Below are 84,420 nucleotides of genomic sequence, written 5' to 3'. Positions count from 1 at the left end.
GCCTCGGCCAAGGGCATGCTGGTCGAGGACAGCCGCTTCGTCCGCGATGCGGCCACTTCTCGTATCCGCGCCGCTTTCGGCGACGGCAGCACCGCTGCTTTGCCGGTCATGGCCTATGGCGATGGTGGCCCTGAAATGGTTGCCGCCGATACTGATCGCTTTGCCGTCTGGGGCCAGGCTTTCGGGTCCTGGGGCAANACCGACAGCGACGGCAACGCTGCTGCCTTCGATCGTTCGACGGGGGGCCTGCTGGCGGGCGCCGACACGCTGGTGGGCGGCTGGCGTGTCGGTCTGCTCGGCGGCTACAGCCATTCGAGCTTCGATTCCGACGATCGCAATTCTTCGGGCAAGAGCGACAGCTATCATCTCGGCCTCTATGGTGGCACCAATTGGGGCGCCATCGCTTTCCGCACCGGTGCCGCCTACTCCTGGAGCAGTCTCTCGACCAAACGCTCGGTTGCTTTCAACGGTTTCACGGATGGGTTGTCGGCCGACTACGATGCCGGCACTGCGCAGGTGTTCGGCGAACTCGCCTACAAGGCCGATGCCGGACAATTCAAGTTCGAGCCGTTCGCCAATCTGGCCTATGTCAGTGTCCATACCGACGGCTTCACCGAAGACGGTGGCGATGCGGCACTGACCAGCGCCGGTACGTCCACCGATGCGACCTTCACCACGCTCGGCCTGCGCGGTTCGACCGATTTCGCGCTCAGCGGCATCAACGTCACCGCGCGCGGCATGCTCGGCTGGCGTCATGCCTTCGGCGACGTCACGCCGACCTCGACCTTCGCCTTCGCTGGCGGCGACGCCTTCACCATCGCCGGGGTGCCGATCGCCAGGGACAGCGCCGTCATCGAGGCCGGCCTCGACTTCAACATGTCGGCCAACGCGACGCTCGGCTTGTCCTATACCGGCCAATTCGGCGGCGGCACGGTCGACCAGGGCGCCAAGGTCGATCTTGCCGTGAAGTTCTGACGGCGACAGGTGGCGAGTAGCAAGAAGCGCACTGTCACCACGGTAATGGCAAGAAACTGCTGGAGGCCGCATGGTCAAGTCAAAGGTGGATTTTCACACGAAGCATGAAAGCGGTTTTGTCCCAACACAGGGATGTAAACTGCCATTCGATACGGATCTTCTGGAAGGCGAGGCCAAGGCGCGAGAGAAATTGCTTGGCAAGCAGAACGCCTTCCTTTCCAAGACAAGACGTTCCGTCAAAGACGTCGACCATCTGATCGAAGAGATGGTCGCGTTCGAAAAGATCCGGTCTGGGCACTATTGGCGGGACTATCGGGCGGACCTGATTGCGCGGAACGTGCGATCGGCGGTTGGCAAAACAGGATCCTTGCTCGATCTAGGCAGATTGTCGCAACGACCGGCGACCAGCACGGTTATGATACCACGCCTCGACATACCGGACCTGGGGCCCGTTCCTTTTGGCCCGGTCGAACGGGGGGAATTGCAGAGGATCGACCTGAACACGGTCGATCGAGGAACCTACTTCGACAAGTGGTTCAACTATAATGGACGGTGGACGCTCACCCAACTCTACGATCATGCCGTGACCGATCCGGTACCGCTCTCAATGGATTTCGTCAGTTCCAACAATCTGGATCCATACGATTCGGATGGCCTGCGCGCCACGAGCGAGACCGGCATCTGGTTCACCTATGTGCCGGACATGGACGGTTACGTGACGGTTTTCTGGCTATCGGACCGCGTGACCTATCGCCTGTTCAGACAATACTATCCGCGCGATGCGGACGGCTGGGCGAATGGTTGGCTCTCGGTGGAAGGAGTTGTCGGCATCTGGACGAACAATTCATTCGCAGGTCGCGACTACGTCGAAATTTCGAGCAGCAACGGCAATGCGCACGACACGCTACAAGCGAGCGGGGTCCTTTTCATTCACAACAGTACATACCCCGTCCAGGCAGGAAAACCGGTCCATGTGCTGATCGGAACGCGGTCGAAAGTCTTTAGTGTTTGCGATGGGACGGGCATCAATTTGGGGGCCGGCGTTGTCGCGCGAATTGACCACCCCATTTCCATCTTCACGCGAGCGGAGCTGGAGCCATATTCGCCGTTCTACTGAACCTGGATGACAACTGGACCGGCACCCGTTTCGAGACATTCGAACCGGGATAAGGTGGAGCTGTCGGGCCGATTACCGACAGGCCGGAAAGCTGATGCGCGATTTTTGCGCCGTCCATCGAACAGGGGGCGGCCGCGCTCCGGGCGATCTGGCGGTCTTGGGAGCGCGCAGCGCACGCGGTGCGGTCTTTGCTCCAAAAACGTTGCGAAAGGACCCGAGAGCGGTTATACAGACCGCGAATTTCCCATTTTGGTGGCTCTAAACCACCGCCCGCGCGGGAACGCGGGCGAACGAGAAGGATTTGTAAAAATGGCCAATACGCTGCTGATGCCCAAGGCGACCGCCGTCTGGCTGGTCGACAATACCGCACTTTCCTTCGAGCAGATCGCGCAGTTCTGCGGACTGCACCCGCTCGAGGTCAAGGCAATCGCCGACGGCGAAGCGGCGCAAGGCATCAAGGGCATGGACCCGATCATGACCGGACAGCTGACCCGCGACGAGATCGCCCGTGCCGAGAAGGATCCGAACCAGCGCCTGAAGCTTTCGGACCCCAAGGTGCGGGTGCCCGAATCCAAGCGCAAGGGTCCGCGCTACACGCCGCTGTCGAAGCGCCAGGACCGGCCGAACGCGATTCTGTGGCTGGTGCGCAACCATCCCGAGCTCAAGGACGCGCAGATCTCGCGCCTCGTCGGCACCACCAAGTCGACGATCGAACAGATCCGCGAGCGCAAGCACTGGAACTCAGCCAATCTGCAGCCGATGGACCCGGTGACGCTGGGTCTCGCCTCGCAGATCGACCTCGACATGGAAGTCAACCGCGCCTCGCGCGGCCGCGAACAGGCGCAGCCGGTGGGCGACACGCTGCTGCCGGCGGCCCTGACCGAGCGGCTGGTGCCGGCTCCCGAGAAGCCGAAGGACGAGGACGCCGAACTCGACGCCAACGCCGTGTTCGCCAAGCTCTCGGCCTTGAAGTCGAAGAACACGGACAATGACGACGACGAGTGAGGTTGTCTGATATTCCAAGAAAAAGCCCGCTTCGAGCGGGCTTTTTTGTAGCTGCGCCAGGTCTCAGCTGCGCGCGGCGCGATCCGGCGCCATGCCATAGTCCTCGCTGCGCTCCACTGCGCGGTAGAAGTCGGCAAGTTGCTTGCCGCGCTCCGGCTTGAAGATGCGGCCGGCGATCACCACCGAGGCGATGCGATCGATGCGGAAGGCGCGGAAATCGTCGCGCATCTCGCACCAGGCGACCAGCGTCCACACCTTGCCCCAGAACCACAGGCCGAGCGGGCGGATATCGCGGGCGGTGCCGCGGCCGGCCTCGTCGGAATAGTCGATGGTCAGCACCTGGCGCTTTTCGACCGCGCGCTCGATCAGGTCGATCGCCTCGCGGGCGGCGTCGCTGACCACCCACATCGGTGTGTGGATCTCGGTGCGGGCGATGCGGTCTTTCTCCGCATCGGGCAATACGGCGCCGATCTTGACCAGCGCTTCGTCGGCGGCCCGCGCCATGGCGGCACCGCCAAAGGCACGCACCATGCGGGCGCCGGCGACCAGCGCGACGATCTCGTCACGCGTGAACATCAGCGGCGGAAGGTCGAAACCCTCCCTCATCATGTAGCCAACGCCGGCCTCGCCGTCGATCGGCACTCCGGTCGACTGCAAATCGGCAATGTCGCGATAGATGGTTCGCTCGGAAACTTCGAGCCACGTGCCGAGCTTCTGGGCGGTGACCAATCGGCCACCGCGCAGATGCTGCACGATCTGGAAGAGCCTGTCGGCGCGGCGCATCGTATGGTCCCTCGGCGTTGTCTCTACGCATGCCGCCCGAAACCGGTCCACCTCTGGGTGGCATGCATCGTGTTTTCGCGCATGCCGTTATCCCAAAACCGCAGAACACTTTTGGGCGGCATGCCCCATGGTTTCAGCCCTTCGCGCTTGCGCTGCGCGGCGACGAACTCCGCGCCGAAGGACAATTTCTTCGTCGTCGGCGTTTTCGCATCGAGCACGCGCCAGAACGGTGCCACGTCACTCGGCGTCATGCCGCGCCGGAGGTCCTCGTTGGCGGCTTCGGCAACAGTGCGCAGATGATAGCCTATGGTGACCGGGCATGTCACTTCGGCGCCATGCTCGACGGCAAGTGCTGTACGCAGCGCACGCACATCCATCTCGACGCCTTCGGGAATCGAGCGGATGAAATCATCGACCTGGCGCGCCGTCGGCACCAGCATAGGCTGGCCTTCGACGACATCGGCCATCGTGCGCGGCGTCGGCTTGACGCCGTTGATGCCTGGTGTGCTCAGTCTGTCGTTCCAACTCTTCATCGATCGTCCTTTCGACCGCCGATGCACGGGTGCCCTAAGCTGGCACCATTGCACGGCCCTCCTGACAGCATACTGTCAGGAGGCTTCGGCATACTCCTTGGCAAACAGCGTTCGCATCCGAGCGAGATCGCTGCCTCTTTCGGGGTAGAGCGTCTTCAGAAAGGCGAGCGCGAAGGTGCCCGGCGCCGAGCCTGGCGCGGAAACAATTTTGCCGTCGGTCATGGCATGCGGCACATCCTGATAGAGGTTGTCGCCGGCATAGCCGGCCTCATGACCATTGATCCAGTCGCGGCCATTGCTCGTATGCCTGGCCTTCTCGAACAGGCCGGCGCGGGCTAGCGCCAGCGTGCCGGCGCAGATGCCGCCGACCACGCCGCCGCGCGATGCAACAGCATTGAGCAGATCGGCAACATCGGGCGGTGCCTTGCCGGCCCACTCATCGGAGCCGATGACGGCGATGGCGTCGAGATCGTCATTCTCATCCGCCCCGGCCGATCGATCGGGCGTCAGCCGAAAGCCGCTGATCCCGGCCACTGGGTTGCCATCAGGCGTCAGCGACACGGCACGGGCGCCGAACCATTCGACCGCCGAGGCCGCCAGCAGCCCATACTCCCAGTCGGCAAAACCTTCGATGAAAAGGAAACCGATCGTCTTCTGTTCGGGCATAAGCTCGCTCCCATCCTCACGCACCGGACCTGTTATCTGGGCGTTGACGCGCCCACATCCAATCGCCGGGTCGAAAAATTGGCTTCAATTGCCGCGAGGGCCACGGTCCGCATACGTGTCCGGCCAGCCGATATCCTTGCGAATATCCGCCGGCAGCGAGTTCATGAACCGCTGGGTGCGGATCTCGTTGCGCATCGTGCGGATCTTGCCGACATAGTGCTGCATGCCGCGCAGAATGGTGTAACCGTTCATGGCCAGTCTCCTCTCTCTGTATGGAGGTACTATCGCATACCCCTCCTGACAGCAGTCTGTCAGGAGGATGTCAGGCGCGAGACGATAGTTGCGACCAGTGCGCGCGCCGCAGGCAAGGCATCGCTTTTCGCCGCATAGAACGGTGCCGAAGGCAGGTTCGCGACTTCCGATTGTTCATAGCGAGGACGTGCTCTGGGCGCCGCTGTTCAGTTTCCGGCGACGGACTGTCGGAATACGAGGCCTTCAGCGGGGTGGCCGCAGTTCTGATATGGAGGGAGAAAATTCTTCCCCAACAGCAGGGAGACGACGATGAGCTTGCAACTGACAGGTATCCACCATCTGACCGCCATCACCGCCAATGCGCCTGGCAATCTTCATTTTTATACGAAGGTGCTGGGTCTGCGGCTGGTCAAGAAGACCGTAAACCAGGACGACACCTCGGCCTACCACCTCTTCTATGCCGACGGCGAAGCGACACCGGGCACCGACCTTACCTTCTTCGACTGGCCGGTCGGCCGCGAGCGGCGCGGCACGCACAGCATCGTGCGGACCAGCCTCAGGGTCGGCAGCCAGGAGAGCCTTGCCTGGTGGAAGCAACACTTGACCGACGAAGGCCTGGCAACAGGAGAGATCGGCGACATCGGCGGTTATGCGTCACTGGACTTCGAAGATCCCGAGGGCCAGCGTCTGCGCCTGGTCAGCGATGGCGGCAAGGGCGGCAGCCATCCCTGGGCGCAAAGCCCGGTACCGGTCGAGCACCAGATCCGCGGGCTCGGGCCGATCGTCATCAGCGTTCCCGACATCACCAACACCGAGGCGGTGGTGACCACGGTGATGAACATGCGCAAGGCGCGCGACTATGCCTCGCCGGAGGGCCAGGTTCACGTCTTCGAAATGGGCGAGGGCGGGCCGGCGGCGGAGCTGCATGTCCTGGTGCAGCCGGGACTGGCGCCGGCACGGCAAGGTGCCGGTGCGGTTCACCATGTTGCCTTCAGGGCGCCGGACCAGGAAACGCTGCATCAATGGACGGCGCGGCTGGCCGAGTTCCGGCTGCCGTCGAGCGGCGAGGTCGAGCGCTATTATTTCCGTTCGCTCTACTTCCGCGAGCCGAACGGCATCCTGTTCGAGATCGCAACCGACGGTCCGGGGTTCACCGCCGACGAGCCGCTGGAAACGCTGGGGGAAAGCCTCGCCCTGCCGCCATTCCTCGAACCGAAGCGCGCTTCGATCGAGGCTGGCCTCAAGCCGCTGAAGTAGATCGTTTGCCGGTCAAAGGGCGCCGCGTTCCGGTTCGGGATCTCGGCGTCCGTTCTTTCTCAGGCAATGAACGACGTGCTTTGACAGCCGGGCGCGTTGCTGGTCAAAGGCGGCATGACGAAATTCCTCGCCCTTGTCATCGCCGGTTTCATGGTCATTCAACTGATCAAGCCGCTTGGCTGGCCAGGCCTCAAGCGACGCGGTGATTTCTGGAAGCTGGCACTGCTCGCCATGGCCGCGATTTCACTGGCGGCCGTGCTCGGGCATTTGACGTAGGACGGCACTTGTCGTCGCTGCTCAATTGCCAAGCACCGGGCCGACCAGATGCTCGGCCCAGGCCCGGTAGCCTGCTTCCGAGGCGTGAAAGCCGTCCGAGGCAAAGCCGGCTTCCGGATTGGTGATCGGCAGGCGCGACGCCGGCACCGCGCCGCGCTCCAGGCAAAGGCGTTCGCCCATCCGGTTCATGTCGGTGGCGCGGATCTCAAGGATCTTTCCGAGCAGCGGCGGCATGGCTGGCGCCCGCGTGAACTCCAGCACCGGCGACCACACCACGCGCGCTTCCGGCCATTTGGCGCGCAGGCCGTAGAGCAGGCCACCGAACTCCTTCTTGAAGCGCGGCACGGAGTGAAAATTCTTGGTGTCGTTGGTGCCGATGGCCAGCACGATATGCGTCCACGGATCGGCCGACAGATTGGGCAGCACATGGTCGCGGATCTGGCCGGACGTTGCCGAATTGAAGCCGGCCGCCCGCCAGCGCACGGCGCGGCCGGTGCTTTGTGAAATCAGCACGGCGAGTTGCGCGGCAAGTCCGTCTTCCGAATTGCCGATGCCGACCGAAGCGGCGGAGGAATCGCCCAGCACCAGAAGCGAGATTTCCGGTGCTGTGCCTGATATTTCGTGCATGACCGGCCCTTGCGCCGGCAGCATGCGCGTGGTGCGGCGTCGCACGCCGAGGCCTTGCCAGATATAGACCGGGAAGGCGAGCCAGGTGAGTAGGGCCGGGAAGCGCATGGCAGTACCGTTAAACGATCAGCGGCAGCCTTAGCGCATGTTTTGGCCGACGGGAACGATCTTCAATCGCAGCAACTCGCCTGCCCCGCCTGCTTGCCCTGATATTCGTCGTGCAGCCGCACCCAATCCATCAGGCCGTGATAGGGGCCGTTCTCGTTGCGGCCCTTCGGCGTCATGTCGAGATAGTCGTAGGCGCCGATCTGCGCCTCGCCGCCGCGGGCGCGCGACATGAAGGTGAGGAAGATGTCGCCGGCCTCGTCCCTGTAGAAGACGCTGGTGCCGGGAAGCTCCTTCGATGTCCGTGGACGGGTCTCGAAATTGTAGGTGGTGCAGCCGTCGGCGATCTGCTTGTCGGTGAAGGAGACCTGCATGTCGAAGTTGAAATCCGAGGCATAGGACGACACCCAGTCGAACTTCCAGCCCATGCGCTGCTTGTAAGGCAGAAGTTCCGCCAGGGGAGCGCGCGAAACCACGACCAGCGACACGTCGTGATGCCGCAGATGCTGATTGGCGCCGTCGATATGGTCGGCAAGGAATGAGCAGCCCTCGCAATGATGGGTGCAGCCCGGCCCGAACATGAAATGATAGACGATCAGCTGGCTGTTAGTGCCAAACAGGTCGGTCAGTCTGTTTGGCCCTTGTTCGGTCTCGAAGACATAGTCTTTCCTGATCTTCAGCCAGGGCAGTTCACGCCGTTCCGCGGCGATCCGCTCGCGGAGCCGCGTCAGTTCCTTCTCGCGCGCCAGATGTGCCTTGTGCGCCTGGAACCAGTCTTCGCGCGAAACGATCTTGTTGCGATGCATGAACCTCTCCCTGAATGTCATCCCAAGGACGTTGGGGATGGGCGCAATCCGACATCGCCGGAGAGGAAATAAGGACGGAGAGGCTCCGCCCCAAGCCCTGCAAGTCACAAACAAAAAACCCGGGCGCATCGGCCCGGGTTCGAAGGAAGAAGAAAGGACTGTGATCAGGCAGCCTGTTCCAGGCTCGCTTTCCATTTTCCGAGCGCTGCCAGATGGTTCATGTGGGCGCGATGGGTGAAGGCGGCCTGGCCGGCGGCAACGTTCGAGGCTTTGCCGCTCCAGGCTTTCTGTGGCGCGGCCTGCAGCGCGCGACCATAGGAGAAGGTCAGCTTCCACGGGTGCGGCCCGATGGCGTTGATGGCGTTGAGATTGGCGGTCGCCTCTTCGTCTTCCTGGCCGCCGGAAAGGAAGGCGATGCCCGGCACCGCTGCCGGCACTGTCTCGCGGAACAGTTTTATGGTTTTTTCGGCGACTTCTTCGGGGCTGCTCACCTTGCCCGATTTCCTGCCGGCCAGCACCATGTTGGGCTTCAGGATGGTGCCTTCCAGCACGACGCGCGCCGCATGGAGCTCGTCATAGAGCTTGATCAGCGTTGCCTTCGAAATGTCGTAACAAGTGTCGATGTCGTGGGCGCCGTCCATCAGCACCTCCGGTTCGACGATCGGCACGATGCCGGCTTCCTGGCAGAGGGCGGCATAGCGGGCGAGCGCATGAGCGTTGGAGCCGATCGAGGTCGCCGAAGGGACGCCCTTGGCGATATCGATGTCGATCACCGCGCGCCATTTGGCGAAGCGGGCGCCGAGCTTGTAGTAGTCGGCAAGCCGTTCGCGCAGGCCATCGAGGCCTTCGGTGACGGTGTCGCCGGGAAACCTGGCCAGCGGCTTGGCGCCGGCATCGACCTTGATGCCGGGGATGGCGCCGGCGGCCTTGATGATGTCGACCAGCGGCGTGCCGTCGGCGGCCTTCTGGCGGATGGTCTCGTCATAGAGGATGACACCGGAAATGTAGCGGGTCATCGCCTCCCTGGTGCGGAACATCATCTCGCGGTAGTCGCGGCGGCTGTCGGCGGTCGATTCGACGCCGATGACGTCGAAGCGCTTCTTGATGGTGCCGGAACTTTCGTCGGCGGCCAGCAGGCCCTTGCCATCGGCGACGATCGCAGCGGCAATGTCTTCGAGACGTTCGCTCATTGTTGCTTCTCCTGAAACGGTTGTTCCGCGCTTAACGGAAGTCTACCGCCAAAGGAATGGCATCGGAAAGCTCGAATCGATTGAAGCCTCGGGCGGCCTTGTTCGCTCTCCGAGTGTTGATCGCCTCGGAGCCTCAGCGCTTCAACACATCGACGCCGGGCAGCGGCTTGCCTTCCATCCACTCCAGGAAGGCGCCGCCGGCGGTCGAGACATAGGTGAAGTCGTCGGCGACGCCGGCGTGGTTGAGCGCCGCCACCGTATCGCCACCGCCTGCGACCGAGACCAGCTTGCCTACCTTGGTGCGCGACGCCGCATGCTTGGCCGCCGCCACCGTCGCATGGTCGAAGGGCGCGATCTCGAAGGCGCCGAGCGGGCCGTTCCAGACCAGTGTCGCGGCGCGGTCGATCCATTCGCCGATGGTCGTCACGGTTTTGGCGCCGACATCGAGGATCATCCCGTCGGCCGGCACATCGGAGATGGCGACGGTCTCGCAGGCCGCGCCCGCCTTGAACTCCCTGGCGACGACGCCGTCGACCGGCAGGATGATGGCGCAGCCGGCCTCGGCCGCCTCGATCATGATCTGCTTGGCGGTTGAGGCGAGATCATGCTCGCACAGCGATTTCCCGACATCGGTGCCGCGCGCGGCGAGGAAGGTGTTGGCCATGCCGCCGCCGATGACCAGCGCGTCGACCTTCTTCACCAGGTTCATCAACAGATCGATCTTGGTCGAGACCTTGGCGCCGCCGACAATGGCGACGACCGGACGGACCGGTTTTCCCAGACCTTTCTCCAGCGCCTCAAGCTCGGCTTGCATGGTGCGGCCGGCAAAAGCCGGCAACAGATGCGCCAGTCCCTCGGTCGAAGAATGCGCGCGGTGCGCGGCCGAGAAGGCGTCGTTGACGAAGATATCGCCATTGGCGGCGAGTTTTTCGGTGAAGGCCGGGTCATTCTTTTCTTCGGCCTTGTAGAAGCGAGTGTTTTCGAGCAGCAGCACGTCGCCCTTGTTCATGGCGGCGACAGCGCTTCCGGCCGTGTCGCCGACGCAATCCGAGGCGAAACCGACGGGGCGGCCGAGCACTTCTGCCGTGGCTTTGGCGATCGGCTCCAGCGAGAATTCGGGCGAAGGCCCATCCTTGGGTCGGCCGAAATGGGCGAGCAGGATGACTTTGGCGCCCTTGGCCGATAGCTCGGCGATGGTCGGTGCGATGCGTTCGATGCGGGTGGCGTCGGTGACTTTGCCCTCAGTGACAGGCACGTTGAGGTCGACGCGCACCAGCACGCGCTTGCCGCTGATGTTGCCGATATCGTCGAGTGTCTTGAAGGCGGCCATGCGGGTTCCTTTCGCGAAAAACCGGGGGACCATACCCCGCATCGGCGACGATGCAAGGCTTAGGGCGCGCTCGAACCGAAATTTTGAAGTGGGCACGATCCTGCGCCGGCGGGCGGATGAATGGCAGCGCTCAATAGCGGGTTTGTCAGCTTTCGGTTGCTGCCTTTTCCGGCGCTGGCTCCGGGGCCGGTTTCTCGTCCGCCCGCGCCTCGTCCGCCCGCGCCTCGGTCGGCTTGCGCCAATTGCGGATGAAGGCGGAAAGACGGTCGCCGATTTCTCCCGCGCTGAGGAAGACCGGCACCCGCGCCACCGGCGCGGTCGGCTCGAACGACAGGCCGAGGCCTATGATCTTCCCCTTGTCGTCGACGTCGCGGACGATCAGTTCTATCGGGCCGAGCAGCACGCGGTCGGCATATTCGGCATGGCCGCCGAGCCGCGCCGTGACCAGCGCGCCAACGGTGAGCTTTTGCTCCGCTTCGGTTAGACCTGGCGTATAGGCTGCTTCCAGTTCGGCGGCGGGGCGCGCTGGATCGACGGCGAAGGCGCCGAAGAAATCGGCATCTTCGGGATCGACCACGGCACGGCTGGCGAACAGCTTGTCGAGCAGGCGCGGATAGCGATCCGGGACGAAAATGTAGACCTGGTCGCCGGCGGCGAGCCGGCCCATGTCCTGGAAGCGCATCGAACGGCCGTCACGCAGCACCAGCGAGGGTCGCGCCCAGCGTGGGATGCGCTCGCCGCGCGCCACCGGGCTGCCGGGTGCGACGCGATAGGCGAGAAGCTCGTGATGGGCCGAACCCGGCAATTCCAGCTCGACCTTGTCCAGCGGTCCGAGCCGCGCCGGCACGATCAAACCGAGGCGGCGCGCCAGCGGTCCGACCGTCCAGCCCTGGATGACCAGGGACACCAGCACGATGATGAAGGCGGTGTTGAAGATGACACGGCCATTTTCCAGCCCGCCGAGCAGCGGGGTGATGGCGAGCAGGATCGACACCGCGCCGCGCAGGCCGACCCACGAGACGAAGGCGACTTCGGGGCGCGGCATGCGGAACGGGATCAGGCAGAGCCAGACGGCGACCGGCCGCGCCACGAACATCAGGAACAGGCCGAGCAGCACCGCCGGCACCATGATCGCCGGGAATTGCGAGGGCGTCGCGAACAGGCCGAGGATGAGGAACATGATGATCTGTGCCAGCCATGACATGCCGTCCTGGAAGCGCTTGAGGATGGTGACGGCGCGGATATCGGAATTGCCCGAGATGAGGCCGGCGATATAGACCGCCAGGAAGCCCGAGCCGCCAATGGCGCCGGCGGCGGCAAAGACCATCAACGACAAGGTCAGCACGAAGATCGGCAGCAGGCCATGGTCGAGATTGAGCCGGTCGACGAGACGCACGATGGCGAGGCCGCCGAGCACGCCGACGACAGCGCCAAGGCCCATGTTGAGCAGGAAGCCGAGGAAAAGGCTGGTGACCAGGACGTTGGTCTCGGGATTGGCATGAGCGGCGATGATCTCGACCAGCGTGATGGTCAGGAAGATGGCGATGGGGTCATTGGTGCCGGATTCCACCTCGAGCGTCGAGCGCACGCGTTCGCGCAGATTGATCTCGCCGGCACGCAGCAGGAAGAACACGGCGGCCGCATCGGTGGAGGCGACTGCGGCGCCGAGCAGGAAGGATTCCAGCCAGGTGAGGTCGAGCAGATAGTGGGCGGCGGCGCCGAACAGGCCGGTGGTCAGAATTACGCCGAAGGTCGCCAGCGACAACGCCGGGCCGGCTGCCTGCCGCAAGGCGTTGAGCGGCGTGCCGAAGCCGGAATCGAACAGGATGACGGCCAGCGCCAGTGAGCCGGCAAAATAGGCGATGCGGGCATTGTCGAACTGGATGCCGAGACCGTCGGTGCCGGTGGCGAGGCCAATGCAAAGGAACAGGAGCAGAAGAGGGGCGCCGAAGCGGAAGGCGATCAGGCTCGAAAACGCGGCGGCGACGACAAGCGCTGTGCCGACCAGCGTAACGAGATAGATAGCATGCTCCATCCTGAAATCAGCCCCTCAAATTCGTCTGTCTCCTGCTTTGCGAGAGAGTGGGGCGAAGACGTGACCAGTGCAAGGCGGCAGGGTGGCTTTTTGGCCTATGCCGCTGATTTTCGGATGTTTTGGCGCCCGGGACACAATTTGGGAAGGCGCAAGCTGCGGTCATGAAAAACGCCCGGGCAAAGCCGGGCGTTCCAAGTCTCGAAAAGAGAGCTTTGTGATCAGGCGATGGTCTTGCCGAAGGCGACCGATGTGTCGCCCATGCGGTTGGAGAAACCCCATTCATTGTCGTACCAGGACAGCACCGATACGAAGTTGCCGTCCATCACCTTGGTCTGGTCGAGCGCCATGATCGAGGAGCGCGGATCGTGGTTGAAGTCGATCGACACGTTCGGGTGATGGGTGACGCCGAGAATGCCCTTGAGCTTGCCGTTGGAGGCGGCGATCACCGCTTCGTTGATCTCCTGCACCGTGGTCGACCGCTTGGCGATGAACTTGAAATCGACGACCGAGACGTTCGGGGTCGGCACGCGGATCGAGATGCCGTCGAGCTTGCCCTTGAGGTCGGGCAGCACCAGGCCGATCGCCTTGGCGGCACCGGTCGAGGTCGGGATCTGCGACAGCGCGGCGGCGCGGGCGCGGTAGAGATCCTTGTGCATGGTGTCCAGCGTCGGCTGGTCGCCGGTGTAGGAGTGGATCGTCGTCATCATGCCTTTTTCGATGCCGACCGTTTCGTGCAGCACGGCTGCCAGCGGCGCCAGGCAGTTGGTGGTGCACGAGGCATTCGAGATGACGATATGATCCTTGGTCAACTGGTCGTGGTTGATGCCGTAGACCACGGTGAGGTCGGCGCCTTCGGCAGGGGCCGAAACGATGACGCGCTTGGCGCCGGCGGTCAGGTGTGCCGCTGCCTTGTCGCGGGCGGTGAAGATGCCGGTGCATTCGAGCGCGATGTCGATGCCGAGTTCCTTCCACGGCAACTGCGTCGGGTCCTTGATCGCGGTGACCTTGAACGTCTCCTTGCCGACGGTGATCTGGTCGCCGGATACCGAGACTTCATGCGGGAAGCGGCCGTGCACGCTGTCATAGCGCAAGAGGTGCGCATTGGTCTCGACTGGGCCGAGGTCGTTGACGGCGACGACGTCGATGTCCTTGCGGCCGGATTCATGGATAGCGCGCAGGATGTTGCGGCCGATGCGGCCAAATCCGTTGATGGCAACTCTGACGGTCATAATTCTCTCCCTGGGAGTTGGAGGGCGGACGAGGGGTCTGCAGTTTCATAGCGGCGGAAGCAGAAAGAATCCAGCCGCACTGGCGTGGATTTAAATCGATTAAGTTGAGCCAGCCCGGCGAAGCCGTTTTCGCGGTTTCGCCGAACTGGCCCAGAATCTTACTTGGCGTGCAGGCGGGCTTCCGCCGCCTTGGCCGCGGCCTCGGCGGTAATGCCGAAATGCGGATAGAGTTGCTCGATCGTGCCCGACGCGCCGAAGCCGGTCATGCCGACGAAGATGCCGTCTGAGCCGATCAGATGATCCCATCCCTGGCGGATGCCGGCTTCGATCGCCATCTTGATCGGCGCATTGCCGATCGTCTTCTTGCGGTAGTCGTCGCTCTGCTGGTCGAACAGTTCGAAGCAGGGAACCGAGACGACGCGGGTCGGATGGCCGTGCTTTTCCAACAGCTCGCGCGCGCCAAGTGCGATCTCGACCTCGGAGCCGGTGGCGAAGATCGTTATCGCCGCCTCGCCGCTGGCGGCGGCCAGCTCATAGGCGCCCTGGCTGCTGAGGTTCTTGGCCGAGAATTCGGTGCGCACCGTCGGCAGGTTCTGGCGGGTCAGCGCCAAGGTCGACGGCGTCTTTTCCGACTCCAGGGCGATCTGCCAGCATTCCGCGGTTTCGACCGCGTCGGCCGGGCGGAAGACATTGTGGTTGGGGATCGCGCGCAATGCCGCCAGATGCTCGACCGGCTGGTGGGTCGGGCCGTCTTCGCCCAGACCGATGGAATCATGGGTCATGACGAAGATCGAGCGGATGCCCATCAGCGAAGCAAGACGCATTGACGGGCGGGCATAATCGGAGAAGCACAGGAAGGTGCCGCCATAGGCGATGAGGCCGCCATGCAGCGTCAAGCCATTGATGGCGGCCGCCATGCCATGTTCGCGAATGCCGTAGTGGACATAACGCTGGCCGTAATCGTCGGGCGTAATGTTCTTGGTCTGGCTGGTCTTGGTGTTGTTGGAGCCGGTCAGGTCGGCGGAGCCGCTTATGGTTTCCGGCACGGCGCCGTTGATGACCTCCAGCGCCATTTCCGAGGATTTGCGGGTGGCGACCTTCGGCTTGTCGGCCGACAGCTTCTTCTTGTAGTCGGCGATGACGGCGTCGAAATTCGACGGCAGCTTGCCGGCGAGGCGGCGTTCGAACTCGGCCTTCAACTTGGGCTCGGCCTTGGCCAGACGTCCCTCCCAGTCGGTGCGCGGCTTGGCGCCGGTTTTACCGGCGGCGCGCCATGCGTCAAGGATGTCGGCCGGAATCTCGAAGGGCGGCGAGTCCCAGTTGAAGAATTTGCGCGCACCGGCGATCTCGTCGGCGCCGAGCGGCGAACCGTGCGCCTTGTTGGTGCCGGCCTTGGTTGGAGCGCCGAAGCCGATGGTCGTCTTGCAGGCGATCATCGTCGGCTTGTCGGAGTGACGAGCGGCTTCGATGGCATAGGCGATGGCTTCCGGATCGGTGCCGTCGATGTGGCTGGCGTTCCAGCCCGAGGCCTGGAAGCGGGCGACCTGGTCGGTGTTGTCGGCAAGCGAGACCGGGCCGTCGATCGAGATGTTGTTGTTGTCCCAGAAGACGATCAGCTTGTTGAGCTTGAGATGGCCGGCAAGCGCGATGGCTTCCTGGGAAACACCTTCCATCAGGCAGCCGTCACCGGCCAGTACGTAGGTGTAATGGTCGACGAGGTCGTTGCCGAAGGCTGCGTTCATGATGCGCTCGCCGAGCGCGAAGCCGACCGAATTGGCCAGACCCTGGCCGAGCGGGCCGGTGGTCGTCTCTATGCCGGTGGCATGGCCGTATTCGGGATGGCCGGCGGTCTTCGAGCCCAATTGGCGGAAATGCTTGATCTGGTCGATCGTCATGTCCTCGTAGCCGGTCAGGTGCAGCAGCGAATAGAGCAGCATCGAACCGTGGCCGGCCGACAGGATGAAGCGATCCCGGTCGGGCCAATGGGGGGCCTTCGGATCATATTTCAGGAACTTCGTGAACAGCACCGTGGCGATGTCGGCGCAGCCCATGGGCAGGCCGGGATGGCCGGAGTTTGCCTTCTCGACGGCGTCCATGGAGAGAAAGCGGATCGCATTGGCCATCCGGTCATGTTGTTCACGCGACGTCATGGTTCCTCCAGAAGTGGGGGTTTGGGGGCTTGGGAGAGCCCTTGAAAAGGGTGCGCGACACATAGCAGGCGCGGGCTTTTAGTCAACAAATCGGGTGCATATTTGCCGGTCTTGTGATGCCGGCGGCGGACCTACATTAGCGTTAGCGGGGGACAGTCGCGAGAGCTTTGTTGACGTTGCCTTCACCCGGTGCCTAATGTTTCAGGGATAACGCGTTCTGAACGTGAACGATTCGGTGATGGGCAGGGCACAGGACGAAGGCCATGACCGGGGAAGCCACACTCAAGGAAGTCATCGCGAGGCTGGGCAAGGCCATCGAGGGGCTGGAAAACGCCGTCGCGGCCAAGCTCGAGCATGAACGCGACTACTCCGAAGCCGAGGCCGAGGTGCAGCGGATGAATGCCGATCGCTCGCGGCTGGCGCAGGAACTCGACAATTCCGAAGCGCGCGCCGAACGGCTGGAAGATGCCAACAAGGAAGTCTCGCGACGTTTGGTGACCGCCATGGAAACCATCCGCGCCGTGTTGGACAGATAGGAGCTGGCCCGATGGCACAGGTCACGGTTTCAATCGACGGCAAGCAGTATCGCATGGCCTGCGACGAGGGCCAGGAAGAGCATCTGATCGATCTTGCCGAACGTTTCGACCGCTATGTTTCACACCTGAAGGACTCGTTCGGCGAGATTGGCGATCAGCGGCTGACCGTGATGGCCGGCATCATGGTGATGGATGAACTCTCGGAGTTGCAGAAACGCGTCAAGGGCATGGAAAGCGAAGTGCTGACCTTGCGCAAGACCCGCGACGAGGCTCTGACCAAGGCCGACAAGAGCGATAGCGTGCTGACCAACGCGCTCAGCGCGCTGGCACAGCGCATGGAAGACCTGACTGTGACAATGGCGGTCAACAAGAGCTGAGGCAGGATCTCTCCTGTCCAGCTCAACAGGCTCTCATCCGCGTGCCGAGCATTCGGCAGCATAAAAATGCTCGCGTGCCGCCGACAAGAGTTTCATATTATCTTGCAGCCACGATTTTTGCGCTAAGATGCAACGATGCCCGGGCGGGGCAGCTCGATGGCGGCATGGGTTGCCGCTTGTCGTTCCTCGCTGCCGACGGGTTCCGTTTACAGGGGAGATGTACCATGAGCCTTCGTATCAACGACATTGCGCCGGATTTTACCGCCGAGACCACGCAAGGGACGATCAAATTCCATGACTGGATCGGGGACGGATGGGCGATCCTGTTCAGTCATCCCAAGAATTTCACGCCGGTCTGCACGACCGAGCTTGGCACGATGGCGGGGCTCGAAGGCGAATTCAAGAAGCGCAACGTCAAGATCATCGGCATTTCGGTCGATCCGGTCGAAAGCCACGGCAAGTGGCAGGACGACATCAAGACGGCGACCGGCCATTCGGTGAACTACCCGCTGATCGGCGACAAGGACCTCAAGGTCGCCAAGCTCTACGACATGCTGCCGGGCGGTGCCGGCGAGACGTCGGAAGGCCGCACACCGGCCGACAATGCCACGGTGCGCTCGGTCTATGTCATCGGACCGGACAAGAAGATCAAGCTGGTGCTGACCTACCCGATGACCACGGGCCGCAACTTCGATGAGATCCTGCGTGCGGTCGATTCCATGCAGCTGACCGCCAAGCATCAGGTGGCGACGCCGGCAAACTGGAAGCAGGGCGAGGACGTCATCATCACCGCTGCCGTCTCCAACGAGGACGCGATCAGGCGCTTCGGCGCTTATGAGACCATCCTGCCGTATCTGCGGAAGACCAAGCAGCCCTCTGCCTGACCGCTCCTCGGAACAGTTTTTGGCTTTCCTGTCGCCGCGAGCGAAATGATACTTGACTGGCTCACCCGAGCGGACAACCATGCTCCTCTCGGGTGTCGTCAGAGAAAATCATTCCTGACGACCGAGAGTTGGGGAAGCCAGAATTGGACGTAGCTTTGGCCAGGCCGCAGGTCAGCGGCTTCTACGACAAGCCGACCGGGGCCATCCAGTATGTCGTCGCCGACCAGGCGACGAAACGCTGCGCCATCATCGATCCGATCCTCGATTTCGACGAGAAATCCGGTGCTACGGCAACGACGAATGCCGATATCCTGCTCGACTTCGTCAGCGAGCAGGGGCTGAGCGTCGAATGGATCCTCGACACCCATCCGCACGCAGATCATTTCTCGGCGGCGCACTATCTGAGGGAGAAGACCGGAGCGCCGACAGCGATCGGCGACAGGGTCGTCGACGTCCAGAATTTGTGGAAGGCGATCTACAACTGGCCGGATTTTCCCGCCGACGGTTCGCAGTGGGACAGGCTGTTTGGTGAAGGCGAAACCTTCACGGTCGGCACGCTTCCGGTCAAGGTGCTGTTCTCGCCCGGCCATACGCTGGCGTCGATCACCTATGTGATCGGCGATGCCGCCTTCGTCCACGACACGCTGTTCATGCCCGACAGCGGCACAGCGAGGACGGACTTTCCCGGCGGCAGTGCCGCGCGGCTCTGGCGCTCGATCCAGGACATACTGGCGTTGCCGGACGAGACGCGGGTGTTCGTCGGTCATGACTATCAGGCCGGCGGCCGCGAACCCTTGTGGGAAAGCACGGTCGCCATACAGAAGGCGACCAACACCCATCTTGCCGCCGCCCGCAGCGAGGCCGAGTTCGTCGCCCTGCGCGAGGCGCGCGACAGGACGCTGCCGATGCCGAGGCTGATCCTGCATGCGCTGCAGGTCAACATGAATGGTGGGAGGCTGCCCGAACCCGAGGCGAATGGCCGGCGGTACCTGAAGTTTCCGCTGGATGGGCTTTGAGAGATCGCTGCCGGCGAAGCTGCAATCTTCCCCCTTGCGGGGAGATCGGATGTCGCCTCCGCTTTCGCCAACCACACAAGAAAAAAAGCGGCGCCAGTTTCCTGGCGCCGCCTTTAGATCTTGTTGCCTTTAGCCGGCTTTAGGCTGCGGGCTGCGCCTCAATGGTGCGCAGCGCCTGGGTCTGGCGCTTGGCGGCGGCCTTGACCGCATCCTGCACCTTCTCGAAGGCGCGCACCTCGATCTGGCGCACGCGCTCGCGGCTGATGTCGAATTCGGACGAAAGCTCTTCCAGCGTCAGCGGCTCCTCGGCGAGGCGACGGGCCTCGAAGATGCGCCGCTCGCGCTCGTTGAGCACGGCAAGAGCGCCCGACAGCATGCCGCGCCGGTTTTCCAGCTCGTCCTGCTCGATCAGCATCTCTTCCTGGCTTTCGTGGTCGTCGACCAGCCAGTCCTGCCACTCGCCGGACTCACCTTCGCTCGCCCGGATCGGGGCATTGAGCGAGGCATCGCCCGACAGGCGGCGGTTCATCGACACCACTTCAGCTTCGGAAACGTTCAGCCTGGTGGCGATCTCGGCGATCTGGTCGGGCTTCAAGTCGCCATCGTCGAGCGCCTGGATCTTGCCCTTCACCTTGCGCAGGTTGAAGAACAGGCGCTTCTGGTTGGCGGTCGTGCCCATCTTGACCAGGCTCCACGAGCGCAGGATGTACTCCTGGATCGAGGCCTTGATCCACCACATGGCATAGGTCGCGAGGCGGAAGCCGCGCTCGGGTTCGAATTTCTTGACGGCCTGCATCAGGCCGACATTGCCTTCCGAGATCACTTCGCCGATCGGCAGGCCATAGCCGCGATAGCCCATGGCGATCTTGGCGACGAGCCTGAGGTGGCTGGTGACGAGCTTGTGCGCAGCGGAGGTGTCTTCATGCTCGGCATAACGCTTGGCGAGCATGTACTCTTCCTGCGGCTGCAGCATGGGAAAGCGGCGGATTTCTTCCAGGTAGCGGCTGAGGCCGCCTTCGCCGGAAACGATACTGGGTAATGACTGGGCCATAATAGCGCCCCCTCTCTATTGGAGTGATGCCCCCGAAACGCGGCGGGCATGTGACGCGAGCACCAAAAGGCTCGCCCGCGACATCGGATCTTATACAGGAACAAAACCAGAAAAGACAGGCATTTGTTCAACACGAAACAGTGTGTCACGGTGAAGTGAACAATGTCAGTCAGGTTTTTTGATGGCTTGTCGGTGACGGGTTCAGAGTTTGCGGAAGCCGCCGACGAGTTCCTCCATGTCCCTCGGTAACGGCGCCTCGAACCTCATCGTTAAATGGGTAGTGGGGTGGCGAAATGCAAGGAGCCAGGCATGCAAAGCTTGCCGGGGAAATGCCTTGACCTGGCTTTTCAGCGGTTCCGGCAGCCGGTTGGCCTTGGTGCGGAAGGCCTGGCCATAATCGGGGTCGCCGATCACCGGATGACCGATATGCGCCATGTGGACACGGATCTGGTGGGTGCGGCCGGTCTCCAGCCGGCATTCGACCATGCTGGCCGTGGCGAACTCCTGTTGGCTCTCGCCGAAGCGCTCCTGCACGGCAAAGTGGGTGACCGCATGGCGGGCGTCGTCGCGTCCTTCCGGCACCACGGCACGGCGCACGCGGTCGGCGGCGCGGCCGAGCGGCGCGTCGACCCTTCCGGTCGGCCTCTGCGGTATGCCCCAGACCAGCGCCAGATAGGCACGTTCGAGATCGCCGGTGAGGCCGTGATCGGCGAAAGCCTCGGAGAGTGACTTGTGGGCGCGGTCAGTCTTGGCGACCACCATGACGCCGCTGGTCTCCTTGTCGAGGCGGTGGACGATGCCTGGCCGCCGCACGCCGCCAATGCCGGAAAGGCTGTCGCCGCAATGATGGATCAGCGCGTTGACCAGCGTACCGGTCCAGTTGCCCGCTCCGGGATGCACGACAAGCCCGGCCGGCTTGTTGATGACAATCAGCTCGTCGTCCTCATAAAGCACATCGAGTGCGATGTTCTCGCCCTGCGGCTCCGCCGGCTCCGGCTCCGGCATGGTAATCGATACGCTTTCGCCCGGCGCCATCTTGCGCTTGGTCTCATCGATCAGCTTGCCGTCGACCGAGACCGCGCCTTGCCTGATCAGCATCTGCACGCGGCTGCGTGACATGTCCGGACCAAGCCTTGCCGCCAGCCACTGGTCGAGGCGCTGACCGGCCGCGTCCGCATCCGCCACCAGCACGGTCGGTACCGCCTCTATCAATTCAGGGGCCTCTTCGTTATGAGCGCTCATTGAAAAACCGTTCCGGAACTGTTTGCCATGGCCAGCCCGATCGCCGAAGAAGACCAGGATAAGCCGCTCGACCCCGAGGTCGAAAAGGTGCGCAGGAAACTCGTCCGCTTCGTCGGGATCAATCTCGGCCTGCTGTTCCTCGCCCTTATGGTGGTGATCGGCGCCCTTGTCTACAAAGCGCGCAATGCACCGCCGGCGAACCCGCCGCTGGCCGGGGATATCCAGACACCCGCCGGCGAACCGGTCAGCGGCGACATCGTGCTGCCGGTTGGGGCCAAGGTGGTCAGCCAGTCGCTGTCCGGCAACCGTGTCTCGATCGACGCCGAGCTTGCCGACGGCAGCCGCACGATCTTCGTCTACGACATCACTGAGCGACGCCTGATCGGCCGCTTTGCGATCCGCAACAAGTGACCGAGCCGCAACGATGAACGGCAGCAGGCCCATGAGCAAGCCTCGGGGATGAGCGGGTTCGCCGAACATCGTCGCGTCGCCACGGTCGCCCTGGTCGTCGCCAATTATGACGAGGCGATTGCCTGGTATGTCGAGAGGCTGGGTTTCCTGCTCGTCGAAAATGTCGATCTCGGCGGCGGCAAGCGCTGGGTCACAGTGGCGCCGGCCAACGGGCAGGGCGCCAGGCTGCTGCTGGCCGAGGCTTCCGACGAGGCGCAAAGCAAAAGTATCGGCAATCAGACCGGCGGGCGTGTCTTCCTGTTCCTGGAAACCGACGACTTTGCCCGCGACCACGCGGCGATGCTGGAGAAAGGCGTCGAATTCCGCGAAGCACCGCGCTTCGAGCCCTACGGCACGGTGGCGGTTTTCGCCGATCTGCATGGCAATCTCTGGGATCTGATCGAACCGAAACGATAGGCTGACGGCCGGCTTTTCCTCGACCGGGGAAAGCGGCCTAACCCCAGTTGCTTTTTCCCAGCGCTCAGCCTATATCGCCGGTTCTTGAACGCGCCCATCGTCTAGCGGTCAGGACACCGCCCTCTCACGGCGGGAACAGGGGTTCGATTCCCCTTGGGCGTACCAAGTTTTCGACAACTTTGCAGGATGCCGTCGATTTCGTTTCTGAAGTCGCGGAGCCTCGATACTGTGGCGTCCGGGAAACCCGCTCTGCACAGGTAGCCGCAGCCTTAAAAACTCCCAGTGGCACCAACCAACCCGGCCTTTATTTCATTCGTCTGGCAAATGTTAACGGACGCGAAACCGAGAACCTTAACGTCCCCGCAACTCACGGCGAATATTAGTTTTCGCTTTAGTAGCTGTAGGAGGTTGAAATGCAGAAAATAGCTTGTCGTTTCGCTTGGGACGAGTCTGGCGCGACCGCGATCGAGTATGGCTTGATCGCGGCTCTCATCGCGCTCGCGATCATCACCGGCGCCGGGGCGGTTGGCAATTCGCTCAACGGGATCTTCACGACCGTCGGCACTACGGTCAACAGCAGCGGCTCGTAAGTCGGTACATCAATTCGGTCGGCTATCGGCCGGATTCGCCGATCTCAGCCTCCAAAGCGCAGCGCGTACGTGCTTCCGATGCCGGGCATCGGAAGTGCGGACGGCGCACTTTCCATCAGTCGGCTTTATCCGTTGCGTCACCGCGTTCGTCGCTTCTGGCGCCGCGGAGCTGTTTGCATTAGCATCACATCATGGATCCTGGGGTACGGCTCCAGCGGCGCGCAGAACGCCGCGCTGTCCGTAAGGCCAGTTGATCCATGGGGGAGGAAGGCCAATGCAGAAGCTGCAATCGCAGGGCGTCCATCACATCACGCTGGTCGGCGCCGGGCGCCAGACCTCTATCGATTTCTGGGAAGGCGTGCTCGGCATGCCGTTCATCTTCGAACAGCCCAATCTCGACAAGCCGAGGGAAAGCCACCTCTATTTCGATCCCGGCGACGGCCGGCTGATCACTATCTTCACCGACGAGAGCCGGACGCCGGAGAAGCGGCGCACGCCGACCGATCCGGGCTGTGTTCACCACATCGCCTTTTCGGTGTCGCGCGTCACCTTCCTGCAGGCGGTCTCCCGGCTTGACGAGCGCGGCATCAAGCACAGCGGCGTCAAGGATCGCGGTTTCATGGATTCGATCTATTTCGAGGATCCGCTCGGCTTGCTGATCGAGTTGGCGTCCTACCGCTTCGAACCGCCGGCGGGCTTCACCCATGCGGATGTGCTGATGGAAGCGCACAGGTTGCGGGTCGGGCGCGGCGACTACAACATCGCCGAAGTGCATCTCGCCGATGCGATCCAGACGCTCGTAGAGCGTTCCCGTGCCACCCTGTCGGACGATCGGGCGCCGAAGAACCCATACTGAACAGACCAGAGGGAGGAACAAGATGGCCAAGACAGCGACGAAGACTGCCGGGAAATCCGCGGCCAAAGCTGCCGCCAAGCCGGCGGCGAAAGCTGCGGCAAAGCCAAAAGCCAAGGCGGCCGCCAAGCCTGCCGTGAAGGCGACGGCAAATGCCGCGCCAAGGGCCAAGGCCAAGCCGGCCAAGAAGCCGACGCTGAAGCTCAGCATGCTGAAGCCTAGCGTCAACAACATGACCGTGCGGGTGTTTGCGCGCGCGGCGGGTTTCGACCACGCCGAGACCGATGCCTGGGGCCACACCCGTTCGCCGGAGTTCATGGCGCGAAATCCCGCCCATTTGACACCGATGATCGAGGACAAGGGCCTGCCCAGAGGCGTGTTGTGGGAAAGCTGCGCTATCATGCAGTATCTCGCCAACAAGCACGGGTTGGAGAAATTCTATCCGAAGGCGCCGGCCAAGCGGGCGATGGTCGACAGTGCGATGTTCTACCTGATCGGCACGCTCTACCCCTATGTGGCGCGCGCCACCTATCCGGCGCTCGGCTTCCCGCACTATGCCGGCGAGGTCGGCCACAGCGACGCCCATCCCGACAAGAAGTCCGAAGCCCAGAAGGCGGCGATGACCGCGATCGCCGAGCCGCTCGAAGTGTTTCACAGCTTCTTCAGGGACGGCAAGCCGTTCATCGGCGGCAAGCATCCGTCGATCGCCGATATCCGGCTGGCGGCGACGCTCGAATTTCTGGCCGTCATCGACTATGCCTTGCCCACATGGGCGAAGGACTATGTGGCGGCGATCGAGGAGAAGCTCGGCAAGGCCTATAGCGAGCCGGCCGGCGACGTGCGCGGTTATATCGCCCATGTGAAGTCCCAGGCCAAGGCCTGAGCTTAAGGGTTCGTTAACCAAAGCCCTGTCTACTGCAGGCAATTCGCTTTCGGCCCGCGACCACGGATGTACTGGCGCAGAACGTCGCAGCGATAGGAAAGGTCGGCGCAATGCCGGCCTTTTGCTTTTCGCACGCTTTGTTCGACGCAATTCCCAAGGGAAAAGCGTTATGCGCCTTTCCGGGAAAACCGTTTCACACTGAACCGGCATTGCTTTATCGCCAGGCGCGATCGAGCAGCGATCAGACCGCGCAAGCCCAGTCAGGTGTCGCTTTTTCGGCGTCAAGTTTGCCGAGAGATATTGCCATTGCCGACGTTGGCCCTACCATCCATTGAGCGTCCCAGATGGACCGTGGTCAGGCGTGAGATGAGGGCTGGCGATGAAAAGCGTTGCGAGACGGATTGCGGTTGCGGGCGTGATGCTGGCGGGCGCTGTTCATGCGTCAAGTGCAGCTGAACTCAACACGATGGACGATGTCGGGGCCGCGATCCAGGCTTGCTGGACACCGCCGGCGGGAGCGGGAACCGCCAGCGTCACCTTGAGCTTCAGCTTCAAGCGGGACGGCACGCTGATCGGCCCACCGAGGCCGACAGCCATCAAGGTGGAAGGCGATGCCAAGGCGAAGAAGTCCTTTGTCGACGCCGCAACGACCGCCTTGCAGAATTGTCTGCCCCTGACCTTCTCAGCGAAACTGGCGCAAGGCATCGCCGGCAACGTGTTCACGTTGCAATTCGCCTCTCCCAAGTAGGCACCCGCCGCCGGCTCAATGGTGACTGCGCCTTGCCGCGGCATGCCGGGCAAGATCGGGCGTTTCGAAGACGTAGTCGTTCCAGGCCGATTCCGGAACCTGACCGGCCAGATAGCATTCCAGCAACAGGCTTTGTTCGGGATTGAGAGGCCTTGGCGCGCGCTGATCCAGCCCCAGCGAGTGAAACAGGTTTCTTGTCAGGTCCGAGACGGTGAAGTGGATCGACATCTGCGTTCTCCCTTTGGTCCTTCAACGCGGAAGACCGGGCAAAGGTTTCGAACGCCTGGCGATAATGGCGGTCCGTTTCGTTGCAGGTCCGCGGCGAGGGTCGGGCTTGCGCTTTCCTTCGAGGTTCGTCTCAATCTTGAAATAAAAATGTAATATCGAATTTACACGAGATGACATAATGCAATAGACAAAAGCTTACTCCGGCTGAAGTTCTTGAGACAATTAGAGTTTACTCATATAGCTGAAGCTTGTGTAAGTTATGGACTGTAATTCCGGGTTCTCCGCAAAAAGGACCGAGTTGTCCCGATGATCCGTTTCTGGCCTTCCATGATGGTCGCATTGATTTCACTGGCGGCAATTTTGTTCGGGACGCTTTCGTCCTACGCGGACAGCTGCGGCGCGATCAGAAGCCAGTTGCTTTCGGGTGGCCGCAGCAACGGGGCGAACCCGGAGCTTGCTCAACTGCGCCGGCAACTTGCAGCCATCCAGACTATCGAGAGACAGCGCCAGTGCACGGCGAAAAGTTCGCTTGGTGGTCTCTTCAACGCTTGCGCCGATCTCGCCAGGAGCCGCTCGGATGTGCAGCGCCGGATCGCTGCCGCCGGGAATTCAGGCCGCGACACGGCGGGTCTGCAAGCGCGCCTCGTGGCGCTTGGCTGCGCGCCTTCGGCAAAGCAACGGTCTGCGCGCGCCGCGCCCGGCACCCAATCGGCGAGCACCACGTTCGGCGGCAATGCGATGCTGTTTTGCGTGCGTCTGTCGGACGGGTATTTCTTCCCGGCGCCAAAGTCGCAATTCGCCGCCAGCGGTGATCTGAAGGAGACGGCCGATCAATGCCGTTACATCTGCGATGACCCCAGCGTCGACCTCTACACGTTGAGCGATGCCAGCCTCGAAACCGACCAGATGGTCGCGCTCGACACGCGCAAGCCTTATACCGAACTGCCGGCAGCCTTCAGATATCGCGATGATGCGAATTTCAAGGCATGCGACGTCAAGCGATACTACCAGCGGGTCACCGAACTGCGAGCCAGGACTGTGACGCCCGCCAACATGCGCAATGCCATTATTCCGCTGCCGACGGCGAAGCCGGATCTCGGCACCGTTGCGGCCGTCCCTGGAATCGATGCCGAAGCGCCAGGTGCCGCCCAGCACCTTTCGATCGAGGCCGGCAAGCGGTCGGTGCGCGTGGTCGGCCCGGCGTTTTTCCCGGCCGAATGATCGCCGGCTTCCCCAATTGGCGATCACCGGCTGCGGCGTGCCTGCTGCGATGCGGTTGCCTGATCCGGCTGGAACAGAGAGGCGCTCACGGCGTTGTGATCGACATCAGCCGGGAGAAACGCCGTGGCTACGTTCCGGGAAATGCGGGTGCTGGAGATCGTCGAAGATGACTCGCTGACCACCGAACAGAAAATCGCCGAACTGCGCGAGATCGAATCCGAGGCGCGTGGGCTGCAGCGGGCTGCCTCGGAGGGTCCGATGGACGACGATGACGGCTGGCAGGAAGATCTGCGTCAGGTTCGTCTCGCACTCGACAAGCTCGGTGCGAAGGAGCCGAAAAAGGGCGCTGCTTCACTGTGAGGCCGGGTCACCGAAGCTATCCCCGGATCGCGTCTTGATCGCATCCCATCCGAAAACCGGGTCCCGCTTTTAGGGACCCGCTCCGATCTAATCGCAGACCATGCGAGCTCTCTTGCCAGGCTCGCTGACGTTCCTGCAGGTCAGCGGTTTCGCTGGCGCCGATAGGGAAGCGGACGCAGGCAACCTCGTCTGGTGCCGTCTCGGTGCGGCATGGCTGACCTTGCGCTCGGAAAAACGCCGGTCCGGCTGCGGCGCCACAGGAAAAGCGCCGTTCTCGACCTCGGATTGCCCATAGTCGACATTCGGTGGCGGCCGATCCCAGAATCGCCGGACATCAAGCGGTCTCGGGATGACGACCGTGCCGTCATAACTGCGCGAGCAACCGCCGCCGAAAAGCAGCGCCAGCCCTATGAAAAAAGGCACAATCCGTCCAAGCATCAGCAATACCCCTGCCGTTGCTTATATAGCGGGTTCGACCCCGCCGACAACCGGGCGGAATGAAGCAGACCGCGCCGCGCAATCCTGTCCAACCGACCGTTAAGGTTAGCGGATCCTTAATGCTTCTGGGGCAGATTCCGCCGACGAACCGCGGAGGAGGGTTCGGCCTTGGTTTTCGGGGTGGGGACGGCATGGCGGAAGCGGACGAAACAATCGGCGCGCGCGGCAAGCGCGGGCCTCGCAGATCCACAGTGCATGGCGACGATGCCTCATCGTCCGCCTCTTGCATGGATTCGAACGATGCGCTTCGCCAACTCGTCGAAGCCGGTTCGGATTGGGTCTGGGAAACGGACGCCGAACTGCGCTTCTCCTGGCTTTCGCAAAATTACCAGGCCGCCACCGGCATCGATCCGGCAAACGTGCTTGGCCGGTTCCGCTTCGACTTCCTCAACCAGGTCCTGAACGGCGATCGCAGTGGCGCGGCGCATCTGGAGGATCTGCAGGCGCACCGGCCTTTTCGCGACTTCGTCTATGAGCTCAAGGCTGGCAGCGCCGACTGTCGCTGGGTTTTGACGTCAGGCTTTCCAAAGTTCGACGACGAAGGAAGATTTGCCGGCTATCGCGGCATCGGCCGCAACGTCACGGCTCTGGCCGGCGCCTTCAAAAATCTGGGGCGGGAACCATCGGGTGATGGCGAGCCCGACCAGCATCTGGCCGACCTCGAGCGGACGATGGACGCCATGCATATGGGCGTCGTGCTTCTCGATGCCAGGCTCGACACGCTGATCGTCAACAAGGCCTATCGCGACCTCTCGAAGATTCCGGACGGTGCTGTTGCCGTCGGCGCTCCGTTCAGCCTGTTGATGGAGCTCAACCGCCGCAGCGGCATCTATGGCGACATCGACGAACAGCAATGGCAGCGCTACCTCGCTACTCGCCTCGACGAGATTCGCGCCGGATCCGTCGCGCCGCGCGAATTTGCCCATGCCAACGGCAGGACGATGATGTTTTCGGTGACGGCGTTGTCCGGGGGCAGGCGGCTGCTGACCTACTATGAGGTCACCGAGATCAAGCAGCGCGATGCGGAGATCAAAAACGCCAATGCCAGGAATGCCGAGACCTTCGCCGGTCTCCGCACAATGGTCGACCAGATGCCGATCGGTGTCCTCGTGCTCGACGCCGATATGCGCGCCGAGATCATCAACCGTGCTTTCTATGATTTCTGGCAGATCGACGCCCGGCGCGCCGAGATCGGCTGCAGCTTCCGCGATCTGATGGACGCCAGCCGCGACATCGATCCGTTTGGTGCCGACGATGCGTCATGGCAGCGGCATGTCGCCGAGCGCGAGGCGGAAATCAGGGCCGGGATCGCCGGATCGCGGCAGTTCCCGCGCAATGACGGCCGCACGCTGATATCGTCGATGGCGCCGCTGGCCGGCGGGAAGCGGCTGATCTCCTATGTCGACGTCACCGACATGAAGGACCGGGAGGCCGAACTTGCCGAGGCGCTGGAGAAAGCGCGGCTGGCGGAAGCGGTGATCAACGCCGTCAAGGATCCGATCTTCGTCAAGGACGACCATCTGCGTTTCGTCTTCGTCAACGAGGCGTTCGCCGCTCTGTTTGGCCAGACGCCGCAAGCCATGCTCGGCAAGCCCGGCGGCGATTTCCTCCCAACGAACGCGGTCGCGCTTTTCGAGCAGAGCGAACGTGACGTCCTTGCCACCGGGCGGCCGTACGAAGTGGAAGAGAATTTCGAGGTCGACGGCGCCAGCCGATCGCGCATCGTCAGGAAGAGCCGCGTCGGCATGGCCAGCGGCCGCAACTACGTTGCCGGCTTCCTGTTCGACATTTCCGACATGAAGCGCCGCGAGACGGAGGCGCAGGACGCGCGCAAGCATCTCGCCAACGTGCTGGAATCCTTGCCGGCCGCCGTGATCATCTACGATCGCGACGACAGGTTCGTTTTCGCCAACCGCAAGATCCAGGATACGCTGCCGGCCTTGAAGCCGGCGTGGCAGCCCGGCTGTACATTCCGCGAAGCACTCGTGCTGGGTCATGCGAACGGCTATTTCCGCTGCAGCGGCGATCCGCAAATCGACCAGCTCTACGACAGCGATCATGACCGCTGGCTGGACGCGATCCTCGCCCGCTACCGCTTGCCCAGTTCCTCCTACGAGCGTCACAATCCCGATGGCCGCTGGTATCAGGTCTACGACATGCGGACCGACGACGGCACCTTCATCGGCGTTCGCGTCGACATCTCCGAGATCAAGAGCCGCGAGGCGGCATTGCGCGATTCCATGCGCCAGATCGACCTGTTCCGGCATGTGATGGACGAGTTGCCGGTGGCCGCCTTCATCAAGGCGCAGGACCTGAGCATCGAATTCGTCAACAAGGCCTGGTGCGCGATCACCGGCTTGGCCAAGGAGGATGTCATCGGCCGCACCGACCGGCAGTTGTTCGGCGCGCAGGACGCGGATGGCTACAGCCATGACGACACGCAAGTCGCCGTGACGGGCGTCGTCAAGGAGGTCGAGGAACCCGTCACCCATCGCGACGGCACGGTTCGGCAGTTGATGACCCGCAAGAGCCGCCTGGTGGCGCTGGACGGGTCGGTGCATCTGGTCGGTTCGAGCACTGACATCACCGACGTCAAGGCACGCGAGCGTGCGCTGGAAGAAAGCATGCGCGAGAACGAGGTGTTCCGCAGCCTGATCGACAATGTACCGGTATCGATCTACGCCAAGCGCTCCGATCTCAGGCAGTTCTATGTCAACAAGGGTTGGTGCGATCTGACGGGCTTCAGCAAGGAAGAGGCCATCGGCAAGACCGACATCGAGATTTTCGGGCCGGATGGCGAGGCCTTCGTCAATGGCGACCTCGCCGTGCTGCGCACCGGCGAAACTCAGGAGGTCGAAGAGACGGTGACGCTGGCCGACGGCAGCGTCAGGCATCAATTCGCCCGCAAGGGCGCGATGATCGCCTCCGACGGTTCGCTCTACCTGATCGGCTCGACCACCGACATCACCGAGCTGAAGATGCGGGAGGCCGAACTGCGCGAGGCGCGTCAGCGCGCCGTGCTCGCCGACCGCGCCAAGTCGGAATTCCTCGCCAATATGAGCCATGAGATACGTACGCCGATGAACGGCGTGCTCGGCATGGCCGAACTGCTGGCCAAATCGGACCTCGACCCGAAGCAGAAGACGTTTACCGACATCATCGTGAAGTCGGGCAATGCGCTGCTCACCATCATCAACGACATACTGGACTTCTCCAAGATCGATGCCGGTCAGCTGGTGCTCGATCCGGCGCCGTTCAATCTTGCCGAAGCGATCGAGGACGTGGCGACGCTGGTGTCGACGCGCGCCAAGGAGAAGGACCTCGAGCTGATCGTACGTGTCGAGCCTCGGCTCGAGAGCCTATTCATCGGCGATGTCGGCCGCATCAGGCAGATCGTCACCAACCTGCTCGGCAATGCGGTGAAATTCACCGATGAGGGCCATGTGCTGGTCGACGTCACCGGCGAGAGGGTTCCAGCCGGAACGAAGCTCACCATTTCGGTCACCGATACGGGCATCGGTATCCCCGAGGAAAAACTGAAACTGGTCTTCGAGAAATTCAGCCAGGTCGACACTTCATCGACGCGGCGGCACGAGGGGACCGGCCTCGGCCTCGCCATCACCTCGCGGCTCGTCGAGCTGATGGGCGGCGACATCGGGGTCGAAAGCGCCGAAGGCAAGGGTTCGACGTTCTGGTTCTCGGTGACGCTGCCGAGGGCCGGACAGCAAAACGGGCAACGCATCATGCCGATCGACGTGACCGGCGCGCGTGTCCTGATCGTCGACGACAATGCCGTCAACAGGGCGATCCTGACCGAGCAGATGACATCATGGACGTTCGATTCCTGCGCGGCCGAAAGCGGGGCCGAAGGTCTCAAGGTGCTGATCGCCGCAGCCGCCTATGGCGTGCCGGTCGATTGCGTCGTGCTCGACTACCAGATGCCTGAAATGAGCGGCGCCGAAATGGCGCGGATCGTGCGCAACACCGCTGGCCTTGCCGGAACGCCGATCATCATGCTGACCTCGGTCGACCAGTCGCTCGCCAACACCAGCTATCGCGATCTCGGCATCGATGCCCAGCTAATCAAACCGGCGCGCTCTTCGGTGCTGCTGGAAACGCTGGTCGCCACCATCCAGCGGCATCGCCACAACACTGGCGGCAGCGACGCGCAGCCGCTCGCGGCCGACGTCGCTGCGAGCAATGTGACGCGGCCGCAGCCCTCGGCACCGTCCGAACAGCGGGCGCTGCTGCAGCCGCCTTCGATTCGCCCCCGGCCACCGGTGGCGGCTGGTGGCGACAGGCTGGACATACTGGTGGCCGAGGACAATGAGGTGAACCAGATGGTGTTCACCCAGATTCTCGGCGAGACCGGTTATGGTTTCGAGATCGTCGGCAATGGCCGCAAGGCGCTCGATGCCTTCGGCCGGCTCAACCCGTGCATGATCCTGATGGATGTCTCCATGCCGGAGATGAACGGTCTCGAAGCGACCGCCGCCATTCGCCGGCTGGAGGAAGAAACCGGCACGCATGTGCCGATCGTCGGCGTCACCGCACATGCGCTGAAGGGCGACCGCGAGCGCTGCCTGGAGGCAGGCATGGACGACTATCTGCCCAAGCCGATCAGTCCCCGGGCGCTGCTCGAGAAGGTCGAGCGCTGGGTCGGCGCCAGCCGGCAGGCTCAGCGCAACGCCGGGTAGGGCCGGTCCTGCCTGTCCGAGTGCCGGGAATACGGCGAAGATTCGCGCCCTGCCAGCGGCCAAGACTATGGTGCGATCGCACCATATCAAAGGTTGTATCCAGCCGAGACAATGGCGGCGTTCGATTCCTCCCTTTCCAGTTACGGGCGGGAGCAGCGACCGCCGGCATGAGACAGCGTCAACCTACCCCAACGGACCTGTTTTCGGCGATGGCCCGGCCATGACACCGTCTGGCTGAGAGCAACGCGCTCCCGTCCGGCTTTTTTTCGTAAAGGCCGGCTAACCCCAAATCGCCGGCCAATCCCGGCCCCAAGCGGAGCAAGTCTCTGATTCCGGGGACAAAGCCGGGCTGCGTGTTCAGTGCCGGCCAGGCGGCGTTTTGCTCATCGTGATGACGCGTTACCGGGGTGACATCAAACTGTCATGCGACTGTTATAATCGAAGGCTATTGGCCTCAGCGGGCGCCGACTGACGAGCGCCGAGAGACCATCTTCCGAACAGGAGCAGGCCACATGAAGAAATTCCTCTATACGGCGTCGGCCGCTGCGCTTGCGCTCGCCGCGTCGTCCGGCTTCGCCGCCGCGCGCGACCAGATCCAGGTCGCCGGATCATCGACCGTGTTACCTTATGCCAAGATCGTTGCCGAGCAGTTCGGCGAAACGTTCACCAACTTCAAGACCCCGGTCGTCGAATCCGGCGGCAGCGGCGCCGGCATCAAGGAATTCTGCAAGGGCGTCGGCGAAGACACGATCGACATCGCCAACTCGTCGCGTCCGATCAAGGCGGACGAACTCAAGTCCTGCGCCGCCGCCGGCGTGAAGGAAGTCCAGGAAGTCCGGATCGGCTATGACGGCATCGTCTTCGCCACCGACATCAAGGGCCCGGACTGGGCGCTGGTTCCCGCCGACATCTACAAGGCGCTCGCGGCCAAGCTGGTCGTCGACGGCAAGCTCGTCGACAATCCGAACACCAAGTGGAGCCAGGTCAATCCGAAGCTGCCCGACTGGGACATCGCCGCCTACATTCCGGGCGAAAAGCACGGCACGCGCGAAGTGTTCGAGACCAAGCTCCTCGATGCCGGCTGTGACAAGGCTGCTCTCAAGGCCGCCGGTATTGCCGACGACAAGGAAATCGGCAAAACCTGCATTGCCATCCGCAAGGACGGCAAGGCCGTCGACATCGATGGCGACTATACCGAGACGCTCGCCCGCATCGACTCCAACAAGACCGGCGTCGGCGTGTTCGGCCTCGCCTTCTATGAGAACAATGCCGACAAGCTGAAGGTCGCCACCGTGGAAGGTATCGTGCCTTCGACCGAGACGATTGCCAGCGGCAAGTATCCCGTCTCGCGCCCGCTGTTCTTCTACGTCAAGAAGGCGCATCTGGGCGTCGTTCCCGGCCTCAAGGAATATGTCGAGTTCTTCCTCGACGACCAGATGGTTGGCCCGGAAAGCCCGCTCGCCGAATACGGCCTCGTTGCTGCTCCGGATGCCGAGCGTCAGGCCCAGCGTGACGCTTTCGCCGCCGGAAAGTCGATGTAATCAAGCTGCCGAACCGGGGTGCGGGTCAAATCCGCGCCCCGGTTTCACCGCAGGCCGCAATGGCGGCTGCGTTAGAATTTCCCTTGGGGTGGGTCCATGTCGTCCTTGCTCGTACTGGCCATCGTCGTTGCCGTCGGCCTGGTTGCCTTTTTCATCGGCCGGCAGCGTGCCGCGGCCCAGGACAATGGCAAGGTCAAGCCGCATTCGCGTGCCCACTATCACGGCTGGTGGGCCTTCCTGCTCGCCGTCCTGCCTGCTCTTTTGCTGCTTGCCGTCTGGGCCGTCGGTTCTTCGGTCTTTCTTGACCGGCACATCCACGCTGCCTTGCCCGAGCGTACCGTCGACAGCAAGGTTGCCAGCGAGGCACTGGATGTCAGCCTGGTAAAGAGCCTCGCCAGGGGCCTGCGCAAACTCGATGCTGGCACACTGGCCGCAATGCCGGCCAGCTTTGCCGAGTTGCAGCCGCTGCTCGCCGCCAAGGGCGTGGCACTGGCGAGCGACACACAGGATTACATGATCCCGATCGCCGTCGAGGCGAACAAGGTCCAGGACCGGCTCAGCCTGTTCGGCGCCATTGTCATTCTGGCTTCCTCGATCGCCGGCGCCTTCTATGCGCTCAGGCAGATCGAGCCGCGCGCCAGGGCGCGCAACAATGTCGAGCGGCTGATGCTGTGGGGGCTGCTTGCCGCCTCCACCATCGCCATCCTGACCACCGTCGGCATCGTGCTTTCGATGCTGTTCCAGACGATCACCTTCTTCGAGAGCGTCTCGCCGATGAGTTTCTTCTTCGGCACGGTCTGGGATCCGCGTTTTGCCGCTGCCGGTTCGGGCGGCAGCCAGGGCCAGTTCGGCCTGATCCCGCTTCTTGCCGGCACGCTCTATATCGCCGCCGTCGCGCTGCTGGTTGCGGTGCCGGTCGGGCTGATGTCGGCTGTCTACATGGCCGAATACGCAACGCCCAGGGTGCGCTCGGTGGTCAAGCCGGCGCTTGAACTGCTGGCCGGCATACCGACCATCGTCTACGGCATCTTCGCCGTCGTCACGCTTGGGCCGTTCCTGCGCGACCTGTCAGCGGCGCTGACCGGCGGCTCGCCGTTCATCCAGGGCCAGAGCATCTTCACCGCCGGCCTGGTCATGGGCGTCATGCTGATCCCGGTCGTCTCCTCTCTCTCAGACGACATCATAACCGCGGTGCCGCGCGCCATGCGCGACGGGTCGCTCGGCCTCGGCGCGACCCGCTCCGAGACGATCAAGCGGGTGATCCTGCCGGCGGCACTGCCCGGCATCGTCGGCGCCATCCTGCTGACTGCCTCGCGCGCCATCGGCGAAACGATGATTGTCGTGCTGGCGGCGGGCGTCGCCGCCAACCTCACCATCAACCCGTTCGAGGCGATGACGACCATCACCGTCAAGATCGTCAACCAGCTCACCGGCGACCTCGAGTTCAATTCGCCGCAGACGCTGGTCGCCTTCGCGCTCGGGCTGACGCTGTTCACGCTGACGCTGGTGATGAACATCGTCGCGCTCTACATCGTGCGCAAATATCGGGAGCAGTACGAATGACCGACATTCCCATGGATACGATGGTCAGGCCGGCGGCCCATCCGCGCCGCGACATCGGCCTGAAGGCCCGTTACGCCGCCGAACGCCGTTTCCGCATCTACGGCGTCGTGGCGATTTCCGTAGGCCTGGCGTTCCTGGCAATCATGCTGATCACCATCGTCTCGAAAGGCTACACCGCCTTCTGGCAGACGACGGTGTCATTGCCGATCACGTTCGACGAGAAGGTGATCGATCCTTCCGGCAAGCGCGCAACCGATCCGAGCGTTCTGATCAAGGCGAATTATCCCAAGCTCGCCGAAAACGCGCTGGTGGCCAAGCTCGGCATCTCTCCTGATGACAAGCCGATGATCCAGAAGCTCAAGGGCTTCCTTTCGGAAGGCGCCCGCGTCCAGTTGCGCGACATCGTTGCCGCCGATCCCTCGGTGATCGGCACGACACGCGACGTCAACATCCTCGCCGCCGCCAATCTCGACTCCGCTTTCAAGGGCCAGATCGACCTCAGTGTCGAGGAAGCGCGACGCAAGGTCTCGGACCAGCAGATCACCTGGATGAACAAGCTCAAGGCCGAGGGCGCGATGGCCGAGCACTTCAACAGCGGTCTGTTCACCTACGGCGCCTCCAGCCGCCCGGAAACCTCGGGCATGGGCGTGGCGATCATCGGCTCGTTTTATATGATGGTGATCGTGCTGCTGCTCGCGCTGCCGATCGGCGTCGCCGCCTCCATCTATCTGGAGGAGTTCGCCAAGAAGAACCGTTTCACCGACCTTATCGAGGTCAACATCAACAATCTGGCCGCAGTGCCGTCAATCGTCTTCGGCTTGCTCGGCCTCGCGGTGTTTATCAATTTCCTGGGCATGCCGCGCTCCGCCGCTTTCGTCGGTGGCCTGGTGCTGACGCTGATGACGCTGCCGACGATCATCATCGCGACGCGCGCCGCGCTTGCCGCGGTGCCGCCGTCGATCCGCTCGGCAGCTCTCGGCCTTGGCGCCTCCAAGATGCAGATGGTGTTCCAGCACATCCTGCCGCTTGCCGCGCCCGGCATCCTCACCGGCACCATCATCGGTCTTGCACGCGCGCTCGGCGAAACTGCGCCTCTGCTGTTGATCGGCATGGTCGCCTTCGTCGCCGATCCACCGACGACGCCTTTCGATCCGGCCACCGCGCTGCCGGTGCAGATCTATATGTGGGCGAACGAGGCCGAACGCGCCTTCGTCGAGCGCATGTCCGGCGCCATCATCATCCTGCTCGTCTTCCTCATGGCCATGAACATCACCGCGATCGTGCTTCGGCGTCGGTTCGAGCGGCGCTGGTAGAAAAAAGGCATTTTGGTATGAACATCATGACCGAACAGTCCCTTGAAAACGCAGTGGGCGACAAGATGAAGTCGAACGAAGTGATCAAAATGCGCGGCGACAAGGTCGGCGTGTTCTACGGCGAGAAGCAGGCGCTGTTCGACGTCGATCTCGACGTCCGCCTGAACCAGGTGACGGCGCTGATCGGCCCCTCCGGCTGCGGCAAGTCCACCTTCCTGCGCTGCCTCAATCGCATGAACGACACCATCGATTCAGCACGGGTAACCGGCAAGATAACGCTCGACGAAGAGGACATCTACGACAAGAACATCGATGTCGTCGAACTCAGGGCGCGCGTCGGCATGGTGTTCCAGAAACCCAATCCGTTCCCAAAGTCGATCTACGAGAACGTCGCCTATGGGCCGCGCATCCACGGATTGGCCAAGCGCAAGGCCGACATGGATCAGATCGTCGAGTCCAGCCTGAAGAAGGCGGCGATCTGGAACGAGGTCAAGGACCGTTTGCAGGAACCTGGCACGGGTCTTTCCGGTGGCCAGCAGCAGCGCCTGTGCATTGCACGCGCCATCGCCGTGTCGCCCGAGGTGATCCTGATGGACGAACCGTGTTCGGCGCTCGACCCGATCGCCACCGCTCGCGTCGAGGAACTGATCGACGAACTGCGTCAGAACTATACGATCGTCATCGTCACCCATTCGATGCAGCAGGCAGCGCGCGTGTCGCAGCGCACCGCGATGTTCCATCTTGGCTATCTGGTCGAGGAGGGCGCCACCGACAAGATGTTCACCACCCCCGACGACAAACGCACCCAGGACTACATCACCGGCCGGTTCGGCTGATCTCTGGCATATGAGGGACGAAGATCATGGGTGAACATACCGTTGCATCTTTCGATGAGGATCTGGAGCAGATCAGCCAGCTGATCCGCGACATGGGCGATCTCGCCCGCTCGATGGTCGGTGGCTCGACCAGGGCTTTGCTCAATTCGGACAATGCGCTGGCGCAGCGGGTGGTTTCCGACGACGCCATCATGGATGCACGCCAGCGCGAGCTGGACGATCGTGCCATCACGCTGATCGCCAAGCGCCAGCCAATGGCCAACGATCTGCGTGCGGTGGTCGGTTCGATCCGCATGGCCGGCGACCTCGAGCGCATCGGCGACCTTGCCAAGAACATCGCCAAGCGCGTCGGCACTGTCGGGCTGAGCGTCACGCCGCACGACCTTTCGCATTCGATCGACGCAATGGCGCAGCTGGTGCTGATCCAGGTGCAGGGGGTCGTCGACGAGTATGCCGCCGCTGACGCGGCAGCGCTTGCCACGCTCAGAAACAATGATGAACGCATCGACGTCAAATACACATCGGTGTTCCGCGAACTGCTGACCTACATGATGGAAGATCCGCGCAACATCACGGCGTGCACGCACCTGTTGTTTTGCGCCAAGAACCTCGAGCGGATCGGCGACCACGTGACCAACATCGCCGAAAATGCCTATTATGTTTTGACCGGCACGCAGTTGCCAGCCAATCGTCCGAAGCAGGACGAGACGGCAATGTCCGCGCCAGCGGCATGACAGGGGTGACCAGCCGATGATCGCGCCACGCATCATGGTGGTGGAGGATGAGGAGCCGCTAGGCGTGCTGCTCCGCTACAATCTTGAATCCGAAGGTTACCAGGTCGAAGTGGTGACGCGCGGCGACGAGGCCGAAATCCGGCTGCAGGAGAACGTTCCAGACCTTCTGGTGCTCGACTGGATGGTGCCTGCGGTTTCCGGTATCGAACTCTGCCGCCGGCTAAGGATGCGTCCCGAGACCGAGCGGCTGCCGATCATCATGCTGACCGCGCGAGGCGAGGAAAGCGACCGCGTGCGCGGCCTCTCGACCGGTGCCGACGACTATCTGGTCAAGCCTTTCTCGACGCCGGAGTTCATGGCCAGGGTCAAGGCACTGCTGCGCCGGGCCAAGCCGGAAGTGCTGTCCAGCGTGCTCAAGGTCGGCGATATCGTGCTCGATCGCGAGTCGCACCGCGTCTATCGCAAGAAGAGCGAGATCCGGCTCGGGCCGACGGAATTCCGCCTGCTTGAATTCATGATGCGCCATCCAGGCCGCGTGTTCTCGCGCAGCCAACTGCTCGACAATGTCTGGGGCGAGACGATCTACATCGACGAACGCACGGTCGATGTGCATGTCGGCCGGCTGCGCAAGGCGGTCAACAACGGCCGCATGCCCGATGTCATTCGCACCATCCGTGGGGCGGGTTACGCCATTCGCGAGGACTGAACTCCCTCGTTTGAACTCACGCCACGTTCTTGCCGCCGAGACCGGATCTCGCCTGCACGCCCGGCGCAAAAATCTCCTGATCGACGAAGATCAGCGCCCGCATGGCGCAGCCTTCGCGGATCAGCGGCAGTTCGTTCGGCTCGGTGTCGAAGGAAATCGACATGGAATGCTGGCCGCCGGCGGTCTGGGCAATCGCTTGCCGCAATGCCGGCTCGATCAGGTCGAAGGCGGCAGCGCTGACGCCGACCATGGCGACCGGCGCCGGATCGATCAGCGCAAACAGGCTGCCGAGGCCGTAGCCGAGCGCTTCGCCGGCCTTGCGATAGGCTTCCCGTTCGGGCCCGTCCCTTTCGCGGGCGGCAGCAGCCAGGGCGCGCATGTCGGCGTCGCTGACATCGGCGACGGGCTCTGCATCCTCGCCCATCTGCCGCGCGTTGCGCCAGATGGCATAATTGCCGGCATAGGCTTCGACGCAGCCGCGCCGTCCGCAGCGACACAGCGCGCCGTTCGGCCGATGGATCATGTGGCCGAATTCGCCGCCCGAGGAATGGGTGCCGGTGAACAATTCGCCCTTCAGCACCAGCCCCATGCCGATGCCGTGCGACAGGAGGATGGCGATGAAATCGTCGCGGTAACGATCGGGGTCGCGCCAGCGCAGCGCCACCGCCATCATGTTGCAGTCGTTCTCCATAATGGCGGGGATGCCGAACTCCTCTTCGAATATGTCGGCGAAGGCGATGTCGGTGTGCGGCGTGATCGGCGACCACAGCATGGCGCGGGCACGGGTGTCGGTGATGCCCTGGACGGCCAGCGCGATACGGGCGATGCTTCGCACGTCCAGGTCGGGATCTTCCAGGCGGCGCCGCACGATTGCCGTGCACTCACCGATCAGCGAGTCGCGCGACATCGTCAGCGTGTCGAGCCGGCGCTGTTCCTCGGATATTACCTGGCCGGCATAGTCGATGACGGCGACCGAGAGGAAGTTCAGCGACAGCACCACGGTCATTACCGCGGCCGCTTCCGGATTGAGGCTGAGGCCGACCTGCGGACGGCCGCGTTTGAGCGAGCCGGCCTCGCTCGGCTTGCTTTCGGTCAGGATGCCTTCGACGATCAGGTCGGATGAGATCGCCGAGATCGTCGAATGGCTGAGACTTGTGGTTGCGGCAATCTCGGTGCGCGACGGCTGTCCGGCGCGGCGCACCGCCGCGATCACCATCGCGCGGTTGCGGCGGCGCAAATCGTCGTGGCGGATTCCGACCGACATGCTCTTTCATATCCTCCCGGTCGCCGCGGTTCTTCCTGCCCTGGAACGCTGTCGGTGACGCGGTCAAATACTGGCAGAAGCCGCGCGCCGTGTCATTTATTTATTCCGAGGCCCGAAAAAAATTCGAAACGACATCAAAATCCATCAGAATCGATGTTGACAGCGTTCGGGCGTTGGCCCAGTATTTTTTCGAGGCTCGAAAAAATAGGGCCTCTGTGCCGGCCCTCGGGCCAGTTTGGTCGCGCCATACGCGGCGCAGGGAGGATAATATGAAAAGATTCACAGCCGCCATCCTGGCGGGTGCCGCCATGTCGCTGACGCTCGCGTCTGTCGCGCAGGCGAAGGACAAGGTCGTCGGCGTTTCGTGGTCCAATTTCCAGGAGGAACGCTGGAAGACCGACGAGGCCGCCATGAAGACGGCGATCGAGGCCGCCGGCGACAAGTACATCTCCGCCGATGCGCAGTCCAATCCCGGCAAGCAGCTTACCGACGTCGAAAGCCTGATCTCGCAGGGCGCCAATTCCCTGATCATCCTGGCGCAGGATGCTTCGGCCATCGGCCCGGCCGTGCAGAAAGCCCTGGACGAAGGCATTCCGGTCGTCGGCTATGACCGGTTGATCGAGAACAAGGATGTTTTCTATCTGACCTTCGACAACAAGGAAGTCGGCCGCATGCAGGCCCGCGAAGTGTTCAAGGTCAAGCCGGAAGGCAACTACGTCTTCATCAAGGGCTCCGGTGCCGATCCCAATGCCGACTTCCTGTTCTCGGGCTCGATGGAAGTGCTCAAGGAAGCCATTGACAGCGGCAAGATCAAGAATGTCGGCGAAGCCTACACGGATGGCTGGCTGCCCGCCAACGCCCAGAAGAACATGGAACAGTTCCTGACCGCCAACGACAACAAGGTCGACGCGGTGGTCGCGGCCAATGACGGCACTGCCGGTGGCGTCGTCGCGGCGCTGACGGCTCAAGGCTTGGCCGGCACCGTGCCGGTCTCGGGGCAGGACGGCGACCACGCCGCGCTGAACCGCATCGCCCTGGGCACGCAAACCGTGTCGGTGTGGAAGGACGCGCGCGAGCTCGGCAAGAATGCCGCCGAGATCGCCTCGCAACTGGCCGACGGCAAGAAGACGAGCGACATCGCCGGCGCCAAGGACTTCACGACGCCGGGCGGCAACACCGTCAAGTCGCTGTTCCTGACCCCGGTTGCCATCACCAAGGACAATCTCAACGTCGTCATCGACGCTGGCTGGATCAAGAAGGACGAAGTCTGCGCGGGTGTCGCTGCCGGCACCGTCGCGGCCTGTAACTGATCCGGACCACTTCGAAATATCTGAACGCCGCGGCCCAAAAGCCGCGGCGTTTTCTCAAAGAATTGTGTTTCCGCATCATGCGGATAGCTTCTAGGCTGGGCTCCGGCACGCGCGTCAGACGGCCAGCCGGTGGGAGGAAATCATGACCGACACGACGTCCAACCCGCAGGCCGATACGGCGCGCGCGTCGGAACTCGGCGCCGTCGCCCGGTTCCTGAAGGCGACCGAGATCGACACCCGGATGCTCGGCATGATCGGCGCGCTGCTGGTCATCTGGATTGGGCTGCATGTCATTTCCAGCCTGCGCCTCGGCGTCAACCCGCTCGATTTCGACAGCCGCACCTTTCTCACGCCGCGCAATCTGTGGAACCTGTCGGTGCAGACATCCGCGGTCGCCATCATGGCCTGCGGCATGGTGCTGGTCATCGTCATGCGCAACATCGACCTGTCGGTCGGTTCCGCCGAGGGCCTGATCGGCATGGTGATGGGATTTGCCCAGGTGCATTTCCTGGTGCGTTTTGTCGGGCTCGAACTCGGCAATCCGTGGATCTGGGTCCTGGCGCTGGTCATCGGCCTGGCGCTCGGCCTGTTGATCGGCGCCTTTCAAGGCTTCGTCATCGCCTATCTCGAAGTGCCCGCCTTTATCGTGACGCTGGGCGGCCTGCTGGTCTGGCGCGGTGCTGCCTGGTGGGTCACATCAGGCCAGACCGTGGCGCCGCTTAACGCCACCTTTCAGCTGATGGGCGGCGGGCCGGCGGGATCGATCGGCGCAACCTGGAGCTGGGTTGTCGGGATCGTCGCCTGCCTCGCCGTGGTGTTTGGGCTGTTCAACGGGCGGGTGCAGCGCAAGCGTTTCCGTTTTCCGCTACGTCCGATCTGGGCCGAGGCGCTGCTCGGTGTCGTCACCTGCGGCGCCATCATGGGTGCGGTTTGGCTCGCCAACTCCTACCCCTGGCCGATCGGCATCGTGAACAGATATGCGGCCGCCAACAACATCACCGTTCCCGAAGGCGGCCTGTTCATCGCCCACGGTATCGCCATACCGGTGCTGATGGCGGTCGCCGTCGGGCTGGTCATGACCTTCATCACCAACCGCACCCGTTTCGGCCGCTATGTCTTCGCCATCGGCGGCAATCCCGAGGCGGCCAATCTCGCCGGCATCAACACGCGCTGGATCACCATGAAGGTGTTCATGATCATGGGCGTGCTGGCCACGATTGCCGCGGCGATCTCCTCGGCCCGGCAGAATTCGGCCACCAACGTGCTTGGAACGCTCGACGAGCTGCTCGTCATTGCAGCCGCCGTGATCGGTGGCACATCGCTAGCCGGCGGGTCGGGAACGATCATCGGCGCCATGCTCGGCGCCCTGCTGATGCAGTCGCTGCAGTCCGGCATGGTGCTGCTTGGTGTCGACTCGCCGCTGCAGAGCATCGTCGTCGGCGCCGTACTGGTGATCGCCGTGTGGCTCGACACCGTCTATCGCAAGCGCGTCTAGGAGGGCATGCCATGACTGACAAGACTGCTCCTGCAGCCACCGCGCTGATCGACATGAGGAACATCTCGATCGCGTTTGGCGGCATCCGCGCCGTCGACGACGCCTCGATCGATCTTTTCCCCGGCGAGGTCGTGGCGCTGCTCGGCCATAATGGCGCCGGCAAGTCGACATTGATCAAGATCCTGTCCGGCGCCTACAAGCGCGATTCGGGCCAGATCTTCGTCAACGGCGAGGAGGCATCGATCTTCAACCCGCGCGACGCCAAGAAATACGGCATCGAGACGATCTACCAGACGCTGGCGTTGGCCGACAATGTCGACGCCGCCGCCAATCTGTTCCTCGGCCGCGAGTTGATGACCGCCTGGGGCACGCTCGACGACGTTGCCATGGAGGCCGAGGCGCGCAAGGTGATGGGTCGGCTCAATCCCCGGTTCCAGCGTTTCAAGGAGCCGGTGATCAAGCTGTCGGGCGGCCAGCGGCAATCGGTGGCGATTGCGCGTGCGATCCTGTTCAACGCCCGCATCCTGATCATGGACGAGCCGACGGCCGCACTTGGTCCGCAGGAAACGGCGCAGGTCGGCGAACTGGTTAAGCAGCTCAAGTCCGACGGCATCGGCATCTTCCTGATCAGCCACGACATCCACGATGTGTTCGAGCTTGCCGACCGGGTCTGCGTCATGAAGAACGGCCAGGTGGTCGGCACCGCCCGCACCACTGATGTCACCCAGGACGAGGTGCTGGGCATGATCATTCTGGGCAAATGCCCGCCAGGCGCCATTCCCGGACCGGGCGCGCTGAAGATCGCGGCCTGAGATCAAGCCAGATCGCGGTTGCCGGACACGTGATATGCCAGCCGTAGGGATGGCTTGGCCTTGGCATTGTGTTGGCAGGGCGACTTGCGCATAAAGGTCCGACATTGCTCAGGGACCGCACGATCCGTTGAAGAAGCTTTTCCCGATCATCGCCTTTATCGCCGTCGCGCTGATCAGCATGGTGATGGCAGGTTTTGCCTACTTCGCCACGCAGGAAGCCGCGCGCATCAAGTTCGAGGCGACTGCCGACGATGCGCTCAACCGGATCGAGAGCCGCATCGACCTGCATCTGTCGCTGCTGCGCTCGACGCAGGCCCTGTTCGACGCCCGCAATGGCGATATTTCTCGCAATGAGTTCAAGGCCTTCTTCACCGCGCTCGATGTCGACAAGAATTTCGCCGGCTTGCGCGGTATCGGCTTCCTCAGGCTGGCAAAGACGGGCGACGAGGCGACGGTCGAACGCGACATGCTGCACGATTATGGCGTCAGTCATCCAATCTACCCGGACACCACGCAACCCTGGCGCACCCCTATCGTGCTGTTCGAACCGCTGGATCCATCCAATCAAGCCGGCATCGGCTACGACATGTTCAGCGAACCGGTGCGGCGTGCGGCGATCGAAAAGGCGATGTCCGACGACCAGCAGCATGCCAGCGGGCTGGTGCAGCTAGGCCAGGACACGGGCGCCGCGCAGACGTTCACCGGCTTCTTCGTTTTCGTGCGGCTCAATGTCGAAACCGCTCCCGACGTCATCAATGCTTCGAGATCCTCGACATCAGGTTTTCTCTATGCGGCCTTTCGGGCTCGCGATCTGTTCCGGACCGCGCTCAGCCGGTCGCCGCTTTTGCCGGTCAACACCGAAATCTATGATGGCGATGGTGCCGTGAACGGCGACAATCTGTTGTTCCGGTCGGAGACGCCGCCGGCTTCCACTTTCGGGAACAGGCTGCTGGTCACGCGAAAGATCATCGTCGCCGGACAGCCATGGACTGTCCTGTTCCGGCCGACAAGCGCCTTCTCGCAGCCGTCGTCGCGCGCCATTCCGGTGATGCTGGGGCTGTTCGGCCTGCTGTTGGCGGGCGCAATCGCGCTTGTGGCGCGCTATCAGGAGCGGGCCTATGAGGCAGCGTCGCGATTGCACGAAACGACGGAAAAGAGCCTGATCGAAAAAGACCTGATGCTGCAGGAGATGAAGCATCGCATCAAGAATTCGATCACCAGGGTGCTGGCGATCGCGCGTCAGACGGCATCGCGGGCGACCGACGTCAACGAGTTTTCAGCGTCCTTCTCGGCTAGGCTGCAGGCGATGGCGGCCTCCCAGGACATGCTGACGCGCTCACGCTGGCAGAAGGCCGATCTTGGCGATCTCCTGCGCATCGAGCTGGGTCAGGTGTTCGGCAAGGAGCTACCCGCTGAGCTGTTGTCGGGACCACAGGTGCTGCTCGACGAAACCACAACGCAAGCGCTCGGCCTGACCTTCCACGAACTGGCGACGAATGCGCTGAAGTACGGCGAAGCCGGCAATTCCGTTGGAGCGCTGAAGGTGGACTGGTCGGTCGAAGGGCGCGGGCGCGACAGGTTGCTGGCTCTCAACTGGCGCGAAAACGGGCAGAAGAAACTCGAAGCGCCCGACAAAACCGGCTTCGGCACCAAGCTGATCGACCTCAACGTGACGCGCGAACTGCGCGGTACGATCAAACGCGATTACCAGGCCAATGGGCTGAACGTGGAAATCAAAATCCCGCTGGCAAGCTGACGGTGATCGTCAGGCGGCCAGGATCAAGCATCCAAACATAGAAAATCCGGAGGCCGGCAGACCGGTCTCCGGATCGATGGCTAGATTATCATCGCTGATTAGTTGCAGCGAGCCGTGTAGGTGCCGCGACGATCACGGTACACGCAACGGCCATCCCGCAGCTTGCGAACCAGCAGGCCCGATCCGGCACCGACAGCCGCGCCGATCAGCGCGCCCTTGCCGCCGCCGACCAAGCCGCCGACACCGGCGCCGATCAAGCCGCCGCCAACCACGTCCTGCTCGGTCGTTGTGCAGCCGCTGACGGCAACCACCGCAACCAGGGCAATAATCATCTTCCGCATAGAGTCACTCCTCACTTTTTGTCCTCACTTCGTAAAGCTCCAGCTGCCATCTAGCATGAAATGACGGCCTTTGCTGCTGCAATCTATTGTTGGTGAAGATAGTCTTTTTCTGGGCGTATCGTGTTCGATGCCATTACCAGGCTGGAAATTGCCAAAGACGCGTCAAGCGTACCATCGGCGCGCACATTCCAGACGATCTGATCATAGTCGTCCTCAAGCGCCGGATCGACCGCAAGGCATTTGGCGACGATGTGGTCAGCCTGCCCTTGCACGTCGCCCAAGACAAATGGGCGTTCGGCCACGCATTGCTCGGCCGTCGCGAAAACGCTTACGGGCACCTGGAGTTCACGGCAGTCGGCCATCGTGTTCGAGCAACCGATGACCAGCAACAATGCAGCGATATGTTCCATGGCGAGAAGTCCTCTCGCCATAGTAACGGTCTACATTCGCCAAAGTTCCTGGTTGGCTTGATCGGCCGGGGAAATAAGATGGCGCTACAGCCGATTCGGCCACCGGCCGAAACGACGTGGCCTAGTAGACCAGTTGGTGCAGGGCGACCGCCATGATCACCGCCACCAAGGCCAGCGCAACAAGGCGCAAAGCTCCGTTGGGAACAGGAGCCAGCGGTGGCGCGGAAGCCTCGGAGTCCTCAAACTCGCCCATGGAAATCCGGGCGGCCTGCTCCAGTCTGTTCATGTCGGCAACCGTCAAGGCATTCCTCCCACCATGCTGCAAATCCTGCTGCGGAAATGTTCGGTGATGCAACAAGTTCCAGCGGTATCCGGGAAAAACAGCATCTGCTTTTATGGTGAACGGCGGGTTAAGGAAGGTCGCTCAATCCGTCTCGAAATTGCCGTGCGGAACGACAAGGCGGTATTCAAGGCGGCCAGCCGCGATTTCGAGCGTCGCCGTTCCGTTCAGTGACGCCGGCACGACCCGTTCGAGTGCGACGCTGCCGAAGCGCTTCTCGCTACGCCTGACATCACCGGCTCCGATTGCCTCCGCCCATGTCAGGGACAGGGAGGTTCCCGTGTCGTCGGCGGTCAGGTTGGCTGTAACGTTGACGTACCCGCCGGGCCGCGACAGGGCGCCGTAGCTCACCGAATTGACGGCGAGTTCATGCATCGCAAGGCCGATATGCAGGGCAGCGTTGGGATTGAGATAGGGGTTTGCCCCCTGAAACCTCAGGCTCCGAACCGGATCGCCGCCATAGCGGCCAACCTGGCCCGATACGAGTTCGCGAAGTGCTGCACCCCGCCAGTTGGAAGAGGTCACGAGATCCTGGGACGAGGCCAGCGATTGCAGCCGGCCGCGAAAGCGTGTCAGGAAATCGCCGATGCTGTCGGAGTAGCGGCCGGTCTGGGTGGCTATGCTCTGGATGATCGCCAGCAGGTTTTTGGAGCGATGGCTCACCTCTCGCAACAGCGTCGTCAGGGTCTGCTCGCGGCGCTTCTGCTCCGTCGTCTCGACCATCGTGGTGACGACGCCTTGCACGGTGCCACCATCGCCGTGATCGGCATCGATCCACACCTCGAACCAGCGGCTGCCATCCTCGACGGGAACGCTGATCTCGAGACGTTGAGGGTTGCCGGATGCAATGACGTCGCGCTTGGCCGCGCCGATGCGGTCGGCCTGCGCCTCCGGCAGGATGCCGATGCTGTCGGCGGTGTCCGAAACCCAGGGCGCACGCATGTTGCGCGCCCATACGGTTTTCATCTCGCGATCCTGGTAGAGAACGGAAATGCCGGCATTGTGCAACGCGTGAAGAAGAGCACGACCGAGCTGCATGCCGCTGTCGGCGGGATGGAGGGCGATGACTTCATCGCTTTGCACGGCGTCTTTCCTGTTTCCGGTCCTGGAACCCATCGGCCAATCTGTCCACCCAATTCAGGCTGAACGGCTCATCGTTGAATGGGTTCCAAACAGGTTTCCGGAAAACCCGCCGCCAAAAACGGTCCGCCGGACGGCGTCCTTTGAGGGACACCGCCCGGCGGTGGCTGGAAACCGTTTGAGGGGTGCGGCTTCCAGTGTTCGGCCGTCCGTCCTTACGAAGCCCGCTTGAACAGGCCCGCAAGAAGCGAAATGATCAGGAAGGCGAGAAAGATGAAAAACAATATCTTGGCAATTCCAACGGACGTGCCTGCAATACCGCCAAAACCAAGCGCGCCGGCGATGATCGCCACGACGAAAAATACGAGCGCCCAGTAAAGCATGATCCATCTCCTTCGAATGGTGCGATGAAAACGTCGGTGGTTGCGGTTTGTTCCCACCCTTTGCCGAAAAAGACCGTGCTTGCAATCGTTCGAGCAGGACGCGCAGGAAATTAGCCGTCACCGCGCGATGCGTGCATCAGGCGGCCCGAAGTGAAGAATTGAGGAATTGATGAATTGACGATTTGATGATCTGGAGAAATCGGCAAGCGAGGCTATCGCCTTCGGTTCGTCAATTCCTCCACTCCTCAATTCGCGACTATGCGGCTGCTTTCGCCTGCCGGTCAAAGAACAGTGCCTGGCTGATCAGCGCCTTGACCATGTCGGGATTGAACGGCTTGGTGACCAGGAAGGCCGGTTCCGGTCGTTCACCAGTCAACAGGCGCTCGGGGAAGGCGGTGATGAAGATGACCGGCACCGACGTCGATGACAGGATTTCGTTCACGGCCTCGATGCCGGAACTGCCGTCGGCAAGCTGGATGTCGGCCAGCACCATCTTCGGCCGCGTCTTGCCGAACATCATCACTGCCTCGGCATGGGTGCGCGCCGTTCCAACGACGCGGTGCCCGAGGCTCTCGACCATTTCTTCGATATCCATGGCGATCAGTGGTTCATCCTCGATGATCAGAACGTCGGTTGCCACCTGACGGGATATCTCGTTGCTCGCCTGGGCAAGCAACTCTGAAAACTCCTGGTCACCGACGTCAAGGATCTCAGCCGCTTCCTCCTCGCTGAAGCCTTCGACCGCCACGAGCAGGAAGGCCTGACGGGGCCGTGGTGCAATCGCATTCAGATTGGCGGCGGTGCGCTGTTCCCACGCCGATTGCGCCTGTTCCTGTGGAACGCGGATGGCGACCGATGTGAAAAGCTTGGCGAAAACCTTGTACAGCGCGATGCGGTCGCTCGATGCTTCGGGAAATATCTCGATATCGGCGATGATGGCTTCAAGCATCGCAGCGACCAGCGCGTCACCACTCTCTTGCGACCCGGAAACAGCCCGCGAGAAGCGGCGCAGGAAGGGCAGATGTGGTGCGATGGTGGCGGATAAGCTCATGGTAAGACGTCTCCCTCAGAATGACGCGATTGCGTAGCAGGTCAAGCTGACTGCAAGCCCTGATAACGCCGATTTTTTGAAAAAGTTCCACCTCGACGGAACAAAAGCCGGGGAGTGGCGTTTGTGGTGGGGATGGGCAACCAGACGAGGGCGCCGCTTGCGTTGTGTTGAGTACGGCAAGAGCGGCTTGAGCGCTGGGAATACAAGGGCAAAATGAAGGATATGACGAAAGATATTCTGACTGGCGCCGAGAGCAGGCGCCGGAACGGTTCTGGTGACGCTCTTGGGCCGAACTCCGAAATCGGACGCAAACTCAAACAATATTACGACGCGCTGGTCTCCGACGATGTGCCGGATCGCTTTTCGCAGTTGCTTAGCCAACTGGAACAGGCTGAACCCGCACAGAAGAAGGACTGAGGCATGGCCGCGGTCTCACAAGGCTTCAAGACTGATCTGCTTGGGGCAATCCCAAGTCTGCGCGCGTTTGCCGTGTCGCTGACGCAAAATGCCGATAAAGCCGACGACCTCGTCCAGGAAACACTCGTCAAGGCTTGGGACAAGCATGAGAGCTTCCAGCCCGGCACCAATCTCAAGGCCTGGCTTTTCACCATCCTGCGCAACGAGTTCTATTCGCAAATGCGCAAGCGCGGGCGCGAAGTGCAGGACAGCGACGGTATCATGACGGCCAGGCTTGCCGTTCATCCGGCCCAGCACGGTCAACTCGACCTGAAGGACTTTCGCGGGGCGCTGGAGCAGTTGCCGGAGGACCAACGCGAAGCCATCATCCTCATCGGCGCATCTGGTTTCTCCTACGAGGAGGCCGCGGAGATCTGCGGCTGCGCGGTGGGGACGATCAAGAGCCGCGTCAGCCGAGCCCGTACCCGCTTGCAGGAGATCCTGAAAATATCAGGTGAGGACGAGTATGGTCCGGACGCGATTTCGGCCCAGGTAACGAGTTCGCCGGCGAGCTGACCGCGATCGCGTCTCAAGCGCGTCCGCAGGCCGCCGCGACCGCTTGCACCAGGTCTTCGCCTGAGTAGGGTTTGCCAACCAGCCTGACGCCCGGAAACGATGCCTTGATTTCATCGGCATCCGAATAGCCGGACGCAAACACGAAAGGTATGCCTGCCGCGCGCAGCCCGGAAGCGAAATCGATCGTCGAGGCGCCGCCCAGCATCAAGTCGACAATGGCTGCATCGAATCGCGTGGCGACTTCCCGGCCATCGACCTCGGTCAGGTCACGGGCGATCACCACCTCATCGGCGCCATGATCGCGGCAAAGTTGCTCGACATCCATGGCGATGAGAAATTCGTCCTCCAAAACGAGAATCCGCAATCCGTCAAGCAATGTGGGCACAGGCAAAGACTCCTTGAAACGCCGGAGTCATGATCGCTAATTGGCTTGCTGTCATTTAAAAAAGACATGTGGCCAGCGGGCGGAACCTCAATCCTTGCAACGCGTTGAAACGCGGCTCTCCAAGAGCGGCTTTCGAAGGGGGTCGAGCGGGCTTTCGAAGGGGGCGAAATGTCAGTCCAGAACAATAACGCTTTCTCCAGCCGCCAATATCCTTGCGAGAACTGCCCATTGCGGCCGTTGCCGGTTTTCCGCGACTTCGAAGAACAGGAGCTGGCCTTCATCAGCAAATTCAAGAAGGGTGAACTCGCGGTCGATAAGGGCGACACGGTGCTGGTGGAGGGAAGCCATAGCGCCCATCTCTACACCGTGCTCTCCGGCTGGGCGTTTCGCTACAAGCTGCTGCGGGACGGCCGTCGCCAGATCCTCAATTATCTCATGCCCGGGGATCTGATCGGCCTGCAAGGCAGTGTGATGGGCGAGATGCAGCATTCCGTCGAGGCACTCTCACCGATGCTGCTGTGTGTTTTCGAGCGCGAATATCTGCACGAGCTGTACCGCAATCATCCCGGGCTGGCCTACGACATCACCTGGATCGCATCGCGCGAGGAGCGGATGCTGGACGAGAATCTGCTCAGCCTCGGGCGCCGCAGTGCGATCGAGCGCGCCGCCTATCTCATCGCCTTCATCGGTAGCCGGGCCAAGGTCGTCGGACTGAATGGCAGCCAATCCGTCCAGATACCGATCACGCAGCAGCACATTGCCGATACGCTCGGCCTGTCGCTGGTTCACACCAACAAGACGATCCGCAAGCTGATGGATCGCAAGCTGATCGTCTGGCGCGACGGCGGCTGCGCGGTCTCCGACAATGAAGGGCTCAAGCGGCTCGCCGGCTGGGAAGGGCTGGGCGAGGCGCGCCGGCCATTAATCTGAGGAAGCGTCTTTTTGCGAAGCCGGCGGATCGGGTGCGCGCTGATGCGTTTTCGGCTACTTTGTCCGCAGTGCCGGAACCATGAGGCGCGCAGCGCGTTTGAAACCGAGCAATCACAAGGAGTTAAGCCATGGCCACTGCCGCAGGAAAGACCGCAACCGACGCCCGTGCAAATGCGGACCTGGAAGCCGACATCAGGCAGTTGAAGGCCGACATCGACAAGCTCACCAAACAACTGGCCAAGACCGGCGAGCATGGCTATGGCACCGCGCGCCGTGCAGCGACAGAAGGGGTCGAGCAGTTGCGCGCGCAGGGCGAAGCAGCCTTTGACAGCTTGCGCAGCAATGCCAAGGACATCGAAGCGCAGATGATGGCAAGCGTGCGTGAAAAGCCGGTGACGTCACTGGCAATCGCCGCTGGCGTCGGCTTCCTTTTCGCGCTCATCGCGCGTCGCTAGTCGCGCTACAGATGGGAATGTTGGCAACCCTGATCTCGGGCCTCGCCTCGGGGGAAACCGTGGCCGCCGTTCATCGGGCGCGCACGGCGGCAATCGTCTATGTGATCGCCATGGCCGCTGCGCTTTGCGGTCTCGGCTTTCTGGTCGGGGCCGCCTATATCTGGACGGCGATGCGCTACGGGTCGCTTGCCGCCGCGCTGGGGTTTGGCGCCGGTTTCCTGGTGCTCGCCGGACTTATCCTGCTGATCTACCGGATATCCGCAGGTTCGCGCGCCCGGCGCCGGGCGCAGCGCCGCAATGCCGACATGAAGGCGATCGGCGTCACCGCCGCACTCGCCGTGCTGCCGAGCCTGCTCAAGGGAAAAGGCGGTCTCGGCGCTATTCTGGGGCCGGCCGTGGCGCTCGCGGCCTACGCCATCTACCGCGAGAATGTGAAATCCGACGATCCGGATGAGAGCGAGCGGACATAGAGCTGTTGGGAGATCACTTCGACAGCTCTTCCAGAGGCATCGATATTTCGGCAAACACGCCTTCCGGCCGGAATTCATGGGTCACTTCGCTGGAAATGACCTTGGCCAGGCTGCGGCGAATGAGGATAGAGCCGAAGCCTTGCCGATCCGGCGGAGCGACTTGCGGCCCGCCGCTTTCGCGCCAGGTCAGCACAAGACGCCGGGCATCCTTCCTGCCTTGCGTCCTCCAGCCGAGGTCGACCCTGCCTGACGGCACCGACAGCGAGCCATATTTCAGCGCGTTGCTGGCGAGTTCATGCAGGATCAGGCCAAGCCCGACGGCCTGGTCGGGCGACAGCAGCAGGTCGTCGCCGGAGATCGTCATGCGCGGCTGCTCGGCCGTTTCGAAAGGTCTGACCTCGATCTGGACGAGTTCACTGATGCCGATGCCACGCCACTCGCGGTCCGACAACAGATTGTGGGCGATGCCCAAGGCCTGAAGCCTGGCGCCGAAGGCCTCGAGGAACTGGCTTGGCTGGCGGGCATGGCGCACGGTCTGGGTTGCCAGCGCCTGGACGGTCGCCAGAGTGTTCTTGACGCGATGGTTGAGTTCACGCAGCAGCAGCCGTTGCCGTTCGTCGCCGAGCTTGCGCTCGGAGATGTCGTAATTGACGCCGAAGATCAATGTCGGCTTGCCGTCGCCGTTACGCTCGATGACACGGCCGCGCGTGGCGAGCCAGCGCGGCGGGTGAAAGCCCTTCACCCGGTATTCGCCGAAATAGTCGTCGCTGCCGGTCAAGGCGTCGCGAAAGCGGGTTTCGGTCTGGTAGACGTCGCGCGGATCGATGGCGGTGAGGATGTCGCGTGCGCGCAGCCGGTTGGAGCGCGGCAGGTTGAACAGCTCCGACATCAATGTGTCGCATTCGATGACATCGGTGCGGATATCCCATGCCCAGCTGGCGAGCGAGGCCGCATCGAGTGCGATGGCGCGTCGTTTTTCCTCGCGCGCAAGTGCGGCCTCGGCGATCGCGCCGCTGCGGGTTGCGTCCTTTAGGGTGAACAGGCTGGCGGCGAGGCCGGCGAGCGCCTTCAACTGGTCGAGCTCGGCTCGGGATGGAAAACCATGCGGCTCGCGGTCGAGCACGCACAGCGTGCCGATGCGGGCACCTGCCACGATCATCGGCGCGCCGGCATAGAAGCGGACATGGTGCTTTCCGGTGACCAGCGGGTTGGTCTTGAAACGGGGGTCCGCCGTTGCATCCACGACCACCATCGGCTCGTCGCCGGCGGCAATCGCATGGGCGCAGAAGGAGACGTTGGTCGCGGTTTCGGTCTCGTCCAGGCCGAAGCAGGATTTGAACCAATGCCGTTCAAGGTCGACGAGTGTGACCAGGGCCATCGGCACCTGCATCACCGCTGCGGCAAGGCTGCTGACGCGGTCGAAATCGGGGTCGGCCGCCGTATCCAGCATCTCCAATCCGTGCAGCACGGCCAGCCGGTCGATATCCATGACTGCTAGCGCAACTTCGGCCGGCAGATCGGGTGCTGTTTGCGTCTTGCCAATCACCCCAATTGCCTCGTCCCGGTCTTCGTCGCCGCATGCTTGCGCTGCTGCAAGGCCAGCACGCTTTTCCGGAACCATCCTAGCGAGGAACCGTTACCCGACCATGATTTGCCGGGCGCGCCAGTTGGTGCAGAATGAGACAGGGATCGAGCATGGCCAAGATCATTCCAGAAAACAAGGCGCGGCAGGGGCGATGGGGCTGGCATGGATTTCGGATCCTGATCGCCGCACTGCTTCTGGTGTTTGCTGCATGGGGCATTGCCGAGATCTATGGTGTGTTGATCAAGGCGCCTAACAGCGATGAACAGCATGTCCCCACACCGCCCAACACCACCGAGCAGGCTCCTGCCGGGTAAAGCCGGTCTGTCCGTTGCGTCGCACCTCATCAGGCGGCTCTCGACTGGGCCGCGCTCGCCGGAACCAATACATTCAGTGCGCCAGGCTGGATCTCGATTACCGTTTCACGGTCAAGCCTGACCAGTTCGCCGTCCATGACGGCGCGAAATTTGCGGCTGCCCGAATGGATTTTCAGCACCGTTCTGTTTGTCTGGTGGATTTCGACATGTTCGTTGTCGCGCCATTTGCCGCGCGCCATGTTGAAGAAGAACTTGACCAGTTCGGCGCGCTGCTTCGCCACCGTGACATAGACACCGAGCACGCCGCCCGCAGGATTGTCGGCATAAGGCAGATGGCCTTCACCGAATAAGTTGTTGGTGATGCCGATGCCGGTGATGCGTGCCGCCATTTCGGCATCGCCGATGCTGAGCGTCACATTCATCGCAGGTGGATTGTTGATCGTTGCCCAAGCCGCCTTGGCCGAGGCGCGGATCTTTCCCAACCGCGAACCGAACTCCATCTTCTGGCGCAGTTGCACCATCTTCGCGTGCATGCCGATCGAGAACTGGTGCACGAAAGGTTGGCCATTGGCCGTCGCCACATCGACAGCAATGATTTCGCCGTCGGCGAAGGATTTCAGCGCCCCGTCGAGCGACTGCGGAATGCCCAACCCGCGTGCGAACAGGTTCATGGTGCCGGCTGGCAATATGGCAAGCGCCTTCTTCGTGCCCATCAGTCGGGCGGCCGCGGCGGAAATGGTCCCGTCGCCGCCACCTGCCAGCACGATGTCGACCGAGCGACGCGAAGCGGCGTTGTCCAGCGTCTCCACCACATCCTTGCCGGCGACAATTTCGATGCTGAGCGAGTGGCCTGCCGTTTCCAACGTCTGATGCATCCTGTCGGAGAAAGCGGCGAGGTCGGTGGTGCGCAAAGTGCCGCCGTCCCGGTTCAGCACCGCTGCAAATCTCATGCCCCGCTCCACCAGGTCAGCCAAAAGGCGGCCGGGATGTACCCAGCCAACGGCTGAAACGCGGCGTCGACAGAAAGGTTCCCCTTGCCGCGGGGTGACTACCCCAGCGGCTCAATAATTTCCGTGGTTTCGTTCCCGGACCGCAGCGCTTTGTCGGAACAACTGACCCGGTCACGACGTTGTGAACCTGTAGATGCCGCGTTCCCCAAGGAAGACGCGGCGCATGAGATCAGGCACGAGGAGAGACTACCATGATCCGCAATCTTTTAGCCACGACGGCGCTCGCAACCTTTGTCGCGACCGGCGCCTATGCGCAGAACGCAACAAATACGGCGCCTGCCACGCCCGCCGTCCAGGAGCCCGCCGCCGCTCCTGTGCCACGCGCAGAGGGCAGCATCGTCACCAACATCATCGGTGAGTCCGTCTACAACGGCACCGGCGACGATGCCGAAAACATCGGCAAGGTCAGCGACGTCGTGTTCGACAAGGATGGGCAGGCGAAATCCGTTGTCATCGACGTCGGCGGTTTTCTGGGTGTCGGCGCCAAAAGCGTTGCTTTCGACTACGGCAAACTGCAGTGGGCCGAAAAGAATGGCGACCGCTGGTTGGTGGCCCAGACGACCAAGGACGAACTGACGGCGCAGGCAGAATTCGATAAAAAGCCTTACAGCCCGACCCCAGCACCTGCGGCATCGACCGACGCAACAGCGCCGGCAGCACCCGCGACGACGGACACAGCGCAAAAGCCTGTCGACATGAACGCCGCTTCGGCAGAACCAGTCAAGCGCGCCGATGGCAATCTCGCCACCAACATCATCGGGGAAAACGTCTACAACGGCACCGGCGATGACGCCCAGAACATCGGCGACGTCAACGACATTGTGCTGACCAAGGATGGCAAGGCGCAGTACTTGGTCATCGGCGTCGGCGGTTTCCTAGGCCTTGGCGCCAAGAACGTCACCTATGACTTCTCGAAGGCGCAGTGGGCCGAGAAGAATGGCGACCGCTGGCTGGTCGCCCAGACCACCAAGGAAGAATTGCAGGCGCAGCCGGATTTCAACCGCAAGGCCTATGACCCGGCGCCGGCAACGACGGCTTCGAATGCGCCGGCAGCAGTCGCGCCTGCCGCAGCCCCTGCCGCCGCTCCGTCCGACAAGACGGCACAGGCTCCGGCGCCCACGACCCCAGATGCCTCGGCTCCGGACCAGACAAAGACCGCAGCCATCGACAAGTCGACGCTGACCGAGATGCCGGTTGGTGAGATTCGCGCCGATGACCTCAAGGGCACGACTGTCTATGGCGCCAACGACGCCAAGGTCGGCGAGATCGGCGATGTCGTGCTTGCGCCCGACAAGAAGGCCGATGCGGTGATCGTCGACGTCGGTGGCTTCCTCGGCATTGGCGAGAAGGAAGTCGCGGTCGGCATGGATAATCTCAAATTCATGACCGACAAGGCGGGCAACAAATACCTGTACACGACCTTCACCAAGGAACAGCTCGAGGCACAAACCGCCTATGACAAGGGCAGCTATGCCGAGAAGCGCGATCAGCAGCGCATGATCGTCAGGTAGTTTCCACCCAGTCGGATACAGGCCCGCGCCGGCAACGATGCGGGCCTGTGTTCATGTGTGGCATGGAGGCAGGCCAGCGGCATGGCCGACGAGGCCGTTCTCGGTCAATTCGGCCAGTGCCAGCGATTGGTCGAGATGTTCAGCTCGCCAGGCGAGCAGCCGTTCGGCGAATTCCAGACGCACGGCGAGATGGCTGGGGTCGGCCGCGAGATTGTCCAATTCGTCCGGATCGTTTTCCAGATCGAACAGCAGCGGCGGCAGGTTGCCGCCGAAATGCACATATTTGAAACGCTCCGTGCGGATAACGGCGAGATTGCATTGGCGTGAGGCGATGCCGAAATGGCGTTCGGCCTCGCCCGCGGCAACCGAGCGGAAATCGAACTCCCAATGCGCGGCATCGCGCCACGCCGCAGGGGTTTCCCCGCTCAGGAACGGCTTCAGCGACCTGCCGTCGAGATGCGGCGCGGGCTCTTCGCCGAGCAGGTCGAGAAACGTCGGCAAAATGTCGACCGCTTCCGTGAAGCTGTCTACCTTGCCGCCGGCCGCCTTGCCGTGGCGCGGATCGCGGATGATCAGCGGAATGTGGTAGCTGCCGTCGAAATAGCCGCCCTTGCCCAGCATGAAATGGTCGCCCATCATCTCGGCATGGTCCGAGGTCAGCACGATGATGGTGTCGTCCCACGCGCCGGCCGCCTTGACCGCTTGCCAGATGCGGCCGAGCTGGGCGTCGACCTCGGAAATCATGCCGTAATAGATCGCGCGGAGGACGCGAAAATCGTCTTCGCTCCAGTCGTGCACCTTGCCTCTGGCTTCGGGGCGAAATTTCATCTGTTTCTGCCGGCCGAGATCATAGGCTAGATAGGGATGGTTTTCCGCCTCCTCCTGCCAGCTTGCCGCGCGCCGGAAGGCCGGGCCGTCAGCCGGATCGTACATTGTGTTGTAGGGCTCCGGCACTATGAAGGGCGGGTGCGGGCTGATGAAGGAAAGATGCGCGAACCACGGCGCGGCGTGCTCCTGTTCGCCAAGCCAACGCGCGAATTCGCCGGTCAGGAAGGCCGCCGGAGTTTGTTGCCCGGAGTAGACGGGCGGCGCGTTGCCGACAGTGGTCCCGACCGCGCGGTCCGCCACCGGGCGATGGATGTCGGGGGATCCGGCGCTGGCGTCGACACCTTGCAGCTCCAGCCAGGATAGCCATTGCTTCTGATGCTCGGGCAGCAACTGGCGCACCGTAAAGCCCGGCAGCACGCCTTCATAGCTTTGCAGCCGCGGATCGCCCGGCGCCAGCAGGCGCGGATCGAGCGACACATCGGTGTAGCCGAACAGCGTCGGATCATAGCCCAGGGCGCGAGCCGAAAGCGCAATGTTGCCGTGGCGAGCGTCGAGCGGCGTGCCATTGCGGCAGACGCGGTTGTTCATCTGGTAGAGGCCGGTGTAGAGGCAGGCGCGGGCGGGCGAGCAGGGCGCCGCGCCGCCATAATGCCGGTTGAACAGCACACCCTCCGCGGCCAAAGCGTCGGCATGCGGCGTCTGCACGACCGGATGACCGGCGGCGGACAGACAATCGCCACGCCACTGGTCGCCTGTGATCAGGAGAATGTTAGGCCGCCTGGCTTTTCCACTCACTCACGATACCTTTGTCCCGGGATGTCGAACGCCGTTTATGGAACCGAATTCTGGCCATGGCGCAAGTCTGACCTGCGAGCCAATTGGTGAACGAACCTTGTTCCATCGTTCACTTTTATGACACAGTCCATTCTGTGTTTGCCGCCTTTGCGGAAACTGCCCTGGTCCTCATATTGGCGTGGACAGCGGCGAGGGCCGCACATGTACCAAGGGAAGGAGCAAGACAATGCTCGACCAGATCAAGGGCCTGCATCACGTCACGTCGATGGCCAGGGATGCCCGCCAGAACAACGATTTCTTCACCAGGAAACTCGGTCAGCGCCGGGTCAAGAAGACCGTCAATTTCGACGCGCCCGATGTTTATCACCTTTATTACGGTGACGAGGCCGGTACGCCGGGTTCGGTGATGACCTATTTCCCCTTCCCCGACATCGGCAAGGGCCGGCATGGGGTCGGGGAAGTCGGAACCACCGTCTACTCGGTGCCGGAAGGCACGCTTGGCTATTGGGAAAAACGCTTTGCCGATGAGGGCGTCACCGGCCTCTCGCGCGAAGAAACCTTCGGTGAGAAGCGCCTGGCTTTTGCCGGACCGGATGGTGACGGCTTCGCGCTGGTCGAGTGCAAGAGCGACAGCAGAGCACCCTGGTCGAAAGGCGGCGTTCCCACGGATGAGGCGATCCGAGGCTTTCATTCCGTGTCGCTCAGGCTGAAGGATGGCGGCGCCACGGAAGAGCTGCTGAAGTTCATGGGGTACGAGGAAATCGAGAAGTCCGGCAATCTCAGGCGGCTGGCGGTGAAGAACGGCAATGGCGCCGATGTCATCGACATCGAGTCGCTGCCGAGCACGGCCTTCGCCGATCTCGGCGCCGGCTCCGTCCATCACGTCGCCTTCGCGGTCGAGAACCGCGCCAGGCAGCTGGAAGTGCGCAAGGCGTTGATGGATACCGGCTATGGGGTGACGCCGGTGATCGACCGCGACTACTTCTGGGCGATCTATTTCCGCACACCGGGTGGCGTGCTGTTCGAAGTCGCCACCAACGAGCCGGGATTCGATCGCGACGAGGATACCGCTCATCTGGGCGAGGCGCTGAAGCTGCCGACGCAGCACCAGCACCTGCGGCCCTATCTCGAACAGCATCTGCAGAAGTTGGAAGGCTGAGGCTATGAGCAAGGACGCTTACATCCACAAGGTGCTGCCCGGTTCGCCGGGCGGTCCATTGCTGTTCGTCTTCCATGGCACGGGAGGCGATGAGAATCAGCTTCTGTCGCTGGGGCGCGATCTCGCGCCCCAGGCAACCATCGTCTCGCCGCGCGGTGATGTGTCGGAACAAGGTGCCGCGCGCTTCTTTCGCCGCGCCGCCGAGGGCATCTACGATATGGACGACCTGGCGCGGGCGACGACCAAGATGGCGGGCTTCGTCAAGGCCCATGTTGAAGCAGCGAAGCCATCGGCCGTGCTGGGTCTCGGCTATTCCAACGGCGCCAATGTCCTGGCCTCGGTGGTGTTCGCGGTTCCAGCGCTGTTCGACGCGTCGGTGCTGATGCATCCGCTGATCCCGTTCGAACCTGAGGTCAAGGGCAGCCTCGCCGGCCGCCATATCCTGGTGACCGCCGGCAAGCGCGATCCGATCTGCCCACCGAACCTGACCACGCGGCTCGAGGCCTATTTGCGTGCCGACGGCGCCGATGTCACAGTGGAATGGCACGATGGCGGGCACGAGGTGCGGCCAAACGAAATCGAGGCGGCACGGCGGTTCTTTGCCGATACTGCCCAAGGAGCATAGCAATGCCTGACCAACTGCCTGAGATCGAACTTGAGGATCGCGGTTCCAAGGGCCGCTACGTCCTGCGTGGACCCGATGGCGCCGAGGCCGAGATGACTTTCACCAAGATCGGTGAGCACCAGATCATCATCGACCACACCGAAGTGCCGGACGTCTTTCGCGGCCAGGGTGCCGGGCTTCGGCTCGTCACCCGCGCCGTCGAGGATGCGCGTGCGGCGGGCAAGAAGATCATCCCGCTCTGCCCGTTCGCCAACGCCCAGTTCCGCCGCCATCAGGAATGGGCCGACGTGCTGAAGCGGTAGGGATTCGTTGCTTGGAAACGGCGCGGCAAGCGGCTGCCATCCCACCGGGGCGGCTTTGGCATTTGCGCGGGTGGCGCATCCTGCCTAAGTAGATAGGATATATCTTAGCCGCGCCGACAAACGAACCGAATGATCCCCCAATGACCGAAACCGATCTCGTTCCCGTCTTCGACGGCCACAACGATACGTTGCTCAGACTCCATCAGTCGAAAGACACGGACGTCGAAAAACTGTTCATCGAGGGGAAATCGGGCGGCCATATCGACCTGCCACGCGCGAAAGCCGGCGGCTTCGCCGGGGGCATGTTCGCCATCTTTCCGCCGCCTGTCGAGAAATCCAGGCGCGGCGCCGTGCCCCTGGCGCCGGGCGCCGCAGAACCGCTGCCGCCCGAGGTTCCGCGCAATGAGGCGCTGACCTCGACCATCGCGATGGCCTCGATCCTGTTCAGGCTGGAACGGGCCGGAGCGCTCACCGTCTGCCGCAGCGCCGGCGACGTGCGCAACGCCATGGCGCAAGGGTCGATCGCCGCGGTGTTCCACATCGAAGGGGTCGAGGCGATCGATCCCGAGCTCACCATGCTCGACGTGCTGCATGAAGCCGGCCTGCGCTCGCTCGGCATCGTCTGGAGCCGTCCGAACGCCTTTGGCCACGGCGTGCCGTTCCGCTTCCCGTCTTCGCCCGACACCGGCCCTGGCCTGACCGATGCCGGCAAGGCGCTGGTCAAGGCCTGCAACCAGTTGAAGATCATGATCGACCTGTCGCATCTCAACGAGAAGGGCTTTCGCGATGTCGCCGCACTCAGCGATGCGCCGCTGGTGGCGACCCATTCCAACGTGCACGCGATCTGCGGCCATTCGCGTAACTTGACCGACTGGCAGCTCGGCGCGATCCGCGAAACCGGCGGCATGGTCGGGCTGAACTTCGCAACCGGCTTCCTGCGCGAGGACGGTCGCATGAATGCCGACACCAGCCTCGATATCATGGTGCGCCATATCGATTCGCTGCTGCAGGCGCTGGGTGAGGACGGCGTTGGTCTTGGCTCCGATTTCGACGGCGCCATGATCCCGGCCGTCATCGGCGATGTCGCCGGCCTGCCGAAGCTGATCGATGCATTGGCGGCACGCGGTTTCGGCCGCGCGCTGATCGAAAAAATCGCCTATCGCAACTGGCTCAATATGCTCGAGAAAACGATAGGTTAGAGACAGCCTGCGGCATGGTGTGTTCGGCCCGCCGGCATATGTCGACAAGGACATAGTTCGTCGGTGGAAGCCGGATACGATTGGGTGGATAGCCGGCAATGCTGAAGACCTTCACGGATGAGGGCGGCGAATTCGAGCGAACCGATGTCGTCATCGTCGGTGCGGGTTTCACCGGCCTGTCGGCGGCGCTTGAGATGAAGAAGGCCGGCATCGATTTCATCCTGCTCGAAGCACGCGACCGCGTCGGCGGACGCGTCGAGTCCCGACTGAACGGACTTGGCGAACGCATCGATAGTGGCGGCCAGTTCCTGTGCGAGGACATGCCGGAATTGATGGCCATGGTCGAGGCGCGCGGCAAGACGCTGGTTGAAACCCATGTCGATGGCGACTTCATCACCCAGCCGACGATGTCCGCACAACGAGCAGAGCGGACCTATCATGCCGCGATGGCGATCCGCGAGCGCATGAACGGGATCGATCCGGACGATGCCTCGATTGCCGGACTGACCGTCGCCGACTGGCTTGCCTGCCAGCACGATTCGGCCGATGCAAGGATGGCTTTCCGTTCGGTGATCGAAGGTCTCTGGTGCATGGCGCTGGACCAGATTCCTCTCTGGTATTTGATCGACAATGACCGGCGGGTCACCAACGAGGTGACGGAACTGCAATATTCTGTGCGCGAAACCATGCATTCGCTGGCCGACGATCTGGCCCGCGACCTTGGCGATCGGTTGCGGCTAAGCGAGCCGGTCACGCGCATCGAGCACAGTTCGCAAGGTGTTCTTGTCGTTTCGGCCGGGGATACCGTCGAGGCGCGCACGGTTCTGGTTGCCGTCCCGCCGGCGACGGTGACGGAGCTCGCCTTTGCCCCCGCTTTGCCGGCCGGACTGGGGCGGGCACTCGGCGCCTGGGAAAGCGGCGCGGCTATCAAGATCCTGGTGCGCTATGCCAAACCGTTTTGGCGGGCGCGGGATTTGAGCGGCATGGTGATGTGGCTCGAGCCGCCGGGGCTGTTTGCCTGCGACGCCGGCAAGGATGCGGAGCATGCGGCGCTCGTCGTGTTCGTCGGCGGCTCGCTCGCGCTGCGTTGGCGCGACCTCGGCGAGGCGGAACTGCGTGCGGAGGTGACCGGACGGCTGGAGGCAGCCCTTGGTCCGGATGCCGGTGACGTCATCGATTTCAGTTTGCGTGACTGGACAGGAGATCGCTGGAGCGGCGGCGCGTACAGCGATCTTATTGTCGATGTTACAGCGACAGACGCCGAGCGAACGATCCTTGCTGGCGCACCGCCGGTGTATCTCGCCTCTTCAGAACTCTCGCCATCGTTTCCGGGGTATGTCGAGGGCGCCATCATTGCCGGGCGCATCGCCGCGCACAAGATCATTGCCGAGCTTCAAGCTCCGGGCTGAGCCTGATCTTTTCGAAAGACTGTTTGGCAAGATCGGTCAAGTTGCGCCTCGAGCCTCGGCGCCGTCGAAGCCATGCCCGATTTTGCCCGACTTCGCCCGAATGTTGTTTCGAATTCGTTACAGTGCCAATCCTTCGCCACCCCATCACCGTTACAAAGCGCGGATAAGTTCATTTCGCCGCCAAAAGAAACTCAGCGAAGGGGAAGGTAATGCATGCGAAAATCCAGACGATCCGCGGCGAGAGCCGCCTTCAGGCTCCAGAGCGCAATGACCGCCGTCCGAAACTGGCGCTGCGCCAGCGGGCCAGCGACCACCCCATGGCGATGTTCATGGTGCTGGCTGCTTGCGCCTTCGTCGGCATGGCGTTCACGCCGACAATCGGGCCGGCCTTCGCTTCGTTGAATCCGCCGGCCAATCTCATCGACGGCGCGCAGACGACGACCAGGACCGCGCGTCTGCCGGTGCCGGTGACCGACTTCGCCTGCAAGGGCCAGGCCTGGGGTGCCGAGAGCATGGATTGCCTGCGCGCCATCGCCGAACAGTCCGGAACACACAAAAGCCGGGCGATCCGCATGATCGCCAATGCCGCGCCGTTGACCGGCACGCCGAATATTTTCTGATTTCCGTCGAAGCATGATCCCGAAAACCGTTCCCGTTTTGTGGACCATGCTCTGACCTCCCCGAGCGCCCTCCAGTGCGCTCCTTTTGGCTCCCGCCCCCGGGAGCCTCTTTTTTTATCCTTTCAAGGCCGCCTGTTCGGCGATGGCGGAGAGCACGCTGCGCACATCCAGCGTGCTGAACGGCTTTTCCAGAATCTGCGGTCGCTGGTGCGCCGGCAAGGCTTCGATTTCGGCTTTGGCACCGATCAGGTCTCCGGTGACCAGCACGAAACGCCGCGCCAAATCGGGCTTTTCGGCGAGCAGCTCACGATAGATCGATATGCCGCTGACGCCGGGCATGCGCAGGTCCGAAAAAACGATGTCCGGCGGCATATGGCCGCTCAAGGTGGCGGCGGCCGATTCCCAGACCGGCACGATCCGCGACTTGATGCCCATCAGTTCGAGGATGTCGGAGAGTGACCCGGCGACATCCGGCTCGTCGTCGATGATCAAGGCATGGCGCAGGCCGCTCGATCGCGGCTGGTTGTCGCCGGCGGTGGCGAGGCCGGCCACGATGGCCGGCAGCTGGACGACGAAACGCGCGCCTCTCGGGAGCACTTCCTCGAACCAGACATTGCCATTGTGCCGCTCGATGATCGATTTCGAGATCGACAGGCCGATGCCGGTGCCGACGCCGACCGGCTTGGTGGTGAAATAGGATTCGAAGATGCGGCCGCGGATCGCTTCCGGCACGCCGGGCCCATTGTCCTCGACCGAGAAGCAGGGATGATCCCGGTCGCTGCGGAACGTCCGCACCTTGATCAGCCGGTCGCCGGCAATGCCAGCCAAAGCGTGCTGGCTGTTGATGAGGAAATTGGCCGCCACCTGCGTCACATGGTCGGCGTCGGCCATGGCCAGCAGCGGGCCTGCGGCGAAATCGGTGTCGATGATGATGCCGCTTGAGCGCGCGCCATAGGCGGTCACTTCAAGTGCCGCCCGGATCACCTGGTTGAGGTCGGTCTCGGCTTGTGCCGCGGGATGGAGGCGGACCATCGACAGGAAGCTCTTGACGATGCGGCCGCAGCGCTCGGCGGCCGCGCGGACCTTTTCGGCGCGCACCTTGGTTTGCGGATCGGAGGCGAATTCGTGCAGCAGCGTCGATTGCGCCACAACCACGGCCAGCGGGTTGTTGAGCTCGTGCGACACACCGGCCAGCAACGAACCCATCGCCGCCATCTTCTCGTTCTGGTGCAGCTTCTCGCGTTGCCGGCCGATTTCCTCCTCGGCGCGCAATTTGTCGCGCAGGTCGCGGATGGAGCCGAAGATCAGGCGGCGGTCGGCAACCCGCATCTCGGTGGCCGTCAGCTCGATCGGGAACACTTCGCCGGCGGCATTCTGGGTCACCGTCTCGAGCCGCTGGCCGACCATCGGCGCGCCGCGGCCGGACATGTATTCGGCTCCTGAGGCATAGCCCTTGCGGTAGTAGATCGGCACGATCGTATCGAGCAGGTCCTTGCCGAGGATGTCGCTGCGCTGGAAGCCGAACATCTTCTCGGCAGCCGGATTGAATTCGATGATCGAGCCGGTCTCGTCGATGACGACAATGGCGTCGAGCGAGGCCTGCAGCATGGTGCGGCGAATGACCTCGCTGGCGTGGGCGTCGGAGGGCGAGCGCTCGATGGCGTCGCCGATGGCCAGCGCGATGATGTGCAGCGTCGCCTCTTCCTCGTCGGTCCATGCACGCTCGTTGATGCAGTCATTGACCGCCAGCGTGCCCCAGAGATGGCCGTGCGCGAAGACCGAGACCGAGAGGAACGATTTGATGTTCTGCTTCTCGAAATCGGTCCTCAGGAAGCCTTCGAGGTCGCGCGTATGACCGGCGAAGATCTTGCCTTGCCTCTCGTCCTCGGCAAGCCGCTCCAGCAGCGGGTCGGAATTGACGATCGATTGCATGATGACGGTCGGTGATGCCAGTTCGCCGCCGAAAAGAGGGTCGATCCAGTAGGCGGCGACGGATTGGGCGAAGCCCTGGCCGGGCAGTTCGCGCAAACGAAACAGGATGCCGCGCTGGCAATCCATGGCCCGGCAGAGCGTTTCCAGTATGCCGTCCATCTCGCGCTGCCAGTCGCCGGCCTCGCGCAGCCGGCGAACGACGCGCACGGCCGCCATCGCCGCGCCCTGCCTGAACCCTTGCATATCGGTACTTGCTGCTTCAGCGATCATCTTGTGCTGTCATTCCGGAGTCGCGCCAATTCGGCCGACGAGCAACTACATCCTTCTGGCCCGGTGCTCAGTTGCCGTCGCCGGCCGGCAGCGAGAAGATATAGCCCTCGCCGCGCACCGTGCGCAGGAATTTCGGATTGGCGGGATCGGCCTCGATCTTTTTGCGCAGCCGCATGATGCGAATGTCGACCGCGCGTGACGATTCCGGATCTTCGGTGAAACCGATCGCCTCGGAGATAGCGGCGCGGGTCAGCAGCCGGTTGGCGCGGGTGAGGAAAATCTCCAGCACGTCGAACTCGCTCTTGGCCATGTCGATCACCACGCCATTGGCGCCGGTGACCAGCCTGCCGTCGAGATCGGCCTGGAAGGGGCCGAAGGCAACGGAACGGCGATCCGTCCCGGCCCTCTTGTCCTGGAGCTCCTTCGGCTGGGGAACCCGGCGCAACACGCTGCGCACCCTGGCCAGCACTTCGCGCAATTCGTAAGGCTTGACGATGTAGTCGTCGGCACCGAGTTCCAGCCCGACAATGCGGTCGAGCGCGGTGCCGGCCGCGGTCGCATAGATGATGCCGATCGGCAGTTTCGAACGCAGCCAGCGGCCAAGCGAGAGGCCGTCCTCGCCGGGCATGGCGATGTCGAGAATGGCAAGATGAAACGACTGCGTTTCAACGAGGCTGCGCGCGGCGGCCGCACTTTCAGCGGTGGCCACGTCATATCCGGCGGCGCCAAGGTATTCGGCGACAGCGTCCCTCAGGTCGGGCTCATCCTCGACGATGACAATTCTTGCCCGCACGATGCTTTCGCTCCCACTTTCAGTGGAAAGTAGATTGGGTATAAACATCATGTCCAGCACTCATATCGGGGTTGCCAGGGAACGGTTGGAAAACATGGCCGCACGATCCGTCATTGCGCTCGTTTCGGTAGCCGAAGTGGTCGCGACCGAACTCGCCGACCATCTTGAACGGCGCGGCCATGACGTGCATCAGGCACGCCAGCCCTGGGAGGCCGAATCGCTGCTGTCGGGAAAGGGCATCGACGTCGTCGTCGTCGGCGACAGCCTCAGCCAGGCGGAGGGGCGGGACCTGCTCAGACGTTATGGCGGCCAAGGAGGAGGCGGTGAGGGCGGACCGGATTTCATTCTGATCTGCCGCCCGGCCGATCTTGTCGACAAGGTGCTGGCGCTGGAGCTTGGTGCGGCCGACGTCGTCGAGAGCCCGCTCAATGTCCGTGAACTGGCCGCCCGTGTCGGCGGCCTGCTTTCGCGCCGCGGCAGGGGCACCCAGGAACTGATCGTGCTGGAGAACGCGACCGTCGATCTGAGATCGGCGATGGTCATGCATCGCTCCGGCACGGAGGAACAGCTTTCGCCCGGTCAGGTGGCGCTGCTCAGGCTGTTCCTGGCCAGTCCGCGCAAGGTTTTGACGCGCGACGACATCATCGCCGCGGCGCCTGCCGAAAACGCCGATGCCTTCGATCGCTCGATCGATTCGCGCATCGTGCGGCTGCGCCGCAAACTCGACACCGAAACCATCACCACCATACGCGGCGCCGGCTACCGGTTCGATCCGCCGCGGCAATTCGCGGACTGATTGCCGGGCACTGACGCAGTCTCTGGTTTCGGGCATCGGATTTTCCATCTCCGGCCCCGACGCTCTTGGCGCTCAGCGTACCAGCAGAAGCGATGGACCCACCGGCATGTCACTGCCCATGGTCAGTTCGCCAGCGTGGGCGCGGTCCCTGAGCAGCACGGTGGCAAGGCCGGCAAAGCCGAGCAGGCCCTGGGCGTAAAGCAGTGCGGAAAGCACCGAAGCGGCAAATTTCGTTTTCATCGTACCAATTCCCCAAAATGGTTTGTTGCGGGTCGCTTCAGGATACCCCCGAAGCGCCCGCGCCGCCCACGGAACCCCCCGTCTCGGCGCGGGCCTTCGGTCCTCTCGGCAGCAAGTTGCCGGAGGCGCCGCGCAAACCCGTCAGCCTAAGGCCGACCCGCCAGAGGGCCTTTAGCCGGGCGATGCGCAGGCTGGAAACAATCCAGACCGTGGCGAAAAACAGTGCGGCGTGCAGGGTCGAAATCTCGCCTGAAGTCATCGCGCCGAGGCTTGTCAGCGGGGTGCCGGCAACCGTGCCGACGCCGCCGATGACCGCTGCCGCGATGCTGATCCTGAAAAGCCAGGACAGCGCGTTCGATTTCGTTCCCATGTTCGTTACCGGCTGTTTTCGTTGCGTCAACTTTGCTTGCGGCCCGTATCCGGATCATGCCGCTTGAAACCTCGCTTTGTTGCAGTTTGGTTTCGAGATCTACGGCGGTCCTTTCGAATACTGCTAATTCGCACTTTCGTTTAGCGACGGATACCCATGTTCCTGACCTTGGTCTTGCTAGGGTCTCGCTGGCGGGCCACCGACGGCTCTAATGGGGTTGCCGTTTGTTAACCAGTGGAAACAGATTCGAAACACAAATGAGCATTTTGCGAAATCTCTCCGAAACATGACGTTGGGATAAGCAGCCATCGAATTGGAGCCGGCTGGACCGGCAGAGAGAGGGGATTTTCTTCATGCATACCGCCATTTCCGCCAAGCTCATCAACATCGCCGCCGCCGCGCTGACGGGTGCCGCACTGCTGTTCGGCTCGGGCGCCGCGCATGCCGCCAACAAGATCGTGGCGCGCGTTTCGCTTTCGCAGCAGATCATGGAAGTCTCCGTCGACGGCCGGCCGACCTTCGCCTGGAAAGTCTCCACCGGCGACCGGGCCCATGTGACGCCGACCGGCTCGTTCAAGCCGACCCGCATGCATGAAATGTGGTATTCGAAGAAATACGACAACGCCCCGATGCCGCACTCGGTCTTCTTCAGCGGCGGCTATGCGGTGCACGCGACCTATGCGATCAAGCGCCTCGGCCAGCCGGCTTCGCATGGCTGCGTGCGGCTGCACCCCGACAACGCCGCCGATTTCTACCAGCTCGTCGAAACCTTCGGGGCGACCAACACCAGCATCGTCATCGTCAAGTAGCAGGCTGGAAACGGTGGCGTGGCAGCATGCTGCCGCGCCTCAAAGCTCCCTCCGGAAACGCTGCGGTATTGCGTACAGTTCAAACCGGCGGTATCGAGCCCAGCCAAAAAGAAAAGAGGCCGGGAATTTCCCGGCCTCTTTTCTTTTGTTTCCATCAATCTGCCCCGCGCATTTCTGGGCGGGACTCCCTCGACCGTCCTAGCTCGGCAGTGCCGGCATCAGCTTGGGGTCCGGCTTCTCCGCCAGATGAGGCAGGTCCTTGCTGGCGATGAAGGTGTAGAACATGGGCACGACGAAGAGCGTGAACATGGTGCCGACCAGGATGCCGGTGAAGATGACCAGGCCCATCGAATAGCGGGCCGCGGCACCAGCGCCGCTGGACGTGATCAGCGGCACAACGCCGAGCGCCATCGCCGCCGTCGTCATCAGGATCGGCCGCAGGCGCACCTTGGCCGAGGCGATGATGGCATCGCGCCGCCGCATGCCATGCTTTTCACGCTGCTGGTTGGCGAACTCGACCAGCAGGATGCCGTGCTTGGTTATCAGACCGATCAGTGTGATCAGGCCGACCTGCGTGTAGATGTTGAGCGTGCCGAGGCCCAGATTGAGCGGCACGATCGCGCCGAAGATCGACAACGGCANCGCCATCATGATGATCAGCGGATCACGGAAGCTTTCAAACTGCGCCGCCAGCACCAGATAGATGACGACAACTGCGGCCGCGAAAGCGATCAGGATGGTGTTGCCCTGTTCCTTTTCCTGTCGCGATTGACCGGAATAATCGATGAAGAACGTGTCGGGCAGGCTCTCCTTGGCGATGTCCTCCAGCGCCTTCAGCCCGTCGCCGGTGGTGACGCCGGGCAGCGGAAGCGCCGAAATCGTCGACGAATTCAGCTGGTTGAACTGCTCGATTGCCGCCGGCGCCGCATTGGTCGAAATCTTGACCACCGCCGATAGCGGCACCATCTCGCCGGTCACGCTGCGCACGAAGTATTCGCCGAGCTTGTCGGGGTCGTCGCGAAACTCCTGCGGCACCTGCGGGATGATGTCGTAGCTGTTGGAATCGCGGTCGAACTGCGCCACTTCGGCGCCGCCGACCAGCAAGGTCAGCGTGCGGCCGATATCGGCGATCGGCAGGTTCAGCGCGGCGGCGCGGTCGCGGTCGATGGTCACCGTCACCTCCGGTGCGTCATAAGCCATCGAATTCTGCACGACGATGAAGCGGCCGGAGGCCTGCGCCTTGTTCTTGATCTGCTCGGCCACCTCGTACACTTCCGAGGAAGCGCCGGTCGATCGCACCACCATGGAAATGGGCAGGCCGCCGCCGGAGCCCGGCAGCGTCGGCGGTGCGAAGACGAAGGCCTCGACACCGGCCACTTTGGCGATACGGGCCGTAATGTCAGCCTGCAGTTCCTTCGAATTGCGCTTGCGTTCCGCCCAGTCCTTGAAGGCATAGCCGACGAAGGCGCTGTTTGTCGTGCCGCCGAAGGCGACGGCCGAGAACTGCGCCCGTGTTTCGGGAATATCCTTCACCAGGCCGAGGATCTGGTTGACGTATGTCTCGGTGTAATCGGACGTCGCATAACGCGGCGCCGTCACAATCGAGAGCAGAAAGCCCTGGTCCTCTTCCGGCGCAAGTTCGCTCGAGGTCTTGGTGAACATGAAGCCGGTGACGCCGACAAGCGCAAGCACGATGATCAGCGTCAACGGGCGATAGTTCAGCGATCCGGTGACGGCGCGTTCATAGACATGCTCGACGCGCGCGAAGGTGCCGTCGACAATGCGCTGGAAACGGCCCGGCGTGCCGGACTTCAAGAGGCGTGCCGACATCATCGGGGTGATGGTGATGGCGATGACACCCGACAGCACCACCGAGCCGGCGAGCGTGACCGCGAATTCACGGAACAGCGCGCCGGTTAGGCCGCCGGTAAATGCCAGCGGTGCGAACACGGCGGCCAGCGTCATGGTCATGGCAACGATGGCTGATGCGATTTCGCGCATACCGCTGAACGCAGCCTGCATCGGCGACATGTGATCTTCTTCCATGTGACGGTGGATGTTCTCCACCACCACGATGGCGTCGTCGACGACCAGGCCGATCGCCAGCACCATGGCCAGCAGCGACAGAAGGTTGATCGAGTAGCCAACCGCGAACAAAAGGAAGCAGACGCCGATCAGCGACAACGGGATGGTGATGATCGGCATCATCACCGACCGGAAGGAGCCAAGGAACAGAAGGATGACGACGACGACGATGGCAACCGCCTCGCCGATGGTCTTGAACACCTCTTCAATCGAGGCGCTGATCTGCCCGGTCGCGTCGTAGACGACCTCGATCGTCATGCCTTTCGGCAGTGTCTCCTGAATCTGCGGCACCAGCTTGGTGAGCGCAGCCGCCGTGGTCAGCGGATTGGCCGCCGGCGTCGGGAAGATGGCGAGGAAGGTGCCTGGCTTACCGTTGAACGAGACCCTGGTGTCGGTGTTCTCGGCGGCGAGTTCGACGCGAGCCACGTCGCGCAACCGCACCACATTGCCGTCGGTCGAGCGCAGCGGCAGCTCGGCGAATGCCTCCGGCGTCTGCAATGTCGAGCGCACCGTGATCGAGGAGACGACATACTCGTTCTGGGTGTTGCCGGGCGCCGACAGGAAGTTGGAATTGTTGATCGCCGTCAGCAGTTCGGAGGCGGTCACGCCGCGCGCCGCAAGTTTGACCGGATCGATCCAGACGCGCATCGAGTATTCCTGGGCGCCGAAGATCTGCACGTCGGCGACGCCTTCGACCGTCGACATGCGCGGTCTGATGACGCGCTCGATATACTCCGTCAGCTGCTCCTTCGTCATGTTCGGATTCTGCATCGAGATGTACATCATCGCGAACTGCTGGCCGGTGCCCTTGACGATGACAGGGTCCTTCGACGCGTCCGGCAAAGTGCCGCGCACGCCCTGGACCTTGGACAGAACTTCGGTCAGCGCGACGTCGGGGTTCGAGCCGAGCTTCATCTGCACCGTCACGGTGCTGGAGGACGGGCGGCTGGACGAGGTGACGTAGTCGATGTTTTCGGTCGAGGCGACGGCGCGGGCGATCGGGGCGGAAATGAAGCCCTGGATCAGATCGGCGCTGGCGCCTGGATAGGCCGTGGTGATCGTGATGGCCGTTTCATCGACCTTCGGATACTGCCGGATCGACAGGTTGAAGATGCCCTGGAAACCCAGGAGCAGGATCATGCAAGCAAGGACCGTCGAAAGAACAGGCCGGCGAATGAAGAGATCTGAAAAGCTCATTGCTGGCCGGCCTGCTTGTTCGCCGATTTGGTCGGGTCGATGGTGTTGTCCACAACGACGGACATGCCGTTGAAGAGGCGGTTCTGACCGGCGGTGACGACCTCGTCGCCGGCCTTCAGCCCCTCGACGATCTCGACCATGCCTTGATTGCGGCGGCCGGGCTTGACGAACACCTGCGACAGCACGAGCGCGGGCTTGTCACCTTCCGCCGCCGGCTTGGCCCCATCGGCAGCCTTATCAGTTGGCTTTGCCGCATCGGCGGCAGGCTTGGCTGCATCAGCCGCCGGCTTCATGGCATCGGCCGGCTGGGTGTCCGCAGGCTTGGCGTCAGCCGATTTGTCGGCTGCCGGCGCAGCGGGTTTTTCCTCCGGCTTGGCAGCTGGCGCTGTCTCGGCGGGCTTGGCTGGCTGCACCACGAAGATGTAGTCGCCATAGAGACTTGTCGTCAGCGCCGTCTGCGGCAGGGTCAGCACGTTCTGCTCTTCGGGCAGCTCGACACGCACCTGCACGAACTGGCCGGGGGTCAGCTTGCCATCGGGATTGGCGACTTCCGCCCGGATGTTCACCAGCCGGCTGGACGAGTCGATCTTCGGGTCTATGCCACGAATGGCGCCTGCGAATGGCCTGTCCTCGCCGCCAAAGCCCAATCGAATCGTCTGGCCGATCTTGAGCAAGGCGAGTTGCTGTTCGGGAACCGTGAAATCGACCCGCATCGTGTCGAGGTCCTGCAATGTCACCACCGCGGTGCCGGGCGCCAGATACTGGCCGACATCGATCTTCGGGATACCCACTGTGCCGCCGAAAGGCGCCGTCAGCTGCTTCTGGTCGAGCACGGCCTGCAGCTTGGTGACTTGGGATGCCGAGGCCGAGGCCGCCGCACGCGCCGTGTCCAGCGTCGAGTCGGAGCCAACGCCACGCCTGGTCAGTTCGATGGCGCGGGCAAGTGAGGTCTGGTCTAGCGCGGCCTGCGCCTTCTGTGCATCGAGGTCGGCGCGCTCGACGGCGTCATCGAGTTGCAGCAGAACCGCATTGTCCGCCACCTTCTGGTTGGCATGGAAAAGGATGTCCTTGACGATACCGGTAGTCTCGACCGTCAGGTCGACACCGCGCACCGCCTTGACCGTGCCGATCGCCTCGACGCCTGGCGTCCAGGCCGAAGGCTTGGCGATGGTCGTCGAAACGGTTGCCGCCGGCGGCTTCATCGATGCGAAGTACTGCTTGATGCCGTTGTCGCGCAGGAAGTTGAAGCCGACGATGCCGCCGACCACGACGACGAGCAGGGCCAGAACCAGAACAATGATAAAGATACGGAGTATGCGCTTGAACAAGGAAGTCCCCTCAGTCGAAATCCGGCGCGAAGCGCGGATATCGGGACACATACCGACTGCGGGTCCCGATTTCAAATAATGGCGGTCTTCCTGTACCGTCTGGACGGTCTTGTCAATTGGGCCTAAGCTTGCGATGGGAGGCACCATGAGAGCCCAAAGACCGAATTCGCGCGAGAAGATTCTCGCCGCGGCGGCTGATGTTGCCCGGGAATCCGGACCAGGCAGCCTGTCGCTGGATGCCGTCGCCAGCCGTGCCGGCGTGTCGAAGGGAGGGCTCCTCTACAATTTCCCGACCAAGGCCAAATTGATGCAAGGTTTGGTCGAAGGCTATCTGCGCGAGTTCGAGCACGCGCTGGAAGCCGCCAGCACAAATGACAAAGACGAAAATCCCCTGGCCGTCTACATCAGGCTGTCGGCCAATGATTGCGAGGAAAAGCAGCCGTCGGCGTCCTGGATCTTCTCGGCCATCGCCGAGGATCCCGATTTCATGATGCCGATAAAGACCTTCAAGCGGCAGCTTTTCGAGCGGCTGAAGGGCGAGACGCCGGATCTCAAATCGCTGTTGATCTGCTATCTCGCCATCGAGGGATTGCGCAGCATGAACCTCTTCGATTCGGATGTCCTGTCGAAAGACGAGCGCCAGTTGTTGGTATCGTCGCTGCTCGAGATTGCCAAATAGGCGCCGCCCACCCGCTTTTCGGCGGGCCTGTTCGTGAACGCGGCGTTCGCCGGCGTCACACAGGGTTCATCGTGCGGACATAGCGTCTTCCCAGTTCTTTGCTGCAATGCATCTGGAGTGGGACATGGTGGACATAGTTTCTAGCGAGGCGGGCATTCCGAGACCGGATCATCCGCTGGATCAATCGGGCAGCGCGAAGTGGTTCCTGCCGGCCTTCGGCGTGCTGGTGCTCGTCGGCATCGCCTATGTCGGCTACGCGCTCAGCCAGGATCTTGCGGTGGCCAAGACTGTGCCGTGGATCCTGCTTGGCATCGCCTTGCTGATCGCGCTCGGCTTCGAGTTCGTCAACGGCTTCCATGACACCGCCAATGCAGTGGCGACGGTTATCTACACGCGCTCGATGCCGGCCGAATTCGCCGTCATGTGGTCGGGCGCCTTCAATTTCCTGGGGGTTCTCACCTCCAGCGGCGCGGTCGCTTTCGGCATCCTGTCGCTGCTGCCGGTCGAGCTGATCCTGCAGGTCGGCTCGTCCTCGGGCTTCGCCATGGTGTTCGCGCTGCTTGTGGCGGCGATCCTGTGGAATCTCGGCACCTGGTTCCTCGGACTGCCGGCGTCGAGCTCGCACACGATGGTCGGTTCGATCATCGGCGTCGGCCTTGCCAACCAGTTCATGGCGCCCGCCGGCAGCGCCACCAGCGGCGTCGACTGGTCGCAGGCGACCAATGTCGGCGTCACCCTGCTGGTGTCGCCGATCATCGGCTTCTTCGCCGCGGCGATCCTGCTCTATGTAATGAAGCTGCTGGTGCGCAATCCGGCGCTCTACGAGGCGCCGAAGGGCAACACGCCGCCGCCATGGTGGATCCGTGGCCTGCTCATCTTCACCTGCACCGGCGTCAGCTTTGCGCATGGCTCCAATGACGGACAGAAGGGCATGGGCCTGATCATGCTGATCCTGATCGGCGTCGTGCCGACGGCCTATGCGCTGAACCGCACCCCCGACATCAACTATCTCGAAGCCTACAAGTCTGCCTCGGTCAGCGTCGAAACGGCGCTGGGCAAATATGCCAAGCCCGGGGTCACCGTCACCGATGCCAAGGCCGCCGTCCAGGATGCCGTGCGCACCAGGACCTGGAACGACCAGACGACGGTTGCGCTGCAGACCTACATCCACAACACGACGGCTGGCCTGCAGCCCTATGCCTCGGTCGAGACGGTGCCGACCGATCTGGTCAGCAACGCCCGCAACGACATCTATTTGATCGGCGAAGCGCTCAAGCTGATCGACAAGAAGCAATTGCTGCCGATGGAGGCGGCCGATCTGAAAGCGGTCACCGACTATCACAAGGCCGTCGACAACGCGACGAAGTTCATCCCGATCTGGGTGAAGGTCGCCGTCGCGCTGGCGCTCGGCCTCGGCACCATGGTCGGCTGGAAACGCATCGTCGTCACGGTCGGCGAGAAGATCGGCAAGAGCCATCTGACCTACGGCCAGGGTGCGGCGGCCGAACTCGTGGCGATGGTGACCATCGGCATGGCCGATCGGCTGGGACTGCCGGTGTCGACGACTCATGTGCTGTCGTCGGGCGTTGCCGGAACGATGGCGGCGAACGGTTCGGGGCTGCAATGGGCGACGGTGCGCAATCTGCTGCTTGCCTGGGTGCTGACGCTGCCGTGCTCGATCACGCTGGCCTTCGTGCTGTTCATCATCTTCCGCCAGGTGTTCTGAGCCGAGCGTATAAGCGTCCAAAGAAAAGGCAGCGCCGGGTGACCGGCGCTGCCTTTTTTCTTTAAGTGAGCACTGCGTTCAAGGGGCGAAGACGTATTCGTTTCTGTTGACGTGGAACATGCCTAGGAAATTGGCCGAAACGCCTTTCGCTTCGTCATCCTGTGGCGGAGCAAGGAGCGAAGCGACGCGGCGCAGACCATAGGATCCATGCCGCGACTCCTGAGCGTTGCCGCGGTGCAGAATTCTGCTCCGCTGCACTCCGTGGCAAAGATCACGGCATGGATCCCAGGGTCTCCGCGACGGAGCTTCGCTCCTGCTTCGCCCAGGGATGACGAAGTTTGGAGGCGTCGGCCAATCTCGAGCGTCGGCGATGGCCGTTCAAAGGAATCCTGGTCAACAACGCTGAACCGTTGGGCATACCCGGCCTGGCTACGTCGGGTCTTCGCGATGCAGGTCATGGATGGCGACACCGTCGACATTGGTCGGCATCGTCAGCCACTCACGATGGCGCAAGGTGCGCTGCGTGTCCTCCAACCCTGTCTCCCAATGCTCGCGCATCGAGGTGCCTGAGAACTCATAGTCCTTGGCGTGACCCTCATAGCCTTTGTGCTGATAGATCAGGTGCACGATGTTGACGGTGCCGGCGTCCGAATAGTCCTCGATCAGCGCTTCCTCGGCCGGCGTCCGCAACTCCTTCGGCACCCGTTTCAGTGCATCGAGCAGGCGCATCTTGAGACCGTGGATGCGTTTGAAATTGTCAGTGTTTTGCCGTGTGCGGCTCGAATACATGATGTCCTTATGGCGCGACAGCACGTCCGGCATGCTGCGCGGCAGGACGCCTCGCGCGCTGAACAGGTCGACCTGGAAAACCAGCGAGGAACGGTCCTCTTCCTGGTCGAGCAGATATTGCAGCGGCGTGTTGGAGACGATGCCGCCGTCCCAGTAATATTCGCCTTCGATGCGGATCGACGGGAACGCCGGCGGCAGCGCGCCGCTGGCCATGATGTGCTCCGGTTCGATGCGGACCTTGTCGGTGTCGAAATAGACGAAGTTGCCGGTCCGGACGTTGACCGCGCCGACGCTCAACCGCTTCTTGCCGTCGTTGAGGATGTCGAAGTCGATCAGGCTTTGCAGCGTCTCCTTCAGCTCGGCCGTGTCGTAGAAGCTGGTGGCGCCCTCGGCGCCGGGCTGCTCCATCCAGGGGTTAGGATTGCGCGGCTTGAAGAAGCCCGGCTGCCCCATGACCATGGTCATCCACGAACTGGTGCGATTGCGGATATCACGGTAGATGTCGCCTTCTGGCGTATAGGCCCAGATCTTGCGACCCGAAATCGTCTGCCAGAATTGCTCGAGGCGCTGCAGCCGGCGGCTCGATTCATTGCCGGCGATGATCGCCGCATTGATGGCGCCGATCGACACGCCGGAAAGCCAGCTCGGCTCGCAGCCGGCCTCTGCCAATGCCTGGTACACCCCAGCCTGGTAGGCGCCGAGCGCGCCGCCTCCCTGAAACACCAGCGCGACGCGGTCATACTGCGCCGAGATCTCCGCGATGGTGGCGGTGGCCTCCTTGTTGCGATTGCGTTCGAGCACGGCTTTGGTCTCCGACTTCTGTTTGGGCTCTGAAAGGCTTGTGCAGCTCAGGTGCGGTCGGCGAGATAATCGTGAACCACTTCGCCCAGCCCAAGCGTCAGGTCGGCGGTGAAGTGGACAGCGGACACGATGTCGAGCACCGGCAGCCGCGCCACGTCGGCCATGACGTGCGGCCGCAAATCGAGTGCGGCGGGCGCGGTCCAGGCTTCCTTCAGCGTGATGTCGGTGAGGTGGTAGCGGACCAGTTCGCAGATGCGCGGCGTGCCGTCGACATGCGGGACGATCTTGATCAGGAAATTGGGCGCGGCCAGCGAAGCGAGGACAGAGCCGTGATCGGCTTCCTTGTGCTTGTAGCCCATCGTGCCGGTGGCGCACAGAACGCTGCCATAGTGCAGCGTGCCGACGATGACCTCGCCTTCATGCACGATCTTCGGATTGGCAAGCTTCTTGGGAAAGCCCCACAGTTCGCGGCCGCCGGCGATCGGCGCGTCGTCGTCGAGATACATCGAATGGACGTAGGCGCCGTGCTGGCCCTTGTAGCGCACCGGGATGACCTGGCCGGTCTCGGTGTAGTCGCCGAAACCGGTCGAGTCAGGCATGCGGATGAATTCGTATTTGACCAGCGGCTCGTCGATCTCCAGCGGCTCCGGCACGACAGCCTCTAGCGCCTCGCGCGTCGTGCGGTAGGTGATGATGACGTATTCGCGGTTGAAGAAACGGTACGGCCCGGGCGGAAAGGAGGGGTTGGTCAGCGGCATCGCATAGGCGCGCTTCACGACATCGGCGATCTGCAAGGCTGTAGCCCCATTTTGGTTCAGGAATGACTGCGCGAATGCGCTCCGGATTATGTTGCACGGCACCATGACAGTGCCGTGTCAGCCGCCTGACAGCCGCCCAAGAGGCCTGTCGACGGCCGTCTCAACCCTGTAATCGCACCGACATATGGCTATGGCACTGTCATGGTGCGGCGCACAAAGGCGGCCCCGTTCGTTCCCTCCCACCTCTTGCGAGATCATCATGGGTTTCCTGTCTTCGAAGAACGCCCTCGTCACCGGCTCGACCAGCGGCATCGGCCTGGCCATCGCCCGCGCCTTTGCCGCCGAAGGCGCCAATGTCACCATCAACGGCCTTGGCGATGCGGCTGCCATCGAGCAGGAGCGCACCGGCATCGAGAGGGATTTCGGCGTCAAGTGCCGCTATTCCGGTGCCAACATGATGGATGGCGCGGCGGTCAGCGCCATGGTGCGTGAGGCCGAGGCTGCCTTCGGCAGTCTCGATATCCTGGTCAACAATGCCGGCATCCAGCATGTCGCGCCGATCGAGGAGTTTCCCGATGACAAGTGGGAAGCCATCATCCGCATCAATCTGCTCGCCGCGTTCTACGCCATCAAGGCGGCACTGCCGGGCATGAAGACGCGCAAATGGGGCCGTATCATCAACACCGCCTCGGCGCATGCGCTGGTCGCCTCGCCGTTCAAGTCGGCCTATGTGTCGGCCAAGCACGGCATTGCGGGCCTCACCAAGACGGTAGCGCTCGAAGCAGCGCTCGACGGCGTCACCGTCAATGCGATCGCGCCGGGCTATGTCTGGACGCCGCTGGTCGAAAGGCAGATTCCCGACACGATGAAGGCGCGCGGCATGACCGAGGAACAGGTCAAGCACGATGTGCTGCTCGCCGCCCAGCCGACCAAGGAATTCGTCACCGTCGACGAGCTCGCCGCGCTGACGCTGTTCCTGTGTTCGGACGCGGCCAGGCAGGTCACCGGCACCACCTTGCCGATGGATGGCGGCTGGACGGCACAGTAGAGGGTAATCCAAGCGTTCCGTTTGCCTGCTGGTGCCGCTGGGCGCTGGCAGAAAAGCACCCGGCTATGCCGTGATCTTAATCGATGCGGATGGCGTGGTCGTGCATTTCCATGATTTTCCGATCGACGCGGCGGGTTGCCCGTCTCCGGCAGGCTTCGCGGGACACTGAGCAAGACTTCCCGCGAGGGCCAAGATGCCGCCAGTCGCATGTGCCGGCCTATTGCACGGCAACGCAACAGGCTGCGCCGTTGCTGAGCTGAACGATCCCAACCGATGCCCATCCGCGCACTGACGGCGACTGCGCGGCATCGGGTTTCCCAGCCTCTTTCTCGTCCCGCCGGACTACGGTGAAAGTGTCCAAAAAGCACGGGAATATGGACATTAGTCTTGACAGAAATACAGATGTTCAATACGCGTCAGGCAATCGAACAAGCCTGCATTATGGGAGGAACGAGCGGTATGGCTTCCAATGTTTCGTTGACGGGTCTTGCCCGCGATCTCGAGGAACGCGCAAAGTCGGGCAAGCCTATCCGCATCGGCCTGATCGGCTCGGGCGAGATGGGAACCGACATCGTCACTCGTGTCGCCCATATGTCGGGCATCGAGATCGGCGCCATTTCCGAACTGAACCTGCCGGCTGCCAGCAAGGCCGTCGATATCGCTTTCCAGGAAACCGGGCATGCGCGCGAAGTGTCGAATGCTTCGGCTATGACGTCGGCGATGGAAGCCGGCAAGGTCGCGGTCACCAACGACGCCGACCTTGTCATCAACAATGATCTGATCGACGTCGTCATCGATGCCACCGGGGTTCCCGCCGTTGGCGCCGAGATCGGGCTGCGCGCCATGGAGCATGGCAAGCATCTGGTGATGATGAATGTCGAGGCCGACGTCACCATCGGCGCCTATCTGAAAAGCGAGGCCGACCGGCTCGGCGTCACCTATTCACTGGGCGCCGGCGATGAGCCGTCCTCCTGCATGGAGCTGATCGAGTTCGTCTCGGCCATGGGTCACCCGATCGTTGCCGCCGGCAAGGGCAAGAACAATCCGCTCAACATCGACGCCATTCCCCCGGACTATGAGGAGGAAGCCAAGCGCCGGCACATGAATGTCCGCATGCTGGTCGAATTCGTCGACGGCTCCAAGACCATGGTCGAGATGGCGGCAATCGCCAATGCCACGGGCCTGGTTCCAGACAAGGCTGGCATGCATGGCCCGGCGGCGACGCTTGGCGAACTGTCCAAGGTGCTGGTGCCGCAGAAGGATGGCGGCGTTCTGTCGAAGGTCGGCGTCGTCGACTATTCGATCGGCAAGGGTGTCGCGCCCGGCGTCTTCGTCGTTGCCGACATGTCGCATCCGCGCATCTCCGAGCGCATGGAAGATCTGAAGATGGGCAAAGGCCCGTATTTCACTTTCCATCGTCCCTATCACCTGACCTCGCTCGAAGTGCCGCTGACCTGCGCGCGCGTCGTACTCTACGGCAAGGCCGACATGGTGCCGCTGGCCAAGCCGGTGGCCGAAGTCGCCGCCGTGGCCAAGAAGGACATGAAGCCCGGCGAGAAGCTCGATGCGATCGGCGAATATTGCTACCGCGCCTGGATCATGACGACGCCCGAGGCGCGCGCCGCCAAGGCCATTCCCTGCGGCCTGCTGCAGGGCGGCTCGGTCACCGCGCCGATCAAGAAGGGTGAACTCATAACCTATGCGAATGCAGCGCCCGCGGCGGGCTCCAAGATCGCCGAACTGCGCGCTCGCCAGGACAAGCTCGTCTATGGGACCGTGGGAGCGTGATCATGGCCACAGCCAGCAAAGCCGTCACTAACAGTCGCGCCAATCTGCCCTTCGTCTACCGCCAGTACAGCGCCGAGCAGCTCAAGCAGGTGCTCCACAAGATGTACCTGATCCGCCGCTTCGAAGAGGGCGCGGAGGAGTGCTACACGCGCGGCCTCATCCACGGCACCATGCATTTGTCGATCGGCCAGGAAGCCAGCGCCATGGGCATCTGCATGCCGCTTGCCGAGGATGACCAGATCACCTCGACGCATCGCGGTCACGGCCACTGCATTGCCAAGGGCGCCGAGGTCAAGCGCATGTTCGCCGAGTTCTTCGGCAAGACCACAGGCTACTGCAAGGGCCGTGGCGGCTCGATGCACATCGCCGATGTCGGCAAGGGCAATCTCGGCGCCAATGGCATCGTCGGTGGCGGTATTCCGATCGCCGTCGGGGCGGCATTGTCCTCCAAGATGATGAAGACCGGCAAGGTCGTGGTCTCCTTCTTCGGCGATGGCGCCAACAATGAAGGCGCTTTCCACGAGGCGCTCAACATGGCGGCGGTCTGGAAGCTGCCTGTCATTTTCGTCTGCGAGAACAATGGCTATGGCATGTCGACATCGACAGCCCGCTCGACCGCGGTCAAGAACATCGCCGAGCGCGCCGCCGCCTATTCGATGCCGGGCGTCATCGTCAACGGCAACATCTTCTCCGAGGTCGCCGAGGCGTCTCATCAGGCTGTTGCCCGAGCCCGCGCCGGCGAGGGGCCGACGCTGATCGAGTCCAAGACCTACCGCCATCGCGGCCATTCCAAGAGCGACCGCAACCGCTATCGCACCAAGGAAGAGATCGAGGACTGGATGTCGAACCGCGATCCGATCACCCTGTTCGAAAGCGAGCTCAGGGAATTCGGCTTCATCGACGACAAGGGCATCGAGGCCATTCGCGATGCCGTGGCGCAAGAGATCGCCGAGGGCATCGAGTTCGCCAAGGCGAGCCCTTCGCCCGATATCAGCGAGACGGGAAATTACGTGTATACGGAGCAGGCGTGATGGACGCGATGGTGCGTGAACTGAGCTACGCCCAGGCGATCCAGGAAGCCATGGCGATCGCCATGGACATGGACGAACGCGTTTTCCTGATGGGCGAGGATATCGGCGTCTATGGCGGCGCCTTCCAGGTCACCGGCGACCTGGTCGAACGTTACGGCGCTGACCGCGTCATCGACACGCCGATTTCGGAACTGGGCGGCGCGGGCGTCGCGGTGGGCGCTGCCCTCACCGGCATGCGGCCGATCTTCGAGTTCCAGTTTTCCGATTTCGCCACGCTTGCCATGGAGCAGATCGTCAACCAGGCGGCCAAGATGCGCTTCATGCTGGGCGGCGAGGTTTCGGTTCCCGTGGTGATGCGCTTTCCCGCCGGTTCCGGCACCGGTGCGGCGGCTCAGCACAGCCAGAGCCTCGAAGCCTGGCTCGGCCATGTGCCGGGTCTGAAAGTCATCCAGCCGGCGACCCCCTATGATGCCAAGGGCATGCTTTTGGCGGCGGTCGCCGATCCCGATCCGGTCATGATCTTCGAGCACAAGCTGCTCTACAAGATGAAGGGCCCGGTGCCCGAAGGCTATTACACCGTGCCGATCGGCAAGGCCGATATCCGCCGCGAGGGCCGGGATCTCACCATCGTCGCCACCTCGATCATGGTGCAGAAGGCGCTCGACGCGGCGGCCGTGCTGGAGAGCGAAGGCATCGACGTCGAAGTCGTCGATCTCCGGACCATCCGGCCGATGGACAAGCAGACCGTCATCGACAGCGTCAAGAAGACGTCGCGGCTGCTATGCGTCTACGAAGCGGTCAAGACGCTGGGCATCGGCGCCGAGGTCAGCGCCATGATCGCCGAGAGCGAAGCGTTCGACTATCTCGACGCGCCGATCGTGCGGCTGGGCGGCGCCGAAACGCCGATCCCCTACAATCCGGAACTCGAGAAGGCGACGGTGCCGCAAATTCCGGACATCATCACCGCCGCGCGCGACCTCGTGAAAGGGGTCCGCTAGCCCATGCCGACCGAAGTCATTCTTCCCAAGGTCGACATGGACATGGCGACCGGACAGATCTCGCGCTGGTTTGCCGAGGAGGGCGCGCACGTCAAGAAGGGCGATGTGCTGTTCGAGATCGAGACCGACAAGGCGGCGATGGAAATCGATGCGCCGGCCAGCGGCGTCCTGCGCGATGTCACCGGCAAAGAGGGTGTCGATATTGCGGTCGGCGCTGCCGTGGCGTGGATCTATGCCGACGGTGAGGCCTATGGGGCTGATGCTGCTGCGGCCAAGCAGGACAAGGCGCCAATCTCCCCACCCGTGGGGGAGATGTCGACGAAGTCGACAGAGGGGGGCGCTGTCGCGCCAACGTCTCATTCTGTCACGCACCCCTCTGCCCTGCCCTCTTTGCCGCCACTTGGCATCTCCCCCACAAGGGGGGAGATCGGCCAATCGCCATCGGCCGGCCGTGCAACACCGCTTGCCCGACGCCTGGCCCGTGAGGCCGGCCTGAACCTCTCGACCGTATCTGGCACCGGCCCGTATGGCCGGGTGGTGAGGGCCGATGTCGACGCGGCCATTGCCGGTGGCGGCGCAAAGCCTGCCGCCAGGGCAGCGCCCGCTGGCGCACCAGTGGCTCCGGCTGCCGCTGCCCCTGCGGTGAAGGCGATGTCGGACGATCAGGTGCTGAAACTGTTCGAACAGGGCTCCTACGACCTCGTCCCGCATGACAATATGCGCAAGACCATTGCGCGCCGCCTGGTCGAGGCCAAGACCACCATTCCGCATTTCTACCTGACGCTCGACTGCGAGCTCGATGCGCTGCTGGCGCTGCGCACGCAGATCAATGCGGCAGCCCCGGTGAAGAAGACCGACAAGGGTGATGCTCCGGCCTANAAGCTGTCGGTCAACGATATGGTNATCAAGGCGATGGCGATGGCGCTGAAGGCGGTGCCCGATGCCAATGCCTCGTGGACCGAAAGCGCCATGGTCAAGCACAGGCACGCCGATGTCGGCGTTGCCGTGTCGATCCCCGGCGGGCTGATCACACCGATCATCCGCAAAGCCGACGAAAAGACGCTGTCCACCATCTCCAACGAGATGAAGGA

At 62.7% G+C, this 84,420-nt stretch carries 83 protein-coding genes and 1 tRNA gene; 51 read left to right on the top strand and 33 right to left on the bottom strand.

Annotated elements, in window-relative coordinates; all coding sequences use genetic code 11:
• The 3 genes from M729_RS0124560 to M729_RS0124550 all read left to right on the top strand — a co-directional run.
• Positions 1 to 975: autotransporter domain-containing protein (locus M729_RS0124560; RefSeq protein WP_027163172.1), on the top strand; the 975-nt coding region annotated here is incomplete at its 5' end.
• Positions 976 to 1,045: 70 nt separating this feature from the next.
• Positions 1,046 to 2,092, top strand: a complete 1,047-nt coding sequence (locus tag M729_RS0124555; protein ID WP_027163171.1) for a hypothetical protein — start codon at positions 1,046 to 1,048, stop codon at positions 2,090 to 2,092.
• 309 nt (positions 2,093 to 2,401) lie between these two features.
• On the top strand, positions 2,402 to 3,097 hold the full coding sequence (locus tag M729_RS0124550) for a DUF1013 domain-containing protein (RefSeq protein WP_013529237.1): 696 nt from the start codon (positions 2,402 to 2,404) through the stop codon (positions 3,095 to 3,097).
• Between the two features lie 63 nt (positions 3,098 to 3,160).
• Here M729_RS0124550 and M729_RS0124545 read toward each other — a convergent pair whose 3' ends face one another.
• The 4 genes from M729_RS0124545 to M729_RS1000000137615 all read right to left on the bottom strand — a co-directional run bounded on the left by M729_RS0124545 (position 3,161) and on the right by M729_RS1000000137615 (position 5,331).
• The gene (locus tag M729_RS0124545) at positions 3,161 to 3,880 is read right to left on the bottom strand and encodes a YafY family protein (protein ID WP_013529238.1); all 720 of its coding nucleotides are present in this window, start codon (positions 3,878 to 3,880) and stop codon (positions 3,161 to 3,163) included.
• 23 nt (positions 3,881 to 3,903) lie between these two features.
• Positions 3,904 to 4,413 carry a hypothetical protein gene (locus M729_RS01000000135695; protein ID WP_245267625.1) on the bottom strand — a complete coding sequence of 170 codons (510 nt, stop codon included), beginning with the start codon at positions 4,411 to 4,413 and terminating at the stop codon, positions 3,904 to 3,906.
• Between the two features lie 75 nt (positions 4,414 to 4,488).
• The gene (locus M729_RS0124535; protein ID WP_027163170.1) at positions 4,489 to 5,079 is read right to left on the bottom strand and encodes a DJ-1/PfpI family protein; all 591 of its coding nucleotides are present in this window, start codon (positions 5,077 to 5,079) and stop codon (positions 4,489 to 4,491) included.
• Between the two features lie 84 nt (positions 5,080 to 5,163).
• Positions 5,164 to 5,331: a hypothetical protein gene (locus M729_RS1000000137615; protein ID WP_084652706.1), complete on the bottom strand. Its 168-nt coding sequence runs from the start codon at positions 5,329 to 5,331 to the stop codon at positions 5,164 to 5,166.
• Between the two features lie 309 nt (positions 5,332 to 5,640).
• On the opposite strand from M729_RS1000000137615, the gene M729_RS0124525 reads away from it, so the two are divergent.
• A complete protein-coding gene (locus tag M729_RS0124525) occupies positions 5,641 to 6,588 on the top strand; it encodes a ring-cleaving dioxygenase (protein WP_013529242.1) in 948 nt (315 codons plus the stop codon).
• Positions 6,589 to 6,702: 114 nt separating this feature from the next.
• Positions 6,703 to 6,864, top strand: a complete 162-nt coding sequence (locus tag M729_RS01000000135690) for a hypothetical protein (protein WP_013529243.1) — start codon at positions 6,703 to 6,705, stop codon at positions 6,862 to 6,864.
• Between the two features lie 21 nt (positions 6,865 to 6,885).
• Here the strand turns inward: M729_RS01000000135690 and M729_RS0124515 are convergent, their stop codons facing one another.
• The 7 genes from M729_RS0124515 to tkt all read right to left on the bottom strand — a co-directional run bounded on the left by M729_RS0124515 (position 6,886) and on the right by tkt (position 16,336).
• Positions 6,886 to 7,599, bottom strand: coding sequence for an SGNH/GDSL hydrolase family protein (locus M729_RS0124515; RefSeq protein ID WP_027163169.1), 714 nt, complete (start codon positions 7,597 to 7,599; stop codon positions 6,886 to 6,888).
• Between the two features lie 62 nt (positions 7,600 to 7,661).
• The gene (locus M729_RS0124510; RefSeq protein WP_027163168.1) at positions 7,662 to 8,402 is read right to left on the bottom strand and encodes a thioredoxin family protein; all 741 of its coding nucleotides are present in this window, start codon (positions 8,400 to 8,402) and stop codon (positions 7,662 to 7,664) included.
• Positions 8,403 to 8,566: 164 nt separating this feature from the next.
• Complete coding sequence (locus M729_RS0124505) at positions 8,567 to 9,592, bottom strand: class I fructose-bisphosphate aldolase (protein ID WP_024502995.1); 1,026 nt, start codon at positions 9,590 to 9,592, stop codon at positions 8,567 to 8,569.
• Positions 9,593 to 9,725: 133 nt separating this feature from the next.
• The gene (locus tag M729_RS0124500; RefSeq protein ID WP_027163167.1) at positions 9,726 to 10,922 is read right to left on the bottom strand and encodes a phosphoglycerate kinase; all 1,197 of its coding nucleotides are present in this window, start codon (positions 10,920 to 10,922) and stop codon (positions 9,726 to 9,728) included.
• A gap of 145 nt (positions 10,923 to 11,067) precedes the next feature.
• Positions 11,068 to 12,957, bottom strand: a complete 1,890-nt coding sequence (locus M729_RS0124495; RefSeq protein WP_027163166.1) for a potassium/proton antiporter — start codon at positions 12,955 to 12,957, stop codon at positions 11,068 to 11,070.
• A gap of 218 nt (positions 12,958 to 13,175) precedes the next feature.
• Positions 13,176 to 14,186: a type I glyceraldehyde-3-phosphate dehydrogenase gene (gene gap / locus M729_RS0124490; RefSeq protein ID WP_013529249.1), complete on the bottom strand. Its 1,011-nt coding sequence runs from the start codon at positions 14,184 to 14,186 to the stop codon at positions 13,176 to 13,178.
• A 158-nt stretch (positions 14,187 to 14,344) separates the two neighbouring features.
• Complete coding sequence (gene tkt / locus M729_RS0124485) at positions 14,345 to 16,336, bottom strand: transketolase (RefSeq protein ID WP_013529250.1); 1,992 nt, start codon at positions 16,334 to 16,336, stop codon at positions 14,345 to 14,347.
• Positions 16,337 to 16,599: 263 nt separating this feature from the next.
• Here tkt and M729_RS0124480 point away from each other — a divergent pair, with 263 nt between their 5' ends.
• The 4 genes from M729_RS0124480 to M729_RS0124465 all read left to right on the top strand — a co-directional run bounded on the left by M729_RS0124480 (position 16,600) and on the right by M729_RS0124465 (position 19,149).
• Positions 16,600 to 16,872 (top strand): DUF4164 domain-containing protein, encoded by a 273-nt coding sequence (locus M729_RS0124480; protein ID WP_013529251.1) that lies wholly within the window; start codon positions 16,600 to 16,602, stop codon positions 16,870 to 16,872.
• Positions 16,873 to 16,883: 11 nt separating this feature from the next.
• On the top strand, positions 16,884 to 17,249 hold the full coding sequence (locus M729_RS0124475) for a cell division protein ZapA (protein ID WP_013529252.1): 366 nt from the start codon (positions 16,884 to 16,886) through the stop codon (positions 17,247 to 17,249).
• A 224-nt stretch (positions 17,250 to 17,473) separates the two neighbouring features.
• On the top strand, positions 17,474 to 18,133 hold the full coding sequence (locus M729_RS0124470; RefSeq protein ID WP_013529253.1) for a peroxiredoxin: 660 nt from the start codon (positions 17,474 to 17,476) through the stop codon (positions 18,131 to 18,133).
• Positions 18,134 to 18,276: 143 nt separating this feature from the next.
• On the top strand, positions 18,277 to 19,149 hold the full coding sequence (locus M729_RS0124465; RefSeq protein ID WP_027163165.1) for an MBL fold metallo-hydrolase: 873 nt from the start codon (positions 18,277 to 18,279) through the stop codon (positions 19,147 to 19,149).
• Positions 19,150 to 19,288: 139 nt separating this feature from the next.
• Here the strand turns inward: M729_RS0124465 and rpoH are convergent, their stop codons facing one another.
• Positions 19,289 to 20,200 (bottom strand): RNA polymerase sigma factor RpoH, encoded by a 912-nt coding sequence (gene rpoH, locus M729_RS0124460; protein WP_013529255.1) that lies wholly within the window; start codon positions 20,198 to 20,200, stop codon positions 19,289 to 19,291.
• A 201-nt stretch (positions 20,201 to 20,401) separates the two neighbouring features.
• A complete protein-coding gene (locus M729_RS0124455) occupies positions 20,402 to 21,442 on the bottom strand; it encodes an RluA family pseudouridine synthase (RefSeq protein ID WP_027163164.1) in 1,041 nt (346 codons plus the stop codon).
• A 27-nt stretch (positions 21,443 to 21,469) separates the two neighbouring features.
• Here M729_RS0124455 and M729_RS0124450 point away from each other — a divergent pair, with 27 nt between their 5' ends.
• The 7 genes from M729_RS0124450 to M729_RS0124420 all read left to right on the top strand — a co-directional run bounded on the left by M729_RS0124450 (position 21,470) and on the right by M729_RS0124420 (position 25,383).
• Complete coding sequence (locus M729_RS0124450) at positions 21,470 to 21,853, top strand: fimbrial protein (RefSeq protein ID WP_013529257.1); 384 nt, start codon at positions 21,470 to 21,472, stop codon at positions 21,851 to 21,853.
• A gap of 48 nt (positions 21,854 to 21,901) precedes the next feature.
• A complete protein-coding gene (locus tag M729_RS0124445) occupies positions 21,902 to 22,309 on the top strand; it encodes a VOC family protein (protein ID WP_023810974.1) in 408 nt (135 codons plus the stop codon).
• Positions 22,310 to 22,399: 90 nt separating this feature from the next.
• Positions 22,400 to 22,474, top strand: a tRNA-Glu gene (locus M729_RS0124440).
• 248 nt (positions 22,475 to 22,722) lie between these two features.
• The gene (locus tag M729_RS0124435) at positions 22,723 to 22,899 is read left to right on the top strand and encodes a Flp family type IVb pilin (protein WP_013529259.1); all 177 of its coding nucleotides are present in this window, start codon (positions 22,723 to 22,725) and stop codon (positions 22,897 to 22,899) included.
• Between the two features lie 274 nt (positions 22,900 to 23,173).
• Positions 23,174 to 23,755: a VOC family protein gene (locus M729_RS0124430; protein WP_013529260.1), complete on the top strand. Its 582-nt coding sequence runs from the start codon at positions 23,174 to 23,176 to the stop codon at positions 23,753 to 23,755.
• Positions 23,756 to 23,777: 22 nt separating this feature from the next.
• On the top strand, positions 23,778 to 24,635 hold the full coding sequence (locus tag M729_RS0124425) for a glutathione S-transferase family protein (RefSeq protein ID WP_027163163.1): 858 nt from the start codon (positions 23,778 to 23,780) through the stop codon (positions 24,633 to 24,635).
• Positions 24,636 to 25,053: 418 nt separating this feature from the next.
• Entirely contained in the window at positions 25,054 to 25,383 is a 330-nt protein-coding gene (locus tag M729_RS0124420) for a hypothetical protein (RefSeq protein ID WP_224620216.1), read from the top strand.
• 15 nt (positions 25,384 to 25,398) lie between these two features.
• On the opposite strand, the gene M729_RS0124415 is transcribed toward M729_RS0124420, so the two are convergent.
• Complete coding sequence (locus M729_RS0124415; RefSeq protein WP_013529263.1) at positions 25,399 to 25,611, bottom strand: hypothetical protein; 213 nt, start codon at positions 25,609 to 25,611, stop codon at positions 25,399 to 25,401.
• Between the two features lie 306 nt (positions 25,612 to 25,917).
• Between M729_RS0124415 and M729_RS0124410 the strand changes: the two genes are divergently transcribed.
• The 9 genes from M729_RS0124410 to phoB all read left to right on the top strand — a co-directional run bounded on the left by M729_RS0124410 (position 25,918) and on the right by phoB (position 39,080).
• Complete coding sequence (locus tag M729_RS0124410; protein WP_027163162.1) at positions 25,918 to 26,832, top strand: DUF2865 domain-containing protein; 915 nt, start codon at positions 25,918 to 25,920, stop codon at positions 26,830 to 26,832.
• A gap of 123 nt (positions 26,833 to 26,955) precedes the next feature.
• Positions 26,956 to 27,192 (top strand): hypothetical protein, encoded by a 237-nt coding sequence (locus tag M729_RS0124405; protein WP_013529265.1) that lies wholly within the window; start codon positions 26,956 to 26,958, stop codon positions 27,190 to 27,192.
• 629 nt (positions 27,193 to 27,821) lie between these two features.
• Entirely contained in the window at positions 27,822 to 32,387 is a 4,566-nt protein-coding gene (locus M729_RS0124395; RefSeq protein WP_198032131.1) for a PAS domain-containing protein, read from the top strand.
• A 512-nt stretch (positions 32,388 to 32,899) separates the two neighbouring features.
• Positions 32,900 to 33,928, top strand: coding sequence for a substrate-binding domain-containing protein (locus M729_RS0124390; RefSeq protein ID WP_027163159.1), 1,029 nt, complete (start codon positions 32,900 to 32,902; stop codon positions 33,926 to 33,928).
• Positions 33,929 to 34,024: 96 nt separating this feature from the next.
• Positions 34,025 to 35,491: a phosphate ABC transporter permease subunit PstC gene (pstC, locus tag M729_RS0124385; protein ID WP_027163158.1), complete on the top strand. Its 1,467-nt coding sequence runs from the start codon at positions 34,025 to 34,027 to the stop codon at positions 35,489 to 35,491.
• Positions 35,488 to 36,804 (top strand): phosphate ABC transporter permease PstA, encoded by a 1,317-nt coding sequence (pstA, locus tag M729_RS0124380; protein WP_013529270.1) that lies wholly within the window; start codon positions 35,488 to 35,490, stop codon positions 36,802 to 36,804. Before pstC ends, pstA begins: the two co-directional genes overlap by 4 nt.
• A gap of 17 nt (positions 36,805 to 36,821) precedes the next feature.
• Positions 36,822 to 37,640, top strand: coding sequence for a phosphate ABC transporter ATP-binding protein PstB (pstB, locus tag M729_RS0124375; protein WP_013529271.1), 819 nt, complete (start codon positions 36,822 to 36,824; stop codon positions 37,638 to 37,640).
• A 26-nt stretch (positions 37,641 to 37,666) separates the two neighbouring features.
• On the top strand, positions 37,667 to 38,374 hold the full coding sequence (gene phoU / locus M729_RS0124370) for a phosphate signaling complex protein PhoU (protein WP_013529272.1): 708 nt from the start codon (positions 37,667 to 37,669) through the stop codon (positions 38,372 to 38,374).
• 16 nt (positions 38,375 to 38,390) lie between these two features.
• Positions 38,391 to 39,080 (top strand): phosphate regulon transcriptional regulator PhoB, encoded by a 690-nt coding sequence (gene phoB / locus M729_RS0124365; RefSeq protein ID WP_010911896.1) that lies wholly within the window; start codon positions 38,391 to 38,393, stop codon positions 39,078 to 39,080.
• A gap of 16 nt (positions 39,081 to 39,096) precedes the next feature.
• Here the strand turns inward: phoB and M729_RS0124360 are convergent, their stop codons facing one another.
• Complete coding sequence (locus M729_RS0124360) at positions 39,097 to 40,344, bottom strand: ROK family protein (RefSeq protein WP_027163157.1); 1,248 nt, start codon at positions 40,342 to 40,344, stop codon at positions 39,097 to 39,099.
• 269 nt (positions 40,345 to 40,613) lie between these two features.
• On the opposite strand from M729_RS0124360, the gene xylF reads away from it, so the two are divergent.
• The 4 genes from xylF (at position 40,614) to M729_RS0124340 (ending at position 45,717) form a co-directional block, all read left to right on the top strand.
• Positions 40,614 to 41,654 carry a D-xylose ABC transporter substrate-binding protein gene (gene xylF, locus M729_RS0124355; RefSeq protein ID WP_013529274.1) on the top strand — a complete coding sequence of 347 codons (1,041 nt, stop codon included), beginning with the start codon at positions 40,614 to 40,616 and terminating at the stop codon, positions 41,652 to 41,654.
• Positions 41,655 to 41,796: 142 nt separating this feature from the next.
• Entirely contained in the window at positions 41,797 to 43,149 is a 1,353-nt protein-coding gene (locus M729_RS0124350) for a sugar ABC transporter permease (protein WP_013529275.1), read from the top strand.
• A gap of 11 nt (positions 43,150 to 43,160) precedes the next feature.
• Positions 43,161 to 43,961, top strand: a complete 801-nt coding sequence (locus tag M729_RS0124345; protein ID WP_027163156.1) for an ATP-binding cassette domain-containing protein — start codon at positions 43,161 to 43,163, stop codon at positions 43,959 to 43,961.
• 127 nt (positions 43,962 to 44,088) lie between these two features.
• Entirely contained in the window at positions 44,089 to 45,717 is a 1,629-nt protein-coding gene (locus M729_RS0124340; protein WP_024503009.1) for a CHASE domain-containing protein, read from the top strand.
• A gap of 98 nt (positions 45,718 to 45,815) precedes the next feature.
• Here the strand turns inward: M729_RS0124340 and M729_RS0124335 are convergent, their stop codons facing one another.
• The 6 genes from M729_RS0124335 to M729_RS0124310 form a co-directional block, all read right to left on the bottom strand.
• Entirely contained in the window at positions 45,816 to 46,058 is a 243-nt protein-coding gene (locus M729_RS0124335; RefSeq protein WP_024503010.1) for a lipoprotein, read from the bottom strand.
• Positions 46,059 to 46,141: 83 nt separating this feature from the next.
• Positions 46,142 to 46,468: a hypothetical protein gene (locus M729_RS0124330; RefSeq protein ID WP_013529279.1), complete on the bottom strand. Its 327-nt coding sequence runs from the start codon at positions 46,466 to 46,468 to the stop codon at positions 46,142 to 46,144.
• A gap of 121 nt (positions 46,469 to 46,589) precedes the next feature.
• The gene (locus tag M729_RS0124325) at positions 46,590 to 46,769 is read right to left on the bottom strand and encodes a hypothetical protein (RefSeq protein WP_013529280.1); all 180 of its coding nucleotides are present in this window, start codon (positions 46,767 to 46,769) and stop codon (positions 46,590 to 46,592) included.
• 123 nt (positions 46,770 to 46,892) lie between these two features.
• The gene (locus tag M729_RS0124320; RefSeq protein WP_027163155.1) at positions 46,893 to 47,924 is read right to left on the bottom strand and encodes a sensor histidine kinase; all 1,032 of its coding nucleotides are present in this window, start codon (positions 47,922 to 47,924) and stop codon (positions 46,893 to 46,895) included.
• Between the two features lie 179 nt (positions 47,925 to 48,103).
• Entirely contained in the window at positions 48,104 to 48,271 is a 168-nt protein-coding gene (locus M729_RS1000000137610) for a DUF1328 domain-containing protein (protein ID WP_024503012.1), read from the bottom strand.
• A gap of 256 nt (positions 48,272 to 48,527) precedes the next feature.
• Positions 48,528 to 49,322, bottom strand: coding sequence for a response regulator (locus M729_RS0124310; RefSeq protein WP_013529283.1), 795 nt, complete (start codon positions 49,320 to 49,322; stop codon positions 48,528 to 48,530).
• 213 nt (positions 49,323 to 49,535) lie between these two features.
• Here M729_RS0124310 and M729_RS0124305 point away from each other — a divergent pair, with 213 nt between their 5' ends.
• Together M729_RS0124305 and M729_RS0124300 are read left to right on the top strand one after the other, a co-directional pair.
• Positions 49,536 to 49,739 (top strand): NepR family anti-sigma factor, encoded by a 204-nt coding sequence (locus M729_RS0124305; RefSeq protein WP_032809255.1) that lies wholly within the window; start codon positions 49,536 to 49,538, stop codon positions 49,737 to 49,739.
• A 3-nt stretch (positions 49,740 to 49,742) separates the two neighbouring features.
• Positions 49,743 to 50,294 carry an RNA polymerase sigma factor gene (locus M729_RS0124300; RefSeq protein ID WP_013529285.1) on the top strand — a complete coding sequence of 184 codons (552 nt, stop codon included), beginning with the start codon at positions 49,743 to 49,745 and terminating at the stop codon, positions 50,292 to 50,294.
• A gap of 13 nt (positions 50,295 to 50,307) precedes the next feature.
• Here M729_RS0124300 and M729_RS0124295 read toward each other — a convergent pair whose 3' ends face one another.
• On the bottom strand, positions 50,308 to 50,679 hold the full coding sequence (locus M729_RS0124295; RefSeq protein WP_027163154.1) for a response regulator: 372 nt from the start codon (positions 50,677 to 50,679) through the stop codon (positions 50,308 to 50,310).
• 168 nt (positions 50,680 to 50,847) lie between these two features.
• Here M729_RS0124295 and M729_RS0124290 point away from each other — a divergent pair, with 168 nt between their 5' ends.
• The 3 genes from M729_RS0124290 (at position 50,848) to M729_RS0124280 (ending at position 52,534) form a co-directional block, all read left to right on the top strand.
• Positions 50,848 to 51,609 carry a Crp/Fnr family transcriptional regulator gene (locus M729_RS0124290; protein ID WP_027163153.1) on the top strand — a complete coding sequence of 254 codons (762 nt, stop codon included), beginning with the start codon at positions 50,848 to 50,850 and terminating at the stop codon, positions 51,607 to 51,609.
• Positions 51,610 to 51,737: 128 nt separating this feature from the next.
• Entirely contained in the window at positions 51,738 to 52,064 is a 327-nt protein-coding gene (locus M729_RS0124285; RefSeq protein ID WP_013529287.1) for a DUF883 family protein, read from the top strand.
• Positions 52,065 to 52,075: 11 nt separating this feature from the next.
• Positions 52,076 to 52,534 (top strand): hypothetical protein, encoded by a 459-nt coding sequence (locus tag M729_RS0124280; protein ID WP_013529288.1) that lies wholly within the window; start codon positions 52,076 to 52,078, stop codon positions 52,532 to 52,534.
• Positions 52,535 to 52,547: 13 nt separating this feature from the next.
• On the opposite strand, the gene M729_RS0124275 is transcribed toward M729_RS0124280, so the two are convergent.
• Positions 52,548 to 54,023: an HWE histidine kinase domain-containing protein gene (locus M729_RS0124275; RefSeq protein ID WP_050596333.1), complete on the bottom strand. Its 1,476-nt coding sequence runs from the start codon at positions 54,021 to 54,023 to the stop codon at positions 52,548 to 52,550.
• Between the two features lie 206 nt (positions 54,024 to 54,229).
• Between M729_RS0124275 and M729_RS01000000135685 the strand changes: the two genes are divergently transcribed.
• On the top strand, positions 54,230 to 54,433 hold the full coding sequence (locus M729_RS01000000135685) for a hypothetical protein (RefSeq protein WP_013529290.1): 204 nt from the start codon (positions 54,230 to 54,232) through the stop codon (positions 54,431 to 54,433).
• A 29-nt stretch (positions 54,434 to 54,462) separates the two neighbouring features.
• Here M729_RS01000000135685 and M729_RS0124265 read toward each other — a convergent pair whose 3' ends face one another.
• Positions 54,463 to 55,383 (bottom strand): diacylglycerol kinase family protein, encoded by a 921-nt coding sequence (locus M729_RS0124265; RefSeq protein WP_013529291.1) that lies wholly within the window; start codon positions 55,381 to 55,383, stop codon positions 54,463 to 54,465.
• Positions 55,384 to 55,634: 251 nt separating this feature from the next.
• On the opposite strand from M729_RS0124265, the gene M729_RS0124260 reads away from it, so the two are divergent.
• Positions 55,635 to 56,954, top strand: a complete 1,320-nt coding sequence (locus tag M729_RS0124260) for a PRC-barrel domain-containing protein (RefSeq protein ID WP_024503017.1) — start codon at positions 55,635 to 55,637, stop codon at positions 56,952 to 56,954.
• Positions 56,955 to 57,005: 51 nt separating this feature from the next.
• Here M729_RS0124260 and M729_RS0124255 read toward each other — a convergent pair whose 3' ends face one another.
• Positions 57,006 to 58,577, bottom strand: a complete 1,572-nt coding sequence (locus tag M729_RS0124255; protein WP_027163151.1) for an alkaline phosphatase family protein — start codon at positions 58,575 to 58,577, stop codon at positions 57,006 to 57,008.
• Positions 58,578 to 58,803: 226 nt separating this feature from the next.
• Here M729_RS0124255 and M729_RS0124250 point away from each other — a divergent pair, with 226 nt between their 5' ends.
• The 6 genes from M729_RS0124250 (at position 58,804) to M729_RS0124225 (ending at position 63,891) form a co-directional block, all read left to right on the top strand.
• A complete protein-coding gene (locus M729_RS0124250) occupies positions 58,804 to 59,736 on the top strand; it encodes a VOC family protein (protein ID WP_027163150.1) in 933 nt (310 codons plus the stop codon).
• 4 nt (positions 59,737 to 59,740) lie between these two features.
• The gene (locus M729_RS0124245; protein WP_027163149.1) at positions 59,741 to 60,361 is read left to right on the top strand and encodes an alpha/beta hydrolase; all 621 of its coding nucleotides are present in this window, start codon (positions 59,741 to 59,743) and stop codon (positions 60,359 to 60,361) included.
• Positions 60,362 to 60,363: 2 nt separating this feature from the next.
• A complete protein-coding gene (locus M729_RS0124240) occupies positions 60,364 to 60,663 on the top strand; it encodes a GNAT family N-acetyltransferase (protein ID WP_013529296.1) in 300 nt (99 codons plus the stop codon).
• A gap of 140 nt (positions 60,664 to 60,803) precedes the next feature.
• Positions 60,804 to 61,862: a dipeptidase gene (locus M729_RS0124235; RefSeq protein WP_013529297.1), complete on the top strand. Its 1,059-nt coding sequence runs from the start codon at positions 60,804 to 60,806 to the stop codon at positions 61,860 to 61,862.
• Between the two features lie 98 nt (positions 61,863 to 61,960).
• The gene (locus M729_RS0124230; protein ID WP_050596331.1) at positions 61,961 to 63,271 is read left to right on the top strand and encodes a flavin monoamine oxidase family protein; all 1,311 of its coding nucleotides are present in this window, start codon (positions 61,961 to 61,963) and stop codon (positions 63,269 to 63,271) included.
• Positions 63,272 to 63,480: 209 nt separating this feature from the next.
• The gene (locus M729_RS0124225) at positions 63,481 to 63,891 is read left to right on the top strand and encodes a hypothetical protein (protein ID WP_024503021.1); all 411 of its coding nucleotides are present in this window, start codon (positions 63,481 to 63,483) and stop codon (positions 63,889 to 63,891) included.
• Between the two features lie 114 nt (positions 63,892 to 64,005).
• Here the strand turns inward: M729_RS0124225 and M729_RS0124220 are convergent, their stop codons facing one another.
• Positions 64,006 to 66,093 (bottom strand): ATP-binding protein, encoded by a 2,088-nt coding sequence (locus M729_RS0124220; protein ID WP_027163147.1) that lies wholly within the window; start codon positions 66,091 to 66,093, stop codon positions 64,006 to 64,008.
• A 67-nt stretch (positions 66,094 to 66,160) separates the two neighbouring features.
• Positions 66,161 to 66,934, bottom strand: coding sequence for a response regulator transcription factor (locus M729_RS0124215; protein WP_198032132.1), 774 nt, complete (start codon positions 66,932 to 66,934; stop codon positions 66,161 to 66,163).
• 46 nt (positions 66,935 to 66,980) lie between these two features.
• Between M729_RS0124215 and M729_RS0124210 the strand changes: the two genes are divergently transcribed.
• Positions 66,981 to 67,682: a response regulator transcription factor gene (locus M729_RS0124210; RefSeq protein WP_013529302.1), complete on the top strand. Its 702-nt coding sequence runs from the start codon at positions 66,981 to 66,983 to the stop codon at positions 67,680 to 67,682.
• Positions 67,683 to 67,754: 72 nt separating this feature from the next.
• Here M729_RS0124210 and M729_RS1000000137605 read toward each other — a convergent pair whose 3' ends face one another.
• Both M729_RS1000000137605 and M729_RS0124200 read right to left on the bottom strand, forming a co-directional pair.
• The gene (locus M729_RS1000000137605) at positions 67,755 to 67,922 is read right to left on the bottom strand and encodes a hypothetical protein (RefSeq protein ID WP_013529303.1); all 168 of its coding nucleotides are present in this window, start codon (positions 67,920 to 67,922) and stop codon (positions 67,755 to 67,757) included.
• Positions 67,923 to 67,959: 37 nt separating this feature from the next.
• Complete coding sequence (locus M729_RS0124200; protein WP_024503024.1) at positions 67,960 to 68,292, bottom strand: hypothetical protein; 333 nt, start codon at positions 68,290 to 68,292, stop codon at positions 67,960 to 67,962.
• A gap of 353 nt (positions 68,293 to 68,645) precedes the next feature.
• Here M729_RS0124200 and M729_RS0124195 point away from each other — a divergent pair, with 353 nt between their 5' ends.
• A complete protein-coding gene (locus M729_RS0124195) occupies positions 68,646 to 69,101 on the top strand; it encodes a L,D-transpeptidase (protein WP_013529305.1) in 456 nt (151 codons plus the stop codon).
• 198 nt (positions 69,102 to 69,299) lie between these two features.
• Here M729_RS0124195 and M729_RS0124190 read toward each other — a convergent pair whose 3' ends face one another.
• The gene (locus M729_RS0124190) at positions 69,300 to 72,383 is read right to left on the bottom strand and encodes an efflux RND transporter permease subunit (protein ID WP_027163145.1); all 3,084 of its coding nucleotides are present in this window, start codon (positions 72,381 to 72,383) and stop codon (positions 69,300 to 69,302) included.
• Positions 72,380 to 73,711 (bottom strand): efflux RND transporter periplasmic adaptor subunit, encoded by a 1,332-nt coding sequence (locus M729_RS0124185; protein ID WP_027163144.1) that lies wholly within the window; start codon positions 73,709 to 73,711, stop codon positions 72,380 to 72,382. The genes M729_RS0124190 and M729_RS0124185 overlap by 4 nt, the downstream gene beginning before the upstream one ends.
• 145 nt (positions 73,712 to 73,856) lie before the next feature.
• On the opposite strand from M729_RS0124185, the gene M729_RS0124180 reads away from it, so the two are divergent.
• Both M729_RS0124180 and M729_RS0124175 read left to right on the top strand, forming a co-directional pair.
• Positions 73,857 to 74,390, top strand: coding sequence for a TetR/AcrR family transcriptional regulator (locus M729_RS0124180; RefSeq protein ID WP_024503025.1), 534 nt, complete (start codon positions 73,857 to 73,859; stop codon positions 74,388 to 74,390).
• Between the two features lie 124 nt (positions 74,391 to 74,514).
• Complete coding sequence (locus tag M729_RS0124175) at positions 74,515 to 76,116, top strand: inorganic phosphate transporter (RefSeq protein WP_013529309.1); 1,602 nt, start codon at positions 74,515 to 74,517, stop codon at positions 76,114 to 76,116.
• Positions 76,117 to 76,545: 429 nt separating this feature from the next.
• On the opposite strand, the gene M729_RS0124170 is transcribed toward M729_RS0124175, so the two are convergent.
• Positions 76,546 to 77,706, bottom strand: coding sequence for a patatin-like phospholipase family protein (locus M729_RS0124170; protein WP_024503027.1), 1,161 nt, complete (start codon positions 77,704 to 77,706; stop codon positions 76,546 to 76,548).
• Between the two features lie 47 nt (positions 77,707 to 77,753).
• Complete coding sequence (locus M729_RS0124165) at positions 77,754 to 78,500, bottom strand: acetoacetate decarboxylase (RefSeq protein ID WP_027163143.1); 747 nt, start codon at positions 78,498 to 78,500, stop codon at positions 77,754 to 77,756.
• 223 nt (positions 78,501 to 78,723) lie between these two features.
• Here M729_RS0124165 and M729_RS0124160 point away from each other — a divergent pair, with 223 nt between their 5' ends.
• The 5 genes from M729_RS0124160 to M729_RS0124140 all read left to right on the top strand — a co-directional run.
• Positions 78,724 to 79,512 carry a 3-hydroxybutyrate dehydrogenase gene (locus M729_RS0124160; RefSeq protein WP_027163142.1) on the top strand — a complete coding sequence of 263 codons (789 nt, stop codon included), beginning with the start codon at positions 78,724 to 78,726 and terminating at the stop codon, positions 79,510 to 79,512.
• A gap of 459 nt (positions 79,513 to 79,971) precedes the next feature.
• Entirely contained in the window at positions 79,972 to 81,300 is a 1,329-nt protein-coding gene (locus M729_RS0124155; protein ID WP_024503031.1) for an NAD(P)H-dependent oxidoreductase, read from the top strand.
• A gap of 2 nt (positions 81,301 to 81,302) precedes the next feature.
• Complete coding sequence (locus M729_RS0124150) at positions 81,303 to 82,331, top strand: thiamine pyrophosphate-dependent dehydrogenase E1 component subunit alpha (protein ID WP_027163141.1); 1,029 nt, start codon at positions 81,303 to 81,305, stop codon at positions 82,329 to 82,331.
• Complete coding sequence (locus M729_RS0124145; protein ID WP_027163140.1) at positions 82,331 to 83,329, top strand: alpha-ketoacid dehydrogenase subunit beta; 999 nt, start codon at positions 82,331 to 82,333, stop codon at positions 83,327 to 83,329. The genes M729_RS0124150 and M729_RS0124145 overlap by 1 nt, the downstream gene beginning before the upstream one ends.
• A gap of 3 nt (positions 83,330 to 83,332) precedes the next feature.
• Positions 83,333 to 84,420 (top strand): dihydrolipoamide acetyltransferase family protein (locus M729_RS0124140; protein ID WP_027163139.1); only part of this gene is annotated, 1,088 nt, incomplete at its 3' end.

Origin of the sequence: Mesorhizobium sp. WSM1293, assembly GCF_000513875.1 — a bacterium.
Taxonomy (GTDB): Bacteria; Pseudomonadota; Alphaproteobacteria; order Rhizobiales; family Rhizobiaceae; genus Mesorhizobium; species Mesorhizobium ciceri.
Note: the sequence above shows the minus strand (reverse complement) of the source record. Positions and strands in the feature narration are given on the sequence as shown.

What these genes read in the sequence shown, in the direction of transcription:
- M729_RS0124480 (WP_013529251.1), top strand. Translation starts at nt 16,600, where the DNA reads ATGACCGGGGAAGCCACACTCAAGGAAGTCATCGCGAGGCTGGGCAAG.
- M729_RS0124245 (WP_027163149.1), top strand. Translation starts at nt 59,741, where the DNA reads ATGAGCAAGGACGCTTACATCCACAAGGTGCTGCCCGGTTCGCCGGGC.
- M729_RS0124545 (WP_013529238.1), bottom strand. Translation starts at nt 3,880, where the DNA reads ATGCGCCGCGCCGACAGGCTCTTCCAGATCGTGCAGCATCTGCGCGGT.
- M729_RS0124510 (WP_027163168.1), bottom strand. Translation starts at nt 8,402, where the DNA reads ATGCATCGCAACAAGATCGTTTCGCGCGAAGACTGGTTCCAGGCGCAC.
- M729_RS0124475 (WP_013529252.1), top strand. Translation starts at nt 16,884, where the DNA reads ATGGCACAGGTCACGGTTTCAATCGACGGCAAGCAGTATCGCATGGCC.
- M729_RS0124250 (WP_027163150.1), top strand. Translation starts at nt 58,804, where the DNA reads ATGCTCGACCAGATCAAGGGCCTGCATCACGTCACGTCGATGGCCAGG.
- M729_RS0124305 (WP_032809255.1), top strand. Translation starts at nt 49,536, where the DNA reads ATGAAGGATATGACGAAAGATATTCTGACTGGCGCCGAGAGCAGGCGC.
- M729_RS0124470 (WP_013529253.1), top strand. Translation starts at nt 17,474, where the DNA reads ATGAGCCTTCGTATCAACGACATTGCGCCGGATTTTACCGCCGAGACC.
- M729_RS0124515 (WP_027163169.1), bottom strand. Translation starts at nt 7,599, where the DNA reads ATGCGCTTCCCGGCCCTACTCACCTGGCTCGCCTTCCCGGTCTATATC.
- M729_RS0124150 (WP_027163141.1), top strand. Translation starts at nt 81,303, where the DNA reads ATGGCCACAGCCAGCAAAGCCGTCACTAACAGTCGCGCCAATCTGCCC.
- M729_RS0124335 (WP_024503010.1), bottom strand. Translation starts at nt 46,058, where the DNA reads ATGCGGAAGATGATTATTGCCCTGGTTGCGGTGGTTGCCGTCAGCGGC.
- M729_RS01000000135685 (WP_013529290.1), top strand. Translation starts at nt 54,230, where the DNA reads ATGGCCAAGATCATTCCAGAAAACAAGGCGCGGCAGGGGCGATGGGGC.
- M729_RS0124240 (WP_013529296.1), top strand. Translation starts at nt 60,364, where the DNA reads ATGCCTGACCAACTGCCTGAGATCGAACTTGAGGATCGCGGTTCCAAG.
- M729_RS0124505 (WP_024502995.1), bottom strand. Translation starts at nt 9,592, where the DNA reads ATGAGCGAACGTCTCGAAGACATTGCCGCTGCGATCGTCGCCGATGGC.
- M729_RS0124280 (WP_013529288.1), top strand. Translation starts at nt 52,076, where the DNA reads ATGGGAATGTTGGCAACCCTGATCTCGGGCCTCGCCTCGGGGGAAACC.
- phoU (WP_013529272.1), top strand. Translation starts at nt 37,667, where the DNA reads ATGGGTGAACATACCGTTGCATCTTTCGATGAGGATCTGGAGCAGATC.
- M729_RS0124235 (WP_013529297.1), top strand. Translation starts at nt 60,804, where the DNA reads ATGACCGAAACCGATCTCGTTCCCGTCTTCGACGGCCACAACGATACG.
- M729_RS0124210 (WP_013529302.1), top strand. Translation starts at nt 66,981, where the DNA reads ATGGCCGCACGATCCGTCATTGCGCTCGTTTCGGTAGCCGAAGTGGTC.
- M729_RS0124495 (WP_027163166.1), bottom strand. Translation starts at nt 12,957, where the DNA reads ATGGAGCATGCTATCTATCTCGTTACGCTGGTCGGCACAGCGCTTGTC.
- M729_RS0124155 (WP_024503031.1), top strand. Translation starts at nt 79,972, where the DNA reads ATGGCTTCCAATGTTTCGTTGACGGGTCTTGCCCGCGATCTCGAGGAA.
- M729_RS0124360 (WP_027163157.1), bottom strand. Translation starts at nt 40,344, where the DNA reads ATGTCGGTCGGAATCCGCCACGACGATTTGCGCCGCCGCAACCGCGCG.
- M729_RS0124175 (WP_013529309.1), top strand. Translation starts at nt 74,515, where the DNA reads ATGGTGGACATAGTTTCTAGCGAGGCGGGCATTCCGAGACCGGATCAT.
- M729_RS0124425 (WP_027163163.1), top strand. Translation starts at nt 23,778, where the DNA reads ATGGCCAAGACAGCGACGAAGACTGCCGGGAAATCCGCGGCCAAAGCT.
- M729_RS0124145 (WP_027163140.1), top strand. Translation starts at nt 82,331, where the DNA reads ATGGACGCGATGGTGCGTGAACTGAGCTACGCCCAGGCGATCCAGGAA.
- M729_RS0124410 (WP_027163162.1), top strand. Translation starts at nt 25,918, where the DNA reads ATGATCCGTTTCTGGCCTTCCATGATGGTCGCATTGATTTCACTGGCG.
- phoB (WP_010911896.1), top strand. Translation starts at nt 38,391, where the DNA reads ATGATCGCGCCACGCATCATGGTGGTGGAGGATGAGGAGCCGCTAGGC.
- M729_RS0124415 (WP_013529263.1), bottom strand. Translation starts at nt 25,611, where the DNA reads ATGTCGATCCACTTCACCGTCTCGGACCTGACAAGAAACCTGTTTCAC.
- M729_RS1000000137615 (WP_084652706.1), bottom strand. Translation starts at nt 5,331, where the DNA reads ATGAACGGTTACACCATTCTGCGCGGCATGCAGCACTATGTCGGCAAG.
- M729_RS0124500 (WP_027163167.1), bottom strand. Translation starts at nt 10,922, where the DNA reads ATGGCCGCCTTCAAGACACTCGACGATATCGGCAACATCAGCGGCAAG.
- M729_RS0124230 (WP_050596331.1), top strand. Translation starts at nt 61,961, where the DNA reads ATGCTGAAGACCTTCACGGATGAGGGCGGCGAATTCGAGCGAACCGAT.
- rpoH (WP_013529255.1), bottom strand. Translation starts at nt 20,200, where the DNA reads ATGGCCCAGTCATTACCCAGTATCGTTTCCGGCGAAGGCGGCCTCAGC.
- M729_RS01000000135690 (WP_013529243.1), top strand. Translation starts at nt 6,703, where the DNA reads ATGACGAAATTCCTCGCCCTTGTCATCGCCGGTTTCATGGTCATTCAA.
- pstC (WP_027163158.1), top strand. Translation starts at nt 34,025, where the DNA reads ATGTCGTCCTTGCTCGTACTGGCCATCGTCGTTGCCGTCGGCCTGGTT.
- pstA (WP_013529270.1), top strand. Translation starts at nt 35,488, where the DNA reads ATGACCGACATTCCCATGGATACGATGGTCAGGCCGGCGGCCCATCCG.
- M729_RS0124265 (WP_013529291.1), bottom strand. Translation starts at nt 55,383, where the DNA reads ATGAGATTTGCAGCGGTGCTGAACCGGGACGGCGGCACTTTGCGCACC.
- xylF (WP_013529274.1), top strand. Translation starts at nt 40,614, where the DNA reads ATGAAAAGATTCACAGCCGCCATCCTGGCGGGTGCCGCCATGTCGCTG.
- M729_RS1000000137610 (WP_024503012.1), bottom strand. Translation starts at nt 48,271, where the DNA reads ATGCTTTACTGGGCGCTCGTATTTTTCGTCGTGGCGATCATCGCCGGC.
- M729_RS0124555 (WP_027163171.1), top strand. Translation starts at nt 1,046, where the DNA reads ATGGTCAAGTCAAAGGTGGATTTTCACACGAAGCATGAAAGCGGTTTT.
- M729_RS0124525 (WP_013529242.1), top strand. Translation starts at nt 5,641, where the DNA reads ATGAGCTTGCAACTGACAGGTATCCACCATCTGACCGCCATCACCGCC.
- M729_RS0124455 (WP_027163164.1), bottom strand. Translation starts at nt 21,442, where the DNA reads ATGAGCGCTCATAACGAAGAGGCCCCTGAATTGATAGAGGCGGTACCG.
- M729_RS0124430 (WP_013529260.1), top strand. Translation starts at nt 23,174, where the DNA reads ATGCAGAAGCTGCAATCGCAGGGCGTCCATCACATCACGCTGGTCGGC.
- gap (WP_013529249.1), bottom strand. Translation starts at nt 14,186, where the DNA reads ATGACCGTCAGAGTTGCCATCAACGGATTTGGCCGCATCGGCCGCAAC.
- M729_RS0124160 (WP_027163142.1), top strand. Translation starts at nt 78,724, where the DNA reads ATGGGTTTCCTGTCTTCGAAGAACGCCCTCGTCACCGGCTCGACCAGC.
- M729_RS0124290 (WP_027163153.1), top strand. Translation starts at nt 50,848, where the DNA reads ATGTCAGTCCAGAACAATAACGCTTTCTCCAGCCGCCAATATCCTTGC.
- M729_RS0124220 (WP_027163147.1), bottom strand. Translation starts at nt 66,093, where the DNA reads ATGATCGCTGAAGCAGCAAGTACCGATATGCAAGGGTTCAGGCAGGGC.
- M729_RS0124350 (WP_013529275.1), top strand. Translation starts at nt 41,797, where the DNA reads ATGACCGACACGACGTCCAACCCGCAGGCCGATACGGCGCGCGCGTCG.
- M729_RS0124435 (WP_013529259.1), top strand. Translation starts at nt 22,723, where the DNA reads ATGCAGAAAATAGCTTGTCGTTTCGCTTGGGACGAGTCTGGCGCGACC.
- M729_RS0124200 (WP_024503024.1), bottom strand. Translation starts at nt 68,292, where the DNA reads ATGGGAACGAAATCGAACGCGCTGTCCTGGCTTTTCAGGATCAGCATC.
- M729_RS0124345 (WP_027163156.1), top strand. Translation starts at nt 43,161, where the DNA reads ATGACTGACAAGACTGCTCCTGCAGCCACCGCGCTGATCGACATGAGG.
- M729_RS0124535 (WP_027163170.1), bottom strand. Translation starts at nt 5,079, where the DNA reads ATGCCCGAACAGAAGACGATCGGTTTCCTTTTCATCGAAGGTTTTGCC.
- M729_RS0124260 (WP_024503017.1), top strand. Translation starts at nt 55,635, where the DNA reads ATGATCCGCAATCTTTTAGCCACGACGGCGCTCGCAACCTTTGTCGCG.
- M729_RS0124310 (WP_013529283.1), bottom strand. Translation starts at nt 49,322, where the DNA reads ATGAGCTTATCCGCCACCATCGCACCACATCTGCCCTTCCTGCGCCGC.
- M729_RS0124450 (WP_013529257.1), top strand. Translation starts at nt 21,470, where the DNA reads ATGGCCAGCCCGATCGCCGAAGAAGACCAGGATAAGCCGCTCGACCCC.
- M729_RS0124275 (WP_050596333.1), bottom strand. Translation starts at nt 54,023, where the DNA reads ATGGATATCGACCGGCTGGCCGTGCTGCACGGATTGGAGATGCTGGAT.
- M729_RS0124320 (WP_027163155.1), bottom strand. Translation starts at nt 47,924, where the DNA reads ATGGGTTCCAGGACCGGAAACAGGAAAGACGCCGTGCAAAGCGATGAA.
- M729_RS0124420 (WP_224620216.1), top strand. Translation starts at nt 25,054, where the DNA reads ATGCTGGCGGGCGCTGTTCATGCGTCAAGTGCAGCTGAACTCAACACG.
- M729_RS0124390 (WP_027163159.1), top strand. Translation starts at nt 32,900, where the DNA reads ATGAAGAAATTCCTCTATACGGCGTCGGCCGCTGCGCTTGCGCTCGCC.
- M729_RS0124445 (WP_023810974.1), top strand. Translation starts at nt 21,902, where the DNA reads ATGAGCGGGTTCGCCGAACATCGTCGCGTCGCCACGGTCGCCCTGGTC.
- M729_RS0124395 (WP_198032131.1), top strand. Translation starts at nt 27,822, where the DNA reads ATGGCGGAAGCGGACGAAACAATCGGCGCGCGCGGCAAGCGCGGGCCT.
- pstB (WP_013529271.1), top strand. Translation starts at nt 36,822, where the DNA reads ATGAACATCATGACCGAACAGTCCCTTGAAAACGCAGTGGGCGACAAG.
- M729_RS0124300 (WP_013529285.1), top strand. Translation starts at nt 49,743, where the DNA reads ATGGCCGCGGTCTCACAAGGCTTCAAGACTGATCTGCTTGGGGCAATC.
- M729_RS0124285 (WP_013529287.1), top strand. Translation starts at nt 51,738, where the DNA reads ATGGCCACTGCCGCAGGAAAGACCGCAACCGACGCCCGTGCAAATGCG.
- tkt (WP_013529250.1), bottom strand. Translation starts at nt 16,336, where the DNA reads ATGACGTCGCGTGAACAACATGACCGGATGGCCAATGCGATCCGCTTT.
- M729_RS0124550 (WP_013529237.1), top strand. Translation starts at nt 2,402, where the DNA reads ATGGCCAATACGCTGCTGATGCCCAAGGCGACCGCCGTCTGGCTGGTC.
- M729_RS0124330 (WP_013529279.1), bottom strand. Translation starts at nt 46,468, where the DNA reads ATGGAACATATCGCTGCATTGTTGCTGGTCATCGGTTGCTCGAACACG.
- M729_RS1000000137605 (WP_013529303.1), bottom strand. Translation starts at nt 67,922, where the DNA reads ATGAAAACGAAATTTGCCGCTTCGGTGCTTTCCGCACTGCTTTACGCC.
- M729_RS01000000135695 (WP_245267625.1), bottom strand. Translation starts at nt 4,413, where the DNA reads ATGAAGAGTTGGAACGACAGACTGAGCACACCAGGCATCAACGGCGTC.
- M729_RS0124180 (WP_024503025.1), top strand. Translation starts at nt 73,857, where the DNA reads ATGAGAGCCCAAAGACCGAATTCGCGCGAGAAGATTCTCGCCGCGGCG.
- M729_RS0124195 (WP_013529305.1), top strand. Translation starts at nt 68,646, where the DNA reads ATGCATACCGCCATTTCCGCCAAGCTCATCAACATCGCCGCCGCCGCG.
- M729_RS0124225 (WP_024503021.1), top strand. Translation starts at nt 63,481, where the DNA reads ATGCATGCGAAAATCCAGACGATCCGCGGCGAGAGCCGCCTTCAGGCT.
- M729_RS0124215 (WP_198032132.1), bottom strand. Translation starts at nt 66,934, where the DNA reads ATGTTTATACCCAATCTACTTTCCACTGAAAGTGGGAGCGAAAGCATC.